Origin of the sequence: Allobacillus halotolerans (assembly GCF_018967645.1) — a bacterium.
Classification (GTDB): domain Bacteria; phylum Bacillota; class Bacilli; order Bacillales; family Alkalibacillaceae; genus Allobacillus; species Allobacillus halotolerans.
Genome location: NZ_JAHLZF010000004.1, coordinates 1 through 115,343, shown reverse-complemented (window position 1 = coordinate 115,343; position 115,343 = coordinate 1). Strand labels below are relative to the sequence as shown.

Sequence of the window (115,343 nt, the reverse complement as noted above, 5' to 3'; positions counted from 1 at the left end):
AATGTCGGTATACCATTTTATAGGGATTAAAGGTACAGGTATGAGTGCCCTCGCACAAATCCTCCATGACTCGGGTAAACAAGTGCAAGGTTCAGATATTGATCAAGAAATTTTTACACAAAAAGCTTTGGAAAAAAGGGACATTACGATCCTTCCTTTTTCAGAAGATAATATTGAAAAAAATCAAATCATTATTGCAGGTAATGCATTTGGCGATGATCATGAAGAAATTGCGAAAGCAAAAGAGTTAAAGTTGCCGTTCTATCGTTACCATGATTTTTTAGGAGAATGGCTTACAAACTATACAAGTATCGGTGTCACAGGTGTTCATGGCAAAACGTCGACAACCGGTTTACTTGCGCATACACTTGGCAAAAATATTCCTACATCCTATTTGATCGGTGATGGAACGGGATATGGTGATGAAGACAGTCAATATTTTGTTTTTGAAGCATGTGAATACCGGCGCCATTTCTTGGCATATGAGCCGGATTATTTAATTATGACCAATATTGATTTTGACCATCCAGATTATTTTAAAGATATTGAAGATGTTTTCGATGCTTTTCAATCGATGGCGTTGAATGTGAAGCAAGGAATCATCGCCTGTGGTGATGACGATTATCTAAAACAAATTTACGCAAATGTGCCTGTCGTATATTACGGACTTTCAGAAGAAAACGACTTTCAAGCGAAGAATGTTCAAGAGACGGATGAAGGCACCTCGTTTGAAGTCTATGTAAGAAATACTTATTATGAAACCTTTATTGTGCCACAGTATGGTACACACGCTGTATTGAATGCACTCAGTGTCATTGCGCTTTGTCACTATGAGAATTTCAATGCTGAAGAAATTAAGAGCATGAAGGAATTTGGCGGTGTCAAAAGAAGATTTACAGAGACACAGTGGAATTTCAACCAAATTCTAATTGATGATTATGCACACCATCCGACAGAAATTAAAGCAACCATTGACTCGGCTCGAAAAAAATACCGGGATAAAGAGGTCGTCGCTGTATTTCAACCACACACATTCACGCGAACAAAGCAATTTTTAGAAGAGTTTGCAGAATCTTTATCACTGGCTGATCATGTCTATCTCTGTGATATTTTTGGTTCGGCACGTGAATCGGATGGAGCGCTTCGAATAGAAGATCTCCAAGAGCGGATTGAAAACTCGACAATTGTTTCAGAAGAAGACATTGAAAAATTGAAACAACATCCAAACAGTGTACTTCTGTTTATGGGTGCAGGTGATATTCAGAAATATGAAGAGAAGTATAAAAAACTAACTTAAAAAAAGCTGTTGTCCACTGACTGAGTCAGAAGGCAACAGCTTTTTTATCTATTCGGATGAATATGTTTATTTAAGGTTTTCTGGATTTAATACCTCTAACTCTGGAATGACAAAGCGACCATTTTTTCTGACGAGCTCACCGTCAAAATACATTTCTCCGCCACCATAGTCTTCACGCTGAATATTGACCATATCCCAGTGGATGGCTGAGTCGTTTCCGTTATATGCATCATCGTAAGCTTGTCCCGGGGTGAAGTGGAAACTTCCATCGATTTTTTCATCAAATAAAATATCTGCCATTGGATGTTGGATAAATGGATTGATCCCGATCGCAAATTCGCCGATATAACGGGCACCTTCATCGGTGTTAAAAATCTCATTAATTCGCTCGGAATCATTGGCAGTCGCTTCAATAATTTTCCCGTCTTTAAATGTCAAAGAAACATTTTGGAATGTAAATCCTTGATACGGTGAAGGTGTATTATAAGTCAATGTACCATTCACTGAATCTTTGATGGGTGCTGTGTATACTTCACCATCAGGAAGGTTCATCTCCCCGGCACATTTTATTTTAGGTATGTCTTTAATGGAAAACGTCAAGTCCGTTCCAGGTCCAGTGATGTGCACCTCGTCCGTGTTGTTCATTTTTTCAACTAACGCATCCATCGCTTTGCTCATCTTGCTATAATCAAGCGTGCAGACATTGAAATAGAAGTCTTCGAATGCTTCTGTGCTCATTTCGGCAAGTTGTGCCATCGATTCATTTGGATAGCGAAGGACACACCATTTTGTTTTTGGAACGCGAATGTTTCGGTGTACATTTCCGACCGTTTCACCGTATAATTTATTTTTTTCTGAGGGAACATCTGAGAGTTCATTAATATTATCTCCGGAACGGATGGCAATATAGGCGTCCATCTCTTCCATTACCGTCGACTCATATTTTTCCCATGCTTCAAGTTGTTCTTTCGTTGCACCGCGCAACAACGAGCGGTGTACTTTTGGGTCTTTTAAATTAACAAAGGGTTGTCCACCTGCTTTGTACGCCTCATCAACAATCGCCGAAACGAGTGCTTGTTGGATCCCGGTATTTTCGATTAATAATTTTTCACCTGGTTGAAGTTTGACTGAATAGTTGATGAGTAATTCTGCCATTTGTCTGATTCGTGGGTCTTTCATGTGTTTTCCTCCTAGTTATGTTTGAATATGAAATAGTTATAGTTTAGCATAATAAGTGAAAACTTTGTAAATCTTGCGTTTGATTCGCTATACTAATGGGTATAGTTAGTATAGAATAAAAATGGAAGGTGTGTTTGTAGTGAACTTACTACATATTGCAGCATTAATTGCAGCAGTAGCATTTTTAGTATTAGTCATTTTCTTAGCGAAAACACTCATGTCCGTATCGAAAACGCTGGACAATGTATCGACAACGCTTGAAGGTGTCGAGAAACAAATGCAAGGAATTAGTGAAGAGACAACATTGTTATTACAGAAAACGAATTATTTAGCAGATGATATTTCAGAAAAAACAGCGAAGACTACTGTTTTGTTCGATGGCATTAAAGGAATCGGACATACAGTGAATGAGTTCAATCATTCTTTGCAACAGCTATCTAAAGAAGTTCAACAACAAGCTGGTGAACAGGCACCTCAAGCTTCACAGGCAATGAAATGGGGAGAAGCTGCCATTCACCTTTGGAAAAGTTACAAAGGGAAAAAATAAGTAGAAAAAAACGAGGAGGAATTATTTATGTCAAACGAAAATCAAAACAACAACGGTGGAATGAACGGTAAAGATTTTGTTATTGGAACATTAATTGGAGGAATCATCGGTGCGTCCGTTGCCCTTCTATACGCTCCTAAAGCCGGTAAAGATTTAAGACAAGATATCAACACTGGAGCTGATCAAGTTCGTGAACGTGCTTCTGAATGGAAGAACACGGCTTATGATAAAGGGAATGAACTGTACGAGCGCGCTCAAGAATCCAGTAAAAACTTAGGTGAAAAAATTAAGCAGAAAAAAGATGATATTCAAGAACGCGTTGAATATTTACGTAGCGAAAACAAAGAGCAAGGCCAAGAAATTGCTGAGGATGTCGCTGAAGCGATCGAAGAAGCTGCAGATGAAATGGAACGCCAAGAAGCGGATATGAATTTCAAAAACTCACAAAACTAAATGGATGATCAACCACTCCTTTATTGGGGTGGTTTTTTAATCCCACCTTTTTAGTAGGTAGTGTTAAACACCAAGCATAAATGAAGAGTTCCGTTCTTCCGTTTGGTAAAATGAGTGAGTAGTATAGTTCATAAGGAGGAATACGAAAGATGTCTTACAAAGTTTTAACATCTGAAGCAGAATTAAATGAAGCATTGTCAAATGACTCATTTTTACTGTTTAAACACAGCTTGACATGCCCAATCAGTGCAGAAGCAAAAGAGGAATTCGAGAAATTTCTCGACGATAGTTCGCTTCCTGCATATATGATTCATATCCAGGACAACCGAGATTTATCCAATCAGGTTGCCGATCAATTTGAAATTAAACATGAGTCGCCACAGTTTTTCTATGTAAAAGACGGTGCAGTCAACTATCATAACTCTCATTGGCACATTAAATATGATACGTTGAAAGAGGTTGTAAAATAAATCAATCATAAAATAAACCTGCCTACCACATCCTATTGATCGAAGTAGAGCAGGTTTATTTTAATGTTTTTGATTTTTTTCTTTAATTTTCTTCAGATCATTTAACCGTTCAGGATCGGCTTTAAAATACTCGACTAAATCCCCAATCCGGACGATCGTATCCCATTTCAGGTGATGCTCAATTCCTTCAACTTCTTCATAAATGGAGTCTTCATCCGCGCCGATAATATGTAAAAAGTCTTCTAACAGTTTATGACGGTATAATAGTTTTTCACCAAACTCTCTTCCTTTTTCCGTCAGAATCAGGCCTCTATATTTTTCATAGACGACATAACTACTTTCATCCAGTTTTTTCACCATTTTGGTGACGGAAGAAGGGAGTACGTCTAAGTGTTCAGCGATATCTGAAACTCTGGCATAGCCTTTTTGTTCTTTCAGTAGATAAATTGTTTCGATATAATCTTCCATGCTAGGTGTCGCCATGAAACAACCTCCATAATCGTTCTTATACCTATTTTAGCAGATTTCGTAGCTTTTCAAAAGAAACTTGAGTTTTCGGATCAATATATGACTCTTCATGTCCGCATTGAGTATTTAAATTTCTGTTTCGAAAGACTTTGTTAAAGTCCGTTTCGGGTTTTAAAATAATGCCGATATCTAAAATGAATAATTTTACATTTAGTCGAATTTCTCCTGTGTTCTGTGCTGTAAGACTAGTCTATTGCACCAAATTTCGATATAATTGTATACTTAACTTAAATTAATGTGTCATAAAACGACTATACAATAAATAACATTTGGAGGCAGCTATCCATGCAGGAACCGAATTTGGAAGAATTAAGAGAACAACTCGATGAAGTGAATATAGAAGTTTTAAAATGGATCAACAAGCGTGGCGAGCTCGTCAAGAAAATTGGTGAAATCAAAAAAGCACAAGGAATTAAAGTATTTGATCCGGTACGTGAGAGGGAGATGCTCAATCATATCGTCGATCACCATGAAGGTCCATTTGAAAGTTCCACTATTGAGCATTTATTTAAAGAGATTTTTAAAGCCGCTAAGGAATTACAAGAAGATGATTACCGAAAAACACTTCTTGTTTCGAGAGAGCAAAAGCCTCAAGATACGATTGTCTCTGTTGAGGACGTAGAAATTGGAGGTGGAAATCTTCAATACATCATAGGTCCTTGTTCTGTTGAATCAGAAGAACAGGTCGATCAAGTCGCGCAAGCTTTAAAAGAAAGAGATATTCCCATTTTACGTGGTGGAGCCTTTAAACCACGCACCTCACCATATGATTTCCAAGGCCTCGGATTTGATGGATTAAAAATCTTGAAGAAAGTCGGCGATCGATATGGATTGAAGGTCGTCAGCGAAATTGTCAACCCAAATCATATCGAGGAAGCAGCCGACTATTTGGATGTCATTCAAATCGGTGCCCGTAATATGCAAAACTTCGAATTGTTGAAAGAAGCAGGACGGTCAGACAAGCCCATTTTTCTAAAAAGAGGGTTGGCTGCGACGATCAATGAATTTATGAACGCTGCAGAGTATATTATTTCTCAAGGAAATGACCAAATCGTTTTATGTGAACGAGGGATTCGAACATATGAAACAGCTACAAGGAACACATTAGATATTACAGCCGTACCTATCTTAAAGAAAGAGACGCATTTACCGGTTTTCGTTGATGTCACCCATTCGACAGGCAGAAGAGACTTATTATTGCCTGCCGCCAAAGCTGCTATTGCGATCGGGGCGGATGGCGTGATGGCTGAGGTCCATCCAGATCCAGCAACTGCTTTATCAGACGCACAGCAACAAATGGACTTAGATACTTTTCATCAATTCATGAATGAGTTACAGAAGTAAAATTTTGTTCGAATGTGTATATCTATGCAACATACATTTGATGAGAAACAGCCTGTAACCCTCAAGAAACTTTCACAAGTTATCTATTGAATCGATTGATGGAGTACAGTATTCTTACAGTAAAATGAAACGTTATGAAATGAGGTTTTTAAGATGAGCGTAACCATTTATGATGTAGCAAAAAAAGCAAACGTATCGATGGCGACCGTTTCGCGGGTCATCAATGGAAATACAAATGTAAAGCCAATTACACGGCAAAAAGTACTGCATGCTATAGAAGAGTTAGGGTTCCGCCCAAACGCAGTGGCACGTGGGTTGGCCAGCAGAAAAACAACTTCAGTCGGTGTCATCATTCCAGATGTGGCCAATCTCTTCATTGCTGACTTAGCACGTGGTATTGAGGATATCGCAACCATGTATAAGTACCATATTATCTTGAGTAGTTCTGATCAACAAAAAACGAAAGAGATCGATTTATTCTACAATATGTTGGAAAAACAAGTGGATGGCATTATTTTTATGGGGACAACCATAACCGATGAGCATATCGAAGCGTTCAAGAAGGCAAATATTCCAGTTATCTTGGCAGCTACGATCGCCGAATCTGAAGAGCTTGCATCTGTAAATATCGATTATTACCAGGCAATTCAGGATGCAGTTCAGTTCATCGAAGAAAAAGGGGAAGGCGATATTGGATTTGTTACAAGCCCATTAAATAATCGATCAAACGAAATTAGAAAACAATCCTTTGTCGATGCGATGAAAAATTCCGGTAAAAATGAAGCCGATTTAGAGAAACTTATTTTTAATAGTGATGATAGCTATGACTCAGGTATTGAAGCAAGCAATTATTTCCTCGGGTTGGAGAAGCGGCCAGAGACAATCCTTGTTTCTTCAGATGAGATGGCCCTTGGTGTCATTCATGGATTACAAGATAACGGATTGAAGGTTCCGGAAGATGTTGCTGTGGTAGGATTTGATAATACAAGGCTTGCTACGATGGTACGTCCGACATTAACGACCGTGATGCAACCGATGTATGATATCGGTGCTGTATCGATGCGTTTACTAACGAAGTTGCTTCAAGGCGAAAAAGTAGCCGAAAAGCAAGTCACTTTACCTCACCGAATCATCGAAAGAGACTCAACAAAATAAAATTGATGCCGATAATAGTAAATAGAGATAGATAAATCGGATGTAAGTAGGGTGAGAGTATGAAGCGAAAAGATTTACTGACACCAATAGGTATTGGTCTAGGTGCAACAATGATTTTATTAGGCATCTATTTTAACAGTGGATTTGGAGGCGTTTCTTCGTTTATTCAAGTTTCTTCCATCGTCGTTGTAATCGGCGGTTTGGTTGGTGCCCTATTAATTAACTTTTCTGTCGTAGAAATGAAGATGTTTGGAAAAGTAATGAAGGAAGCTTTCCATAGTCAAAATTATAATCTGCGAGAATTGATTCAATTATTTATTCAACTTTCAGAAAAGGCTAGAAGAGAAGGTTTGCTTGCCTTGGAAAGTGAGATGGATGATGTAGATGATCCGTTCATTAAAAAAGGGGTTTACTTGGCAATTGATGGAATTGAGCCGGAAGTCATTAATGAAATTATGAATGCAGAGATTGCGGCTATGGAAGAAAGACATCAAAAAGGACGGAATGTGGTAGAGAAGGCGGGAGAATACGCACCTGCCTGGGGCATGATCGGTACATTGATTGGGCTTGTGTTAATGCTCAATAACTTAGAAACCCCGGAGACAATTGGCCCGAGTATGGCGATTGCCCTTCTGACAACTTTTTACGGTATGGTATTGGCCAATCTTGTCTTTATCCCGATTGCTGGAAAGTTATATTCACGTACGGAACAAGAAGTATTTATGAAACAAATCATAGTAGAAGGTGTCATTGGCGTACAATCTGGTCAAAACCCAAAAATCTTGGAAGAGAAATTGAGTGCATTCCTCTCAACTGAAGAGCTTAAACTGAACGAAAAAGAAGAGGAAGAAGAGATGATCGGAGAGACGGTTAATGAATCGTAAACGAAAAAAGCCACCAAAACGCGAAGCGCCAATGTGGATGGTTACCTATTCAGACATGATCACATTAATTCTCGTTTTTTTCATCTTATTGTTTTCCATGTCACAAATCGATGCAGTGAAGTTCAAAGCCGTCGCTGAGTCATATCAAGAGCGAGTGATTTTCGACTTCATGCCGTCCGCAATTGAAATGGACCAACCGACAGAGAATCAAGAAAATCAATTGGATCCTGAAGAATCCGATTTTCAGGCGATGATCCCTGAAGAGAACGAGGAAGCAATGGAAAACGAAGAAAAAATGGATTCCACAGATGAAGAGTCTTTAAATGAATTACATGAAGAAGTGGAACAATTTTTGGATCAAGAAGAATTGAATGGTGTTATTTCGGCGAGCCGAACCGAACAGGGAGTTGTACTCGTTTTACAAGAGCGTGTGTTGTTTGAATCCGGTGAAGCGGAATTGATTGAAGAAGGATTTTCTTTTTTAGAAAAGGTAGGGGTCTTGTTATCGAACATCCCGAATAACGTAAAAATTGAAGGGCATACCGATAGTCGACCAATCAATACATATCGTTTCCCGTCCAACTGGGAATTGAGTGGAGCACGGGCGAGTAGTGTGGTTCGATTTTTTGTGGAAGACCAGGAGTTGAACCCAGCACGTTTCCAAGCTTCGGGATATGCCGATACCAAACCATACGTTGAAAATAATAATCCAGAAAATATGCGCTTAAATCGACGTGTGGAAATCACCATTTTGAGAGCAGAAAACCAGTGAATGGCGGAAAGCCACTCACTGGTTTTATTTTGATCGTAAGAAGTATAGGAAAAATCAAAAAATTTACGATAAAGGTAAGCCTATAAATATAGATTCTAGATCACACAAATCTACGTTGCTAGCTCATTTCACAAAATGTATTTTTGCTCGTTTCTAATGATTTCAAGTGATTTTCCTAATGTCAATTGATTTTTTTCCGTGATTTCTTTTTTACGAGGAATTTCTTTATACACACGTGAGAGATCCTGCCAATGTGTTGGTAATTTTACCGGACTTTTTGATTGCCATTTTTCAAGCCATTCTTCCGGTAATGGACCTTGCAATGTTTTGCCATCTAAATTCGCAACATTCCATAACTGTGCCCAGGCACGTGGAACGACTCTCCAAATATCATAGCCGCCACCACCCAAAGCAACCCATTTTCCATTACAAAACTTATGCGCTAAGCGATGAACAAGCTTAGGAATCTCTTCAAAGATCTTCATGGAACAACATAAATGGGTTAATGGATCGTATGCATGTGCATCGGCTCCATTTTGGCTAATGATAATGTCAGGACGGAAGTATTCCGTGACTTCTTCCAATGATTTTGAGTATACTTCCAAAAACGAGTCATCTTCGGTGAAAGCATCAATTGGTAAGTTAAAGGAATAACCAAACCCATCATTGTGGCCACGCTCGTTTACGTTCCCTGTACCTGGAAACAAGTATCTTCCCGTTTCATGGATTGAAAATGTGCAAACATTCGGGTCATCGTAAAACGCCCATTGTACGCCATCACCATGATGGGCATCCGTATCAACGTAGAGAACTTTTAAGTTATAATGTTCTCGTATATATTTGATGGCAATCGCCGCATCATTATATATACAAAAGCCAGATGCTTTCCCTTTAAACCCATGATGTAATCCGCCACCAATATTAACGGCATGGGTATAGTCGCCTTCCATAACAGCATCAACAGCCGTCAATGTTCCGCCGACTAATTGAGCCGATGCTTCATGCATATGCTCAAAAATAGGTGTGTCTTGCGTACCAATCCCATATTGCATACCTTGTTCCTCTGACAACATGCCGACACTTGCTTTTTGTACAGCCTCAATATAGCTAGACTTGTGAATCAGATTGATTTCTTCATCCGTCGCCATTCGAGGTGCTATTACTTGCTCATCATCCAATGCCCCACTCGCTTTTAGTAATTCACTCGTAAGAACGACACGTTTTTGATTAAACGGATGGTCATCTCTGAATTTATAACTTAAAAATGCTTCTGAGAAAACAAAAGCTGCTTTATGTTCGTTCATTCGCTCATCCCCGGTAGGTTCGGCCAAATGACATGATAGCCTTGTTTTCTCAATTCATCGATGATAGGCATTGGATTCATCGTTTGAACTCGTAAAACAATTATTCTTTCACTGCGATCTTCTTTGGATGGATAGAGGAAAACAGATGAAATATTTGTATTGCGTTCACTGATGATTTGAGCAATTTTTGGCAATGTCCCTATTTTGTTAGGAACTCGAATTTCAATTTGTGAACTTTGTTCGCGAATTCCAGTTACTTGAATTAGTGTGTAGAGAATATCTTTCTCCGTGACGACACCAATGAGTTTATTTGCATGCGTAACAGGCACACACGCAATTTCGTAATCATAGAATAGTGAAGCAATATCTTCAATGAAATCAAGAGGATGTGCGGTAATAACAGGACTCGACATAATGGATTGAATGGGACTCTCCAAAATATCCAAATTTTGTTCAGCGGCCAATATGGAAGGAGCTGCATCACGGATGTCACGATCGGAAACAATGCCGACGACTTGTTCTTCATCATTTGTTATTGGAATATGTCTGATTCGGTGCTCATTCAGTAATTTTAAAGCGCTTTCAATTTTGTCTTGAGGGGAGAGTGTAATCACATCCCTACTCATAACTTCTTCGACTATCATTCTCATTCACGCCCCTTTATTAAAAAAAGAAATCTTCACGACCCATAAAACGCATGGAGTCAAACAGCTTAATCGATTCAGCATCAACATTTTCACCAATCCGGACGAGCAGACAATTCGCAGGGTGAGAAACAATCTCTGGGTCGTCTGTGGACATCGGTTTTAACCCACCATGAGCCATCATTTTCTCCATCACGTTACGATATTGCCAAATACTTAATCCAGTTGTTTTCATGTCCCAATGCCAATGATACTCTGTCGTGATTGTTATATAATTTTCCATATAATCGTCTCTCATAGCGACTTCCAAAATGGTTGAACCAACCTTCATTCCACGGTATTCATGGGAAACTTCAATTGCTCCTAGTTCCAATAAATTATCCATCTTGTAAGTTGCCCAACGCTCCATTGGATCAGGGTGCAAAAAAGTCGCATAACCGATAATCTTATCTTCATCTCGAGCGATAATAATGCGACCTTCTTCAAAATCCGCAATCGAAAGAATTGCTTCATATTGCTTTTTGGGTGGCCTAAACGCTTTCAATCCATCATCGAAATAATAATTTTTAAGCTTTTCTGAATCGACAGGCCCCTCAATGATAATTTCTTTGTTGTTTTTACGAATAGTTTGACTGTAATAAGTTTTAGAGTGTTCCAAATCGACACCACCTAAAGAATTTAACGATTCCAATTTCATTATAACAGAAGATGTTTTGGAAAAATAGAATGTGATGATAAGGACAGAGAAAGTTGCTTATATAGCAAAAAAACGGCAAGCAGCGGATATCGCTGCTTGCCACTAAATTGATGGAATTCAGTGAAAAGTTGTTGTCTGAAAGGAAGAGTATTAATTGTCGTCGTCTTTTTTCTTATCCTTTTTATCCTTCTTATCGTTTCCACCGTCTCCGTTGTCTTCGTTTTTGTCGCCATTGGAGTCGCTATTATCGGAACCGTTAGAATCATTTGAATCTCCGCCGCTTGCTTCGTCATCTTTTTTATCTTCTTCTTTCTTTTGCTCTTCTTTCTTTTGCTCTTCCTCTTTTTTCTTTTCTTCTTTTTCCTTACGTTCTTCTTCTTTCTTCTTTTGTTCTTCTTTCTTTTTCTTCTCTTCTTCTTTTTTCTTCTTCTCTTCTTCTGAGGTTACGTTTCCGTATATGACCGAGCTGGACATACTTGATTCTTTACCAAAGAAGTTTACTGCCCGAACAGCATAAATTCTATTTTTAGCTGGCACACTTAGTGAAGTTTCTGTTGTTGACCCAATTTGTTTAAAGTCTCCACCTTTTTCATTAGCCATATAGACCCGGTAACCAATGGCGTTACTACTGTCATTCCAAGTCAATGTACTACCACTCATGGAAACACCGCTTGGCGTACCAGGGTTACTGTTTTTCGGTGAATCAGACTCAGGAACGACGAGATCATTCCAAGCCTCGTTATTCGGTAATAATTTACTGAGCTCATCAATCTGGAACCAAGCTGGTCCCATATCTTCAATGAAATCAGGTTTTATGAAATAGCCTTGCTCAGTAAATTCTTCTGGAGTCGAATCGGCAGCTTCATACGTGTTATCACCAATTTTCACATAGTTCCCTTTTACGACACTATCATCTTTTTCGGTCGGAACATGTTCGATATTAAACAGATCGGTTTGAACCAAGCCGAGCGCTTGACACGCATCACTTGGAAGCTTGCCGGAAATCAAGCAGTAGCTACGCTGCACGATTCCACCTGGGCTTTCATGTCGTTTGCTTGGCGTTACAAGTTCTGGATCGACTTCAGCTGCTGCATTGACCAATTCAGACCAGTAACCAGTATTACGACTGCTGTAACCAAGCGAACAACCACCAGGACAACTATTCAAACTCATAATATTACTTTCTCTACCCGTAACTTTTCCACTTGCATCTAAATCATATAATCCGTACCCGAACCATGTACCGATTGTGACATTTGGATTTGTACCGACAAACCAGGCGTCGGCAAAGTTTTGAGACGTACCCGTTTTTCCGGCCCAATCAACACTTGTGTTGTTCAAACGACTGTTCACATATGTTGCCGTACCGTTTGAAATAACATCACGCATGACATCCAGGGTTAGGTAGGCTGTCTGCGGTGAAAAGACTTCGGTTTCTTTAACCTCATGCTCAAAAACAGGGTTGCCATCTTGATCTATGATTTTTTCAATCATAAATGGCTCAGGTCGTTTTCCACCATTTGAAAAAGCAGTAAAACCACTCGTCACATCTGACACCGTTGTATAGAAAGAGCCGAGAACTGTTGGCATATGATTCTGACTTTGTTCTTCCGCTGGTTCAGTAATCCCAAGCTTCGTTAAATATCTTGCTGGATTATTGTCGACAGCCAACAAACCACGCATGACACGGGTAGCAGGCAAGTTATAGGATTTTGCCAATGCTTCTCTCGCTGTCACAATACCACGTTCTCTACCCGCATAGTTGGATGGTGACCAAGGATCACTGCCAGGAGGAGATATTGAAAATCCAATATCAGGAACTGGAGAACCTGGTTGGAAGACTCCAAGTTCAAACGCTGGTCCATATCCGAGCAATGGCTTCATCGTACTCCCGTTTGGTCGCGTATTATAAAAAGCATAGTTGATATTGTCATTTTCATACCCACGTCCACCAACAAACGAAATAATCCGTCCTGTGCTGTTCTCAATCATTGAAGCACCCGTTTCAATCGGAATCTCACGGGTTTCGACTTCGCCAGTTTGTGGATTAGTAACCTGGACCGTTTTCGTCGGATAGAAGTGCCCATAATTTTCGGTAGCATCTTGCCAAGCTTCATAGATATCTTTATTGATTGTTGTATGGATTCTATACCCTTTATGTTTCAAATCACGTTCCGCTTGTTCACGATATTCTGTTCGAGATTCTTTTTCCTCAGCTGAATAAAACTCTTCTTTTGAATACCCGTCGTTTTTGGCTAATTGCAATGCCAGTTTTTCAATGGCACGGCCTTCAATTTCAATTGTCAAATAAGGGTAATCTGAGAAAAGTGATTCTTTTTTGTCTGTCAAACTAGCAATGACATCAAAGTCTCTTGCTTCATTATATTGTTCTTCTGTTATTTTTCCCGCTTCTAGCATTCTGCTTAAAACAATATTTTTACGATCTAAACCGTCTTGTAATGCTTTTTCTGTTTTCTTTTCTCCGCCTTGGAGAAAGGGAGTATAAGCATACGGGTTTTGCGGCATACCTGCTATGTATGCTGCTTGAGCCAAGTTCAGTTCACTTGGTGCTACATCAAACAAACCATCAGCAGCAGCTTCGATTCCGGCAATGTTTCTACCAGAAGAGTCTCGTCCAAATGGCACGATATTCAAATAAGCTTCCAAGATCTGATCTTTCTCGATGAACTTTTCAATTCGAGAAGCAATCAAGATTTCTTTTGCTTTTCGGTCAAAGGAAACTTCACTGGAAAGAATTTGGTTCTTGACAATTTGCTGTGTTAGCGTACTACCACCAGATTGAGTATCTGCGTTTGTAAATTCTTGAAACATCGCGCGCATAATCGCTTTAGGCACGAATCCATTGTGCTCATAAAATAATTCGTCCTCTGTTGCGATCACTGCATCTTTTACATGTTGAGACACTTTATCTAACGTAGTTTCTTCTCTATGAATATCACTACGAAGCTTACCCATATACACATCATTCGCAAAGTACGTATGAGAAGTTTCCTCGTAGTCAAAAACGAGTTGTTTCATTTCTTCTTCATCTTCAACAGGCATATCATCGACCAACGAAGCGAAATAACCTAATCCGACGCCTCCGATCGCGAATCCGCCAACAAGTCCGATGACGATAAAGAATAATAAGATATTCCAACCGACATCCAAACCGATTCGAGTAAAACGAGGAAACTTTCCATCTTGGAAAAATTTTAGGAATTTATTTTTTGAATCATTAGAACCCATCGTCAAACCTCCTAAATAATCTAATTTATTATAGCATAGATTCATAGACTCTACATATTAGAGATTAACGCAGAAAATCAACTCTAAATGACTTTAAAATACAACGTTTTATACTTCCAGTTGAAAAACAAATGCAGATATGCTTAAATAAATGAAAGAAAAGCATATATACATGTATTGAAGAGTGAGAGTAGAGCATGTCTTAGGAGCAATAGAGAGCTGGTGGTCGGTGCAAACCAGTCCGATTCATGTTTCGAATTACGACTTGGAGCATTCTCTAATGAAAATTAGAGACGGTAAATCCGTTATCTGAAATGAGTGACAGCTACGGCTGTAACTAGGGTGGTACCGCGATTCCCTCGTCCCTATGATTGGACGTGGGATTTTTTTGTGGAAAAAATAAATTGCTTAGAAAGCTTAGGAGGATCCGTATGCATATTTTAGATGAGTTGAAACAACGAGGCTTAATCAATCAGGTCACTGATGAAGATGGCTTGAAAAAACACTTGGAAGAGAACCAGGTTTCTTTATATTGTGGATTCGATCCAACTGCAGATAGTCTGCATATCGGGCATTTACTACCGATTTTAATGCTAAAAAGATTCCAAATGGCAGGGCACCGTCCGATTGCACTGGTCGGTGGTGGTACTGGTATGATTGGGGATCCAAGTGGCCGAAACGAAGAACGACAATTAAACGATGCTTCAATCGTGCAACAATGGACAGAGGACATTAAAGGCCAATTATCAAAGTTAATCGATTTTGATGACGAGAAGAAAGGCGCAGTAGCCGTCAATAATTTCGATTGGTTATCAAAAATGTCTGTCATCGATTTACTTCGCGATTATGGTAAACATTTCAGTGTCAACTACATGCTTGCGAAAGAATCCGTTGAAGCTCGAATTAGACAAGGAATTTCTTATACGGAATTCACATACATGATTTTACAGTCATTGGATTTCCAACGTCTCTATCAATTGGAAAACTGCACGCTTCAAATTGGCGGTAGTGACCAATGGGGCAATATTACGGCTGGATTGGAATTAATTCGCCGCACAACTGAAGAAGGGGAAGAGGCGAAAGCTTTCGGCCTGACAGTACCATTGATTACAAAAGCTGATGGGACGAAATTTGGAAAAACTGCCGGTGGAGCCGTATGGTTGGATGCCGATAAAACATCACCATATGAATTTTACCAATTCTGGATTAATGCAGACGACCGAGATGTCGTGAAGTTTTTAAAATCCTTTACGTTCCTTTCACTTGAAGAGATTGCCGAATTGGAAAAAGAAGTGCAGGAGCGTCCTGAGCAACGGAAAGCGCAACAACGACTGGCAGAAGAGATGACAAAGCTCGTTCACAGCGAGGAAGCTTTACAGCAAGCGATTCGTATTTCTAAAGCGCTGTTCGAAGGCGATATTAAAGCTTTGAATGCTAAAGAAATTGAGCAAAGCTTTAAAGATGTTCCTTCCTATGAGCTAGATGAGAATTCAATTGGTCTTGTCGATTTACTTGTCGCCTCAAAAATTTCCTCTTCAAAACGCCAAGCGCGTGAGGATATTACCAATGGTGCTATTTATATCAATGGAGAACGTCAACAAGATACAGCTTATGAAGTAAATGACGAGGATAAATTGGATGGCATGTTTACCATCATTCGCCGCGGCAAGAAAAAGTATTTCTTGATCCGTCATCAGTAAATCCAATAAGGAAACTGGGACAAAAAGTTTATAAAAAAATTAAAACCCGAACAATTTACATATAAATAAATTGTTCGGGTTTTCCGTTTGGATGGCGCTCCATTTACTGGCGATAGGCTAATTCTTGTTTAGAAAACGTGACTTGAGCAGTCTTCGGCACGATTTCAGCAGTGAGCGGCTCATCTTCAGCAGTTAGCAGCACGACTTCAACAGTTAGCGGCCCATCTTCAGCAGTTAGCAGCACGACTTCAGCAGTGAGCGGCATATCTCCAGCAGTGAGTGGCATATCTTCAGCAGTCAGCGGCCCGATTTCAGTAGTTAGCGGCCTATCTTCAGCAGTGAGCGGCTCGTCTTCAGCAGTGAGCGGCCCGACTTCAACAGTTAGCGGCCCATCTTCAGCAGTGAGCGGTCCGACTTCAGCAGTTAGTGGCCCATCTTCAGCAGTGAGCGGCCCGACTTCAGCAGTTAGTGGCCCATCTTCAGCAGTTAGCAGCCAAACTTCAGCAGTGAGCAGCCAAACATCAACAGTTAACAGCCGTACCTATAATTTTTTTGCTTCAACATTCTTTTTCTATCTCAGTTCCTAATCCATGCTGGATAGATTGTTAATATTGTTATGCTACAATGCATGTCGAGAACGTATAGGTGTGATAAAATGGAATAGATCCAGAAGAAAAGAGAGGGAATACATAATGAATTGGACGACGAATGGTCCGAATGGGCCAAATAACAAATCGAAAACGGTTGTTTTTAATCAAAATAAAATGACCTCTACTCAAAAGAAGAAAATCTTTAAATGGGGAACGATCTTTTTCTTCATTTTTCTTCTACTGCTAATGATTCCATTCATTTTTAATTTCTTGACGAATTATATTTGGATGGAGTCATTAGGTTTTGAATCAGTTTATACGACGACATTGATTACGAAAATAAGTTTAGTCGTGGCTGGATTCTTGCTGTTTTTTATCTTCACCTATTTAACCCTTGCCGGGATGCAAAAAATTATTATCGATACGATTGGTAAGGCAAAGTTTATCCAACAAATTGGACCGAAAAAAATGGTTACATGGTCGAATATCATCATTTCCATTTTAATTGGCTTGCTTGGAAGTTTTATTGTCCAAAAGATAGGTTGGGAACCTGTATTAAAGGTGTTCAATCAGGTCAACTTCAACCAGGCAGACCCTCATTTTGGGCATGATCTTTCATTTTACTTTTTCACCTTGCCAGTGTTGAATTTCGTGTTGAATGTTTTGATGATCCTTTCTGTGATTTTAGCGGGTGTCGCAGCATTTAGTTATTTTATGTTTCAAGCGTTTCATCACCGCATTGCTAAAGTCCAGTTAGCTTTTTATATCACTATTTTTGGCTTGTCATTAGCGGCAACCCATTACCTTGGTATGTATGATGCGTTATTTACTAACAAAGTAAACGCGTTTCAGAAAAGTGCTGTTTATGGGGTGAGCTATACAGATGACGTCATTAATATCCCAAGTGCTTATGTATTGGCAGCAGTAACCGTGTTGGCGACTATTTGGGCCGTTGTGACGTTGTTCCGTAAGAATTATATGCGGTTGGTCATTCCATTTGGTCTTTATTTACTCGTATTGTTCGGGAGTCAAGCGGCATCCTTTGTCGTTCAGCAATTTGTCGTCTCACCTAATGAATTCCAACAAGAGACGCCATATCTAGAAGAAAACTTAGCCATGACTCGGCAAGCTTACGAGTTGGAAGATATGGAAGTGAAAGATCATCCAGGAAATGCTTCTTTAGACGAAGAGATGATCGAGCGCAATGAAATGACGATTAACAATATACGGATTAATGATTCACGCCCATTGAATGATGTTTATAATCAGATACAAACTTTCCGGACGTATTATGAATTTGAAGATATCGATATTGACCGATATATGATAGATGGTGAGTACGAACAAGTATTTATCGGTGCTCGTGAACTAAGTATGAAAGACTTACCTGAACAAGCTCAAACATGGGTGAACCAAAATTTACGCTACACACATGGTTACGGCGTTGCGATGAGTCACGTAAATGAAGTGACAGCACAGGGGCAACCGGAATATCTCGTGAAAAACTTACCGACCTCGGGTGAAATCGATGTGGAACGGCCACAAATTTATTTCGGGGAACAAAACTATCCAACGGTTATTGTGAATTCAGCAGTTGATGAGTTCGACTATCCGGATGGCGAGTCAAACGTATCCAATCGCTATGAAGCGGATACAGGGATCCCGTTCACTGGCCTTAATCGATTACTTTTTTCATTGAATGAGATGTCATTTCGAATGTTAGTATCTGATCAAGTGACAGATGAAAGTCAAATTCTTGTTACACGTAATATTAAAGATCGTGTAGAACGTATTGCACCGTTCTTTGAATATGAGAAAGATCCGTATATATATGTACGTGATGATGGAAGTCTCGCCTGGATTATCGATGCTTATTTAACAGATAGCCATTATCCGTATGCGGAGAAATATAATGATAAAAATAACTATATTAAAAACTCGGTAAAAATCGAAATTGATGCTTATACCGGTGAAGTGAATTTTTATATCGTAGATGAAGAAGACCCACTTGTTCAAACGTATGCGAATATGTTCCCGGATTTATTTACAGATGACATTCCAGAAAATCTACAAGACCATTTTCGTTATCCGGAGCGATTGTTCAGCATTCAGGCAGAAATGTATGGAACCTATCACATGGAGAACTTGGAAGTCTTTTATAACCGAGAGGATTTCTGGCAGTTCCCGACAGAGAAATATTACGACCAAGACATCGAAATGGATCCTTATTATGTCACAATGAAATTGCCGGAAGCAGAACAAGAGGAATTTGTATTGATGATGCCATACACACCACGACAGCGACAAAATATGATTGCATGGATTGGTGTTCGTAATGACGGCGAGCATTATGGTGAGAAAATTGTGTACCGCTTCCCGAAACAACGGAATGTCTATGGTCCACAGCAGATTGAAAACCGAATCAATCAGGATAGTACGATTTCTCAAGAATTGAACTTATGGTCTCAAGGTGGATCAAAAGTCATTCGCGGAAATTTATTGGCTATTCCAATTGAAGATACCATGATGTATGTCGAGCCAATTTATATTGAATCAAGTAATGAAACATCCTTGCCGGAAGTCAAGCAGGTTGTGATTGCTTATGAAGATTATATTGTTATGGAATCGACATTCGATAAAGCACTGAATCGAATTCTGACTTATATTGAATCCAATGCAGCACCTGATGAAATCGAAGAAGGTGAAGCAGGTGTTCCATTGGAAGAAGCAAATGAATTATTGAATGAAGTATCCGATTTATTTGAGCAGTATCAGAATGCGTTATCCAACGGAGATTGGCAGGAAGCTGCAGACGTCATGACCCAAATCGAAGAACAACTAGCTGAAATGGAATAAATAACAAAAACTCCTCATTCATCACGAATGAGGAGTTTTAATATCGTATTGAATTTACTAGGTCAATCTACAAAACGATTGACGAAAAATTAGTCGAGTGATTTTTTGGATAGATACCAATCAACCACTTCTAAGCTATCATCCTTTTTACGTTCTTCAAGTTCCTGTTGTGTGGAAGGTGGTGGAACGATGACTTTATCGCCAGGCTCCCAGTTTGCAGGAGTAGAAACTTTGTGTTCGTCAGTCGTTTGCAGCGCTTTAATCAAACGAACGATTTCGTCCATGTTTCTTCCCGTTTGTAATGGGTAATAGATAATTCCACGAACAATTCCTTTATCATCAATGACAAAAACAGCGCGATTTGTTTCTGTGGAATTATGTTCTGGTGTTAACATACCGTATTTAGATGCGACGTCTTTATTCAAGTCAGCAATAACAGGAAATTCTATTTTTATATTAAAATTTTCTTCGATATTGTTGACCCAAGCTAAGTGAGACTGATTACTGTCGATACTAAGACCTAACAGTTCTGTGTTCAATTCACGGAGCTGTGGATAGATCGCTTGGAAAGCAACAAATTCAGTTGTGCAAACAGGTGTGAAATCTGCTGGATGGGAGAACAATACTAAATACTTCCCTTGGTAGTCTTCCAACCTTTTCATTCCTTGAGTTGTTAATGCTTCAAAATGAGGTGCTTTTTCACCTACACGTGGTATGCGAATCTCAGGTTGCTGATTCATTGCTTCAGACATAGTGTAACCCTCCTATAATTTAATTCCTATATGTTTACTAGGATTTATATTCTATTATAATCCCTTGCAAACGATTTGTGAACTAATATACGATATAGATTGAAAATAAATGGAGGTATGATGAATGAATACAACGATTGAAACAATCCTAAATCACCGTTCCATTCGGAAATATACGAATGAACCCGTATCTGATGAACAAATCGAAACCATTATTCAAGCTGCACAAAGCGCTTCCACGAGTAGTTTTGTCCAAGCATATTCGATCATCGGTATTAAAGACGATGACGGAAAGAAAAAAATAGCTGAGCTTTCTAAAAACACACATGTGGAACATGCCAGCCGTGTTCTCATTTTTTGTGCTGACTTTTACCGCCATGAGTTAATGGCTGAAAATAAAGGAGAATCGATTGCCGACACGTTAGAAAGTACAGAAAAATTCATTGTTGGCATTACGGACACAACGCTTGCCGCACAAAATGCAGCTATTGCAGCTGAGTCTATGGGACTTGGAATCTGTTATTTAGGTGGTATCCGAAATAACATTGAATCGATCGCAGAATATTTGGAGTTGCCTTCACATGTCATCCCGTTATTCGGAATGACGATTGGTTATCCAGCAGACCAGTCGAATCCAAAACCGCGTTTACCTTTACACCATGTGTATCATGAAGGGAAATATAATCAAGACGTTGAAGTATATACGAATCAATTGAAAGAATATGACGAGACCGTCTCCAGTTACTACGATACGAGAACAAGTGGTCAGAGACAGGATCGTTGGTCCGATCAAATGACGAACATGCTGAGCAAGCAAGTTCGTATGAATATGAAAGACTTTGTTCAAGGAAAAGGATTCAACAAAGCATAGTTAATCTTTATCTAGAACTTTTTGAAAGATTGAACCTTGATTACAGTAACTGAATTCATTAACACCCCCAAGCGACGCACAGAGCGTTCCTATGGGGGTGTTTTTTGAATTGAGTATAATTAATTACTAAACAAACGATTGATAGACTTGCCTGTATTGATAATCACACAAATAAATTTCATTCTTTTTAATTAATCAATTTAAAATATTCTAAAATTTTGATATAATGATACAACATAATTAGAAAGGGAGTTGGAACTAGATGAATAAAACAGATTTAATTGCCCCTGCAACTTACAACATTGTAAACGAAATGGAAAAATATGCTGATGGTTCTGGCAAAAAAGCGATTGTTTGGTTGGATGAAGAAGGTAATCGAGAAGAATGTACGTATGATGATTTAATGAAAAACGTTAATAAAATTGGAAACGCTTTTATGAAAAATGGCCTTCGACGAGGAGACAAAGTCCTAGTTATGATTCCTCGCCTGATCAAAGCGTATGAAGTTTATCTTGCTGCCATGAAAACAGGAGTCATCGTCATCCCGAGCTCGGAAATGTTAAAAACAAAAGATTTACAATACCGTGTGAGTCATAGTGAAGCGAGAGGAGTCATTTCTTATTATCCTTTTGTTGACCAATATAATGGATTGGAAGAATACGATGAATTGGTGAAGTTCTCTGTCGGTCAAGCTGTTGAGGGTTGGGAGTTTCTAGATGAGTTAATGACTGAAGAGTCTGACGAACTGGAAATGGCAAATACGGAGAGAGATGATATTGCATTTTTACCTTATACATCCGGAACAACCGGTAATCCAAAAGGTGTCGTTCATACACATGGATGGGGATATGCCCATTTAAAAACGGCCGCTCCGAATTGGTTATCCATTAACGAAGGAGATAAAGTTTGGGCTACAGCAGGTCCAGGGTGGCAAAAATGGATTTGGAGTCCTTTTCTCTCTGTATTAGGTTCAGGTGCAACTGGTTTTGTCTATAATGGTAAATTTAAACCAAGCACTTACTTAACTCTTTTGCAGGATGAAAAAGTCAACGTGCTATGTTGTACACCGACAGAATATCGCTTGATGGCCAAAGAAGATAACTTGGACCAATATGACCTGTCTGCATTGCACAGCGCTGTGTCTGCTGGAGAGCCATTGAACGTTGAAGTCATCAACACCTTTAAAAAGTATTTTGATATTACCGTACGTGATGGATACGGCCAGACTGAAAATACACTACTGTTAGGATTCATGAAAGATATGGAAGTGAAGCCAGGTGCTATGGGTAAACCGACACCAGGAAATGATGTCGATATTATTGATGACCTTGGTCAACCGGTAAAAACAGGAGAGGTAGGGGATATCGCTGTCAAACTTGATACGCCAGCTCTTTTCCGTGAGTATTACAAAGACCCTGAACGCACAGCGGCGTCCAGACGTGGAAATTATTACGTGACAGGTGACCAAGCATCAAAAGACGAAGAAGGTTATTATTGGTTTGAAGGAAGAAGCGATGATATCATCATTAGTTCTGGTTATACCATTGGACCATTCGAAGTTGAAGATGCTCTTGTAAAGCACCCAGCTGTTCAAGAATGTGCAGTAGTCGCCAGCCCACATGAAGTTCGTGGGAATATTGTCAAAGCATTTATCGTATTGAAAGGTGACAATGTACCTTCAGATGAATTGATCAAAGAACTTCAAGATCATGTGAAGGATTTGACAGCACCATATAAGTATCCGCGAGAAATTGAATTTATCGATGACTTACCTAAAACGACTTCTGGAAAAATTAGACGAGTGGAATTACGGAAACAAGAAATGAATTAAAACGAAAGCTAAAATGACTCCTTACCAAGTTGTGGTGAGGAGTTTTAACTTGTATGATAATAAAAATATATTATTGAAATAGTCCATGCATTCTCTTGTCGAACAAAAATGCAGTCGATATACTAAACAATAGTCACTCTTTAAGAAATGTAGGTGTCGGAATGAAAATCTTAGTCATTGAAGATGATAAAAGCTTATTCCATGAAATAAAGGAACGGCTTATACAATGGTCTTATGAAGTATATGGTATTGAAGACTTTTCAAAAGTGATGGAAGAATATAGCGCAATCCAACCTGATTTAATTATCATCGACATCCAATTACCGAGGTTTGATGGATTTCATTGGTGCCGAATGATCCGGTCAACATCAAGTGTACCCATTATCTTTTTATCATCACGTGATCATCCGACCGATATGGTCATGTCCATGCAGCTTGGAGCGGATGATTATATTCAAAAACCATTTCACTTTGATGTATTGATTGCCAAAATTCAAGCCATTCTTAGAAGAGTTTACAATTATAATAATGATCAAGTTCAATTAAAAACGTGGGCAGGTGCAACCATCGATTTTGAGAAAAACTTGGTGTCCACAAATGAAACGTCCATTGAGTTAACAAAAAACGAAGCTTTCATATTAAAAGGACTGCTAGAAAAGAAAAATAATATCGTTACAAGAGAGGAATTGATTCATCGTTTGTGGAATGACGAACGATTTATAAGTGATAATACATTAACTGTTAATGTAAATCGCTTACGAAAAAAATTACATGAAATTGATCTTGGCGATTATATTGAAACGAAAGTCGGACAAGGATATATTGCTAAAGAAGGCAATACAGAATGATGTTGAACTACTTAAACGAACGGAAAAGTTGGATAAGTATATTTGTGCTTTTTGAATTACTCCTTCTGTTTATGGCTTACCTAGATGAAAATTGGTCACTCCATTCTGTCAGATACTTTGTATTTCTGACCTCAATCATCTTTGTCATCTTTCTCATTATTCGTTATCTACGTGAAACAAAATTTTACAAAGCATTGGACAATCAAACAGACCAATTTGATACCTCGGAAATACCAACACCTTTTAGACCATTTGAAAGAGTGGTCGCACATCGGGTTCATCAGCAATTTGACAAACTCAAATCGATGGAAACAGAAAATCGGATTCAATTGGAAGAAGAAAAAGACGAACTGCTTTCATGGATTCATGAAGTGAAAACACCGCTTAGTGCAATGAGTTTAATCATTGATCGTATTGAGAACCCTGCCTTAAAGTCGGACTTGGACTTCGAGTGGCTACGCATCCATATGTTGCTTGATCAGCAGCTCCATCGGAAGCGGATTGCTGTGATTGAAAGCGACTTGTATGTGGAAGAAGTCTTACTCGAACCGTTGATTCATGAAGAGATTCGTACGATGAAATCATGGTGTATGTATAAGAATATTGGTTTTGATATTGATTTACGAGAAGAGGTCGTTCTGACAGATACCAAATGGCTCTCCTTTATCGTCAGACAATTGCTATCTAATGCAGTGAAGTATAGTGAAAAATCTGATATATATATACAAAGCGAACAACAGAATGGCCAAGTTATTCTTTCAATACGAGATGAAGGCCAAGGGATTTTGTCAAAAGACATACCGAGAATATTTGAAAAAGGATTCACTTCGACGGTGCAGAAAGATCACGGGGCAACTGGTATGGGTCTGTATTTAGCGAAACAAGCCGCCGAATCTCTGCATATTCAAATTAAGGTTGAGTCACAACATACGGTCGGAACGTCGTTTATGTTAATCTTTCCGAAGAGAAATGAAATCGCCGAGTTATGGACATCTTACTAATGATAACGGTTCACGTGATCAACCTGAAAAGCATGTGACAAAAATGTCATATGCTTTTTCTATTTGTTCGTTAAAACAAAGGAGTCTATATGATTGTCACGATACAATAAAGACAGAAATAACGAGAGGGGAATCAGCCATGCATTTATTGAAGGCTCAAAAGATTTATAAAAGCTTTGGTAACAAGTTCAACCGTACGGAAGTGTTAAAAGGAATTGATTTTACCATCGATCAAGGAGAATTCGTGACGATTATGGGACCTTCGGGTTCAGGAAAAACGACGTTATTGAATGTGCTATCATCAATCGATCAAGTGAGTCACGGAACAATAACGATTGATGGACACATAATTACAAACATGAAATCCAAAAAGCTTGCTGAGTTTCGGAAGCATCATTTAGGTTTTATTTTTCAGGAATACAATTTACTTGATACGTTAACCGTCAAAGAAAATATATTGCTTCCTTTATCAATCCAAAAGGTTTCACGGCAGCAAGCAAACGAAAAATTCGACTTGGCTGCAAAGGAATTGGGGATTTATGAACAACGGAATAAGTATCCAAGTGAAATTTCAGGTGGTCAAAAACAGAGAACATCTGCAGCACGGGCATTTATTCATCAACCGAGTATCATTTTTGCAGATGAGCCGACGGGTGCACTTGATTCGAAAGCCGCTTCAAACTTATTGAACAAAATGGTTGAAATGAATGAGAAACACAAAGCAACCATCTTAATGGTTACGCATGATCCAGTGGCTGCCAGTTATAGTGATCGTGTCGTTTTGTTGAAAGATGGAGAGGTGTACTCACAATTAAATAAGGGCGATGAAGACCAACAATTATTCTTCAACGATATTGTGAAAACGCAAGGCGTGTTAGGCGGGGTGCAACATGAACGTTAATCAATTGATCTATCGAAACTTGAAGAATAATCTAAGAAATTATTATTTGTACGTATTTGCTTTAATTTTTAGTGTATCCATTTATTTTGCATTTGTAACGCTTCAATACGACGCTTCAATGGATCCAGCAACTGGAACGATCAAAGGGCAAGCAGCAGTCCGAGCAGGTACGATTGTTTTAATCTTAATTGTTGGTGTGTTTTTAGTTTACGCAAATAACCTATTTATTAAGCGACGCAGCAATGAAATTGCATTGTTTCAACTTATTGGGATGACGAAGGGTAAGGTTTTTCGACTGTTGACGATAGAAAACTTAATTCTTTATCTTGTGTCATTAGCAATTGGAATTGGTGTTGGATTTTCAATTTCTAAGTTAATGGTTATGATTGTGTATAAATTAACCGATGTAACCGATATTGCGACGATGCATTTCTCTACGGAAGCACTTAAACAGACACTGATCGTCTTTGGTATCATTTACTTACTCATTATGTTCGTCAATTATTTGTTTATTAAAAGAGAAAGTATACTATCCTTATTTACGATTCAGCAGTCAACGGAGATCAAGGTGAAGAGGCTATCGATTTTTCAAGTATTACTCGGTCTGTTAGGTATTGGTTTCATCATTTCTGGTTATGTTGTTTCCCAACAGCTATTTAGTGGAGACTTCAGTACAACCAATGAACTGTTCTATGCGATGGCATTTATTTTAGGAGCAGTTATAGTAGGGACATACCTATTTTATAAAGGTTCCGTCACTTTTGTTTTGCAATTGATTCGGAAAAGCCATAAAGGTTATTTATCAATTAATCAAGTCCTATCAACATCGTCGATTATGTTTCGAATGAAGTCAAATGCTTTATTGCTGACAATCATTACGACAGTGTCTGCCCTAGCAATCGGGTTACTAAGTTTAAGTTATATCTCTTACTATTCAGCTGAGAAGCAAGCAGAGAATTTTGTCATTAATGATTTCTCTTTAGTAAATGAGGAAAGTTATAAACAATTTACGTCAATATTAGAAGAGAACGGTATCGATTATCAGGTAAATCAAATCGAAGTATTCAATGTCGAGTTAGATGCAACAAATATTATGGATTTTAACTATGATGAGGACTCTTCAGTGACGATGAATCCAAGTGAACTACAATTACCGATTATCAGTGATGAATCGATCGAGGAAATTGATGTGGATGAAAATCACTTCTTTCTATCCGGTTATTCAGACTTTCTTCAACGATTCATGTCATTTAAAAAATCGGGAGAAGCAACAATTAAGACAGAGAGCGAACAATTCTCGATGAAATTTATAGGATTGAATCGTGAGTACTATGTCTCGAACTACTTTACAAATGGGGGCGGAATGCCGATCGGTATTGTCGATGAAGCGAAATACCAACAATTGAAAACGGATATGGACCCCGAATTACAACAACGATCACAAGATGGAGGTGCTATGACCTTCAGAGGCATCGATGTTAGCGAGCAAGATATTGAGAAAGCAAATGAGCTTTTTCTAACTGAAGAAATAGATCGATGGGCAGGAAATGATTCACAACAAAACATGGCTCGAAATCAAAGGATGAACATGGGCTTAATTATGTTTATCGTTGGATTTCTAGGTCTCACGTTTTTAGTGACATCAGGTTGTATATTGTATTTCAAGCAAATGGATGAAAGTGAAAATGAGAAACCGAGCTATACGATTCTGAGAAAGTTAGGGTTTACACAACAAGATTTAATAAAAGGTATTCAGCTCAAGCAATTTTTCAACTTTGGAATTCCTTTATTGGTCGGATTGCTTCATAGTTACTTTGCTGTTCAGTCTGGGTGGTTTTTCTTTGGAACAGAAGTATGGACTCCGATGTTAATTGTCATGATTGTATATGCAATTCTTTATTCACTGTTTGGTTTGTTATCCGTGTTGTATTATAGAAAAATCATTCAAGAAGCTTTATAAACTTTCTTTGAATACATCAAGTTCTCAATAGAGGGCAAGTTCAAAATAAGCTCCGTTATTTTACAAAAAAATGACGGAGCTTATTTCATTAGCGTTAAAAACTATCTTCACTGAAGCCTGAAGTGAAAATTAAGTATTCTTTGTTAAACACTTGGCCGTTTCTGCCGATATATAAACTGTAACGGAAAAATTTCATAGTAAAATGTAACAAATTTCGCTATACTAAACGTATACAATAGAATTTAATACATAAGGACGGAATTGTTCAGTGGCATACATAAACGAAATTTCTCCAATTAAAAAGCTTAATATATTTCATGTTTTTCAACCCATCATAAATTTGTCGAACGATGAAATCATTGGGTTTGAAGCGCTCATCCGTTCGGAAGAGATCCCGAATCCAGAGGTGCTTTTTCAGAAAGCCAAAAACGAGGGCTTGCTATATGAGTTGGATATGTTATCCATTCGTTTGGCGTGTGAAACGTTTAAAAAGGAATGTTTACAGGAAGAGCCCAGCGCATTTACTCTGTTTATTAACATTTTTCCTTCTACGCTTTGCCACCAACATTTTTACGAAGAGTTTATTAAAATCATTGAAGAAGTAGCATTGGACTTTCAGAACATTGTGATAGAAATCAACGAAAAAGAAAAAACGAATATTTACAGACTCCATAAAAATATTCAACAGCTAAAACAAGTCGGGTTTCGAATAGCCTTAGATGATCTGGGTAAAGGGAATAGTATTTTCAACAGTATCGAGATCGAAACACACATTGCAAAAATCGACCGTTTTTATGCGATGAATTTGAAAACGGATTCGAAAAAGAAGTTATTTATTCAGTCGATCATGGAATCTTTTTCTGCGAATATTTTTATCGTGTTGGAAGGAATAGAAACTGAGGAAGATTGTCATGTAGCCAAACAACTAGGAATTCATTATGGTCAAGGATACTATTTTGGCAGACCAGGCTCATTAAAGAATTTCATATAAATCAGATTAAATTTTTAGGTGAATAGGTTCTAAAGTTTATTTGTCTTTAAATGCCCTTCTTCTAATGAAACATTTGCTGCTGATTTTTTCTTTAAGATAGACACAAAATTGAGAAAACGATCACATCAATATACAGTTGTTTATGTTATCATAAAGGTAAGCAAAGGTAATTGAAGGAGGACAAATAATGTATTTTTACCTATTCCTCACGATGGTTGTATCTATCATTGCACTTATTATTACGATTATGATCGGTAACCAAGGAAAGAAAGATTATAATTCAAACAAAAGTTTCTCCAGTTTGTCTGTTATGTATGTCATTTTAATTCCTCTGATTATCGTTTTTGGATTTATTGGTTGGTATTTATTTTTATAAGATTTGGCATTACATATTACAATGGAAAAGTTACCCCTATGACGTTGATGGATTCAATATCATGGGGGTAACTTTTTGCAATTTATTAGAAGACAATGTGTGTGATTCTTAATAAAAAAACTCTCGGACTTTATTAAAAGTTCGAGAGTTTTTTAGTTCAACATTTTGAAAGCTAATTAACGAGAGTAGTACTCAACGATTAACGCTTCGTTGATTTCAGAAGGCATTTCTTCACGCTCTGGGAAGCGGTTGAAAGTAGCTTCTTTTTTGTCAGCATCGACAGTTAAATACTCTGGTACGTAGTTATTCACTTCGATTGCTTCAGCGATAATGTCAAGATTTTGGGATTTTTCTTTCAACCCAATAACTTGGCCAGGTCTTACGCGGTAGGAAGGAATGTCAAGACGACTTCCATCTACAGTGATGTGACCGTGGTTTACAAGCTGACGCGCTTGACGACGTGTACGTGCAAAACCAGCACGGTAAACGAGGTTATCCAAGCGAGATTCTAGCAAGATCAAGAAGTTCTCACCATGAACACCTTTCATGTTACCTGCAATAACGAACGTGTTGCGGAATTGACGTTCTGTAATTCCGAACATATAACGTAGTTTTTGCTTTTCTTGAAGCTGTAAACCATATTCGGAAAGCTTTTTACGCTGTGTTGGACCATGTTGGCCTGGTGCGTAAGGACGTCTTTCCAATTCCTTTCCAGTTCCGGTTAAAGAAATACCGTAACGTCTGGATTTTTTCCAGAGAGAGCCTGTGAATCGTGACACGAGCTTCTCCTCCTTTTATGTTATATTTGCATAAAATAGTAACAGTGTGTCCCTCAATCACCATGCGCATTTTGCTTTCATGCATCTTCGCTCCAGCAGCAGAGAGTTACGGGATACACCTCATCGTTGAGGTACAAAATACAACATAGCTGGTACACATAGGCTGCTCTTTATTTTACACAAAGACCATTATAAGTGTAATACTTACTACCGTCAAGGATATTCACTAGAAAGTTTAGTCTATGAAACGGATGAGTGTATCAACGAATTCTTCGAGATATTTTTGATCTGTCTTATCAAAACGATTTTTAATTGGGCTATCGATATCCAACACGCCGTAAACTTTGCCATCTATAATTATAGGAACGACGATTTCAGACTGGCTTTTGGCGTCACAAGCGATGTGACCTGGGAACTGATTCACATCAGCTACCAATTGCGTTTTTCTAGTCTGAGAGGCTGTTCCACAAACCCCTTTGCCATCTGCAATGCGAACACAGGCAGGAAGTCCTTGAAACGGTCCAAGAACTAGTTCACCATCTTTCATTAGATAGAATCCAACCCAGTTAACCTCATTTAAAAATTGATTCAGTAAGGCACTTGCATTGGACAAATTAGCGGTGACATCTTTTTCATCTTCCAATAAGCTTGCAAGTTGTTTAATCAATAATTGATAATTTTCTTCTTTTGTTCCATTATAGGAAATTGTTTCAAACATATGTAATTCTCCTTTTTGTCGTAATCTCCCGAAATGTATGGGAAGGTTTTTCAATCATTCTATCGAATGGTATACTAATATGAGGTGATTTCATGTCAGAAAAAAGTTCCAAAGATAAAATAATGGAATCTGCTGCAGAATTATTCTATTATAATGGCTTTAAAGGGACATCCATTCGGGCGATCACAGCGAAAGCGGACGTCAATGTTTCTTTAATCAGTTATTATTTTAAAAATAAACAAGGATTACTCGAAACGATGACTGTCGATTATTATGAACGGTACTTGGAATTAGTCGAAAATTTACTTGAAGATCGCCAAGATGACCAGCCAGCAGAACGTATATTGAATGTAATTGAAGAAATTATACAATACAAGTATGAGAACTTTCAATTCACATGTTTTATTCAACGTGAATTGTCATTAGATAATATTTTTATCAGGGAAATGTTTTCTACTTATGTGGCGAAAGAGCGATATTTAATGAATGAAATGGTGAATACGGTAGCAAATGTATTAGAATTGAAAGGGGCCTCAAAGGACGCCTTACATATTCAATTAAAAAGCTTATTAAATGCTCCGTTCATGTATGCCAATGATTGGCAAAAAGGCTATACGTGGGATCAGAGTGGTCAATCATTTATCCGAGCTTATATTGATACATTTAAGAAATGGTTGCCATTATCCGAGCATTCGTCACAAAACCCGATAAACGGATAGAATTTTATATAAAATGCTTAAATTTTTAGCCATTTAATGTCTAAACATGCTATTATATAGGAATAGAGATAGGATTCACGAGTCGTGAGGTTGGAGGGCTTCTGATGGAACTGATTTTAACAATTTTAATCATCATAGTTGCATTAATTTTGGTTGGTGTTTTTATGAGACGTAAAGTATACCAACGCGTAGATGCATTGGAAGAAAAGAAAGTCTATTTGATGAATCGTCGAGTAGCGGAAGAATTGGGTAAAATCAGGCATCTCAATCTATCTGGTGAAACAGAGGAGCTGTTTGAATCCTGGCGGGAAGAATGGGATGAAATCAATCATCAAACATTCGGATCGTTAGAAGACCAATTACTCGCATCAGAGGAAGCAGCTGAGAAGTATCGATTCCGAAAAGCTTTCCTCGTATTACAATCTGCTGAAGAAAAATTAAACCAAGTTGAACATACAATTGATGAAATTTTTGCAGAAGTGGAACGGTTGCTTCATTCAGAACAAAACAGTAGAGAAGAAGCGAAAAAAGTGAATCCACGAATCAAAGAAGTTCGAAAAAAAGTTTTAGAAAACGGCTATCAGCTCGGTAAAGCAGAGGTCGTTTTTGAAGTTGAATTAGATGAAATAGAAGCTGAATTGGCTCGATTTGAAGAATTGAGTGACGAAGGCAATTATACGGAAGCTCAATCGTTGATTCATGATTTACAAGCACGTTTAAATGAAATTGAACGGAAATCAAACGAATTCCCGGAATTGTACAGAGCGTGTAAGCAGTCCCTTCCTGAAGAATTGGACCATTTGCAAAATGGCTTACGTGAAATGAGAGATGAAGGCTTCCGAATCCAACATCTAGGTGTCGATAAAGAAGTCAATCTATTGCATGAAACGTTGTTGGCTTTGATTGAGCAATTAAACCAAGGCAATGACGATGGAGTTAGTGAGAAAATTACCGAAGTCGAATCCAGAATGAAAGAAATTTATGATGATTTAGAAAAAGAAGCCTTGGATAAGAAATATGTTGTGGAACATGTTCCAGAAATGGATGAAAAATTGCAGCAAGCCAAAGAGACTTTTGAGAAAACGAAAGAAAGTGTTGCGGCAGTGCAAGAAAATTATCATCTCAATAGTGAAAAGCAAGAAAAGCAAAAGGAACTTGGGCAATTAATTGATGAGTTAGATCGAGCAACCATTGAAATTAAACAGATGCTAGAAGATGACAACAAGCCATTTTCGACAATTCGCACGGCAATCGAACAATGGTTCAATCAGTATAAAGAATGGCAAGAACCGCAAGAAGCATTTGATCATTATCTGCATAACTTGAGGAAAGATGAACTTGAAGCAAGAGATCAAATTGCAGCATTGAAACACGAAATCCTTGTAGTTAAACAAAAGTTGCATAAACACAATTTGCCTGGTGTGCCAAATTACTTGGTCGAACTCGTTAATCAAGCGAGGGAGCTGATCGAGAAAGGGCATGCGAACATCGAAGAGCAACCACTTGATATGGACAAAGCTACTGAGTTGTTGAATGAAGCAGAAAAATGTGTCAAGAAAGCCGTCGAACAAACGGATTTACTCATTGAACAAGCAACACTTGCTGAACGTGTGATTCAATATGCGAACCGGTACCGTAGCCAATATCCGATTTTAGCTGCAAATATCGCAGAAGCTGAAGCGAACTTTCTCGATTTTGAATACGAGCGAGCATTAGAAAAAGCTGCGAACTCCTTGGAAGAGATTGAACCTGGTGCGTTAAAACGAATCGAAGAGTTTATTGGGTCAGAAGAGACTTCAGTTTCCTAAGTAGGAGCGAGTTTAATGGGAATGCGATATGTGATCATGAGCTTGGTTGCCTGTTTAATGACATGGACGGTTGTATTGTTCGTTTTCTTGAATACGGACGATGAAATTCTCCTCGGTTCATCCCATGATGAAATAGCTGAATCGAATATGGTGGGAAAAGAATATGTAGTCTTTATTGAGAGTGAGTCAGTTGTTACTGCTCCAGTTCAAGACCAATCAGCAAAGGAAAAAACAATTGATCGATACAGTAAAAAACAACGATTCAAAGATGGTATCCCGATTGATGAGTTGTTGAATTGGTTAGAGATTGAACAAGAAGCCGTTCCTTCTTCATAAGGAACGCTTCTTTTTTTGAGAATGACTTTCTAACATTGAATCGAATGCAAGGTCTGCATTCATTTTAGTGATTTCCTTCTACTCAGTCTTGTCAATCGACGAGTTTTTGATAATATACTAAGGTGGAAAGTACGCAGACATTTAAAGGAGTACTGAAGATGATCTATTTAGATAATAGTGCAACGACAAAACCGGACGAATCTGTCGTTCGATCCTATACAAAAGTGGCGACTGACTTTTTTGCTAATCCTTCTTCGATACACATCGCTGGTGGAGAAGTTGAAAAATTGGTAAGTGAATCACGAAAACAAATCGCTTCATTACTAGGGATTCATGAAAAAGAAGTCTTTTTTACATCTGGTGGTACGGAAAGTAATAATATGGCGATCCAAGGAATAGCTTATGCGCATCAAAAACGAGGGAACCATATCATTACGTCTGCCATCGAGCACCCATCCGTTTTGGGAACATGCCAGCAGTTAGAACGAGAAGGGTTCCAAGTCACCTATTTGCCAGTAAATGAGACGGGCAAGATCTCGATTGATGACCTAAAAAACGCAATGCGGGAAGAAACCATTTTAGTTACATTGATGCATGTTAATAATGAAATCGGCAGTATCCAGCCAATCGAACAAGTCGCAGACGTTCTAAAAGAATGGCCAGCCGCTCATTTTCATGTCGATCACGTACAAGGGTTCGGAAAGGTTTCGCTTCCATATTCGCATGAAGGCATTGATCTAATGACGATTTCTGGACATAAAATCCATGGATTAAAAGGGACTGGTCTTTTATTGAAACGGAGAGGTGTAACGGTAAAGCCACTATTTTATGGGGGTGGTCAGCAAGACACTCTTCGTCCAGGAACTGAAAATCCAGCAGGCGCTGTATCTTTGGCAAAAGCGATGCGCTTGGCGTTAGAGCAACAGAGGAATTATCCATCGGTGGGTTCATTGAACCGAACATTACGTGATCGGTTGAAAGAGATTCCAAACATTCAAATTAACTCACCTGACGATGCGATCGCCAATATCCTTAACTTTTCTGTATTAAAGTTCAAACCAGAGGTACTGATCCATGCGTTGGGTGAAGAAGGTATTATGGTTTCGACAAAGTCGGCCTGTTCTTCAAAACAAAACGAACCAAGCCATGTGTTGCTAGCCTGTGGTTTTGACACGAATGACACAGCCGCTGCTATTCGTGTCAGCATGCATATGAACCAGTCGAAAGAAGATATTGATACGTTTCTAACTGTTTTATATGAAAAAATAAAAAATATCGAAGAATTAATGGGGTAATTTTATGGAATATAATCATTTATTAATACGGTATGGAGAATTAGCGCTAAAAGGAAAAAACAAAAGGCACTTTATACAACTATTGGAAAATAATATGCGTAAAGCTTTAGTTGACTTTCCGAAAACGAAAATACAGGCCAAAAGAGATCATATGTACATTTTATTGAACGGTGAGTCTGCTGAAGGTGTCAGCGAAGTATGTAAGCAAGTTTTCGGGATTCACTCTTTCAGTTTAGCTTTAAAAGTCGAAAATGAAAAAGAAGCAATTAAAGAAGGAGCCTTGGCTGCGCTTGAAAAAGAGACGGGTCAAACATTTAAAGTGGCAACAAAGCGCCCAAATAAAAGCTTTCCAATCTCATCGCAAGAGATGAATCAAATTCTTGGCGGTCATCTTCTTAGTAATACAGACAAGTGGATGGTCAATGTCCATCATCCAGATGTTGAAATACGTGTTGAAATTAGAAAAGAAGCAACGTATATTACATCGTCAAAAACATTTGGTAAAGGCGGAATGCCCGTCGGTTCAGCCGGTAAGAGCTTATTGTTAATGTCAGGTGGAATCGATAGTCCTGTTGCTGGTTATCTAGCTATGAAACGTGGTGTCGAGCTAGAAGCCATTCATTTTCATTCGCCGCCTTTCACAAGTGACCGTGCGCGTCAAAAGGTTGAAGATTTAGCTGAAAAGTTAACGCGTTTTGGCGGGAAAATTACGCTTCACGTCATTCCTTTTACAGAAGTTCAGCAAAAAATTCATAAAGAAATGCCCGAAAATTATGGGATGACGATCATGCGACGGATGATGCTCCGAATCAGTGAAATGGTCGCGGAAAAACGAGAGATTTTATCGATGATCACCGGTGAAAGCCTCGGCCAAGTTGCCAGTCAGACGATGGAGAGCATGCATACCATTAATGAAGTAACGAATTATCCTGTTTTGAGACCGCTGATCTCTATGGATAAATTAGATATCATCGATATTTCTAAAGAAATCGATACGTATGAGATTTCGATCCGTCCGTATGAAGACTGCTGTACGATTTTTGTGCCGAAACAACCAAAAACGAAACCAAGACGTGATAAAGTAAATGCATTTGAATCAAAAGTCGACTTTACTGAAGAATTACAACGAGCTGTCGATGGCATGGAAACAGTAGTGTTTGAAGGCTCTCGCTCTTCTAAAGAAGATGTTTATAATGACTTGTTTTAAGCACGGTAATCAACGATAACTAATCTGTACCTTAGTTTCCATGATTTACACAGTATTGATTTCCTCCTATGAACCACAATAGGTAACGAGGAGGTGATAGGAATGGCAAACCAAAACTCAAACAATTTAGTTGTACCTGGAGTTGAAGCAGCTCTAGACCAAATGAAAGTTGAAATTGCACAAGAGTTTGGTGTTCAGCTAGGTCCAGATTCAACATCTCGTTCAAATGGTTCTGTTGGAGGCGAAATCACAAAACGTCTTGTACAACAAGCCCAACAACAAATGAAATAAAATAGAATAGTGGATTGAATAAAAGCTGTTCCCGGTTTCATTTTTTGAAGCTGTGGAACAGCTTTTTTATTGAATATCAAATGACCTAGGTCACTTTATATGTGAGTAAAAAAATCGATATTGCTCTAGTTGGCATAGTTTTCCTTGGAATGGATTAACCTAAGTATTTGAGGAGGCTTAAAACGATGGGTATATGGATTGGATTAGGGATTTTTACTTTAGTAATCTTGATCATCATCTTATGGTTATTACATAAACCGGTTGAAATTGCCTTGTTCCTTGTTTACTCAAAGAGTGAGAAAGTAGCTACCATACGCATCACGGGGTTGTTCACGAATTATGAAAAATCCCTTATTCTCCCTCAAGGCGAGCAGTTCCTGGACCAATTGACGGTGATGATGAACGAAAATCATAAACGAAAGAAACAGACTTTCTATCGGCAAACATACGAGCAATTGATGGATTTAGCCTCCTCTTTGAAAATGAAGGAATTTAAATGGAAAACGGTATTCGGTTTGAGTAAAGCGAATGAAACAGCTATTCTTTATGGCGTTGGTTATTCCATTAAGCACGCATGTTTTCATGGTATAAAAAAATATGTGAAATCGACGACGATACCTGAGATCGCGATTGAACCCAATTTTCATCAAACCGAATTTGAAACGAACTTCTCTTGCATATTCTTCGCTCCATTCGGTCACATTATAGGTAACTTGAGAAAATTGAAATCGATAGTTAATGAGGTGGACAATTATGAGTGAGGAACATCCGATTCAAGATTTGATGGCAACGGCACTAGATAGCATTAAAGATATGGTCGATGTGGATACCATTATTGGCGATCCGATTGAAACGCCAGACAAGACAGCGGTCATTTTGCCTGTTTCAAAAGTTGGATTTGGCTTTGCTTCTGGTGGAAGTGAATTTGCCGATTCATCGAGTTCAGGTGACTCTGAATCATCCTCTCAGTCGTTGCCGTTCGGCGGCGGAGCGGGTGGAGGTGTATCGATTACACCGATTGCATTTTTGATTGTTCGGCCAGATGATATTCAAATGGTTCATATGAACGACCAAACCCACTTGATGGAAAAACTTCTTGAATTAGCACCAAAGGCGGCCGATTACGTAAAAAGCCTAATCAATAATCAAGGTGGACAACAGCAGCACAATCATCAATCGAATTCGCAACAAGGACCTCCGCCTTCAGCTCCTGAACAATCTTAAAAACAGATAGTATTTATACAATACACGAGACTAGACCGACAATGAACTTTAATTGTTGTTGGCCTAGTCTCTTTTTTTGAAAAGAAGCCTGATAAATAGATGAAATATCTCCTGGATTGAAAACGATACTGCTTATGATTAGGAAAAGACCTTGTTTCTCTGCTAAAATAAACAGAGATTGTTTGAAGCGGAGGAATGAACATGGCGGAGCAAATGGAGAAAATGGAACGTCTATTCGATTGGATTGATCAAACGACAAAAATTATTGAGAGTGAAGAGTCTGTCCCGTATTTAGAAGCGTTGATTGCTTCCAGTGGGCTTTTATTTGACCCTGAATTACCTGAAAACATGAAGTCTACATACGAAAAAAGTTTAGTAAATCAATTGGAAAGTATCGACTTACATGATTTTTCCATGGAAGAAAGACGTAAAGCAATGCAAATCGCGATCTTGAAAGGGATGAAAGGTGCGACGCAACAACATCACTATGTAACACCGGACACCATCGGAATATTGATCGGTTATTTGATCGAAAAATTTATGGAAGGGAAATCAAACTTCCGAATGTTTGACCCGGCAGTTGGAACGGCTAACTTTCTTTTAGCTGTATTAAATCAACTGACGAATAAGCAAGTAGAAGCTTTTGGCAGTGAAGTTGATCCAACGTTGATGCGATTAGCATATAACCATACGAACTTACAGGAAAGAGAGATTGAATATTTTCACCAAGACAGCTTGAAGCCAATTCTTTTGGAGCCAGTCGATGTTGTCTTGTCCGATTTGCCGGTTGGTTATTACCCAGATGACGACAATGCGCAAGGATTCCAACTGAAAGCTGAAGAAGGCCATTCTTTCGCGCATCACTTATTTATTGAACAAAGTTTAACCTATACGAAACCTGGCGGCTATTTATTCTTCTTAGTTCCAAACTTCTTGTTTGAAATGGATAAAGATAAGAAGTTAAATCAATTTCTCGCCGAAGAAGCTTATATCAATGGCGTATTGGAATTGCCGACTTCTTTATTCAAAGAAGAAAAGCAAGGAAAGAGTATCTTGATCTTGCAAAAGAAAGGGAATGAAGCGAAGAAACCGAGAAAAGTCATGCTAGCACAGCTTCCGTCTTTTAAAGATGCACAAGGTATGAACCGAACGATTGATCAAATTAATGAATGGTTTGCAAATGATCGGTAGTATGAATTAAGTTCAAAATCGGGAGTGATTCAATGGGAGAAGAACGAGTTTTACGTGAAATTGAGCGGTGGGAAAATGAAATGTCCAACTACGAACTCAATGATTTTGAGAAATTGTATGATGAATGGATGATGCAATATTTTTCAAAGCTTCCAGGTCCACTAAAGAAAAACTTCTTCGAATCCATTGATCAATGGTTTTTATACACGTATACTTTTCTGCAAAATACGAACAGCCAGACGGAAGCGACACAGCGAATTTTGCAGATCGCACGCACTTATGATGAAAATATCGAGCGAATTGAAGATTTACAAGAGTTATCGATTGAAAAGCTGACGTATTTAGCTGATCAACAAGTTGCGAAAAATCGGGTATACAGTTTTGCGCAGGGTGGAATTACTGGTGCGGGTGGTTTTCTATTATTGGCTGCCGATTTGCCGTTAATTGTCGCGCTTAATTTGCGAAGTATCCAACTCATTGGTTCGTCATTTGGCTATAACTTGAACAATCCGATTGAAATGTTAATCGCATTGAAAGTCTTTCATGCTGGATCCTTACCAAAGCGTTTGCAAGGTGCTGCATGGGAAGATTTAAAGGAGCAAGTGAAAGAATTGGAGTCCGTGATGAAAAACAAAGAGTTATTGACGGATGAAAGTTGGCTGAACCAACCGATTCGCCAACTGTTTAAAACATTGTTCATTGTTGGTTTCCGAAAAAAGTTATTTCAAGGTATCCCGCTTGTCAGTGTAGGAATAGGGGCAGCTTACAATTATAAGCTGGCTAAACAATTGACGGATTTTGCAAAACGTTTTTATCAATATCGTTTGATACAAGATTATAAAGAGTAGTTCTTTTTACTAAAAATGGCCTCATTGAGAAGTTAATCTCAAATGAGGCCATTTTCTTTACTCTTCGTTTTCCACAGAGGAGCGAACCACAAGAACATCCGTTGTTGCGAAGCGTGTAATATGCTCAGACACGCTGCCAATGAAGAAGCGCTCTACAGTGTTTAACCCTGTCGCCCCGCAAATAATCAAATCAACATCATTCTTAGGTGCAATCTCTTTTGGTATTTTAACTTTTGGTGAGCCGGTTTCAAGAATGGTTATGACATCTTGACAATCTGCTTTCTCGGCTCGTTCTTTATAGTTATTGACTAACTGTAATCCATCATTCTCAATTCGTTGCGAAATCCCTTGATCATAAGCCTCAATAGAAGAATAAGCGCGCGTATCAATCACGTGTGTAATAAGTAACTTGGCATCATTCCTTTTAGCAATCTCAACTGCTTTTTTGAAAGCTAATTCAGATGTTTTGGATCCGTCGACAGCTACTAGGATTTTATGATATTTCATTGCCATATGAACACCTCCAACGAATTTTCAACTCTATATTCATTATATCATTAGTTGAATCAAATGAAACGCAATGCGCATAGGACGATTATTGCCTTTACATGTATTCTTCGTGTTAAAATGAAAGATATGTAAATGTAGCAATATGAGGTGAAAAAAGTGCGACATGTATTAATTACAGCAGGTTCAAAAGGTCTAGGCAAAATGATGACCGATTATTTTTTAAAGAAAGGATGTAGTGTGACAGCAACTTACCGCTCAGACAAGTCGCGGGCAGATCAATTAGTCGAAATGTACAAAGACAAACAAGACCGACTCCAAGTGCTGCAACTGGATGTTACGGATCAAGAACAAATCGATAAAGTTGTAGAGCAAGCAGTAAGCCGCTTCGGCCGAATTGATTGCTTTGTCAGCAATGCAGGACCATATATTTTTGAACGAAAAAAATTGGTTGATTATGAAGAAGACGAATGGAATCAAATGGTCAATGGCAACTTGAATGTTTCGTTTCATTTTCTGAAAAAAATTATACCATTAATGCGTAAACAGCAATTTGGCCGTGTTATATTTTTAGGTTTTCAAGGTGTGAATAATGCGCCAGGATGGATTTACCGGTCAGCATTCGCTGCCGCAAAGGTCGGAACCGCTTCGTTGATGAAAACCATTGCCTTGGAGGAAGCGGAATATGGGATCACAGCGAATATGGTTGCTCCAGGCAATATTACGGGTGAGATGAAAGAAAGTCCTATCCAAGAGAGCCGCCAAGTTTCTGAGACTGAAACACCGATTGGCCGACCTGGAACAGGAGAAGATATTGCACGGACGGTTGGTTTTTTGTGTGAGGATGATTCTGATATGATTACAGGTTCTGTTATTGAAGTTACTGGAGGTTTGGATGTCATTCATCGTCATTTAACAAAATAGTTTCACATTTTAGAAATCTAATGATATATTTGAATATGTTACATATCTTTTCGTTAGGAGGGGTGGGGTATGAGAATTGGTGTACCCAAAGAGATTAAGAATAACGAGAACCGCGTCGCTTTGACACCAGCTGGCGTTGTCTCCTTTGTGGAACAAGGTCATGAGGTTTATGTAGAAACGAATGCAGGTGAGGGTTCTAATTTTACTGATGATCAATATGCCGAAGCAGGAGCTACGATTGTTTCAACTGCAAGAGAAGCTTGGGAACAAGAGATGATCATGAAAGTAAAAGAGCCTTTGGAAGAAGAATTTGATTATTTTTATGAAGGTCAGATTCTTTTGACTTTCCTTCACTTGGCAAATGAGCCGGAAGTAACGAAGGCATTGATTGATCATAAAGTGGTAGGAATCGCTTATGAGACGGTTCAGTTACCGAATGGATCCTTGCCTCTATTGACACCAATGAGTGAGGTTGCTGGACGAATGGCCTCACAGATCGGTGCGCAGTTTTTGGAAAAAACAAAAGGTGGTAAAGGTGTTCTCTTAAGCGGAATTCCAGGGGTTGCTCCTGGAAATGTCACTGTCATCGGTGGGGGTGGTGTCGGAACGGGTGCCGCGAAGATTGCAGTCGGTTTAGGTGCAAACGTTACCATGATGGATGTGAATGCTTCAAGACTTCGTGAGCTGGATGACTTGTTTGGTAATCAAGTGAACACGGTCATGTCCAACCCGTTAAACATTGAGCAGGCTGTAGCTAATTCAGATTTAGTCATCGGAGCCGTTTTGATTCCGGGTGCTAAAGCGCCAACCTTAGTAACAGAAGAGATGGTGAAGAAAATGTCACCAGGCTCGGTGATTGTCGATGTCGCCGTTGACCAAGGTGGAATTTTTGAGACAATCGATCGGGTGACCACACACGACGATCCAACGTTTGAAAAACATGGCGTAGTTCATTATGCTGTGGCTAATATGCCTGGAGCTGTTCCACGTACGTCAACAATCGGACTGACAAACGTCACAGTACCATACGCTTTACAAATTGCCAATAAAGGGTATAAAAAAGCGTGTGAAGAAAATGAAAGCTTACGAAAAGGAATTAACACATTGGATGGCTATTGCACATTTGAAGCAGTAGCAGAAGCACATCAATTGGATTTTAAAGATATCAGTGAGTTGTTAGCCTCTAAATAAAGTGACAAAAAGCTGCCCACCGTCGATTCGTGACGATGGGCAGCTTTCCATTAAGGGTTTTGTCTACAATCCTATTCGTTACAGTTGTATGAGTTCTTTTGTGAATGTTGTCAAAGGCTCTCCACCTCGATCGGTAACAAAAACATCATCTTCAATCCGAACTCCGCCGACACCTGGTAAATAGATACCTGGCTCAATTGTATAACACATTCCTTTTTGAAGCAGTGATTCAATATTCGAAGCGAGTGATGGAAATTCATGGACTTCAATACCTAAACCGTGTCCGATCCGGTGCATAAAATAGTCCCCATAACCGGCGGCTTCGATCACTTCTCGTGCTGTGCGGTCGATTTTACCTAAAGGAACTCCAATCTGGCTGGCTTCAAGCGCTTTCTCTTCCGCTTTCAAAACGGTTTGATAAATTTCTTTTTGTTGATTGGATATTTCGCCAATCGCAACAGTCCGAGTAATATCAGAACAATAACCTTGATGAACAACACCTAAATCCATTAACACAAAGTCCCCCGACGCCATTGCAGTTAAGTCTGGGTTACCATGTGGTGCCGCCGACTTTTCTCCCGTCAAAACGGTCGTACCAAAGGACATTTCCCGAATGCCTTCTTTTTTGAGCGCATACTCGATTTCTGCAATTAGTGAGAGTTCGGTTTGTCCGGGTGCAATATGCTTCAAAGCTGTTTCGATCGCAAAGTCAGCGTATTCGGCTGCTTCTTTTAAATAACGATATTCTTGGTCGTCTTTAATTAAACGGATATTATTTAAGAGCGTTTGCCCATCCACTAATTCAGCAGTATGGAAAACATTTTTCAGCTGCTCGAATCGATTGACATTCAATACTTCCTTTTCAATCGCAAGACGATTAATTCCGTCTATTCCAGTTAGCTTCTGTTTCAATTTCTCCCAAGGATTTTCGTGATCTCCATAATAGATGACGTCCTCTGTAAAGCCAGCATTTTTCACATCTTCTTTTTCAAGTGAAGGACAAATCAATAAGATATTTCCGTGAACATCTACATACAAAGCAAGTAAACGTTCATGGGCTTCTGCGTAAATATTGGTGTAGTAATACAAATTTGCCTTCGAAGTCAGGAAGACAGCGTCCATTTGTTCTTTTTTTAATTCTTTTGTCAATTGTTGAATCCGTTCCATTTCATCACCTCTGAATTTTTATTCTTATGTGTTATCCTATCGTAAGAAGGGAAAATAAGAAATAGTATAGAACCCTTGATGTATGGAATTATTTAAAGGAGGTCTTTTCATGAAAGTATCTTATCATGCACATTCCGTTGTAAAAGTTGAAGCAAATGGGAAAACAATTTTAATTGATCCTTTCATCACAGGGAATGAAAATTGCGATCTCAAATTGGAAAGTGTGAAAGCAGATGTTATTTTGCTGACACATGGACATAATGATCATGTTGGGGATACAGAAGAAATCGCCAAAAATAATGACTCCCTCGTCGTAGCACCATTTGAATTGGCCAATTATCTAGGTGATAAAGGGTTAAACACTCATCCAATGCATATTGGTGGCTCACATGAATTTGACTTTGGAACGGTTAAATTCACACAAGCGTTCCATGGGTCAAGCTATACAGAAGAAGACGGCACGATTGTTTATACAGGCATGCCAGCTGGGATTATGCTGACGATTGATGGAAAAACCATTTATCATCTAGGTGACACGGCATTGTTTACAGATTTGAAAATGTACGGTGAAATGCATGACATCGATTTAGCCTTCGTTCCGATCGGGGATAATTTCACGATGGGGCCAGATGATGCGAAGCTGGCTTCGGAATGGATTCAAGCAAAACAAGTCGTTCCGATTCACTATGATACGTTCCCTGTTATTGAACAAGACCCGAATGCCTTCGTAGAAAAGTTAGGCAAAGGAGTAGGGAAAGTGATGAAGGCTGGGGACATGGTTGAATTATAAATTTTGACGAGACAGATGCCACGAGGTTTGCCTCGTGGCATTTCCATTATCGCGTTCCCTCGGTCGAATAGGGAGGGGCACTCTATACCCCCGAAAGGCGTTCAAATATTTTTCTTCGGTCGAATAGAAGCATTCTATACGCCCGAATGGCACTCAAATATTTTTCTTCGGTCGAATAGAAGCACTCTATACCCCCGAAAGGCGCTCAAATATTTTTCTTCGGTCGAATAGAAGCACTCTATACCCCCGAAAGGCGCTCAAATATTTTTCTTCGGTCGAATAGGAGCATTCTATACGCCCGAATGGTGCTCAAATATTTTTCTTCGGTCGAATAGGAGCACTCTATACGTCCGAAAGGCGTTCGAATGTTTTTCTTCGGTCGAATAGAAGCACTCTAAACACCCGGATGAACGAAATTAAAAGTCCTTCGGTGGAATATAGAAGTTTTTTTGAAAAAAGGCATAAGTTAAAACGTAGCGAAGATCTTTACAAGTTCCTAGAGCCAACTTCGAAAACAATCATCCATCAAACGCTAAAAAATTTCTTTTAATAGGAAAAATTGAACCACATGACCTATTAGGGGTATAATAAGAACAAGAATTTATCTTGAGAATCGGGTGAAATATATGCTGACAAAGCATGAACAAATTTTAAAATATATTGAAGAGCTTCCGGTTGGCACGAAAATTTCTGTTCGATTGATTGCTAAAGAGCTACATGTGAGTGAAGGAACAGCTTATCGAGCAATCAAAGAAGCGGAAAACACAGGGTATGTGAGTACCATTGAACGAGTTGGAACCATCCGAATTGAAAGGAAGAAAAAAGAAAACTTCGAAAAGCTGACGTTTGCTGAAATCGTCAATATTGTGGATGGCCATGTACTGGGTGGAAGAGCGGGCTTACATAAAACATTAAGTAAGTTTGTGATCGGCGCGATGCAATTAGAAGCGATGATGCGCTATACCGAAAAGGGATCATTGCTCATTGTCGGAAACCGTGTTAAAGCTCAGGAAAAAGCACTCAGTGAAGGAGCCGCCATTTTAATTACAGGTGGGTTTGACACAAGTGATTATGTGAAAGCATTAGCCGATGAATATGAGCTGCCGGTGATTTCTTGTACATATGATACATTTACTGTGGCCACAATGATTAACCGGGCCATCTATGACCAATTGATCAAAAAAGAGGTTACACTAGTCGATGATCTGTATACTCCTATCGACCACTCAGTGAACATAAGGAGCGGTGACTTGGTCAAGAAATGGCATGAGCTGAATGAAGAAAGTAAACATAGTCGTTATCCAGTTTTGGATAGTAATAATCGGGTAATTGGTATTTTAACTTCAAAAGATGTTATCGGCAAAAATGAGGATATGAAGGTTGACAAAGTAATGACGAAAAACCCGATTACCGTTAAAGCAATGACTTCTTTAGCTAATGCTGCCCATACGATGGTATGGGAAGGAATCGAATTATTGCCGGTGGTAGATGAGAGTGATGTCTTTTTAGGGGTAATTACCCGCCAGGATGTCATTAAAGGGTTGCAGAATTTCCAACGTCAACCACAGATCGGTGAAACAATCGATGACATTGTCCAAAAAGAATTGATTTACGATGAAGAGAAGAAACTGTTTGAGGCAGAAGTCACACCGCAACTAACGAATAATCTTGGTACGTTATCACATGGGGTATTCGCTTCATTTGTCTCTGAAGCTTGTAATCAAGTGTTAAAAAGAAACAAAACAGGCGACATGGTGATCGAAAATTTATCGATCTATTACATGAAGCCTGCTCAGTTAGGGAATCGTTTAATTATAACGACAGAAATACTTGAATCCGGCCGGAAATTTGCCAAGGTGGATGTTCAAATATCCTCCGATTTAGGCCTTGCCGGAAAAGCAATGGTGATGGTTCAATTTATTGACCGCTAACATTCAGTCACTCAGACGAATGATTTCACCACGGTAATGTTTATATAATCGATATCCATAAACGATTTGGATAATGCCTAGGATCACAAACAACAAGCAAACAAAGAGAGCCAATTGGGTTTGATAGTAAACATATTGGTTCGCTCCGAATGTAGAAATGAAGATACCTAGAGCGATTCGTGCTTTCGCGTTGGTAAATCGCATGGTAAGTGGATCTTTTTGACTGATGATTCGGACTTTAAAATAAATATATAGAATAAATGAAACAACAATCAATGTAATAAATATTGGCATGAAAATTCCTCCTAGAAAGATAACTTCTTTTATTGTACAGATTGTCTTGTAAAAATTCTAGCCACCGAGACGATAAAGGTATGGCGAAAAATTGAATGAACGCAATTGTTTTAGAGAAAGGGTGCTTTATGTGACGGAACAAATCATTGAACTCATCGAAAAATACAACAAAATTATCATTCATCGACACGAACGACCAGATCCGGATGCTTATGGATCACAAGCAGGTCTAGGTGAAATCATCCGCCAATCGTTCCCGGATAAAAAGGTGTTGCTTGCTGGGGAAGAAGAAATGTCTTTGAACTATCTCGCACGCCTAGATGATTTTGCAGATAAAGAGTACGATGGAGCATTGGTAATTGTTTGTGATACGGCGAATGAGGAGCGAATCAGCGATCAGCGTTATTCACTTGGAGAAGTCGTCGTTAAGATTGATCACCATCCAAATCGAGAGCCGTATGGCAATTATATGTGGGTAGACCCATCAGCTTCTTCGACGAGTGAAATGATTTATGAGCTATATGTAGCTGGAAAAGAACGAGGATTCCAGTTGAATCGAGAAGCGGCAAGACTATTGTACGCTGGAATTGTCGGCGATACAGGTCGCTTTTTATTCCCGAGTTCAACAAATCGTACATTTGAAGCGGCAAGAGAATTAGTTCAATATGATTTCGATCGTGACTCATTGTATGACAGCATGTACCAAGTGCCACTTAAAATTGCCCGCTTGAAGGGACATTTACTCCAACAAATGACACCTCGAAAAAGTGGAGCGGCTGTGTTTCGGTTATCGAAAGCATTATTAGCTGATTACGGGGTCACAAGCGAAGAAACACATTCATTTGTCGGTATCGCCGGAGATATTCAAGAAGTCATTGCATGGGTATTTTTTATCGAAGAAGATGATGTGATTCGTGTGAGATTACGTTCGAAAGGCCCTGTGATCAATGAATTAGCTTCGCGGTACAATGGTGGTGGACATCCGATGGCTTCCGGTGCCAAGGTGTATACGTGGAATGAGGCAGATTTATTAGTCAAGGACTTAGATCGAATTTGCGATGATTATTTAGCGGATCATGATTTAAAAACATAAACAAAAAACTGGTCGTTTCATTCGACCAGTTACCCATTTATTTATAGGGAATTCATCTGTTTAAGTAAGAATTACACATATCTTTGTCTCTGGAATAATAGCCAGATTGGACTACTGGGCTTTGTTCACTTGTTCCGGGATAAACCAGCAACCTACGTTGGTCCGTTCTACGATAATGTTCAAATTATTACGATGAATTCTTCGATTTACGAGTCGGATGACTTCTTCAGTTTCAGCAAATGCCGAATAACCATTCATGAGTAAGGCAACTTTGTCGTTGGCGATTCGTTGTGTGTGAATTACTTTCATCATTACCACTCCTTCTTAAGAGAATTCGATTCTCTTACAATTATATTTTATCCCATCCAATTGGTTCCTAATTATTGATATGAAAATTTTCTAAAAATGGACACATTTTTATGGCTATTTTGTGAACAAATTAAAGCGTTGCCCCGCCAGTTTCTACCTGAACTTCGACAGTAATCACTAAGATCGGAGCGACAGTCAAATGAGAGATGGTAACCGAGTAATCGATGTCTCTGACATGATAGGTTTGATTCTCAATTGTCCGAATGAGCAAATCTCGTTGATCCGAAACAGAAGCGATGTTTCTTCCAATCACAGGGTTGAGTTCGTCCTCGATCCGTTCAGTCAATTCATATTCTGTAAACCGATCAAGTTCAAGTTCTTCAGCGTTATCTAAATTGATTTCAAATGATTGGATCGTTAGTTTCTCTTCATGTTCTTCATTTAAATTTTCTTTATCCTGTTTCAAGAGGTCGTTTTCCTGTTTCACTTGCTTTAACTCTGTCCGAATTTCCATGTTTTCTTCAATCCAGCGTTCGGTATGTTTTCCGTAAACAAATAAAAAAAAGATATAACCGACAATGACACCAGCCAAAACACCAAGGAAGAAACTTTGCCATGTTCTTTTTTTGTAGTAAGGAGGAATGTGCATATGCTTTCGTCCAATCATCAAATAAGGTCATTAAAATTCACTTTGGGTAATCCATGAAATAAGCATGAGAGAGGATTTAACGCCTCCCATGGCTGTAATAATCAATAATATTTGTTTGATTAAGTCAATGGTCGATGCTTCAAATATCCCTTTCTCAAATGTCGATATGGTATCGAAAGTCCCGCCGATTGCAGCGACGATTGCCCAAATGCGTAACCGTTTGGCGGCAAGAATCAATTCAGAAATAGGTGGTTCGCCTGTTAAATAAGCACTGAGACTGCCAAAAAGTGCACCACCAGTCACTACGCCAAATGAGATAAAAAAAACTTTGATCATCGCAAATATAACTCGTTCTTCCATTCGTTGACTTCCTCTCAATTCACGACATGTCCTAGTTCCATTCTATGAATTGAATGAAATTGATATGTTGAGATTTCAAGAAGTTCATTGCTCAGCTATAATAGATAGTAATGATTAATTTTTGTACGTAGATAAACAGAAGATAATGAAAGAATGGAAAAGACATAGAAGGTGTGGTTCCGATGGAGTTTGTCCACTTACAAATACATAGTAGTTTTTCGCTAATGGAAAGTACAATTGAGCTCGAATCGTTAGTAAGTGAAGCAAAGCAAAGCGGCATGCACTCATTGGCGTTGACTGATCATGAGGTGTTATTTGGTGCATACCGGTTTTATGAGTTGTGTTCTCAATATGATGTGAAACCGATTATCGGTATGACAGCCGATGTTTACATGGAGTCAGAATATCGACCACTTCGGTTTATTTTATTGGCAAAGAATATACGCGGGTATGAAGAGCTCGTTCAATTATCCAACCGAAAGATGGCGAAGAAAGAACCGATTCGATTGGACGATCTATCGGAATGTACCAACATTTTTTGTGTATTATCCGTTTACAATACCTTTATCGAGGACTTGGTATATCTGGAAGATGATCAAACGATCCAAAATATCTTCCAATCGCTTGATGCGAAGTTGAAAGATTGGTATATAGCCGTGCAACCTTATATTGAAAATGAGCGATTGAATCAATGGGTGGAGCAAATCACTCAGCATTACGCTGATCGAATGATTGCTACGGTGGATGTTAGGTATTTAAAAGAGCGTGACAAAATTGGTTATGAGTCACTGTTAGCAATGAAGAAACAATCCTCTCTGTCTTCCATTCGCCAAAAGAATACAGGTGCTCATCATTTTGTAACTGGCGAACAATTACCGACTGAATTTGTGAATAACTATCCAGAAGCCATTGAACGTACAATGAAAATTGCAAATGAGTGCCAAGTTGAGTTTCCTGATCAATGGTTTGAATTGCCTCATTTTTCAATGGGTGAAGGTCAAAAATCCATCGACTTTCTGCGCGAACTTTGTGAAAAGCAACTGCCAGTTAAATGTGCTGAATCTCAAATGGAACGTGCAAAAAATAGATTGGACGAAGAATTGTCGATTATCGGAAAAATGGATTTTGCTGATTATTTCCTAATCGTTTGGGACTTTATGCGGCATGCGCATAAAGAAAACATTTTGACTGGTCCAGGAAGAGGTTCTGCGGCAGGGTCTCTTGTTGCTTTTTTGCTTGGAATTACGAAGGTAAATCCTTTGACGTATGATTTGTTGTTTGAACGTTTTTTAAATCCTGAACGTAAATCGATGCCAGATATCGATATTGATTTTTCGGATTATCGAAGAGAAGAGATGATTCACTATGTCAAAAATAAATATGGGCAGCATCGTGTTGCCCAAATTATTACTTTTGGTACATTTCAATCTCGTTCAATTATTCGGGAACTCGCAAAGGTTTTCCATATAACCGATGAGCAAATGAATTGGTTGCTGAAGCATTTACCGAAGCAGTCAACGTCCCTTCGAAAGCTTATTCAAGAAAATGAAACGTATCGGAATTACATCCAGGAATCCCAACAACTGATTCACATGTTTCAAGCTGCGCTCGTCATCGAAGGGTTGCCACGTCATCATTCAACGCATGCGGCTGGTGTCGTGATCAGTGATCGGTATCTCACAAATACTGTTCCGGTTATAGAGGGACAGGATGGTGTCTATTTAACCCAATTTCCGATGCAAGACCTAGAAGCCATCGGATTGCTGAAAATTGATTTTCTTGGTTTGAGGAATTTATCATTGCTTGAACGGATGATCCGTCAAATAAGAGAAAAAGAAGGAAAAACAATTTTGTTGGAAAAACTACCGATGAATGATGCGAAAACGTTCCAATTACTGAGATCGGGTCATACGACGGGCGTGTTTCAGCTTGAGTCCAGTGGGATGAAATCAGCCCTTCGACAAATTCAACCGAATCGTTTGGAAGATATCGTAGCGGTTAATGCGTTGTTTCGTCCAGGTCCGATGCAATTCATTGAAACGTATGCCAAGCGTAAAAATGGTCAGGAAGCGGTTTCTTATATACATGATGATTTAAAACAGATTTTACAGGAAACGAACGGTGTACTGATTTATCAAGAGCAAATTATGCAGGTCGTTAGTCTGATTGCGGGCTTTTCTTATGGGCAAGCAGATATTTTACGGCGTGCGATCAGCAAAAAGGATCCAGACGCTATTGCGAAAATGAAGGATCTATTTATGCAAGGAGCTGAAGCGAACGGGTACGAACCAACCATAGCTAAAGAAATTTTTTCATGGATTGAGCGATTTGCTGACTATGGGTTTAATAAAAGTCACGCTGTTGCATATTCGATGATTTCCTATCAAACAGCTTACTTTAAAGCGAATTATCCGGCGTATTTTTACGCGGAATTATTAAGCTCTGTCATCCATGATTCAACAAAGCTCGAAAAATATATTAAAGAAGCCAAACAAGTCGGGTTGAATGTGTTGCCGCCTTCGATTAATAAAAGTTTTGGTAAATTCACCGTTGAAGAAGCGAATACAGTTCGTTTCGGTTTGCTGGGGATTAAGGGATTTGGTCGACAAGCATTGATGGAAGTGTTAGATGCACGTAAACAACAACCGTTCAAGGACTTATTTGATTTTACAAGAAGAGTACACTTGAATGTGATCACTCAGACGGCAATTGAATCACTCATTATCGTCGGCGCATTTGATTATTCCAATCGAAATCGTGCTCAACTATTAGCTTCAACCGTTCAGGCAATCGAGCAAGGAGAACTTTTTTCACATTTCAATGAACAAATGAACTGGAATGAAGATTTGTTTCATATGGATATCGAATATACACCAGCAGAACCATTCTCAACGCTTAAGGAAATTAGTATGGAGAAAGAAGTGCTTGGATTCACGTTAAGCGACCATCCTTTGAAAAGTGTCCGAAGAAGTTTATTGAAACGAGGGCAGGCTACCATCCAACAAGTTCGGAAGCTACCAGTAAAAAAACAAACCAGAACAGTCGCCTCAATTGATGAGATTAAGCAGATCCGCACGAAGCGTGGCGAGCAGATGGCTTTCATTCGAATGCAGGATGAAACAGAAGCCCTCGATGGCGTTATTTTTCCGCAAGTCTATCGAGATGTAGGAAGAAAAATTACGGAAGGTATGATTGTTGAGATTGAGGGACGAACGGATGAACGAAATAATGAAAAGCAACTTATTATTCAAAATGTAACCGAATTGGACATTCAGCAATTACCTAAAGATAGTTCACAGCTCGTTTTCATTCGTATTTACGACAAGGAAAAGGAATATTTACAAATGATTAAACAAATCAGCAAAATGTATCCTGGAACGGCTCCCATTGTCCTTTATCTGGCGAATGAGAAAAAGTCGTACCAGCTATCTGTACAGTACGATCTGAAGTTAAGCGAAGAATCGATTCATTATCTTGGTGAGGTGTTCGGAAACGATAATGTTGTCATACAAAAGCGAAAGCGTTGAATAATATTGAAATAGCAACAATCTTTGTCACAACCAGGTTTATTCGCCAAGTGAACGGGAATACTCCCGTATGTCGTATAAATCTGGTTTCTTTTTTTAATCATTTTTGTGTCTGGATTCATAATGGATCAGCGCGGATAAGATGTACATATAACGACCGAATTGCCAAGTGATTACTTCCACGTATTAAAATTCAACTCTCATTCGATTCATTTCATTTTCGCATGTACGGTTCAGCTGAATTTCTTTACATGTGTTCATGGTTTGTTATAATTAATTAGGTTAATGGTCAGACCAATTTAGTTGTTTCTACGATTTTTATGAAGGAGTGGTATATGTGGCAGATTTACGTGAGGAAGCACTTCACATTCATAAAGTGAACCAAGGAAAACTAACGACAAATTCAAAAATTCCGATCCGTAATGCAAGAGATCTTAGTCTTGCTTACTCACCAGGAGTCGCTGAGCCTTGTAAAGCAATTTATGATAATAAAGAAACTGTCTATGATTATACAATGAAAGGGAATATGGTAGCTGTCGTGACGGATGGCTCTGCCGTTTTAGGTCTCGGTAATATCGGCCCTGAAGCTGCCTTGCCTGTAATGGAAGGAAAGTCAACACTATTTAAAAGCTTTGCTGGTGTCGATTCATTCCCTATTTCGTTAAATACAAATGATGTTGATGAAATCGTGAATACCGTAAAATTAATGGAGCCGACATTTGGTGGCGTAAACCTCGAAGATATCGCTGCGCCAAATTGCTTTGTCATTGAAAATCGACTGAAAAAAGAAACGAGTATACCTATATTTCATGATGACCAGCACGGAACAGCGATCGTTACCGTTGCCGGAATGATCAATTCTTTGAAAATATCAGGTAAAACATTCTCAAACTCTAAAGTTGTGATTAATGGAGCAGGAGCAGCAGGAATTGCCATTATAAAATTATTATTTAGCGTTGGCGTTCGCGATATTATTATGTGTGATTCAAGAGGGGCTATTTATGAAGGTCGCCCATATGGAATGAATGAAGTAAAAGATGAAGTTGCTAAAATGACGAACAAAGATAATATTGAAGGAACTTTGGAAGAAGTCATTCAAGATTCAGATGTGTTTATCGGTGTTTCCGTTGGTGGTGCATTGACAAAAGAAATGGTAGAGAGCATGAACGACGACCCAACGATTTTCGCCATGGCTAATCCTGATCCGGAAATTATGCCTGACGATGCGAAAGAAGCGGGTGCAAAAGTGATTGGTACCGGACGTTCAGATTTCCCTAACCAAGTCAATAACGTACTGGCTTTTCCGGGAATTTTTCGCGGAGCATTGGATGTACGGGCTACTCGGATCAATGAACGGATGAAAATTGCCGCTGCTGAAGCAATCGCAGAATTGGTTGCAGAAGACAAGGTTTCACCGGATTACGTCATTCCTGATCCATTTGATAAGCGTGTAGCGCCTGCTGTTGCAGCTGCCGTAGCAAAAGCCGCAATGGAATCAGGAGTTGCACGAATTGATGTTGATCCAGAAGAAGTACGTAAACGTACAGAAGAGCTTACAATAATCCATGAAAAATAATCGGGCAGATGATTGAGGTGCCTTTTATGACAAAAGACACGAAATCGAAAGTTTATCAAGAAGTATTGGAAGAAATACGCAATTATATTGTCGATCATCAATTGCAAGATGGTGATCGACTCCCTTCTGAAAGGGAGTTGGCTGAACAGTTAAATGCTGGGCGTTCTTCTGTCCGTGAAGCTTTACGAGCGATTGAGCTCTTAGGTTTAATTGAAACAAGACATGGCGAAGGAACGTTCCTTCGATCTTATCAGCCCTATTATTCGGTTGAGATTTTATCGACATTTATTCTGCAAGAAACGAGATCTCAACAAGAGGTACTTCAATTGAAATTATTACTTGAATCTCAAGTGCTATCTAATCTCAGTGGCCAAATTTCAACGGATCTTTACGAAAAATTATTATCCGTAATCGTTGAATTGCCAAAAGAACAGCTACATACTTTTCTTTTTACAGAGTTGTTCAATGCAGCAGGCAATCGGTTACTCTCGAAGATTTGGCATTTATTGGAGGGGTTCAGTAACCCAATTCCTTTTGAAGAACAAAATCATTCATTTTATGAGCAAATATTGCTTTGGGTTAAAGAAAATAAAACCGAATCAGCAAAAGAAGCACTTAAAAAGGTATATATCCTCGAATAATGAAGTTTGCTCAGTGATGTTTTTTGACAATTTTCAAAGTAGACTTCCTGTATCTTTAAGGTGTGTCCACACAAAGGAGGAATCCCGTTGTTACGAGATATTTTTAATAAAAAAAGGAAATATGCCACAATATCTAAGCAAGCAGAACGAGAAGATGTCCCACAAGGGTTAATGGTTAAATGCCCTTCGTGCCGAAAAATACATTATCGGAAAGAACTCGAGAAAAACAATCTGATTTGTTTACATTGTGATTATCATCATCCGATGTCAGCGAAAGAGCGGATTGATGCATTGATGGATGCCAACACCTTTGAAGAATGGGATGTCCAACTGACTTCTGCGAATCCACTTGAATTTCCAGATTACATAGAAAAAGTGGAAAAGGATCAGAAAAAGACCGGTATGAATGAAGCAGTCATGACAGGTAAAGGAAAAATAAATGGTTATGAATCAGCAATTGCTGTGATGGACTCACGCTTTCGAATGGGTAGTATGGGATCTGTTGTCGGAGAAAAAATCTCGCGAGCGATTGAAAAAGCGAGAGAAGAAAGACTACCAATTATTATTTTCACTGCATCAGGCGGAGCGCGAATGCAAGAAGGCGTACTTAGTTTAATGCAGATGTCAAAAACGTCCGTCGCTTTAGAACGTTTTAGCCGTTCAGGCGGGTTGTTCATTTCTTATATGACCCATCCAACAACGGGTGGTGTTTCAGCGAGCTTTGCTTCTTTAGGTGATTATAATTTTGCTGAACCGAAGGCGTTGATCGGCTTTGCGGGCCGAAGAATTATCGAGCAAACCATTCGGGAAAAACTGCCAGATGATTTCCAAACGGCTGAATTCTTGTTTAAGCATGGTCAGTTAGATCGTGTGGTTCATCGTTCAGAAATGAAAAAAATAGTAACGACGATTCTTGATATTCACCAAGATGGAGGTGATCAGTGATGAAAAAGAATGTCCTCCCATTTGAGAAGCCCGTGGTCGAGCTTAGAGAGAAGATTGCTGAGTTGAAAAAGATATCTGGTGATAGTGAAGTCGATTTATCGGCAGAAATCGATCGATTGGAAGAACGATTGGAACATCTGGAACGTGAAGTATATGAAAATATGGCTCCATGGGATCGCGTTCAAATGGCTAGACATGCCGAGCGACCGACCACCTTGGATTATATCGAACAACTTTTTACTGATTTTCTTGAAATGCATGGTGATCGCTATCATAGCGACGATGAAGCAATTGTCGGAGGGATTGCCAAGTTTAATGGTCAACCAGTAACGGTAGTCGGCCATCAGCGCGGCAAAGATACGAAAGAAAATATTCGTCGCAATTTTGGTATGCCTCATCCCGAAGGTTATCGGAAGGCTTTGCGATTGATGTACCAAGCGGAGAAATTTAATCGTCCGATTATTACCTTCATCGATACAAAAGGTGCTTATCCAGGAAAGGCTGCCGAAGAGCGAGGGCAAAGTGAAGCCATTGCGAAAAACCTTCGTGAAATGGCGGGGTTGACTGTCCCGATCATTTGTATTGTAATCGGCGAAGGTGGTAGTGGGGGCGCTTTAGGTATAAGTGTTGGGGATAAGTTATTCATGTTGGAGAACTCAACTTACTCTGTCATCTCCCCAGAAGGCGCAGCGGCTTTATTATGGAAAGATTCCAATTTAGCTAAAAAAGCAGCTGAATCGATGAAAATAACATCCTATGACCTGAAGGAACTTGGAGTGATTGATGGGGTCATTGAGGAAGTACAGGGTGGCGCACATCGTGATATTGATAGCCAGGCAAGCAAGATTAAAGAAATCATCGAATCTTCTTTGCATGAGTTAAATCAATTGAATGAACAAGAATTATTGGATCAACGTTGGCGGAAGTATGAAAAAATCGGTTCGACAACCTCGGTTTTGGAACGTACGGAAACTCCGGTAAATGAGTAATACCAAGAACTGCCCTACTTGTTATTGGTACAAATAAACAAGGGGGGCAGCTTTTTATTTAAGGGGGAACCTCATAGTAGAACGAAAAGACATCCATTTTTATCAATAGACGTCATGTTTTACAGAGCTTTTTATGGAACAAATGAAATTTATTCAAACTTTACCCCGTATGACATGATTTTTACCTAGCAGTTGATTTAGAATATAGATAGATGATTCAATGATATGAATGACTGATTGCCTATAGAGAGTGAGATGAGGTGAAGTTATGAAACGAATTGGTATTTTAACGAGTGGCGGTGATGCGCCAGGCATGAATGCTGCGATTCGTGCAGTGGTCAGAAGTTGTATTTATCACGATATAGAGGTATATGGGATTTATTACGGTTATCAAGGATTAATCGATGGTGAAATTAAGCAACTGGATATCGGTTCGGTTGGTGATATTATTCAAAAAGGTGGTACAATGTTGTTTTCTTCCCGTTCTGAAGATTTCAAGACGGAAGAAGGTCAACAGAAAGCCATTGAACAATTGAATCACTACGGGATTGAAGGATTGGTCATCATTGGTGGCGACGGCTCCTTTAAAGGGGCAAAAAAACTGACGGAAAAAGGATATCCATGTATCGGAATTCCAGGTACGATTGATAATGATATTGCTGGAACTGATTATACCATCGGATTTGATACCGCGTTGAATACAGTCATTGATGCGGTTGATAAAATTCGAGATACGGCTACATCTCATGAACGTATTTATGTCATTGAAGCAATGGGGCGAGATGCCGGTGATTTAGCATTGTGGGCTGGACTTGCCGGTGGTGCGGAAAGTATTTTAATTCCAGAAATCAAAACGAGTTATGATGAAGTCATTCAAAAAATCAAACGAGGACATGAGCGTGGAAAAAGGCATAGCATTATCATGTTGGCCGAAGGTGCGGGCAATGCTTACGATATTGCCGACCGAATCAAAGACCAGCTGAATTTCTCAACTCGTGTAACCATATTGGGCCATACACAAAGAGGTGGCTCACCAAGCGCGTATGACCGAGTGATTGCAAGTCGTTTTGGCGCTTTTGCCATTGAATTATTGCTAAATGGAAAACAAGGCCGTATGGTCGGATTGGAAAATAATCAGTTTGTCGATCATGATCTCACAGGTAATTTCGACAAAAACAATCAAGAGATAGAAGAACTATATAATTTATCTAGCCAACTATCCATATAACTTTAGGAGGTAGTGACCTTATGATTAAAAACAAGACAAAAATTGTATGTACAATCGGACCAGCATCAGAGTCCGTGGAAACATTAAAGCAATTAATCGAATCAGGAATGAATGTTGCGAGGTTAAACTTTTCTCATGGAGATCATGAAGAACACCGTAATCGTATCCGGAATATCCGCCAGGCTGCTGAAGAGACAGGTCGTTCAGTCGCGATCATGTTGGATACAAAAGGACCGGAAATACGTACAGGCCAGTTCAAAGGTGGCCAAGCATATTTAGAAGAAGGATCGACTGTTTATTTGACGATGGAAGATGTAGAAGGAACTGCGGAACGTTTCTCACTTACGTATAGTGGATTGATTCATGATGTCCACCCTGGCTCAAAAATTTTGCTTGATGATGGGTTGATCGGTCTTGAAGTAAAAGCAATCCATGAGGATAAAAAAGAGATTGAAACCGTCGTACAAAACTCAGGTGAAATCAAAAATAAAAAAGGTGTCAACGTTCCGAATGTCAGCGTAAACCTACCAGGGATTACGGACAAAGATGCAGAAGATATCTTGTTTGGTATCGAAGAAGGTATTGACTTTATTGCGGCATCCTTTGTTCGCCGAGCTTCAGATGTGTTGGATATTCGGGAGCTATTGGAGAAAAACAACGGAGAGTTTATCCAAATTGTACCGAAAATCGAAAACCGAGAAGGCGTCAATAACATTGCTCAAATCCTTCAAGTCAGTAACGGAATCATGGTAGCGCGTGGTGACTTAGGCGTTGAAATTCCAGCAGAAGAAGTGCCGTTCGTCCAGAAAAAGCTAATTCATGAATGTAATGTAGCTGCTAAACCAGTCATTACCGCGACACAGATGCTCGATTCCATGCAACGAAACCCAAGACCAACACGTGCAGAGGCAAGCGACGTAGCGAATGCGATTTACGATGGTACAGATGCAATTATGTTGTCTGGTGAAACAGCTGCAGGTGATTATCCTGTTGAATCCGTTGAAACGATGTATAACATTGCTGTTTATACGGAAAACAAAATTTCACAACTTGATTCATCTAGTAACCGATTTAAAAACGAAGATAAAAACATGACAGATGCAATTAGTCACTCGGTTGCCAATTTAACAGAAGAACTTGAATTGAACGCTATCGTCACACCGACGGAAAGCGGGAATACTGCACGGATGATCTCAAAATATCGTCCGAACGCACCGATTATAGCCATCACTTTCAGGGAGAGTGTCAATCGTCAATTAAACCTTGTGTGGGGAGTGCATCCAATCAACGGTGAACGCGTGAATTCAACCGATGAAATGCTCGGTTTGGCCGTAAGTCGAAGTCTTGATTCGGGATACATTCAGCGCGGAGATCGAATCGTAATCACAGCGGGTGTTCCTGTCGGTCAAAGTGGCTCTACTAACTTGGTCAAAGTTCACGTAGTCGGTGATATCGTTCAAAAAGGTCAAGGAATTGGAGACAAAGGCACTTCAGGAAAAGTCATTATTGCAGAAAATGCTAAGCAATTAGAGGAAAATTTCGAAGACGGTGATATTATAGTCGCCACAGGAACAGAAAAAGAAATGATGCCATGGATCAAAAGAGCGGCTGGAATCATCACAGAAGAAGGTGGATTGACAAGCCACGCAGCAATCGTTGGCTTAAACTTAGAGCTGCCAACCATTGTCGGCGCGAAAGAAGTCACAAGCTTATTGACGAATGGAGATGAGATTACGCTCGATTCGGAAACGGGTAATATTTATCTAGGAAGAACTTCGATCATATAGAAGGTGAATACATGTTTCGATTATTATTTTTATTAATTGTTGTTTTCTCAGTCATCGAAATTGCGATCTTTGTTTGGCTAGGCAACGTGACAAGTATTTGGTTTGTTTTAATAGGCATTATTTTGACTGGCGTCATCGGTGCTTTTCTCGCCAAGTGGCAAGGAATCAGCACACTGAACCGAGCCCGTCAAGAAATGGCGCAACGCCGTATGCCAAAGGATGAAATTTTCGATGGAATTGCTATTTTAATCGGGGCTGTATTATTGTTTACTCCTGGATTTCTTACTGACTTACTGGGTTTTCTTTTATTGATTCCAGTAACAAGAAAACCATTTAAGGTTTGGGCGCAAGCACAACTGCTATCCATGATTAAAAAAGGCTCAGTCAAAAGATTTCATATTTACCGGAGATAAAAAACCTGAACGACACATTCGTTATGTGATCGTTCAGGTTTTTTGGTTTGGTAAGTAATCGATGACTAAAATCTGGCATCGGCATAACAAATGGTCGTCGAGAAGGAGAGCATTTATCGAGCACGGAAGAATATCAATTTCTCGCTGTTCCGTCGTTGAGAGCGCCTTTCGGACACGGAAGGCACCGGAATTTTCGCTGTTCCGGCGTTGACAGCGTCTCTCGAGCACGGAAGGCACCCGATTTTTGGCTCTTCCGTCGTTGAGAGCGCCTCTCGGACACGGAAGGCACCGAATTTTTCGCTGTTCCGTCGTTGAGAGCGCCTCTCGAGCACGGAAGGCATCGGAATTTTCGCTGTTCCGTCGTTGACAGCGTCTCTCGAGCCCGGAAGACAACCCATTACTCGCACTTCCCAATTACGTCACCTAACCATCCAATCTACTTCGTTAAATACGCTTGAATATCCCGAAGAATCCCCGTTTGCTTAATCGTAATCAATAAAATCAAACATAAAGGGGTTAAAAGCACACCCATTAATCCGAACCATTGAAAAAATAAAAACAATAGTATGATCATGACAAAAGGATGAATCCCAAGGGATGTACCTAAAAGTTTTGGTTCAATGATATTACGAAATATAATCAAGACGAGCAATAGAACACTTAATCCAATCGTCATAAAAAATTGCTGTGTCAAAAAACTATATAAAATCCAAGGGATGAATACGACGCTAACCCCAATCAAAGGGATGAAATCCAAAAGCATGCTAAAAAAAGTGATCGCAAGTGCATGCTTCACATTTAGTAATGTTAAGCCAATCCAGATAATCAAACCTGAGCTTAAAATGATCAAAAGCTGTGCGAAAATATATTTCTTAACCACTTGGAAGCTTTGCATTCTAAGGTCATAAATAAAGTCTTTAACAGGAGCGGGAACCTTTGATAATAAAGACGCTGCCCATCTTGGGCCGTCTTTAGCTAAAAAATAGGTGCTTAATAAAATCAGTATAAAAATATAACTTGACTGTAGCGTGCTTGTAAATATTAAGATGAGTGATTGAACAAGGTCCAATAGGAAGTTTTGACTGTAATCTCGAAACGAATTCGCAAAGTCCATCAAAAGCTGTGTGAAGTAATCTTGTGAAAAATCAGGAGATCTGCTTAGTAAATTAGATAATGTTCCAATCATTTTTTCTGTCCAAGGAAAGATGGTTTCATAAAAATGTTGTAATGTTGTATCGAATATGACAGGTAAGAAATGAGAGAATTGTTGAAGAAAATGAATCAATTCAATCATACTTAAAGAAATGACTGTAACTGAAACGACTAATAACATAAAAATCATCGTAAATATAGCTAGTCCCCGAGGAAAATATAATTTTCTTTCCAATAATTTAGCGAGAGGAAGTATGATGATTGCCAGGATGATACTTATGTAAAACGGATATAAAATGGGTAAGCTAACGTAAAATAACGTGGACAACACGATGAAAGTGACAGTCAGTTGTATAGCTTTTAGCCAATCAATATTCATTCTTGTAATCCTTTCTGCTACAATGAGATAAGGTCTCTAATCAGTACTATCGCTCTTCTGATGAAGAAAGTTCGTTTTCACGTGGGTTCGTGAAGGTTCAATAAAGAGGTGATCATGATGTTCTCATCTTCTACAATATTCTTACTTATTTTATTAGCACTCGGTTTTATTGCAAAAAACCAAGCGATTTTAATTGCTGTATATATTTTATTAGGCATTAAATTGTTCAAGCTGGAAGATCGGGTCTTTCCCTTTCTTGAAGCGAAAGGTATGTTTATCGGTGTTGTCATCATTACGGTGGCCGTACTTGTACCGATTGCAGCAGGTGAAATTGGGTTTACAGATCTAGCGAAAAGCTTTAAATCGTATTATGCTTGGATTGCTGTTCTTGCTGGAATTTTTGTGGCCTATGTCGCAAAAGATGGATTGACTTTGTTGGCCAATGAACCTCATTTGACGACAGCGTTGATTCTTGGAACAATCCTTGCTGTTGTTTTCTTCCAAGGGATTGCTGTTGGACCGTTGATTGGTGCGGGTATTGCTTATCTCGCTATGCGCGTTGTCGATTCTATGGTTGGTTTGTTTAGTTGAAGCTTATGTATGAACTATTTGAAGAAAGAATGATGACGTATTATCCAATTGTATGAACAAATTGTCCAAGCTATGAAGCTTTATACTTCTAATATTTTAAAAAATTTCACATTCGGTAGGAATTTGTTTATAATGAGTGTGGAAGATATACTAGCATTCCGATAGAATTAAATGTGTTCATACACATTTTTGACAAAAAGAAAAAAAGGAGAGAGATACGATGTCAAACACAAAGGGACTTGAAGGAATTGTAGCAACAGAATCGTCTATTAGCTCGATCATTGATGATAAGCTCACCTATGTGGGTTACGATATTGATGATCTTGCAGAAAATTCAAGTTTCGAGGAAGTTGTTTACCTTCTTTGGAATCAAAAATTACCGACAAAAGACGAATTAGACAAATTTAAAAACGATTTAGCAGAGAATATGGACATCCCTTCTGAAATCGTTGATCACTTGAAATCGTATGATTTGAAAACGGTTCATCCAATGGCAGCTTTGCGCACAGCCGTTTCTATGCTTGGTCTGTATGATGACGAAGCAGATACAATGGATGAAGAAGCGAATCGCCGTAAAGCTGTTCGTTTACAGGCAAAAATCTCAACGATCGTTACTGCTTTTGCACGTATTCGTAATGGAAAAGACCCAGTTTCTCCAAAGAAAGAGAATAGCTATGCTGAAAACTTCTTATATATGTTGAATGGAAAAGATCCAGAAGACATTGAAGTAAAAGCTTTCAATAAAGCGCTAGTGCTACATGCTGACCATGAGTTAAACGCATCCACATTCACAGCACGTGTTTGTGTAGCAACACTTTCAGATGTATATTCTGGTGTTACTGCAGCAATTGGGGCACTTAAAGGACCACTTCACGGTGGTGCGAATGAGCGTGTCATGGCGATGCTTTCTGAAATTGGTGAAGTCGACAATGCTATTCCACATATCGAGAAAAAACTAGAGAACAAAGAAAAAATTATGGGCATGGGTCACAGAGTATATAAAAATGGCGATCCACGTGCCAAGCACTTGAAAGAAATGTCCAAGCAATTGACAGAGATTGCAGGCGAAAGTAAATGGTATGAAATGTCAGTTAAGATTGAGGACTATATTAAAGAAAACAAAGGATTACCTGCAAACGTTGATTTCTATTCTGCGTCTGTATATCATAGTTTAGGGATCGACCACGATCTCTTTACACCAATCTTCGCAGTAAGCCGTGTATCAGGTTGGTTAGCACACATCCTTGAACAGTATGCTGATAACCGCTTGATTCGCCCAAGAGCTGAGTGGGTAGGCCCAAGCAAACAGAAGTATGTACCACTTAATGAACGCTAAGTAGCGTGTGAGTTAAGGTACGATAAATTATTCAAAAGCCGGGATTTCCGGCTTTTGTGATGTTGTCTGGATCTTTTAACAATTTTCAGACAACAAATAAATGGATGTAAAAAATGAGGAGGTATTTCAATGACACAAGGTGAAAAAATTACAGTAGAAAATGGAAAAATGAACGTTCCAAATCATGCAATCATTCCATATATCGAAGGAGATGGAACAGGTCCGGACATCTGGGCTGCCGCTTCACGCGTACTCGAACAAGCTGTTGAAAAAGCTTACAACGGCGAAAAGAAAATTGTATGGAAAGAAGTTCTTGCTGGTCAAAAAGCATATGACAAAACAGGTGAATGGCTACCAAGCGAAACATTAGAAACAATTCGTGATTACAAAATTGCGATTAAAGGTCCATTGACTACACCAATTGGTGGAGGAATTCGTTCTCTAAACGTTGCATTACGTCAAGAGCTTGACCTATTTACGTGCCTACGTCCTGTTCGCTATTTCGAAGGGGTACCTTCTCCGGTTAAACACCCTGAAGATGTAGACATGCAAATTTTCCGTGAAAATACAGAAGATATTTATGCGGGTATTGAGTGGCAAGAAGGAACTGATGAAGTGAAGAAAGTCATTGACTTCATCCAAAATGAAATGGGTGTAGATAAAATCCGCTTCCCAGAAACTTCTGGTATCGGAATTAAGCCAGTTTCCAAAGAAGGTACTGAGCGCTTGGTTCGTGCAGCGATTGAGTATGCACTAAACGAAGGTAAAAAGTCTGTTACACTCGTTCACAAAGGAAACATCATGAAATTTACAGAAGGTGCTTTCAAGAGCTGGGGCTATGAATTAGCTGAACGTGAATACGGCGACAAAGTATTTACGTGGAATGAATACGATGCAATTGCTGATGAAAAAGGTCGCGAAGAAGCTGATAAAGCACAAAAAGAAGCGGAAGATGCTGGTAAAATCATCGTTAAAGATGCGATTGCAGATATCTTCTTGCAACAGATCCTCACACGTCCTAAAGAGTTTGAAGTTGTTGCGACAATGAACTTAAACGGTGACTATATCTCCGACGCTCTAGCAGCACAAGTTGGTGGAATCGGAATTGCTCCGGGAGCGAACATTAACAATGATACTGGACATGCGATCTTTGAAGCGACTCACGGTACAGCTCCAAAATATGCGGGCATGGATAAAGTGAACCCATCTTCAGTAATCTTGTCAGGTACATTGATGCTTGACCACTTAGGCTGGAGAGAAGCAAGTGAATTAATCGCAAAAGCTATGGATAAAACAATTGCAAGCAAAGTCGTTACTTATGACTTCGCTCGTTTGATGGATAATGCAACAGAAGTTAAGACTTCTGAATTTGCTGATGAACTTATCAAAAACATGGGTTAATACTTCTTTATTTGTGGAAAGCTAAAATCAATTGGTTGAAATCGAATTGAGGGAGGCTTTGGATGACAATCAAGCGTAGGAAAGTCTCAGTCATCGGTGCCGGATTCACCGGTGCCACGGCCGCTTTGATGATTGCTCAGAAAGAACTGGCTGACGTCGTATTAGTCGATATTCCAGATATGGAAGACCCGACAAAAGGCAAGGCCCTTGATATGTTGGAAGCAAGTCCAGTACAACGATTTGATGCAAATATTGTTGGAACATCGGATTATGCTGATACAAAAGATTCCGACGTTGTCATCATTACTGCAGGAATTGCCAGAAAACCGGGAATGAGTCGAGACGATCTTGTAGCGACGAATTCTAAGATTATGAAATCTGTAACGCAAGAAATTATGCAGCACTCCAAGGAGCCGATCATCCTTGTGCTAACAAATCCAGTTGATGCGATGACCTACACGGTATATCAAACAGCTGGTCTACCGAAAAAACGGGTCATTGGTCAGTCTGGTGTATTGGATACAGCACGTTTTCGTGCATTTGTCGCTGAGGAACTGGATGTCTCCGTAAAGGATGTTTCCGGCTTCGTCCTTGGTGGACATGGTGATGACATGGTACCAATGCTGCGTTATTCGCATGCAGGAGGTATTCCATTAGAGAAACTGATTTCTAAAAACCGTCTTGAAGAAATTGTGGAACGCACACGGAAAGGCGGCGGTGAAATCGTCGGGTTACTCGGAAGTGGTTCAGCATACTATGCCCCTGCTGCTGCATTAACAGAGATGACAGAAGCAATCTTGAAAGACCAGCGACGAATTTTACCTGCGATCGCTTATCTTGAAGGTGAATATGGCTATCATGATATGTATTTAGGAGTGCCGACAGTTCTCGGTGGTAACGGACTCGAGAAGATCATCGAGCTTGATTTAACAGATGAAGAAAAAACTCAATTAGATCAATCAGCACAATCCGTTCAACAAGTAATGGACGTATTAAACAAAAATAAATAAACGTAAACTGATCCACCTTGGAACATTCATTCCAAGGTGGATTTTTATGTTTTTCAAGATGTGATTCGGGTATCGACTAATGCAACATGAATTTTCAACCAAACAAAGGAGGCTACACACATGTCTGAAAAAGAACGCAAAGAGTTTTTTAAAGAAAGAGCAGGAACGGATGATGCTCGGTATCATGTTGTTCCTTTTGATGAAGAATGGGCAGTGAAGGAAGAAGGAAAAGACGAACCAGAATATACAACAGATTCAAAGGACGAGGCAATCGAAAAAGCAATCGAACTTGCTGAAGAAAATGACACAATTGCTTATGTTCACAGTTCTTCAGGGGAAATTGAAGAGCAATATGATTATGAAACAAAGTAAAAAGCAGTAAAGGATTGGAATCAAAACTAAAATATAAATCGATATTTCTCGGGAAATATATTACTGTTTCTTCTTAGAGATCATTTGTTATTTCTTAAGTAGAGGATCTCTTCGAGTGTCGTTTCACTTCTGCAAAACAAGGCATATTTTCCTGTTTACGAAGGTATATGCCTTGATCCGTCCATACCAAAAGTTTCATAAAATCCAGTATGTTTCCATCTCAATCGGCCAATACTATGACCATCATAAACTCTATTGTAAAGGTGGATTCATATGATTGAATTGGATACAACGATTGAAGGTAAGCGAACCTTTTATGGAAACATGCTCTCAGAAGCTAAAAGACTAAAATTTACACTTGGTGGTTGCTGGGACTACGATCGTGGTTGCATCGATTCGATTTTATGGCGAGAAGCAGGTGAAACCATTTACTTGCGCTTACCCTTTCAAGTAATCGAAGGTGAACTCGATCGCCCCAATGCGTTAATTGAATTTGAAAAACCGTATGTCATTAAACATGTTGTCAATATTGGTTTAGAGAAAGATGCAAATGCTTTAGCAACCATTTCAGGTCTGGGACAATTTCAAAAGCCGCTGGATACGGACGGAAAGATTCATGATAAGAATGAGTGGGAAGAAAATGGCGAGGAAGCTGTTGAAAAAATTGTTTCCCATGTGAACTTTTTAGAAGAAGTTTAAAAAAGTATAGCATGTACTGTTGAATAAGGCGTTCACCATCTTAACTGGCGGGTGAATGCCTGTTTTCTATTTTTGACGTTTATACTTTGTTTGGTCATACTTATAACAGGATAAGATAATAGGATATGAGGGAAACGACTCGTTAAAATCAATTATTGGAGTGACCGCATATGGGAAAACCCAATCACCTAATCGATGAAAAATCACCGTATCTACTACAACATGCATACAACCCAGTCGAATGGTATCCATGGGGTGAAGAAGCATTCGAGAAGGCGAAAACAGAAGACAAGCCGATCTTTCTATCCATTGGGTACTCAACCTGTCATTGGTGCCATGTCATGGCTGATGAAAGTTTCGAAGATGAAGAAACGGCTAAACTGCTAAATGAACGTTTTGTCTCCGTTAAGGTCGACCGGGAAGAACGGCCGGATGTCGACTCGATCTACATGAAAATCTGTCAACAGATGACAGGGCATGGCGGATGGCCTTTATCCGTCTTCATGACACCGGAACATGTACCATTTTATGCAGGAACCTATTTTCCACCGAAGGGACGCTATGGGTTACCGAGCTTCACAGAAGTTGTCACACAGTTATATAAGACGTATAAGAATGACAAAGAGCAAATCAAGGATGTGACGGCCAGTGTTGAGCAGGCGATTAAGCGATCTCAATTGAAGGCGGGTGAGCAGCGCTTGGATCAAACGGCTGTACACAGAGGATATGAGTTGTTTACTCGATTATACGATGAAACAGATGGTGGTTTCGGTGGAGCGCCTAAGTTCCCATCACCACAAAATATCCTTTTTTTACTCCGTTATTATGATCAAACGAATAATGAACAGGCATTGCAAATGGCTGAACACACACTCCAAGCAATGGCTAATGGTGGTTTGTGGGATCATGTCGGATTTGGTTTTACACGTTATGCCACAGATGAAAAGTGGCTAGTACCCCATTTCGAGAAAATGCTGTATGATCAAGCCTTTTTGTTGATGGCTTATACGGAGGCTTATCAAGTTACACGTAAGCCTTTTTACCAACAAATCAGTGAGCAAATCATCCAATTTATACAGAGGGAAATGACGAGTGAAGAAGGCGTCTTCTACTCGGGCATTGATGCCGATTCGGAAGGGCAAGAAGGAAAGTATTATGTTTGGTCTTTTGAAGAGGTCTATCAAATCTTGGGCGAGCAGTTGGGTGATTTATATACAGATGCTTACCAAATAACAAAACAGGGTAATTTTGAAGGAAAGAATATTCCTCATTTAATTGACGTAGATTTAAAACAAGTCGCTGAGCGAAATACGTTGTCGGTTCATGAGCTAAATGAACAGTTGGAAGAAGCGAGAAAACTACTTTTAATTGAAAGGGAAAAACGAGTTTATCCGCATGTGGATGATAAAATCCTAACTTCCTGGAATGCGATGATGATTACCGCGTTGCTAAAAGCAGCCAAGGCATATCAGCAACCTGCCTATGCTGATATGGCGTCACAAGCACTTACATTTATCGAGGAAAATTTGTTTCAAAATAGACGTTTAATGGCCAGATACAGAGAGAATGACGTAAAATATAAAGCTTACTTGGATGATTACGGCTATTTAATATGGGCCTATCTAGAATTTTATGAAATTGATTTTGACTTGAATTACTTACAAAAAGCCAAGCAATTGATGGATGAACTATTCACATTATTTTGGGACGATGATGAAGGTGGATTCTTCTTTAATGGTGAAGATGGTGAAACATTGATCGATCGTGAAAAGGAGATTCAAGAAGGAGCTATCCCATCAGGAAACAGTGTAGCGGGAGTACTATTAGCCCGGTTGGGGGCATTGACTGGTGAAACTGTTTATATTGAAAAACTTGAAGAAATGTATCACTTATTCTATTCCATTGTTCAGAAACATCCATACGTCACGAGCTTTTTCTTGCAAAGTTTGTTAATGACCGAATTCCCATCCAAAGAAGTCGTCTTGTTAGGTAATAAAAAAGAAGATGGCTTTAGAGAATTCGTTCATCATTATCAACAAAGTTACAGTCCACAAATCTCATTAATTGCAGGTGAGGCAAACGAATTAGTGAAAGTGGCCCCGTTCACGAAAGATTATCAACAAATAAATGATCAAACGACATTATTTGTTTGTGAAAACTTCTCCTGTCAAGCACCGACGACGAATTACCAAAACGTCATTGGTGATTTATTTGGAAAGTAGGTCTACCATTTAATGAACTAAATAAAAAATGGAGCATCGCGCAAATGGATGTTCCATTTTCGTTTCTTTTGTTAAGAGTGTTCATGCCTCTTATTACTTTTCAAACTAGTTAATTATCGATATGATAAATACAACAGAATAGTAGGGGATGACATGATGGACCGACGTATTTTAATTGTAGATGATGAGGATTCGATCACCACATTGATTGAATATAATCTAGAACAGGAAGGTTATGAAACGGTCGTATATCAAGATGGTAAGCAAGCATATGAAGCAGCGAAGAATGATCATTTCGATCTTATCGTGTTGGATTTGATGCTTCCGTCGATGAACGGCATGGAAATCTGTCAAAAATTGAGACAAGATGATATTCACACACCAATCATTATGTTAACAGCCAAGCGCCAGGAGCAAGATATGATCACTGGACTTGAATATGGTGCAGATGATTATATGACAAAGCCTTTCAGCCCGAAAGAATTGGTGACTCGTGTGAAGGTCGTACTGAGACGAATGCAGCCGGCGAAAAAGTTAGACAAACAGATTCGACTGGCTCATATCCGTATTGACCCAGAAACGTATGAAGTATTTAAAGAAGATGAGCCGGTTGAGTTTACAAAAAGAGAATTTGATTTGCTCGTCTATTTGGTGAATCGAAAAAACAAACCGGTTCCACGTGCCAAATTACTAAAGGATGTTTGGGATTTTGACTTCGTTGGAGACACAAGAATCGTTGATGTACATATTAGCCATCTACGTGAAAAACTAGAGCTCGATCCCAAAAAACCAACATTGATTAAAACGGTAAGAGGAATTGGCTATAAAATTGAGGGATAAAAAATGACGAAAAGCCGGAAAACTGGAAACCGAAATACATTATATATTTATATTCTATTGATCATTGCTTTTTTCACTGTGCTTGGTTATATATTCTCTCAAATCGCACAGCACTATATCGTTCAGTCGGCTGAACAACAACTAGATAATGATGCGAACTTTATCGGTGAGCAACTTGAGGATGAAGCGGAACAGCGTGGATTGGACAATGCGGACCTTGCTTATTATGCTGAATATTTTCAAGTAGACTTATATTTTCAAGATGACCAACAAGAATTGTCTACGTTTGTTCCTGATAACGATGACTTTTTGGAGGTTTTACGCGGTCAAGCGTCTGAAACCGGGTATTTATTGGAAAATGATCGATTAATTTATACGTATTCTGTTTCTGCTGGTACGACATTGGTTGTCGTAAGCGAAGAACTACCGATACGTGAATTGCAATGGACAGTTTGGCTACTTGTCAGCATTATAGCTGTTTTAATCATCGCTTTTCTATGGAGTTTTGGAAATCGTTTGTATGATAGCTATGTGATGCCGATTCGAAAGGCAGCCGATACAGCGGAGCGGCTAGTGGAAGGTGATTATCAAGTAAGGATCCATGATGCCCCCTATGGGATTGCGTCTGAACTGAGTCATTCAATCAACCGCCTGGCTCGTAATTTGGATTATATTACAGGCAAGTATGAGAATCAAAATGACCGGCTGAAGACTGTTGTCAATAATATGGTGAGCGGTGTTTTGTTGGTCAATGATAAAGGCATTACTCGACTGATCAATGATGCATTTGTTGAATATTTTTCTGTTGACGAGAAAAATATCATTGGTGAAGTTTACTACGAAGTCATTGATCATGAGCATTTAAATGAATTAATTCAAGAGGCTATTTTTACAGAAGAAAAAAAGCATGCACTGATTGAAACGCTAGGCCATTATTTTGATGTACATGTTGCGCCGATTAAAAATGCAGACGACACGTGGAAAGGCATTGTCGTGGTATGTCATGACATAACGGAGATAAAGCAAGTTGAAAATGTAAGGAAAGACTTTGTTGCCAATGTTTCGCATGAATTAAGAACACCACTTACTTCCATGCAAGGTTTTGCTGAAACACTTTTGGAACAAAAAGTCGATGAACAGAAAGAGAAAGAGTTCTTGAAAATCATTGAAAAAGAGAGTAAACGATTGAATAATCTTGTAGAAGATTTATTGGATTTAGCTTTACTCGAGAAAGATTCTTTTCAACTGGATAAAACTGAATTTCGCTTGAAGATGCTGATGGATGAAGTTTACCAAGTAGTTGAAAAGACAATCGAAGCAAAGAATATTCAAACGGATGTTATCGTTCCAACTGATTTAACCGTCTACGCGGATTATCACCGCTGGTATCAATTAGTATTGAATTTATATGTGAACGCTGTTCAATATACGGATGAAGGCGGCCATATTGAATGGCTGGTGGAACAAACGGATGAAGAAATCATCTTACAAATTAAGGATAGTGGTATTGGTATCCCACAAGAACAGCTTCACCGGATTTTTGAACGTTTTTACCGGGTCGATCAGGCGAGAAGCCGGCAATCCGGTGGGACTGGTTTAGGACTATCGATAGTGAAGCATATCGTTGAGGTTCATGAGGGTGAGATCGACATTGATAGTACCCTCGGTGAAGGAACTGAAATTACGGTTCGTTTACCTAGAAACTAACCGAAGCAAGAATTGAGAAATAGAAAATGGGGTGCTTGAATGGCTGATGAAGTAATATTAATTGATGGGAATAGTGTATTATATCGAGCGTTTTTCGCTTTACCACTATTGAGTAATGATCAAGGGGTTCATACAAATGCCGTTTACGGATTCACAACGATGTTGTTGAAGATTTTGGAGGAAAAAAATCCAGAAAATATTCTGGTTGCCTTTGATGCGGGCAAAACGACATTCCGTCATGAGACTTATAAAGAATATAAAGGTGGTCGACAAAAAACACCACCTGAACTTTCTGAACAATTCTTGATTGTACGCCAGTTGTTAGATGCATTTGGTATTAAGCATTATGAGTTGGATCAGTATGAAGCAGATGATATTATCGGAACCATTTCGAAGCAGGCATCTGAGCAGAAAAAGCATACGAACATCATTACAGGTGATAAAGACTTACTGCAGCTGGCTGATGATTATACAACCGTATCGATTTCCAAGAAAGGTACCTCTGATTTGGAAGAATACACACCAGCTACAATTCCTGAGAAAATGGGTGTTTCCCGAGATCAACTGATCGATTTCAAAGCATTGATGGGTGACCCTTCAGATAATATTCCGGGCGTAGCAGGTGTTGGTCAGAAAACAGCAGCAAAACTGTTGAAACAGTTTGATACACTCGAAAATATCTATGAAAACTTGGAAGAAGTAAGTGGCAAAAAGTTAAAAGAGAATTTAACGAACCACAAAGAAGATGCATTCATGAGTAAAGAATTAGTGACGATCAACCGGAATTCACCGATTGAGATCAGTGTCGAGGACATTGTTTATCCAGGATATGAAACGCAAAAAGTCGTCGAGATTTTTAAAGCTTATGGATTTAACTCGTTAATGGACCGAATCGATGGGGAAGCAAGCGAAGAACCGGTTGAACGCGCTGAAGTAAACTTTCAAAAAATCACTGAATTGAATGATGACATTCTTGGTCCGAATGAAAATATTTTCATTATGGAGCTATGGGAAGAAAATTATCACTCATCCGATGTAGTCGGTTTTTCATTATCCAATGAAACCGGACATTATTTCATTCCAACGGAGGTCGCGTTTGAATCAACAAAATTCGTCGACTGGCTCAAAAATCCAGAGAAGAAAAAAATCGTCAGCGATTCAAAAGCGATGAAAGTAGCTCTTGCTTGGAAAGGAATTGAAGTAGAAGGCATCACATTCGATTTATTGCTGGCTTCCTATATCGTCAATCCGCAAAACTCGGCACATGATTTGCCGGGTGTCGCAACATTTTATGGTATCCATGACACGTCATTTGACGAAGAGGTCTATGGAAAAGGGGCCAAACGAAAGCTACCAGAAGAGGATGTCTATGCGGAACATATTGTTCGAAAAGCATTCGTCGGGCATCAGCTTCATGATATTTTACAAAAGGAATTACAAGAAAATGAACAAGAAAACCTTTTTCATCAATTGGAAATGCCGCTAGCCATTATTTTAGGGGACATGGAACATATCGGTGTCCGAGCAGATGTCGAACGGTTGAAAGAAATGAAGGATGATTTAGATCTGCGTTTACAAGAGATTGAAAAACGTATTCATGAGCTGGCTGGACGAGCGTTCAACATCGATTCACCAAAGCAGCTTGGCGTTGTTCTGTTTGAAGATTTAGGGCTTCCAGTCATTAAAAAAACGAAGACAGGCTACTCTACAGCTGCCGATGTTCTAGAGAAGTTGCAGCATGAACATGAAATTGTCGATCAGATTCTTCTTTATCGACAGCTTCGCAAATTACAATCAACTTATTTAGAGGGCTTATTAAAAGTCGTACACAAAGACACGAATAAAATTCATACGCGTTTTAATCAAGTGTTGACACAAACTGGCCGATTGAGCTCTGTTGATCCGAACTTGCAAAACATTCCAATCCGTCTGGAAGAGGGAAGAAAAATACGCCAAGCATTCATTCCGTCTAAGGATGATTGGATCATGCTCGCAGCCGATTATTCTCAAATCGAACTTCGAGTATTAGCCCACATCTCCCAAGATGAAAAATTGATTGAAGCATTCAGACAAGGAAAAGATATCCATACGCAAACCGCAAGCGAAGTTTTTAACGTCAAAGAAGATGAAGTAACGTCCCTCATGAGGCGTCATGCAAAAGCCGTGAACTTCGGGATTGTTTATGGAATTAGTGATTATGGTTTAAGTCAAAGTTTGGGCATTTCCAGAAAAGAAGCTGGCGTGTTCATAAACACGTATTTGAATAGCTATCCAGGTGTTAAGAAATATATGGAGGAAATCGTCAATCAAGCGAAGCGGGACGGGTACGTCGAAACGATAATGAATCGACGACGCTACTTGCCTGAGATTAACGCACGGAACTTCAACCGTCGAAGCTTTGCCGAACGGACAGCGATGAACTCACCAATTCAAGGAAGTGCGGCAGATGTCATTAAGCAAGCGATGATCGATGTCAAACAAGCATTGGAAAACTCCGAAATTAACGCAAATATGCTTCTGCAGGTTCACGATGAATTGATTTTTGAAGTGGCAAAAGAAGATGTCGATGCGCTGAAGAACCTTGTAACAGAAGCAATGGAAAATACAGTAACATTGGATGTACCATTAAGTGTCGATGCGTCCTTCGGTGACACATGGTATGATGCGAAATAATCGAAGTACTAGAGATAAAAAGAGATTCAGTAGATGAAATCATGGAAGAGAGGAAGTACAGCAATTGCCTGAACTACCAGAGGTTGAAACCGTTCGTCGTACGCTAGAGCCATTGATAAGTGGAACGACGATCAAAGACGTCGACATTCGTTATGCTGGAATTGTCAAAGAACCTGAAGATACAGAAGCATTCAGGCATTTACTCATTGGACAAGCCTTTCAGCAAATCGATCGACTAGGGAAGTTTTTATTGTTTCGATTAGATGGTTACACACTTGTCTCCCATTTAAGAATGGAAGGAAAGTATGGCATTCACGAAGCAAATGAACCGAAAGATGCCCACACACATATTGTTTTTTCATTATCAAATGGAAAGGAACTCCGTTACCGCGATGTGCGTAAATTCGGAACGATGCATTTAAAGCCGAATGGAACGGAGTTAACGACTGCACCATTAAACAAACTCGGGTTCGAACCATTTGAAGAGGGTTTTTCACCTGAATATTTATATGGTAAATTACAAAAAACAACACGGAAAATAAAGCCAGTCTTACTTGATCAAACGATCGTAACGGGATTAGGGAATATTTATGTAGATGAAGCATTATTCTGGAGTAATATTCATCCTGAACGAATTGCCAATACGTTGACCTTCCAAGAGTGCGAGCGATTACATGAAATGATTATAAAAGTATTGGATGATGCCATCAAAGTTGGTGGCTCATCCATTCGCTCTTATTTAAATTCACTTGGTGAGATAGGTATGTTTCAACTTCAAATTGCCGTTTATGGAAAAGAAGGGGAAGCTTGTAAAGTATGTGGCACTGAAATTGAGAAAATAAAAGTAGGTGGACGTGGGACACATTTTTGCCCGGTTTGCCAACCACCTTCAAAGTAAAAAACAAAAATTGGGACAATGAACGCCCCGGTTAACAAGTACAGCACATGGTTAGAGCTCTTTTCATAAGATAGGTAGACCGCTTATGGAAGGAGCTACTTTTACATGAGCCCTTATTTCATCATGGTATTACTTAGTTTTGCTGTTAGTTTTGATAGTTTTTTCTTCGGCTTCACCTTTCAGTTACGCTCCATTCAGCTAAGTCTTCGATTTGTTTGGCTGATTGGTTTAGTTACTGGTAGCTGTTTTATCATCGGAAGTTGGATTGGAAAGTACTTTTTATATATGCTTCCATTTTCATCTGAATACATTGGTGGGATGATCTTTATCTCCATTGGTCTTTGGGTACTATTCCAATGGGCAACAGAGCAAAAAGAAAAACTAAAATCCATTGAGCCACCATGGACAATTGTAGATATATGGCGAGTGTTAAAAGAACCGCAAGAAGCGGATCTCGATCGTTCTGGTTCCATTCGAGGAGTCGAGGTTTTCGTTGTTGCCATCGCATTATCACTTGATTCCTTAGCGACAGGAATTGGAACCACATTTACAGAGTTACCCATTTATGTACTTGGCCTTATGGTTGGGATTTTTTCAAGTCTATTTTTACATCTCGGTGCATGGACGGGTAAATGGTTACGTCAATTTCACTTCACACATCTCTTTGCATGGATTCCAGGGATCATTTTAATCGGAATTGGTATTTCATATTTTATAGGGTAGGGATTATGATGACATTAGTAGTAGGACTTACAGGAAGCATTGCAACAGGCAAATCAACGATATCCAATATGTTCAAAGATGCGGGATTTCCAGTGATCGATGCCGATGCGATTGCACGAGAAGTTGTTAAGCCAGGAGAGACAGCGTTTGAGAAGATTAAGGCACATTTCGGAGATGAAGTGATTGCTGGTGATGGTACACTTGATCGGAAACGTTTAGGAAATATTGTGTTCAATGATGACCAAAAACGTACAGAATTAAACCAAATCATCCATCCAGAGATCCGAAAAAAAATGCTTACACAACGCGACGACTTGATTAATAAGAATGTTCCATTAGTTGTCATGGATATACCTTTACTATTTGAAAGTCGTCTTTTTGATTATGTCGACCGCATTCTCGTTGTCTATATACCAGAAAAGCTACAATTGGAGCGTCTGATGGCAAGAGATGGCAGCACGAAAGAAGAGGCACAATCACGTGTAGACGCCCAAATATCCGTTGAAAAAAAGAGAGAGAAAGCCGATGCAATTATTAATAACAGTGGCACAATTGAACAAAGTAAACAGCAATTAAGTGATATTTTATCGAGGTGGAACGTGCCACATTCACTTGAATAGTAACGTTTGTCAAAAACAATTCAAAATCCATCTTCCTTTTCGACATGAATGTGTTATACTATTTGTGAGATTTTTAAATTATGTATAACGTTTATGCCTTAGGAGGATGTAATATGACAACAACACGTATAGCAATCAACGGTTTTGGAAGAATCGGCCGCATGGTATTTCGCCGTGCTATGAAAGAAGATCAACTGGATGTTGTAGCAATTAATGCAAGCTATCCTGTTGAGACACTAGCTCATTTAATTAAGTATGATTCAAACCATGGAAAATATGACGGTGAAGTAAAAGTAGAAAATGACAAATTAATGATAGATGGACAATTGATTGAAACAGTTTCCAACCGTAACCCTGCAGAGCTGCCATGGAAAGATTTAAATATTGATGTAGTCATTGAAGCGACTGGAAAATTTAATTCCAAAGAAAAAGCGCAGCCGCACATCGATGCAGGCGCTAAAAAAGTGGTTTTGACCGCACCAGGTAAAGGTGGCGTTGACCGAACAATCGTAATGGGGGTTAACGAGGGCGACTATCAACCTGAAACGGATGAAGTTATTTCAAATGCGTCTTGTACGACGAATTGCTTGGCACCTGTAGCTAAAGTGTTGGAAGATCAATTTGGTATTGAAAACGGGTTGATGACAACTGTTCATGCATTCACCAATGATCAGAAAAACTTGGATAACCCACATAAAGATCTACGTCGTGCCCGTGGTGCAACTCAGTCAATTATCCCTACTTCAACTGGTGCAGCCAAAGCACTTGGAGAAGTAATGCCGACACTTCAAGGGAAATTGCATGGAATGGCACTTCGCGTCCCAACACCAAACGTTTCACTTGTAGACTTAGTTGTAGACGTCAAACAAGATGTGACCGTTGAAGAAGTTAATCAAGCATTCTATGATGCAATGAATGGTTCCATGAAAGGGATTCTATCAATCAATAAAGAACCACTTGTTTCAATGGATTACATGACGGATGCTCATTCTTCGATTGTTGATGGACTTTCGACGATTGTGATGGGAGACCGAAAAGTTAAAGTGCTTGCTTGGTATGATAATGAATGGGGTTACTCCTGTCGTGTAGTAGACCTTGTTAAATATATTGCTGATTCAATGCCGATGAATAACTCAGTCGATACTAGAGCAAAAGAAAATGTTGATATTTAATTAGTAAGTAGATTAGCAAGATAGGAAACCTGAACGATTTAACCATAAATCGTTCAGGTTTTTTTATAGACCCTCTAATCGATGATAGAGCAGATTCTTTGTTCGCTACCCCCGATTAGAGTGCTTCTAATCGACGATAGAGCATAATTTTTGTCCGCTACCCCTGATTAGAGCGCTTCTAATCGAATGTAGAGCATAATTTTTGTCCGCTACCCCTGATTAGAGCGCTTCTAATCGAATGTAGAACATAATTTTTGCCGGCTACCCCTGATTAGAGCGCTTCTAATCAAATGTAGAGCAGATTTTTTTCCCGCTACCCCCGATTAGAGCGTTTCATAACTGAAGCCACTACCAAATACCACGTGAATTCGCTACATCCGATTTAAAAAGAAAAGGTCACTTGCATCTAAGGGAGAAAAATCGAAAATCTTCCTAATTTTATTCGGTTTGTTTTATATATATCATTTATTCATTTAACGACAGAACGATAAGTAACTTTTCCTTATTTGACACGGTGTCATTCCTATGGGATAAGTAGTAGAAAGAAAGGGTCGACAGATTTATTGCTTGTTGGCGTTTGTAAGTTCGTCAAGTGTTAAAAAACAACACTAAACTTTAGCAATGCGATTTGTTATAATTAGGAGAATAATAGTAGAAGAAAAAATCGGGGTGGCTATGAATGAAATGCCCAAATTGTGATTATAAAAGTACACGTGTATTGGACTCCCGACCGATTGATGAAGGCAAAACAATTCGTCGGAGAAGAGAATGTGATGAATGTAATTATCGGTTCACCACATTTGAACGCGTTGAAGAAATTCCATTGATCGTTGTAAAAAAAGAAGGTATGCGAGAAGAATTTTCTCGAGAAAAGCTTAAAAGAGGTTTGTTGAAAGCGTGCGAGAAAAGACCGGTATCCGTCGAACAAGTCGAAAAAATTGCTTTCGATGTGGAGCGAGAATTACGCAATCAAGGAAATTCTGAAGTGATGAGCAATGATATCGGCGAAATGATCATGGAACGATTGGCGGATGTCGATGAAGTTGCTTATGTGCGTTTCGCATCGGTTTATCGTCAATTTAAAGATATTAATGTTTTTATGAATGAACTGAACGAAATGATACATCGAACAAAGAAAGAGTAGGTATGGAGGTTATATGAAATGACGATGGAACGGATGAAGCATTTATTACCTAATGACCGTATGAAAGTCATGCAGCAAGATGTTTTTTTCACGGATGCTGATTCCGTTTTGACATTATTGTATCAACCTTTAATCGGTAGGGAAGCTGTAGCATTGTTTCAATTTTTGAAGGAAGAAGCGGCGAAACAAGTAGCTGACGCTTCAGTCTCTCACCATTATGTAATGACGATGTTGAATATGGATTTGGATGAATTCTTTGAAGCGAGAAAGAGACTGGAAGCAATTGGACTATTAAAAACGTTTAAAGAGTCATTGAGTTATACGACGTTTTATTATTTATTGCAGCGGCCATTTTCAGCTAAAGGGTTTTTCGCTGATTCTATGTATTCAGTGTTATTGGAACATCAAGTGGGACAAGATGTAGCCAATCAATTGAAGAAAAAATTAATTCAACCGAGAAAATTACCGGATTCCGTACAGCAGCTGACCACATCATTCGATGATGTGTTTACGACTGTTGCGCCAAAAGAAGAAGCGGAAAATCCTCCGATCAAACAAGACAAGCAAGTCGAGGAATCGAGCTTACCGGTGGATTGGTTGAAAAAAATGCTTTCTCAACAGCAGTTACAACCCCAATCGATCTTAACCCAATCGAATTTGATTTTCATGGAGAAAATGATCAAGATCTATGATGTGAATTTCCTAGAGCTTGAAAAAGCGGTTATGTGGGCAGTGACTGAAGCATCAACACTCGATCGGAAAGAGTTTCATGCGATGTGTAAAGATATTTATTACAAAAAACATGGAACCGTCCCGCCAAGATTATATCGACACAACGCTCAGTCCGAAGAAAATCCATTATCCAATCAGCCTAAAAGCACGAATGCTTCCACACCGAATGGAAACATTTCAAAGAAGGAGAAGTTGATTCATCACTTTGAAAACATTACACATCGTCAGCTATTGGAGGATCATTCAAGTTCGGGAGTAGCTTCCATGAAAGAAATCGACATGATTACGGAAATGATGGAGACACACGGACTTTCCCAGCCTGTCATGAACGTCTTAGTTGACTATGTGTTAAAAAGAAATCAAAATAAATTATCGAAAAACTATCTAGAGACGATTGCAGCCCATTGGAGTCGTGTAAAAATTACGACGGCTGAGCAAGCGATGGATATAGCCAAAAGAGAACATCATATGTATCAACAATGGCAACAGAAAAAACAAAAACAGACGAAAAAATCAAACGAAGTTTTACCAAAGTGGTTTAAGGAACAGAAGGAATCGAATAAGAAGCAGCCAGCAAAACAAGAAAAGTCAGCGGATGAAATAGAAAAAGACCGCCAAGAGCTAGAACAATTCATAAAAAGTTTTCAAAAATAGCTGAATGAATAATGTCAGATAATAAGGGTGAAAACGGATGGAACCAATCCAAACGGCTTTAAGCCAGTGGTTAAAAGGCAAAGAGAATTATCAAGCATCGATGAGAGAAATGAAATCTAAGATTCTATCATCTCCAGAGATTCAAAACTTCCTTGCTCAACATCCACAAATCACAAATCAACAGATAGAGAAGCAATTGATCAAATTATATGAGTACGATTATCAATCGAAGGCCTGTGAGAATTGTCCTTCACTTGATGGTTGTGTGAATGTTGTACAAGGATATGCGCCAGAGATCTTGGTTGAAAATGAAAAGATCAAACTAATTTATCACGAGTGCCCACGAAAAGAAAAAGCCATTCAACAACAAAAACAGCGCTCGATGGTCAAGAGTCTTCATATGCCAAGAGAAATACATGAAGCATCGTTTGATCAAGTCCACCTACAAGATGACGGTCGGGTGGAAGCATTTAAGAAAGTACAGAAATTTTATCATGAAAGTAAATCATCTTTACCTTCCCGTGGCCTTTATCTATATGGGCAATTTGGGGTCGGTAAGACATATATGTTAGCGGCACTTGCAAATCACTTGGCTGAACAGAAAATCGATACGTATTTCATTTATATGCCTGAATTAGTCCGTGAAATGAAATCTTCCATATCCGATTCAACGATTAATGAAAAAATCGACCGATTTAAAAATGCGACTGTTTTGATTTTAGATGATATTGGAGCTGAATTTTTATCTTCATGGTTCAGAGATGAAATCTTAGGTGCAATCTTGCAATATCGGATGATGGAACGATTACCAGTATTCTTTACGTCGAATTATACACCAGAAGAGCTTGAAACAATGCTATCCCAATCGGGTAGAGGAAAAATGGAACAACTGAAAAGCGCACGGATTATGGAGCGTATTCGTCAAGTGAGTGAACCCGTTGAAATAAACGGAAAAAATTATCGAGATTTTCAAAATTAATGTCCTTTCACATTTTTTTAATCCCTATTTCATACAATGTATTACCTGAGACAATGCGCAAAGACAAGCAAGACAGGAATACAGTCCGACAACCTTAGGCTTTTGTTTGTTCGCACTACGTTTCAAGCATAAGCCTTAGTTTTTCAATGAAAGAGGGATCTATGTGAAAGAGACATCTTTTTTATTTCGTGAATTGAAAGAAGCCAAGCAGTTTTACTTTTTCTTACTCGGTAGACTTCAAACAGACCAACTGACAATGTCTAATCAAACCATCACAATCCGAACCGACTCCCCCGACTCACCAATCGAACTAGTGGAACTCATTTATCCATTTATCTTAGAGCATTACGGAACAAAAATTTCACACTTCATTTTGGAAAAACATTTTTACTTTGAAAAAGAAGAACGTGATCAAATCATTCCTTACATTGTTACACTCAGTGCGACGCCAAAGTTCGTACATAGCCAATTTCAATACTCTTTATACGAACGGTTGGTTCAATTTTTGTACGAAGAATCTGATGAATTGATCTCAGTCGATAAGATGTATCAGCAATTATTCATCCAAGATCATAATTGGGTTGAGCTCGTTGGTTTCGGCATAGAGGAGTGGAAACAAGAATTAATTTATCAAGAAAAGATGTATGAGTTGAGGAGTCAGTTGGATATTTACGCAAGCGTTTATGACAAAGTAATTGTTTTGTTGGACCATCAACAAGAACCGGTCGTGATGGATAAACAAGCAAGGGTAATTGGCGACAATTCTTTGCTGGACGGTAAGTATCGATTTACACAAGAGACGGAAGACATGTTGAAGCATGCCGAGGTATTGCGGAAGTTATTGCTCATTAATCCTGAGAAAATCATTGTATATACAACGAAAAATCAAACTCATAACTTATATGCAATTATGAATGTTTTTCAGGAAAAGGTAGAAATTCGTTCGCTGGAAAATTTCCCGTTTTTACATGTGAAATAGTTCTATCTAAAGGCTATCAACAGGTTTAACTGTTGATAGCTTTTTGATTGGAATTTTGCTAGCGAGTAACAAGTACAGGACAGTAAAAATCCTTCATGCGAAACTCCATCAATTTTGTAAAACCAATTTAGATGACATACCAGTTATAATTTTTAAATACATTCTTTCTTGCTTTTCGTCAATCTTACCGATATAATACAAACATAAATAATGATCGAACTGCTTTGAGAAGGACATGGATTCATTTGACACAGCTCAAACAGAGAGGAAAGCCTTGGCTGTAAGCTTTCCGGGTATGCCAATGAATCTACCACCTTTGAGCATTCAATGTGAAAACCAATTCGGTGATTAATATTGAACGTTGCATCAGCGTTAACGATGTCTCTTGAGTGCTGTCACGTATGACAGAATCAGGGTGGAACCACGGGTTAAAACGCTCGTCCCTTTTATGTATAGGGATGGGTGTTTTTTTAATGGGAAGCATTCGATCGTTCGTTCGTAATTTCAATAAAGGAGATGATTTCATGGCAGAAATGATTCAAATTACTTTTCCAGATGGCAATCAAAAAGAATTTGAGAAAGGATCCACAACTGAAGATATAGCTTCATCCATCAGCTCAGGATTGAAAAAGCAAGCACTTGCCGGAAAGTTCAATGGACAGATGGTTGATCTTCGTCAGCCGCTTGAAGATAACGGTGAGATTCAAATCATTACGTATAAAGATCCTGAAGGGCTTGAGGTGTTGCGCCATTCAACAGCACACTTAATGGCTCAGGCTATTCGTCGTCTCTACGGTCAAGACGTGAAGTTTGGCGTCGGTCCGGTCATTGAAGATGGTTTCTATTATGACATGGATATGGAAGAATCCATTACACCGGAAGATCTTCCTAAAATTGAAAAAGAAATGAAGAAAATTACGGATGAAGCGCTCGAAGTTCACCGGATTGAAGTGTCTCGAGAAGAAGCAAAAGAGCGTTTCAAGAATGATGAATTGAAACAAGAATTAATTGATGCCATTCCTGAAGGAGAGTCCGTAACGATTTATGAGCAAGGGGAGTTTGCTGACCTTTGTCGTGGCGTTCACGTCCCTCATACAGGGAAGATCAAAGTATTCAAATTGCTTTCGATCTCAGGAGCTTATTGGCGCGGGGACAGCAATAATCAAATGCTCCAGCGTGTATATGGAACGGCGTTTGAAAAGAAAAGCCAATTGGACGAATACTTAAAACAGCGCGAAGAAGCAAAAGAGCGGGATCACCGTAAGTTAGGTAAAGAGCTGGATATTTTTACGGTTTCTCAAAAAGTTGGCCAAGGTCTTCCGTTATGGTTGCCAAATGGTGCGACGATTCGCCGGATCATTGAGCGGTACATTGTCGACTTGGAAGAACGTTTAGGCTATAACCATGTTTATACGCCAGTACTAGGTAGTGTCGAGCTGTATAAAACGAGTGGTCACTGGGATCATTACCAGGAAGATATGTTCCCTGCAATGGAAATGGATAATGAAGATTTAGTGCTTCGTCCGATGAACTGTCCTCACCATATGATGGTTTATAAAAATAACTTGCACAGCTACCGTGACTTACCTGTACGGATTGCAGAACTCGGTACGATGCACCGTCACGAGATGTCCGGTGCACTTGCTGGATTACAGCGGGTTCGAGGAATGACATTGAATGATGCCCATATTTTTGCCCGTCCAGATCAATTGAAAGATGAATTTATGCGGGTCGTTCGTTTGGTGCAAAATGTTTATAAAGACTTCGGTATTGAAGATTATTATTTCCGTCTTTCGTATCGTGATCCTGAAGATAAAGAGAAGTACGTTGATAATGATGAAATGTGGAACAGAGCAGAAGCGTTATTAAAAGAAACATTGGAAGAAATGGATCTTGAATACGTTGAAGCGACAGGCGAAGCGGCATTTTACGGTCCGAAATTAGATGTTCAAGTGAAGACTGCGCTCGGAAAAGATGAAACGCTATCCACTGTCCAGCTCGACTTTCACTTACCGGAACGTTTCGATTTAACATATATCGGTAAAGACGGTAAAGAGCACCGTCCTGTCGTCATTCACCGTGGTGTTGTTTCAACAATGGAACGCTTTGTAGCTTTCTTGATTGAAGAGTACAAAGGAGCCTTCCCGGTTTGGTTAGCGCCAGAGCAAGTGAGAATCATTCCTGTTTCATTAGAAGCACATATGGATTACGCCAAGAAAGTTGAGGAGCAGCTGCAAGAGCAGGGAGTTCGGGTTCAACTGGATGTACGCGATGAAAAACTCGGGTACAAAATTCGAGAAGCACAGACGAAAAAAGTCCCTTATGCATTAGTATTAGGTGACGCGGAAATGTCTGAAGATGCAGTGAATGTGCGTAAATATGGTGAAAAAGATACCGAAACAATTGGGCTGAGTGATTTTATCGATCAAATTAAGAACCAAATCAGTCAAAAGAGTTGAGACTAAATCTACGACTTGACAATTATAGTGATTATGCATATACTAGGTAAGGTGAATTGAATAAGGTCATGAACTGACAAGTAGAAGCACCCGCTTCTCACCTGCTTGACGCTCGCAATGGGTAGTTAACAGGTCCGAACAGAACCAAAACCGTTGAAGAAGACTTGTTTTAAGTCTTCCGTAGAACGAACTGTTAAAATGTGGGTGCCAAGGTGCCCACATTTTTATTTTTATTGAGAGTGGTTGAACTACTTTCAAAGCAAATCACTTGTCGGATAATGCCTTGATTTAAAAAATTATGGAGGTGGCTAACGATTAGCAAAGATATTGTGAATGAATCCATTCGAGCAAAGGAAGTCCGTTTGATTGATGTCAATGGTGAGCAATTAGGAGTAAAGTCAAGAAACGAAGCCTTGGAGATCGCTGAAAAAGCGAACTTAGACCTCGTGTTGGTTGCTCCACAAGCAAAACCACCAGTTGCTCGTATTATGGATTACGGAAAATACCGCTTTGAACAACAAAAGAAAGAAAAAGAGCAACGTAAAAACCAAAAGGTTATTAATGTAAAAGAGATTCGTTTGACTCCAGTGATTGAGGAGCACGATTTCAATACGAAATTACGTAATGCTCGTAAGTTCCTTGGAAAAGGCGACAAAGTCAAAGTCAGCGTACGTTTCCGTGGGCGTGCGATTACCCACAAAGAATTAGGTCGTGAAGTTCTCGACCGATTCGCTGAACAAACCAATGATATCAGCAATGCGGAATCAAAGCCTAAAATGGAAGGACGCAGCATGTTCATGATGCTTGCTCCTAAAGCAGAGAAATAAATTCGTTCGTTAATTTAAGGAGGATATAGTCATGCCAAAAATGAAAACTCATAAAGGTGCTCAAAAACGTTTTAGAAGAACAGGTACTGGTAAATTTAAACGTGCTCATGCGTTTACAAGCCACATGTTCGGAAATAAAACACAGAAACAAAAACGTAAACTACGTAAAAGCGCAATCGTTGCTAAAGGCGACGAAGGCCGTTTAGAAAAAATGCTACCGAATAAATAAAAACAATAAGATTCGACATAAATAGGAGGGAATTACCATGGCACGTGTTAAAGGTGGAACAGTTACACGCCAACGACGCAAACGCGTTTTGAAACTAGCAAAAGGATATTACGGTTCGAAAAGAACGTTATTTAAAACAGCAAAACAACAAGTAATGAAATCAGGTCAGTATGCATATCGTGACCGTCGTCAGAAAAAACGTGAATTCCGTAAGCTTTGGATCGCACGTATTAACGCGGCAGCTCGTATGAATGACATTTCATACAGCCGTTTAATGCACGGTTTGAAACTTGCAGGAATCGAAGTTAACCGTAAAATGTTAGCAGATCTAGCTGTAAGTGACGAACAAGGGTTTACAAACCTTGTTAGCCAAGCAAAAGACGCGCTTAAATAATAGACTGATTGAAACCTTGATTGGTGAGTGTGAACACTCATTGATCAAGGTTTTTTGTGTATTGGGATCTTTTTTCAACGTTAATTCTTAAAGCTTCAGTGTTAAATTGCGGTGCTTCAGTGTTAATCTTCGAGGCTTCAGCGTTAATTTGTGAATCTTCAGGGTTAAATCGAAATCCTTCAGTGTTAAATTGTAAATCTTCAGTGTTAACCCGCGAACCTTCAGTGTTAATCCGCAAACCTTCAATGTGAATAGCAAATTCTTTCAACTTTCTTCCGTTAACGTACTTTTGAAATCTAATGAACACATACAATCATGTGCTTAAACTGAGACTTGGCTAGTAATTGACAAAATTATCATAATAATTTAAATTTAAAGATATACTATCAAGAGTTATACATAATTTAAAAAAGGAGGAGTAGCTATGAATAATTTTCAGTTGACGACTACGCAAATGTTAGAAAGAGCTGAGAAGTATTTTTCGCAAAAAGAGGTTGTGTCTAGGACAGACCTAAAAGTTCATCGGTTAAATTATAAAGAAGTTGGACAACGTTGCCGGTCATTATCAGATTCATTAGAGGCACTTGGCATAAAAAAAGGTGATCGAATAGGAACGCTAGGTTGGAATCATCATCGACATTTGGAAGCTTATTTTGCCGTTCCCAATATGAATGCGGTTTTACACACGATTAATTTCCGATTGCCACAAGAACACTTAATTTACGTCATCAATGATGCGGAAGATAAAGTATTGCTTGTTGATGCACAGTTTATTGGCTTAATTGAAGCGATTAAAGATGAAATCCCTTCTGTTCAACACGTCATCTTAATGACGGACGAAGAAAACATCCCAGAAACATCCCTTCCTTCAGTCTATCTCTATGAATCACTCATTGAACAAGGTGATCCCACTTATCAATATCCAGAAAACATCCAAGAAAATGATCCAGCAGGTATGTGTTACACATCTGCGACAACAGGCAAACCCAAAGGTGTCGTCTATACACATCGAAGCACTTTTTTACATTCCATGACATTAGGCTTAGCTGAAACAACAGGTGTACAAGAAGAAGATGTATCATTACCACTTGTACCGATGTTCCACGTAAATGCTTGGGGATTCCCGTATGCAGCTACATGGTTCGGTACAAAACAGGTATTACCTGGACCGAATGTTACCCCACAACTGATTCTTGAATTGATCGAGCAAGAAAAAGTGACAATGTCAGCTGGAGTGCCAACAATTTGGTTAGGTGTCGCTCAAGCATTGGAGCAAGGAAATTATGATACATCGAGTTTAAAAGCTGTTATATGTGGAGGTTCCGCTGCACCGAAAAGCTTGATCGCTCTGTATGAAGATCGTTTTAATATTCCATTTATCCATGCATATGGAATGACGGAAACAAGCCCTGTCGCAACACTTTCCCGACCACTCAGTAAACATAAGGAATTAAGCCGCGAAGAGCAGTTGAATATAAAAGCAACACAAGGACGTGTTGTACCCGGCCTCGAAGTGAAAGTCATCAACGAAGACGGCGAAGTACCTGCGGATGGTGAAACAATGGGTGAATTGACCATTCGTGGACCATGGATTACAGATCAATATTATAATGCACCGGATAAAACAGCTGAATCTGTTAAAGATGGCTGGCTATATACAGGTGACATTGCCACAATCGATGAAGATGGCTTTATTCAAGTTGTGGACCGGACGAAAGACTTGGTTAAAAGCGGCGGAGAATGGATTTCAACCGTTGCACTTGAAAATGGCTTGATGGCTCACGAGGCCGTTGCTGAAGCGAGTGTAATCGGTATCCCGCATGAAAAATGGCAAGAAAGACCGCTTGGCGTTGTTGTTTTAAAAGAAGGAGCGGATGTGACGAAAGAAGAGTTATTCGAGTACATCAAACCAATGTTTGTAAAATGGTGGCTTCCGGATGACATTGTTTTTGTCGATGAAATCCCTAAAACTTCTGTCGGTAAATTCTTGAAACGAGCATTACGAGATCAGCTTTCTGATTATTATTTGCAGGAACAATAGGAATGTTTGTCCCCAGCGGAAAATCTCGCTGGGGATTCAGTTTTTTAGGGTATGTGAAATCCGTGCATTGTTGAATGATACATATACAAAATGGTAAAATCACTGTTTATCTAGTTAACTTATATAATAATATTTGAAGGTCGGCTTTTATATTTGGGAGGTTAGATTAATTGGAAAAGCTAATTTTATTTTTAGTTATATTTTTATTTATGTTAGCTGGCAACTTAATAGGTTATAAAATGCTACCAAGTAAAACTGTAATAAAATCACCTATGATATTTTTAGTTTTGGTAATACAATTAAGTATTATCTCAGGAATTTATATTATTATATAAAAATTAAGGGTACTTTTCGTGAACAAAAGGGGTTACATGAAGTTAGAACGGCTACCTATATGTTTCTATAATAATATAATTAAGTAACATATTCATTAAAGAAAGAGGAATCACATGTATCTATTAGCTGGCTGGTTAGTCATCATTAATTTTATTGGATTCATCGTCATGGGAATCGACAAACGAAAAGCACGCCTCCGACATTACCGCATTCCAGAATCACGGATTTGGACGATCGCCCTCATTGGAGGGGCGCTCGGTGCTTGGGCTGGCATGAATGTTTTCCGCCATAAAACAAAACATATCCAATTTGCTTTCGGGCTACCATTGATTACATTGGTATGGGCTGCAGTCTTTTTATGGGGCTAAGCTTTTCGTCAACTTGTCATAAAGGCTCGTCTATTGTCATATCCTTTAGTAAGCCTATTTGAAAGGAGGCTGCCATGGAGGGTGTTATCGGTTGGATCCAACAGTCGATTGACTCTAATCAGATGATTGCACCGGTGTTGTTTATTGCATTTCATATTATCCGTCCTTTTTTATTTATTCCGGTTGCATTCATATGCATAACGGGTGGTTTGTTGTTTGGGATGACATATGGGGTTGTCTATTCATTGATTGGTGTCACACTTTCTAGTCTTCTTTTCTATTTGGTTGTTCAACAAACACCGAGCCTGTTTAAACGATTTGAACGGCTCAGGGAAAAAATGTTTGGAAGACATAGCCAATTAAACATGCCACAAGTCGTTTTGTTACGCATTACGCCATTTATCCATTTCCACTTAATTTCCTTAATACTGATTGAGATGACACGTAATTTCAAAGAGTATGCAAGAATGTCCATCATCTCCAATCTACCTTTAGCTTTTGTTTACACGACATTTGGTCAATGGTTTCAGTCATTGGGAATCGTACATCTGATCTTGTTTTTATCATTGATCTTGATTTTGATGTATTTGATTCGAAGAAAAGAAATCATTTTGAAATGGGAAGATTTCTTTACGGTTGAGCGAACAGAAAATTGATTTTCTCATGTGGAGGATAAACCTTCTTTGTTATACTGAATAACAGAGGAGGTTTTTTGATGGACTGGAATATGATTATGGAGATGCAAAAAGTGTTAGATGACCGAATCATGGATAAGATTGGTCGAACTCGCGCTGAGGTAAGCGACGAAAAACTACTCGCCTTGTTGGTTGAAGTGGGCGAATTAGCAAATGAAACAAGATGCTTTAAGTATTGGAGCGAGAAAGGGCCAAATGACCGGCAAGATATTTTAGAAGAGTATGTAGATGGAATTCATTTTCTCATTTCTATTGGATTAGATCGTACATATACAATCCAGCCAACGATCAGACCATCTGCGAAATCATTAACGGAGCAATTTCATGGCATTTATGATGGAATTGTTCAGTACAAATCCAACCCGACCGAAAAACGTTATCATCAATTGCTGTCCGATTATTTAAGCCTAGGCGATACATTAGGTTTTAATGAAATAGATATTTTTCAAGCTTACCAGGATAAAAATGAAGTGAATCATGATAGGCAAAAATCAGGGTACTAACTTTTGTCCTCGAAAACGATTAGCGTTATAATGAAAAATGGTTAGTCAGAAAATAAGGAGGATTCAAAAATGACACAAAAAGACAATATGCAGATGTTAAAAGATTTAACAGATGCAAAAGGGATTCCCGGAAACGAGAAAGAACCACGTGAAGTCATGGAGAAGTACATAGCTCCATATGCGGACGAAGTGACAACGGATCATTTAGGAAGTTTGATCGCCAAGAAAACAGGCGATGAGAACGGGCCGAAAATCATGGTTGCTGGTCATTTAGATGAAATCGGCTTTATGATAACACGAATCGACGATAATGGTTTCCTTTATTTCCAAACTGTCGGTGGCTGGTGGAGCCAAGTCATGCTCGCACAGCGTGTAACGATCATGACGAAAAAAGGTGACGTAACAGGAGTCGTTGGCTCTCAACCACCTCATATCCTGTCTGCTGAGCAACGGAAAAAGCCAGTCGATATAAAAGATATGTTTATCGATATCGGTGCTGCAAGTAAAGAAGAAGCAGAGGAATTCGGTGTTCGTCCAGGAGATTCTGTTGTTCCATATTTTGAATTTACACAAATGAACAATGAAAAACTATTGCTTGCAAAAGCTTGGGACAACCGTATTGGCTGTGCCATTGCGATTGAAGTTTTGAAACGTTTGAAAGATGAACAGCATCCAAACGTCGTCTATGGTGTTGGAACGGTTCAAGAAGAAATCGGTCTACGCGGTGCGAAAACAAGTGCACATGCGATCAAGCCGGACATCGGTTTTGGTGTGGACGTCGGTATCGCTGGAGACATGCCAGGAGTTTCTGATAAAGATGCGGCTGCGAAAATGGGTGAAGGCCCACAAATTATTTTATATGATGCATCCATGGTTTCTCATAAAGGCGTGCGTGACTTCGTTGTTGAAACAGCAGAAGAAAACGACATTCCATTCCAATATGATTCCATGGCAGGTGGCGGTACGGACTCAGGTTCAATCCATTTGACTGCGAATGGTGTTCCTTCGTTGTCCATTACTGTACCAACGCGCTATATCCATTCCCATGCAGCAATGCTTCATTACGATGATTTTGATAACCTTGTGAAGCTACTCGTTGCGGTTATCAAGAAAATGGATCATGAAACGGTTGAAAAATTGACATTTAATTAAATTAAAACAGAGCGATCCTTAAGTGAGGATTGCTCTGTTATTTTTACTTGAAGCAAGGGTGTGAGTGTTTAGCTGTTCGCTTCAAGCGTCATTTGCCAAATAACACTGAAGCTTCACGGAAAAACACTGAAGTTCCGTGAATTGACCCTGAAGCTTCGTGAATTAACCCTGAAGGTTCGCAAATTAACACTGAAGCCGATCGAATTAACCCTGAAGAATTGCAATTTAACCCTGAAGCTTCGTGAATTAGCACTGAAGGATTGCACATTAACACTGAAGCCCCACTTCGATCACTCTCTTTAAAGCTGATTCGTTTCTTGTTCTAAAATATCCAATACATACTTTTTGTCCTTTTCGTTGGCGCCCTGCCAGAGCATTTCAAAAAGTACGCCAAGACCTGGAAGCATCTTTTCTTCTCCACTTTCGACAGCGTCAACAATGGTCGCTTGTAATTGTTCCTCATTATTTCCTGCGATATTGTTTTTGATTGCTTTACGTAAATTTAAATCCATAAGCTCACCTCATAATTGAATTTTGTTGTAGTTTGGTCAAAAGACTTTTAAACTATGTATAGGAAATGTGTGAGGTGTATAAAACATGATTGAATCGAAACAAAATCAACGTGTCAAAGCATGGAAAAAATTAAGCCAGAAAAAACATCGTGATCGTGAAGGACTTTTTTTAGTGGAAGGCTGGCACTTAGTCGAAGAAGCGGTAAAAAGTGATTGGACGATCGATACATTAATTGTGGAAGATGGAGTGGAAGTTACTGATGAATGGAGTACATTACCTCTTGAGTTTGTAAGCTCTCCGGTGATGAAGGAAATATCCCAAACAGAAACACCACAAGGTATTGCTGCAGTCGTTCGTCAAAAAGAGTGGGAGCTTAATCAACCTAAACGTATGTTAATGCTCGATCAAATACAAGATCCGGGCAATGTAGGTACAATCATTCGAAGTGGTTTAGCTTTCGGAGTGGAAGCGATTATTTTAGGCAAGGGTACAGTTGACTTATATAATGAAAAAGTCGTTCGTGCGACACAAGGTGCGCTGTTTCATTTTCCTGTCATTCAATCCGATTTATTTGAGTGGCTAAACAAGCGAGACATCGTCGTTTATGGAACAGCTTTGGATGAACAAGCGAAAGCATTACCTGAAATCGAACCACCTGAAGCGTTTGCAATTATTTTGGGAAACGAAGGTATGGGCGTGCAACCTTCATTGCTGGAACGATGTAATGAGACCATTTATATACCACAAGAAACAAAGGCCGAGTCGCTAAATGTCGGCATCGCTGCTAGTGTAATTTTATATCATTTTCGATATGTCACTTGATATAATTAGGAAAATTATCTATAATAATTGGAGATTTAATCGTTATAAAAGCGTCGAAAGAGCTAAGTAGGCAATACCCGATAATCGATTAAAAGGGATGGAGTATCCTGGACTGAAAATACTCCAATCGATGGGATTGTACGAATTTCACTCTGGAGCTGACACTACAGGTGTCCGGGTCCTTGATCCGTTATTCAATGAAGTGGGTTTGCGTTAAGATAAAGCAAATCAACGAGGGTGGTAACACGGAAATCAACTCGTCCCTTATTTACAGGGAGGAGTTTTTTTATTTTGCTTAAAGAAAGCGGTTGTTGACCAAAAGGAGGATATTTATGAAAGAGCGGCTACAGAGCATTAAACAAGAAGCCATAACTGAAATTGAAGCGGCCGATACGCAAAAATCTTTGCAAGACGTGCGTGTTCAGTTTTTAGGGAAAAAAGGGAAAATCACGGAAGTTCTTAAAGGGATGGGGAAATTATCGAAAGAAGAACGTCCTGTCATTGGTCAGCTCGCCAATGAAGTGCGTGATGAGATTACTGCATCCATCGAAGAAAAAGCGGATTTACTGGAAAAACAAGCGATTGAAGAACAATTGAAAGAAGAGACGATTGATGTCACACTTCCAGGTCGGCCGACGCATACGGGTGGTCCTCATATTCTCATGAAGACCATTCGAGACATTGAAGATTTATTTATCGGCATGGGATATGAAGTGGCAGAAGGACCGGAAGTTGAAACAGACTACTATAACTTTGAAGCGTTAAACTTACCAAAAGGTCATCCAGCTCGTGATATGCAGGATTCGTTTTATATTACAGAAGAGTTGTTGATGCGTACACATACTTCACCGGTTCAAGCGCGGACGTTGAATGCACATGAAGGAAGAGGACCCGTTAAAATTATTTGTCCTGGAAAAGTGTATCGCCGTGATACAGATGACGCGACACACTCCCACCAGTTCACGCAAATCGAGGGACTTTATGTGGATGAACATATTACGATGAGTGATTTAAAAGGAACATTGAATGTTCTTGCAAAACATCTATTTGGTGAAGATCGTGAAATTCGCCTGCGCCCGAGCTTCTTTCCATTCACTGAGCCATCCGTTGAAATGGACATCTCTTGTAAAGTTTGTAACGGAGACGGCTGTTCCGTTTGTAAACATACCGGTTGGATTGAAATTTTAGGTGCAGGACTCGTCCATCCAAATGTTTTGGAAATGGCTGGTTTTGACTCCAAAAAGTATACAGGATTCGCATTCGGAATGGGGCCAGAACGAATCGCGATGTTAAAGTACGGCATTGAAGACATTCGTCATTTCTATACGAACGACGTCAGATTCTTGAAGCAATTTCACCAGGTATAAGGGGGTATGAACGATGTTAGTTTCAATTAATTGGTTAAAAGAATATGTTGATATCGAAGGCATTTCTACAGGAGAGTTAGCTGAAGCCATTACAAAAACAGGTGTCGAAGTAGACGGCATTCACGGTCCGATATTGAACGATGAAAAAATTGTTGTCGGATATGTTGAAGCGTGTGAACAACACCCAAACGCCGACAAGTTGAACCTGTGTCAGGTGAACGTTGGTGAAGAAGAACTCGCGCAAATTGTCTGCGGTGCACCGAATGTTGCGCAAGGACAGTATGTTGTTGTCGCTCGACCTGGCGCAAGACTCCCAGGCGGGTTGAAAATTAAAAAAGCGAAACTGCGCGGTGAAGCATCAGAAGGAATGATTTGCTCATTGCAAGAATTAGGTGTCGATGAAAAAGATGAAAAATTCGTTCCCGATCATCAAAAAGACGGCATATTCGTTTTTGATGAAGAGGTACAAATCGGTGAACCGGCTTGTCCGTTACTCAATTTAGACGACCAAGTGCTGGAGCTAGATCTAACACCGAACCGAGCAGACTGCCTAAACATGATCGGGATGGCTTATGAGGTTGCTGCTATTTATAATAAAGAACTTCAATTACCGTCACCGACTGTTACGAAAGCTGATGAGTCGTCCAATGATTACATCGCTGTTCGTATAGAGAACAAAGAAATGAATCCGTATTACGGTGCGTGGATTATCAAGGATTTAGAAGTGAAGCCATCTCCATTATGGTTGCGTAATCGCTTGATCAGTGCAGGCATTCGCCCGATCAATAATTTGGTTGATATCACGAACTATGTTTTGTTGGAATACGGTCAGCCGCTTCACGCTTTCGATTATGACCGTTTTGGCAGTAAAGAAGTCGTCACTCGTCCAGCTCATGAAGGTGAAACGATGACGACACTTGATGGAAAAGAGCGGACACTTCAGCCAGAACACCTACTCATTACGAACGGTGAGAAGCCTCATGCATTAGCTGGTGTAATGGGCGGTCAAGATTCCGAAGTTCAAGATGATACAACGACGATTCTTCTCGAAGCTGCTTATTTCGATCCGAAAACCGTTCGCAAAGCATCGAGTCAACACAATTTACGAAGTGAAGCGAGCGCACGGTTTGAAAAAGGTGTCGACCTTGCACGTGTGAAAGAAGCAGCAATACGTGCAGCTGAGTTATACGAAGAGTTAGCAGGCGGAACAATTTTAGGGGAAATGGTGGAAGCGGGTTCAACTGAACGTGAACCGGTTCAGATAACATTTGAACGCCATGAAATTAATGAACGCATAGGGACCGAGTTATCCATTGATCAAATGAATGATATTCTAGAACGTTTACGATTGCCATATGAACAACAAGGGGAGCAATATACAGTGACGCCACCGTCACGTAGAAATGACCTTCGTATTCTCGAAGATATGGTGGAAGAGTTTGCTCGTTTATATGGTTACGACCATATCCCTTATACATTGCCGACAGGTCAATCAAATAAGGGCGGCCTAACGAAACGTCAACGATTAACTCGTGAAGTACATGCCTATTTACAAAAAACAGGATTAAATGAGGCGTTGACGTATTCACTGACGACAGAAGAAAAATCGAAACATTTCGTTAGCCCGGAAATTCAAACCGATCAAGAGGCAGTAAAATTATTAATGCCAATGACCGATTTGCACAGTCATTTGCGATTAAGTGCCATTCCGGAATTGTTGTCAAGTCTGCAGTATAATGTGGCGAGAAATCAATACAATCTCGGGTTTTATGAACTCGGCCCTGTTTATTTACCGAATGAAGGTGAGGACGTACTGCCAAAAGAAGAGCTCCGTGTCGCAGCAGCAATTACGGGCATTTGGGAGAATCACCCGTGGCAAGGAGAAAAGAAACCAGTTGATTTCTTCGTGCTTAAGGGTATTCTAGAAGGCTTATTTGAAAACTTCCTTAAAGACGACGTTGTTTTTGAAAAAGCCAGTCTAGATGGATTGCATCCAGGACGGACAGCAATTCTTAAATTGAACGGAGAAACGATTGGTTATATCGGACAACTTCACCCATCTATTCAAAAAGACCATGATTTGGATGAAACTTATATTTTCGATTTAAATCTCGAAATGGTCTTTGCGCACGTTGATGAAACGCCGGATTATGAACCAATTACCAAGTATCCAGCTGTGTCTCAAGACTTAGCTTTCGTAGTTGATTCTGATGTACAGGCGAAAGAACTCGAGCAAACCATTTATCAGTCAGGACAACCGTATTTGAAAACAATCCGTGTCTTTGATGTGTACCAAGGTGAGCATATGGAAGAGGGTAAAAAATCCATTGCCTTTAACCTTACGTTCCAAAACAATGAACGGACACTCAAAGACGATGAAGTAGAGGAACTGAGAGAACGTATTATTCAAGAAGTAAAAGCAACATACAAAGCGGAATTACGTGGATAAAAAATGCCCTTCAGACACTAGCTGTCTGAAGGGTATTTTTAGTTTGAGTATTCACTTATGAACGTAGCCGCTCGACAAACAGTTCCAACCGCTCGACAAACGGCTCCAGCCGCTCAACAAACAGTTCCAACCGCTCAACAAACGATTCCAACCGCTCGACAAACGGCTCCAGCCGCTCGACAAACAGCTCCAACCGCTCGACAAACGATTCCAACCGCTCGATAAACGTTTCTAGCCGCTCAACAATCGAATCCAAACCATCCTACAATAGTTTCTTCGCTTTCTGTGTATTGGCAAAGTGCGTTTTTGCGATTTCATTTAAAGAACTCTCACCTTTTTGCTTAATCAATCGGGCAATTTGCCGATCGACAATGTTGGAAGCTCCTTTTTGAATCGAAAATCCAACGTTTTCAGATATACGATCGATTTCTTGTAAAAAGCGATAGCGAGCAAGCATGGAAGCGGCTGCTACTGGTGTCGAATAACTTTCCGCTTTTGTCATAAACGTTAAATCATCAAAAGATTGTTCACCTGTTTCTCGAACTGCTTTATGGAAGGTAGCTGGTTCACAGAACTGATCGACAACGGTTCCTTCGAAAGATTGCTCACCTAGTTTATTACGGACATTCTTAATCGCATGGTGATGCATCCATGCCTTCATTTTTACTTGAGACCAACCTTTTGCTTTCAGTTGATTATATCTCGGATTATCAAGAACAACGGAACTGTATGTAATGTCAGTTAACAAGACATCTTTCATAACAGAGCGGATTGCATCATCGGTCAACGTTTTCGAATCACGTACACCTAATTCTCTTAGAAGCTCCTGCTGTTCTGAAGTAGCAAAAACACAAGCGACTGTGATCGGACCGAAATAATCTCCCGTTCCTGCTTCATCTGAGCCCATATGTGAATCTTTTAAAAAGGTCGGCAAGCTTCTATTGGTTTTTGTTTTTTTCTTTTTATCGTTAGATCCTGGATTTCCCCATCGACTCGCTTCTTTTTCAGCTTCATTCCCTTGAAACACGACCTTGCCGGATTGATAAGCGGTAATCGTGCATCCGCTAATCTTCGCTGCGAAGTGAGCGTGAGGTGGTGTAGAAGGGAGGATTGCAGATTGATATGTATTCTTCATCTGTTGAATGGTCGATTGGTTTACTTTTAATACAGCGTGTGCCATGAAAATAGAACTCCTTTATGGATTCGGTTATTTTCTCCTAGTATATCACGCCATACGAACGTTCGCAGGAAGTAAATGTACTTTCCAAGCGATATGCAAACGTGTTACTATATGGAGTAGAATAACGCGGGAGGAGGCTACTGAATGGATGGTTCTAATCAGACGAAATTAACAGTGGAAATTCACAAGAAAAAATATACCATTGTTGGCCAAGAATCCTCAGAACATATCAAGATGGTAGCAAGCTTGGTCGATCAAAAAATGGATGAAATTCAATACGCAAAGCCTTCGTTGGATACATCCCAATTAGCTGTATTAACAGCCTTGAATACGATGAATGATTACTTGAAACTCAAGCAAGAACATAACGAACTATTGAACCGAGTGAATCGTGGAAATAGACGGAAAGAGGATCGAAGGTAACATGCTGGATATTTTATTATTAATCTTATTGATTTTTGGTTTTTTAATCGGTTTAAAACGCGGGCTTGTCATGCAAGTCCTTCACATTGTCGGTTTTATCGTTGCATTTATCGTTTCTGTTTTATACTACAAACAATTAGCTGGCAAATTGGAATTATGGATTCCGTATCCGGATTTTTCAACAGACCAGTTTTGGGGTACGTTACTAAACTCTACAATACTGGAAAACTCATTCTATAATGCGATCGCTTTCTTCGCAATATTTGTCCTTGTGAAGATTATCATGCAAATTATCGCAAACTTACTGGATTTTGTAGCAAACCTACCGATCTTACATAGTGTGAATAATCTATTGGGTGCCATTCTTGGATTTATTGAGATGTATTTAATTTTATTCGTCATCTTATTCATTTTGTCGCTCGTATCGGTAGAAATGATTCAAAATCTCATACAAAGTTCCGCAATTGCGGGATTCATGATTGAACATACACCTGTTTTGACTGAGCAATTGAAAGAACGAATATTTCCTGAATGAACGAATGGATAAAAGAGGTACACTCAATGCGAGTTGGCCTCTTTTCTTTTCAGTCAATGAATGAATAATTGCTGAGTAGGAGTGCTTATATGGATAAAAAGAAAGTAATCAAACATTTAGAAACGATTGCTATTTATTTGGAATTAAAAGGTGAAAATCCTTTTAAAATATCTGCATATCGGAAGGCTGCACAAGCATTGGAACGAAATGATCAGTCATTGGATGAGATTGACGATTTTTCAAAACTGGATGGAATTGGTAAAGGTACCAATGCGGTTATCGTAGAGTTCATTGAAGCTGGAGAAACGGAAACGCTGAACGACTTAAAAGAGGAAGTGCCTGAGGGATTAATTCCACTACTAGACTTACAAGGATTAGGTGGTAAAAAGCTAGCGAAGCTTTACAAAGAACTCGGTGTAATTGATCAGGTGACATTGCGTAAAGCGTGTGAAAATGGTGACGTCGAGAAATTGAGTGGGTTCGGGAAGAAATCCGTTGAGAAAATTTTACAAGCATTAGACGAGATCGGTAAACGTCCAGAGCGCTTACCTCTTTCTGATGTCTTGGTGTTACCGCAGCTAATCGAAGAAGAACTGGAAAAAATAGATGACATTAATCGATACTCAATAGCAGGCAGTATGAGACGTCTCCGTGAAACAATCAAAGATTTGGACTATATTATCGCAACGACGAATCCAAAGCAAGTAGCTGACAGTTTGGTTCATTTATCAGCGGTGAAAGAAGTAGTTGCCCACGGAGAAACGAAAGTAACCGTTATTGTAGAGTCGAAGTGGGATGTCTCGGTTGATTTTCGTCTCGTTGCTCCAGATGAATTTTATACAACACTTCATCATTTCACAGGATCCAAAGATCATAATGTAGAAATGAGAAGATTGGCAAAGCAAAAAGGCTTGAAGATCAGTGAATATGGAGTCGAAGAAGAAGAGACGGGTAAAATTCACACCTTTGATTCCGAGCAAGCATTTTTTGAATTTTTGGAGGTCCCTTATTTACCACCTGAAGTGCGTGAAACAGGGGAAGAAGTTTCTGTTAACCATTCGCCTAATTTGATTGAATTGGCTGATATAAAAGGCGATTTGCACATGCACACGACATGGAGTGATGGTGCACAATCCATCGAGGAAATGGTTAAGAAAAATATAGAAAAAGGCTATCAATTTATAGCGATTACGGACCATTCGAAGTTTCTGCGTGTTGCGGATGGCTTGGATGAAGTGCGACTTCGTCAACAACGTGAAAAAATTAAAGAAGTCCAAGCGAAATATCCAGAAATCACAATCTTTTGTGGCGTTGAGATGGATATTTTGCCGGATGGAACGTTAGATTTTTCGGATGAATTTTTAAAAGAGATGGACTTTGTCATTGCATCTATTCATTCAAGTTTTAGCCAATCAGAAGAAAAAATCATGGCTCGTATGCGAACAGCAATGGAAAGCCCTTACGTTGATATGATTGCTCACCCGACCGGACGATTGATTGGACGACGTGAAGGCTATGCATTAGATATAGACACATTCATTGACTGGGCCGTCGAAACAAACACGATTATTGAACTGAATGCGAATCCGAACCGATTGGATTTACATTGGACAGAACTACGAAAAGCACAAGAAAAAGGAGCGCGAATAGCCATTAACACGGATGCGCATAGCTACCAAATGCTTGATGATATGGCGATTGGTGTGAAAGCCGCTCGAAAAGGGTGGATTGAGAGAGATACAGTCATCAACTCATGGACACCAGAGCAGTTACAATCATTTTTGAAGACGAAAAAAGGTGAAGCATAATGGATCAAAAAATATTGAAACAACTGGAATTTCCGAAATTGATCAAACAAATCGTAGATCATGCGGAAACGACACGCGGAAAAGAAGCGGCTGCAAAATTAATGCCTTCAGCTGATTTTGAAGAAGTCATTCGATGGCAAAATGAAACAGATGAAGCTGTGCAAGTTTTACGAACGCAAGGACATATGCCGCTCGGTGGTATTCATGACCTTCGAGGAAGTACAAAGCGTGCAAAAATCGGTGGAATGTTAAGCGCAACAGAGCTGCTCGAGATTTCGGATACATTACGCGGGAGTAAGCGCGTGAAAAACTTTGTTCAAGATATAGATGAAGTGGATACCCCGATTTTAGTGGAGTTAGTTGAACAGATTGAACCGCTCAGCAACCTTGAAAAAGAGATTCATATGTGTATCGACCAGGATGGAAAAGTGATCGATAGTGCTTCGCAAGGATTGAGAAGGATTCGGAGTCAAATTCGTTCGTTAGAAAGCAGTATTCGCGACCGGTTAGAAGGATATACCCGAACTTCAAGCAGTAAGTTATCGGATGCCATCGTTACCATTAGAAACGAACGCTATGTTCTTCCGGTTAAATCAGAACATCGAGGAAGCTTCGGTGGAATCGTTCATGATTCATCCTCATCCGGCCAAACACTATTTATCGAACCACAAGCGGTCGTCGAGTTAAATAATAAGTTACAAGCTTCAAAGGTCGAAGAACAACAAGAGATTGAACGTATTTTGACGCGGCTAACGGAACTGGTTCAGCAAGAAGCGGAACTGTTAGAGCATAATGGTGATATTCTACAAAAGATTGATTTTTTATTTGCGAAAGGAAAATATGGGCAGCAACTACGTGCAGCCAAACCTGAAATGAACCATGATGGTTACATTAAAATGATTCAGGCTCGCCATCCACTCATTCCAGAAAGTGAAGTGGTCAGTAATGATATCGAAATTGGAAAAGATTATCGCGCAATATTAATCACTGGTCCAAATACGGGTGGTAAAACAGTTACCTTAAAGCTAGTAGGATTATGTACATTAATGGCACAATCTGGTTTGCAAGTCCCCGCTCTTGATGGGTGCCAGCTTGCTGTATTTGATCATGTATTTGCAGATATAGGTGACGAGCAATCAATCGAACAGAATTTAAGTACCTTTTCCAGTCACATGACGAATATCGCATCCATTATTGAACGATTCAATTCCAACTCGTTGGTCCTGTTTGATGAACTTGGTGCAGGTACAGACCCACAAGAAGGAGCAGGCCTTGCGATGTCCATTTTGGACTATGTCGTGAATCGAAACGCCAGAGTCATTGCGACAACGCATTATCCTGAACTAAAAGCATATGGGTACAATCGGGAGCAAGTCATCAATGCTTCCGTTGAATTTGATGTGGAGACCCTACAACCAACCTATCGACTACTGATCGGTGTACCGGGTCGAAGTAATGCTTTTGAGATTTCTGGAAGAATCGGTTTGAAGTCAGAAATTATCGATCAAGCGAAAACGATGATTCATGAAGATAGTCGTTCTGTAGAAAATATGATCGCCTCGTTAGAGACGTCCAGAAAACAAGCAGAGAAAGACTTTGAAGAAGCGGAAGAAATTTTACAAGAATCCGAGGGAATACGTGAAGAGTTGAAACGAGAATATGACCGTTACTTAGCAAAGAAAGAAGATTACCAGGAAGCGGCTAAGAAAAAAGCTCAGAAGATCGTTGATCAGGCAGAGCAGGAAGCAGAGACTATTTTACAAGAGCTTCGTCAAATGAAGAGTTCAGCAGAGATCAAAGAACACCAATTAATTGATGCCAGGAAGAAGATTTCTGATCAAAAAGAAGCTTTGCAAGATACCAATCAAAAACAACAGATTGAGACAACAAATCAACCAGATGAGTTTGAACCAGGTGATGAAGTGCACGTCGCTTCATTCAATCAAAAAGGTCAAATTGTTTCTCAATTGAATGACAATGAGTATGAAGTTCAGCTTGGGATCATGAAAATGAAAGTACCAAAAAAACAATTACAGCTGATCAAACGAAAAGAAAAAGAGAAAAAGACGACGCCGATGGCAACTGTTCGCGGTAGACAGAGTCACGTGAAGACAGAGTTGGATTTAAGAGGTGAAAGATACGAGGATGCCCTACATCGGCTGGAAAAATACCTTGACGATGCCCTGCTGGCCGGATATCATCAAGTATCAATCATTCATGGAAAAGGAACCGGTGCGTTAATGAAGGGTGTCCATGCATTTGCCCGAAAACATCGGTCAATCAACAGTTATCATTTAGGTCATCCAAATGAAGGTGGAAGTGGTGTGACAATCCTTTCGCTTAAATAGATCAACAAGGAGTTTAGACATGGAAACATTAGCAAAAGTGTTAGTAGTCGTAGCGGTTTTGTTTATGATTGTTGGAGTTGTATTTATGGTGATGAATTAACCAATCAATGACGTCCAGGTAATGGGCGTCATTTTTTAAAATGTTCCTGAAGTATAGGTATAATATTGAGAAAGATTGAAGCAATGGTCAAAAACCATAATGCTTTTTCCATACCTGGTACGACATCTGATAAAGCGGCCCAATCTTCCGCCTTTACCCATCGAGATACAAGACGATATTCTGCACATAGAGTTAATGCTGTAAATGATAGTCCGATCGCCATAGCAAGCTTATAATCCTTTCATACTTTATACATATAAAGGTTTATAAACATAGCAACGATCGCAATAGCTCCCAATATTACCCACATAACGATCCCTCCATTTACATGAAAATATCTATTTCCAGAGTTTTCTTATTCTTACATTACCATAAAATTCAGTGTGAGGAATTAATTTTTAAGAATTTATTTTCAATTGACAGGAGACTCCTTCCTCAAAAATAGCACGTTAGGTGGGGGTTATTTAATTTCAGATAATTTACAATTCTATTTTAATTTTTCCGAAATAATGTATATAATAAAGGTAAGTTGAAAAGAAGGAGGAATTATTAATGGGGGTTGACGTAGTGAAACCATGGTTTAAGCATTACCCGGAAGAAGTTTCACAAACGATGGAATATGACAAAAGACCGCTTCATGAGTTTCTTGAAGAATCAGCAAGTCGTTTTCCGGATAAAGAAGCAGTCCATTTTATGGGGACTGAATTAACGTTTCAACAAATCTCTGATTCAGCAAAAAAATTCGCGTCGTACTTACAATCATTGGGTTTGGAGAAAGGTGATCGAGTAGCTATCATGCTGCCCAATACACCACAATCAGTTATTGCTTATTATGGGGCGATGCTCGGTGGAGGAATTGTCGTGCAAACGAATCCTTTATACACGGAGCGCGAGTTGGAATACCAAATGAAGGATTCCGGTGCGAAATTTATCGTTTGCTTAGATATCTTGTTACCAAGAGCGTCGACTGTGAAACCGGAAACGGATCTCGAGCATATTATTGTAACCGGTATCAAGGATTATTTACCATTTCCGAAAAACTTAATTTATCCGTTCATTCAAAAACGTGAATACAATATGGTGGTTAAACCTGAGCATTCTGGCGATACACATGTATGGACGAAGGTAATGGAAGAGGCATCAACGGATTATACACCGGTAGAAGTCGATCCAGAAGAAGATGTGGCTTTACTGCAATATACTGGTGGAACGACAGGCTATCCTAAAGGCGTTATGCTGACGCATTATAATTTAGTTTCCAATACACAAATGTGTTCAAACTGGTTATACAAAACAGAGTATGCAAAAGAAGTTATACTCGGTATTTTGCCGTTCTTCCATGTGTATGGGATGACAACGGTGATGAACTTGACAATTATGCAGGCGCAAAAAATGATTCTTATTCCGAAGTTTGATGTCGATACCGTTTTGAAAGCTATTCATAAACAGCGACCAACAATGTTTCCAGGCGCACCGACGATTTATATTGGCTTGCTGAATCATCCGAAGCTCACCAAATATGACCTATCTTCTGTTGAAGCATGTATCAGTGGTTCTGCACCACTGCCAAGTGAAGTTCAGCAACGATTCGAAGAGGTTACTGGTGGTAGGTTAGTTGAAGGGTATGGTTTAACAGAAACGTCGCCTGTCACACATGCAAATTTAGTTTGGGAGGAAAGACGCTCCGGCACAATTGGATTACCATGGCCTGATACAGATGCCAAAATTGTGGACGCAGAATCGATGGAAGAAATGCCAGTGGGAGAAGTAGGTGAAATTGCCGTAAAAGGACCACAAGTCATGAAGGGATATTGGAACAGGGAAGAGGATACAGCCAAGACATTAAAAGATGGGTGGCTCCTTACCGGTGATATGGGTAAAATGGATGAAGACGGTTATTTCTATGTCGTTGACCGGAAAAAAGATATGATTATTGCCGGTGGATTCAATATATATCCAAGAGAAGTGGAAGAAGTCCTTTATGAGCATGAGGCCATTCAAGAGGCAGTGGTTGCAGGAGTACCAGATCCTTACCGTGGCGAAACCGTCAAAGCTTATATTGTGTTGAAAGATGGTTATGATGTAACAGAGAAGGAATTGAACACCTACTGTCGAGAAAACCTTGCAGCTTTTAAAGTCCCGAGGTTATACGAATTCCGGACAGAACTACCTAAGACAGCTGTTGGAAAGATTTTGCGCCGTAAGCTGGTCGATGAGGAGAAAGAAAAATCGAATTAATTTATTTTAAATCTATGCTTGCTTGTAGTTGACAGCCATGCAATTTATTTATATGATAAAAGGTGAATGACCATTCATTCATTTTTAGGGAGTCAAAACTATGAAGAAAGAAAAACCAAAATACAATCAAATACTAGATGCTGCGGTGGAAGTCATTGCAGAAAATGGCTTCCACCGCTCCCAAGTATCAAAAATCGCCAAAAAAGCTGGCGTAGCCGATGGGACGATCTATCTTTATTTTAAGAACAAAGAAGATCTTCTTGTTTCATTGTTTCAGAATAAAATGGGTAACTTTATCGAGCGAATCCGGAAGGCAACTGAAAATGTTGATAAGGCAGATGAAAAACTTTTTGCGTTAATCGATACTCATTTTCGCCAGCTTTCGGAAGATCCTCACCTGGCTGTCGTTACACAATTAGAATTGAGACAGTCCGATAAACGACTGCGTGCACAAATCAATGATGTGCTAAAAGGTTATTTGCACATTATTGATTCAATCATCCAAAGTGGGATGGAAGAAAAAACCTTCCACAATCATCTGAATATTAAGTTGGTTCGTCAGATGATTTTTGGTATGCTTGATGAGGTAGTGACCAACTGGGTGATGCAGGATCAACGCTACGATTTAAATCAACAGGCAAAGGATGTACATTTTCTAATTTCCAACGGCTTAAAAAAACATACGTAAAGGGGTTGAGTAAATGGATGCACTCTCTTTAACGAAAAAAGAAAACATTGCAACCGTTACCATTCAAAGTCCACCAGCAAATGCATTATCGTCACAGATTTTAAAAGATTTAGCAACTGCGCTGGATGACGTCGAAAATGACTCCACCATCAAAGCGGTGGTGATTCAAGGAGAAGGAAAGTTTTTCTCAGCCGGAGCAGATATTAAAGAATTCACATCCTTACAAAGTGCCGACGATTACGAAGATCTTGCCAGTCAAGGACAAAACTTATTCCGGAGAATTGAAAAATTTAAAGTTCCGGTCATTGCATCCATTCATGGTGCTGCCTTAGGTGGCGGGCTCGAACTGGCGATGTCTTGTCATGTTCGAATTGTTACCAAAAGTGCCAAACTCGGTTTGCCAGAACTGACACTAGGCATTATCCCAGGCTTTGCAGGGACACAACGTTTGCCACAGCATGTGGGGATGGCAAAAGCTTATGAAATGATTTTGACTGGAGAACCAATCTCTGGTGAGGAAGCTGCAGCATTAGGTCTTGCAAATCATGCAGTGGATGAAGATTCATTAGAAGAGTTTTCTATGAATCTAGCGAAAAAATTCGCAGCAAAAAGCGGGCCTTCAATCAATGCGGTTATGAAGTTAATCCCATTCAGTCAAACCTCTCAGTTTAAAGAAGGCGTCAAACGAGAAGCAGAGGAGTTTGGCAAGGTGTTTGGTAATGAGGATGCAAAGGAAGGCATTCAAGCATTCATCGAAAAAAGAAAACCGAATTTTAAAGACCAGTAGAATGAAGGAGGTAATCCAATGAACATTTATGTTCTGATGAAAAAAACATTTGACACAGAAGAGAAGATTCAAATCAGTGATGGAAAAATCGAAACAGATGGTGCTGAGTTCATCATTAACCCATATGATGAATATGCCATTGAAGAAGCGATTAAAGTCCGTGATGAGCACGGTGGTGAAGTGACCGTCGTAACGATCGGTGACGAAGAGTCGGAGTCACAATTACGTACGGCGCTAGCCATGGGAGCAGACAAAGCTGTTCTTATTAATACAGAAGATGATGTTGAAGAGGGCGACCAAGTTACAACTACAAAAATTCTGGAAGCTTACTTCGAAGACAAAGAAGTTGATCTGATTTTAGCTGGTAACGTTGCAATTGATGAAGCCAGTGGCCAAGTAGGTCCACGATTGGCTGCTAAGTTGGATATTCCGTATGTCACAACCATTACATCTCTTGAAATCGATGGAGATACTGTAAAAATTGATAAGGACGTAGAAGGTGACGTTGAAAAAGTAGAAACTTCTCTACCTTTACTAGTTACTTGCCAACAAGGGTTGAACGAACCACGTTACCCATCCTTACCGGGAATTATGAAAGCGAAGAAAAAACCATTAGAAGAACTTGAAATCGATGACCTTGACTTAGATGAAGATGATGTTGAGGCGTCAACTGAAACGGTCGAAGTTTTCCTTCCACCTGAAAAAGAAGCAGGAAAAGTGTTAGAAGGAGAAACAGACGAACAAGTGAAAGAACTTGTATCTCTATTAAAAACGGAAGCAAAAGTACTTTAATCAACAGGTGCAGAAAGGAGAATAGCAATGGGGAAATTTTTAGTAATTAGTGAAGTGCGAGATGGAGAGTTGCGTAACGTATCGTTTGAAAATATTGCGGCAGCCCGCCAAATTGATGAAAATGGTGAAGTTGTAGCAGCTGTTTTAGGCGATGGAGATCTTGAATCTCTTGGACAAGAATTAATTCAATACGGTGCGGACCGAGCGGTTGTCGTCCAGCATGAAAACTTGAAAAATTATACTTCTGATGGATATGTCCAAGCTGCAATGGCTGTCATTGAGCAAGAAGATCCAGACGGCATTGTTATGGGACACACATCTGAAGGGAAAGACTTGTCACCAAGAATCGCAAGTAAATTGGACAGTGGATTAATTTCTGACGTCACGCAAATCGAAGGAAGTGGCGATGATGTAAAATTCATTCGACCAATTTATTCAGGTAAAGCGTTCGAAAAGAAAGTCATTACAAATGGTAAGACATTCATTACCATTCGTCCAAATAACATTGCACCACCCGAAAAAGATGAATCACGCTCAGGAGATGTTCAAAAAGTCGAAGTTGATGTTCAAAACCTTCGCACAGTCATTCAAGAAGTCATCCGTAAAGCTTCTGAAGGTGTTGACTTGTCAGAAGCGAATATTATCGTTGCAGGTGGACGTGGAGTGAAAAGCGCAGAAGGATTCGATCCATTATATGAACTAGCAGATGCGCTAGGCGGAGCAGTAGGTGCTTCCCGCGGAGCTGCAGACGCTGGCTACTGTGACTATTCATTGCAAATCGGACAAACTGGTAAGGTCGTAACACCTGATTTATATATTGCAGTCGGTATCTCAGGTGCAATCCAACACTTAGCAGGTATGTCTAACTCAAAAGTCATTGTTGCAATCAACAAAGACCCTGAAGCAAATATCTTTAACGTAGCTGATTATGGTATTGTCGGAGATTTATTCGAAGTTGTACCAGCATTGACAGAAGAGATCAAAGCGTTAAAAGGTTAATATCAAATAAAGTCAAAACCGGCTATTTCCTATTGGGAATATAGTCGGTTTTTTGATGGATAAAACGATTCTTTGTCGCAACGTACACTCCAGCCGTCCGACAAAGAGTTCCAACCACCCGACAAAGTGTTCGAGCCGCTCGACAAAAGGGTCCAACCGCCCGACAAAGAGTTCCAGCCACCCGACAAAAGGGTCCAACCGCCCGACAAAGTGTTCCAACCGCTCGATTGCTCAGGCTACTCTAATAACTTGATTTCATTTACTCATTCTCAATATTAACAATCACATGAACCGTGTATCCATGCGCATTGACGACTTATAAACAAAGTATTGGAAGTAATGAATAACACCATGATATACTTAGTTTGAATTTGAAATGTGAGGAGGAATAGAAAATGGCTATCGTAAATGCAACTGATCAAACATTTAACGAAGAAGTATCTGAAGGTACTGTGCTTGTTGACTTTTGGGCTACTTGGTGTGGTCCATGTAAAATGATCGCTCCTGTATTGGAAGAATTGGATTCTGAAATGGGAGACGACGTCAAAATCGTCAAACTTGATGTGGATGAAAACCAAGAAACAGCTCAAAAATTTGGAGTCATGAGTATTCCAACATTGATCCTATTTAAAAATGGTGAGCAAGTAGACCAAGCACATGGTTACCAACCAAAAGATGCTTTAAAAGAATTCGTTACAAAAAATGCATAAATCATAGGGTAAGGGCTGACTCATTGAGTTAGCTCTTGCCTTTTTTAACATGCTTCCTCTAGGAACAAAGAAACTGATCGAGGTGTACATATATGCATAAAAATATTCAAGAAAAGTTAGCCGTCCTTCCAGATAAGCCGGGCTGCTACTTAATGAAAAACAATAAAGATGAAGTCATTTACGTAGGGAAATCCAAACTACTTAAAAATCGTGTGCGCTCGTATTTTACCGGAGCACATGATTTGAAGACCCAGCGGCTTGTAAATGAAATCGTCGACTTTGAATATATCGTTACATCTTCTGAAATGGAAGCTTTGATTCTAGAGATGAACTTAGTAAAAAAGTATGACCCGAAGTATAACGTCATGCTAAAAGATGATAAGTCGTATCCATTTTTAAAAATTACAAATGAACAACACCCTCGATTAATCGTTACGAGAAAAGTGAAGAAGGATAAAGGTAAGTATTTTGGTCCCTACACGAACGTTTATGCAGCAAGAGAGACCAAAAAACTTCTAGATCGGCTTTATCCACTCCGTAAGTGTAATGTAATGCCGAAGAAGGTTTGCTTGTATTATCACATCAACCAATGTTTAGGACCTTGTGAATTTCCGGTCAGCCAGGAAACAAACCAAGAAATTGTACAAAAAATAACGACCTTCTTAAATGGTGGCCATAAAGAAATTAAGCAAGAACTGAAAGATAAAATGCATACCTTTTCCGAAAACCTAGATTTTGAAAAAGCGAAAGAATATCGTGATTTAATTGACCATATTGAATCTGTCATGGAAAAACAGACGATGCAATTGGGGGATTTAACGGAAAGAGATGTTTTTGGTTATGCATATGATAAAGGTTGGATGTGCATTCAAGTATTCTTCATTCGTCAAGGAAAGTTAATCGAACGTGATGTTTCATTGTTTCCGTTTTATACGGATCCAGATGAAGCATTTACAAGCTATATCGCACGTTTTTACTCACATTCAAATCATATTAAACCGAAAGAAATTTATCTTCCAATCGGTACAGATGCCGACTTGATTGGTGAATATTTAGATGTTCGAGCAAAGACGCCATTTAGAGGGCAAAAGAAAAAGCTAGCTGACTTGGCGATGGAAAACGCACAAATTGCATTACAAGAGAAATTTTCTTTAATCGAACAAGATGAAAACCGAACGATTAAAGCTGTCGAAGAACTAGGTGAATACTTGAATATTGAAACTCCTCATAGGATTGAGGCATTCGACAACTCCAATATTCAAGGGACAGACCCTGTATCTGCGATGGTTACGTTCATAGATGGACGACCGAAAAAAAGTGATTATCGTAAATACAAAGTGAAAACGGTCGAAAAACCAGACGACTATGAGACAATGCGTGAAGTCATTCGGAGAAGGTATACACGAGTACTTAAAGATAAATTGCCGCTTCCGGATCTAATTTTAGTGGACGGCGGTAAAGGTCAGATGTCAGCAGCATTAGACGTCCTCGAAGATGAGTTGGGCTTGAGCATTCCTTTATGTGGGATCGCTAAAAATGAGAAACATAAAACGAGTGAATTGCTTTATGGCAATCCGCCTGAACCGGTACCCCTCAAACGAAATGAGCAACCGTTTTATTTGATTCAACGGATTCAAGATGAAGTTCACCGTTTTGCGATTACGTTTCACCGTAATTTGCGAGGAAAATCAGCGACTCAGTCTAGCTTAGACGAAATTGAAGGAGTTGGACCAAAAAGAAAACGGATGTTGTTACAACACTTTGGTTCCATTGAAAAAATTAAACAAGCTGAAAAAGAAGCATTCACAAAACTTGGAATCCCCGACCATATTGCTGAAAATATCCGTCATTATTATATTCAGCAAGAGAATATGGAATTGGAATTGGAAGAAGAGAACAATTAACTTGTCGGAGCATGTCAAAATTATGACAAGTTTTCTTGACGCTTTTTCATCCTAGAAGTACAATTGAACTTGTCATGTAACTTTAATAGGGAGTCGTATGAAAACTCTTTCAAAACAATTTTTCATCAGATGAGGGGGGTAACACATGGCGGATCAGGAAAAACGCGAATATAATTTGCGTAGATTGCATTCATTGCTAGGTGTCATTCCAATTGGCTTATTTTTGATGCAGCACTTGGTAGTCAACCACTTTTCCACGTATAGTGAAGAAGCCTTTAATACAGCTGCTGGTTTTATGGAAAATTTGCCACTTCGGATCGTCTTGGAATTTGGGTTGATTTATATCCCGATTCTTTTCCACGGAATTTATGGGGTGTATATCGCTTTGGTATCTGAGATGAATCTAGGAAGGTATGGATGGTTCCGAAATTGGATGTTCATGCTACAACGTCTTACAGGAATCATTACACTTATTTTTATCGGATGGCACGTTTGGGAAACACGTTTGGCAAACGCAATTTATGGAACAGAAGTGAACTTTGATATGATGGCAAGCATTCTTTCATCACCGTTCATGTTCTGGTTCTATGTGATTGGTGTTCTTTCCGCAGTATTCCACTTTGCGAATGGACTATGGTCTTTCTTCGTTACTTGGGGACTGATCATTACACCAAGATCCCAAAAGATTATGACATACGTCGTTCTTGTCGTATTTGTCGTTTTTGGTTATATGGGAATTGCGTCATTAATCGCATTTGCTTCATAACACGTGAAACTGTTCAATAATAAGGGAGTGAAACAAATACAATGAGTAATAAAAATATCGTTATTGTTGGCGGTGGTTTAGCTGGCTTGATGGCTACAATTAAAGCTGCTGAAGCAGGCGTTCATGTCGATTTGATCTCGCTTGTTCCAGTAAAACGCTCCCACTCTGTTTGTGCGCAAGGCGGTATCAACGGTGCAGTAGATACGAAAGGTGAAGGGGATTCTCCTGCTATTCACTTTGATGATACAGTTTATGGTGGGGACTTCTTGGCAAACCAAAAACCGGTTAAAGATATGTGTGACGCAGCACCAAGCATCATACATATGATGGACCGCATGGGTGTTATGTTTAACCGTACGCCAGAAGGTTTGTTGGATTTCCGTCGTTTCGGAGGAACACAACACCACCGTACAGCTTATGCCGGAGCAACGACAGGTCAACAATTAATGTACGCATTAGACGAACAAGTTCGTCGTCACGAAGTCAACGGACTCGTGACAAAATATGAAGGATGGGACTTCTTATCACCTGTTATTGATGAGAATGGTGTTTCAAGAGGAATTGTCGCTCAAAATATACAGTCCCACGAAATAAAAGTTTTCAAAGCGGATGCAACCATTATGGCAACAGGTGGACCTGGAATTATCTTTGGTAAATCCACAAACTCTGTCATTAACACAGGTTCAGCCGCAACTAGCTTATACTTACATGGTGCACACTATGCGAACGGTGAGTTTATCCAAATTCACCCTACAGCTATTCCAGGAGATGACAAGCTTCGCTTAATGAGTGAATCAGCTCGTGGTGAAGGTGGTCGTGTATGGACATATAAAGACGGAAAACCATGGTATTTCCTAGAAGAGAAATACCCAGCCTATGGTAACTTGGTTCCACGTGATATTGCGACACGTGAAATTTTTGACGTGTGCGTGAACCAAAAGCTTGGTATCAATGGCGAAAACATGGTTTACCTTGATTTATCACATAAAGATCCGAAAGAGCTAGATGTTAAATTAGGTGGAATCATTGAAATTTATGAAAAATTCGTTGGTGAAGATCCTCGTAAGGTACCAATGAAAATTTTCCCTGCTGTTCACTATTCAATGGGCGGACTATGGGTCAACGATGATCAAATGACGAATATCCCTGGTGTTTTTGCAGCTGGTGAATGTGACTTTACAATTCACGGTGCAAACCGTCTAGGTGCAAACTCCTTACTTTCTTGTATCTATGGAGGTATGGTTGCTGGACCAAATGCTGTTGATTACATCAATGGTTTGGATTCCTTGGCAGCAGAGCAGAGCACTCAGTTGTTTGATGAGAAGTTGAAAGAAGAGCAAGATTACTTTGAAGAGATCATGAATATGACAACGGGTACAGAAAATGCGTATGATATTCACCGTGAACTTGGTGAGTGGATGACGGCAAATGTTACCGTTGTTCGTGAGAATGACAAACTACTTAAAACGGATGAGAAGATTCAAGAGTTGATGGAGCGTGCCAAAAACATTAACATTAATGATACGAGCCGTTGGAGCAACCAAACAGCAATGTTTATTCGTCAGTTGGATCATATGTTACAATTAGCACGTGTAATCACTATTGGAGCGTATAACCGTAACGAAAGTCGTGGAGCTCATTATAAACCAGAATTCCCTGATCGTAATGACGAAGAATGGTTGAAAACGACTAAAGCTACTTATAATCCAGAAACAAATGCCCCAGAATTTTCTTATGAAGAAGTAGATGTTTCATATATTAAGCCACGTAAGCGTGACTACTCTGCAACGTAAGGTTGAACGGACTACAAAATGGAAGAGGGGGTAATTCAAAATGGCGGAAGATAACAAAATGATAAAATTTATCATTACACGTCAAGATGATCCAGATGGTAAGCCGTATGATGAGGAATTCGAAATTCCATATCGTGAAAATATGAACGTGATTTCTGCATTAATGGAAATCAGAAGAAACCCTGTGAACGCAAAAGGTGAAAAAACAACACCTGTATTTTGGGAAATGGGTTGTTTAGAAGAGGTTTGTGGTGCTTGTTCAATGGTCATTAACGGAACACCGCAGCAATCTTGTACAGCTCTTGTCGATCAATTGGAGCAACCGATCAAATTGGAACCGATGACGACATTCCCTGTTGTTCGTGACTTAGCAGTCGACCGTAGCCGTATGTTTGACTCTTTGAAAAAGGTGAAAGCATGGGTACCGATCGATGGCACATATGATTTAGGACCTGGGCCACGAATGGCTGAAAGTAAGCGTCAGTGGGCATATGAATTATCAAAATGTATGACTTGTGGTGTTTGCTTAGAGGCTTGTCCAAATGTGAATGATCGCAATGATTTCATTGGACCTGCTCCATTGTCCCAAGTTCGTTTATTCAACGCTCATCCAACAGGCGAAATGCATAAAGCAGAGCGTATGGATGCGTTGTTAACAGAAGGTGGACTTCAAGATTGTGGAAACTCACAAAACTGCGTAAAAGTTTGTCCAAAAGGAATTCCTTTGACAACTTCAATTGCAGCTGTAAACCGTGAAGCTACGATTCATTCTTTCAAGAGCTTCTTCGGAAGTGACTACCACAACTAATGGTGAATGAAGGGCTGACAATATAATTGTTGGCCCTTTTTCAACCATTATATTTTTTTAATAAAACTGAATGAGTATTCATTTTAGGTAAATCTTAAAAAGAGGTGCAATAAAAATGAAACAAATTTCCTATATTCCAAACTTTGAAGAATGGAAGAAAGAGTTTTCTTATTATATTCCTATTAAAGTTCGTTTTTCTGAAACGGATATGTTTGGACACGTTAACAATGTATCGACGTTTATTTATTTTGAAGAAGCAAGAACCTCTTTCATCGAAGAAAATAAGATATTTGGTGAATTAACTGGTCCTATAGAAAATGTTCCAGTGGTCAGTGATTTGCAATGTGATTATTTAAAGCAAATGTACTTCGGTCAGACGATTAAGTTATATTGCAAGGTTCATCAACTAGGCCGAAGCTCCATGGATATCCATTATATGGCTACCGACGAAAATGGTGATGTTTGTCTGACTGGAAGAGGACGAGTCGTTCAAATAAATGCAAAAACCGGTAAGTCAACACCGTTTTCTGAAGAGCAATTAAAGGTTATTGAAGAAACGAAAATTAATTAGGTGTACAAAAGCATAGATTAGAAGAATTACGAACAGAAACTCAACCTTTTTCATAAAGTATGGTGACTAGTTAATTTCCTCAGATGAAGAAGTAGCTCACTTCTTGCACAGAGGAGGGGTTGCCGCTTGAATAATGACAAATATCGAGCCAGTAATATATTAACCAAAAGAGAAAGAGAAGTTTTTGAGCTTTTGGTCCAAGATCGAACAACAAAAGAGATAGCAGAACAGCTTTTTATTTCTGAAAAAACAGTCAGAAATCATATTTCGAATACGATTCAAAAACTTCAAGTTAAGGGGCGATCTCAAGCCGTTGTCGAATTAATTCGCATCGGAGAGATCAAATTATAAACCGGCAGATTGCCGGTTTATTGTTTTTTCTTTTCTTAAGTTCGCTCACGTAATGCAATTCATCGAAATGAAACCTCAAATCGACTGAAGCGCAGGCACGTTCTGTTATTCGGTCGAATAGGAGGTCTCTAATCGCCCGAAGCAGGCACGCGTTCGATTATTCGGTC

Annotated in this window: 111 protein-coding genes and 2 other annotated features; of the genes, 88 read left to right on the top strand and 23 right to left on the bottom strand. The window is 39.4% G+C overall.

Annotated features, from left to right (window positions below):
- Position 1 precedes the first annotated feature (1 nt).
- Positions 2-1,297 (top strand): UDP-N-acetylmuramate--L-alanine ligase, encoded by a 1,296-nt coding sequence (murC, locus tag KQ486_RS04480; protein ID WP_144160955.1) that lies wholly within the window; start codon positions 2-4, stop codon positions 1,295-1,297.
- A 66-nt stretch (positions 1,298-1,363) separates the two neighbouring features.
- Here murC and KQ486_RS04475 read toward each other — a convergent pair whose 3' ends face one another.
- Positions 1,364-2,476, bottom strand: coding sequence for an aminopeptidase (locus tag KQ486_RS04475; protein WP_144160952.1), 1,113 nt, complete (start codon positions 2,474-2,476; stop codon positions 1,364-1,366).
- Between the two features lie 139 nt (positions 2,477-2,615).
- Here KQ486_RS04475 and KQ486_RS04470 point away from each other — a divergent pair, with 139 nt between their 5' ends.
- The 3 genes from KQ486_RS04470 to ytxJ all read left to right on the top strand — a co-directional run bounded on the left by KQ486_RS04470 (position 2,616) and on the right by ytxJ (position 3,946).
- A complete protein-coding gene (locus KQ486_RS04470; RefSeq protein WP_255439694.1) occupies positions 2,616-3,023 on the top strand; it encodes a DUF948 domain-containing protein in 408 nt (135 codons plus the stop codon).
- Between the two features lie 27 nt (positions 3,024-3,050).
- Positions 3,051-3,476 (top strand): YtxH domain-containing protein, encoded by a 426-nt coding sequence (locus KQ486_RS04465; protein ID WP_144160946.1) that lies wholly within the window; start codon positions 3,051-3,053, stop codon positions 3,474-3,476.
- 149 nt (positions 3,477-3,625) lie between these two features.
- The gene (gene ytxJ / locus KQ486_RS04460; RefSeq protein ID WP_144160943.1) at positions 3,626-3,946 is read left to right on the top strand and encodes a bacillithiol system redox-active protein YtxJ; all 321 of its coding nucleotides are present in this window, start codon (positions 3,626-3,628) and stop codon (positions 3,944-3,946) included.
- Positions 3,947-4,006: 60 nt separating this feature from the next.
- Here the strand turns inward: ytxJ and mntR are convergent, their stop codons facing one another.
- Positions 4,007-4,429, bottom strand: a complete 423-nt coding sequence (gene mntR / locus KQ486_RS04455) for a transcriptional regulator MntR (RefSeq protein WP_144160940.1) — start codon at positions 4,427-4,429, stop codon at positions 4,007-4,009.
- A 330-nt stretch (positions 4,430-4,759) separates the two neighbouring features.
- Here mntR and KQ486_RS04450 point away from each other — a divergent pair, with 330 nt between their 5' ends.
- The 4 genes from KQ486_RS04450 to motS all read left to right on the top strand — a co-directional run bounded on the left by KQ486_RS04450 (position 4,760) and on the right by motS (position 8,629).
- Positions 4,760-5,818 (top strand): bifunctional 3-deoxy-7-phosphoheptulonate synthase/chorismate mutase, encoded by a 1,059-nt coding sequence (locus KQ486_RS04450; RefSeq protein ID WP_144160938.1) that lies wholly within the window; start codon positions 4,760-4,762, stop codon positions 5,816-5,818.
- Positions 5,819-5,971: 153 nt separating this feature from the next.
- Positions 5,972-6,973: a catabolite control protein A gene (ccpA, locus tag KQ486_RS04445; protein ID WP_216686893.1), complete on the top strand. Its 1,002-nt coding sequence runs from the start codon at positions 5,972-5,974 to the stop codon at positions 6,971-6,973.
- Between the two features lie 59 nt (positions 6,974-7,032).
- Entirely contained in the window at positions 7,033-7,857 is an 825-nt protein-coding gene (motP, locus tag KQ486_RS04440) for a flagellar motor protein MotP (RefSeq protein WP_216686892.1), read from the top strand.
- Positions 7,847-8,629, top strand: a complete 783-nt coding sequence (motS, locus tag KQ486_RS04435) for a flagellar motor protein MotS (RefSeq protein WP_216686891.1) — start codon at positions 7,847-7,849, stop codon at positions 8,627-8,629. Before motP ends, motS begins: the two co-directional genes overlap by 11 nt.
- Before the next feature lie 128 nt (positions 8,630-8,757).
- On the opposite strand, the gene KQ486_RS04430 is transcribed toward motS, so the two are convergent.
- The 4 genes from KQ486_RS04430 to KQ486_RS04415 form a co-directional block, all read right to left on the bottom strand.
- Positions 8,758-9,933, bottom strand: a complete 1,176-nt coding sequence (locus tag KQ486_RS04430) for an acetoin utilization protein AcuC (RefSeq protein ID WP_216686890.1) — start codon at positions 9,931-9,933, stop codon at positions 8,758-8,760.
- Positions 9,930-10,577 (bottom strand): acetoin utilization AcuB family protein, encoded by a 648-nt coding sequence (locus tag KQ486_RS04425; RefSeq protein WP_144161070.1) that lies wholly within the window; start codon positions 10,575-10,577, stop codon positions 9,930-9,932. Before KQ486_RS04425 ends, KQ486_RS04430 begins: the two co-directional genes overlap by 4 nt.
- Before the next feature lie 19 nt (positions 10,578-10,596).
- On the bottom strand, positions 10,597-11,235 hold the full coding sequence (locus tag KQ486_RS04420; protein ID WP_246569190.1) for a GNAT family N-acetyltransferase: 639 nt from the start codon (positions 11,233-11,235) through the stop codon (positions 10,597-10,599).
- A gap of 189 nt (positions 11,236-11,424) precedes the next feature.
- On the bottom strand, positions 11,425-14,523 hold the full coding sequence (locus KQ486_RS04415; RefSeq protein WP_216686888.1) for a transglycosylase domain-containing protein: 3,099 nt from the start codon (positions 14,521-14,523) through the stop codon (positions 11,425-11,427).
- A 168-nt stretch (positions 14,524-14,691) separates the two neighbouring features.
- Positions 14,692-14,893, top strand: a binding site (T-box leader).
- Between the two features lie 61 nt (positions 14,894-14,954).
- Between KQ486_RS04415 and tyrS the strand changes: the two genes are divergently transcribed.
- Positions 14,955-16,223 carry a tyrosine--tRNA ligase gene (tyrS, locus tag KQ486_RS04410; RefSeq protein ID WP_144160917.1) on the top strand — a complete coding sequence of 423 codons (1,269 nt, stop codon included), beginning with the start codon at positions 14,955-14,957 and terminating at the stop codon, positions 16,221-16,223.
- A gap of 103 nt (positions 16,224-16,326) precedes the next feature.
- Here the strand turns inward: tyrS and KQ486_RS04405 are convergent, their stop codons facing one another.
- The gene (locus tag KQ486_RS04405; protein WP_216686887.1) at positions 16,327-16,488 is read right to left on the bottom strand and encodes a hypothetical protein; all 162 of its coding nucleotides are present in this window, start codon (positions 16,486-16,488) and stop codon (positions 16,327-16,329) included.
- Between KQ486_RS04405 and KQ486_RS04400 the strand changes: the two genes are divergently transcribed.
- Positions 16,478-16,810, top strand: coding sequence for a hypothetical protein (locus tag KQ486_RS04400; RefSeq protein ID WP_216686886.1), 333 nt, complete (start codon positions 16,478-16,480; stop codon positions 16,808-16,810). The genes KQ486_RS04405 and KQ486_RS04400 overlap by 11 nt on opposite strands.
- Positions 16,811-16,915: 105 nt before the next feature.
- Entirely contained in the window at positions 16,916-19,669 is a 2,754-nt protein-coding gene (locus tag KQ486_RS04395) for a UPF0182 family membrane protein (protein ID WP_246569189.1), read from the top strand.
- An 89-nt stretch (positions 19,670-19,758) separates the two neighbouring features.
- Here KQ486_RS04395 and KQ486_RS04390 read toward each other — a convergent pair whose 3' ends face one another.
- Positions 19,759-20,421, bottom strand: coding sequence for a peroxiredoxin (locus tag KQ486_RS04390; protein WP_216686885.1), 663 nt, complete (start codon positions 20,419-20,421; stop codon positions 19,759-19,761).
- 124 nt (positions 20,422-20,545) lie between these two features.
- On the opposite strand from KQ486_RS04390, the gene nfsA reads away from it, so the two are divergent.
- From nfsA to KQ486_RS04350, 8 genes are all read left to right on the top strand, one after another.
- Entirely contained in the window at positions 20,546-21,292 is a 747-nt protein-coding gene (gene nfsA / locus KQ486_RS04385; RefSeq protein WP_216686884.1) for an oxygen-insensitive NADPH nitroreductase, read from the top strand.
- 262 nt (positions 21,293-21,554) lie between these two features.
- On the top strand, positions 21,555-23,123 hold the full coding sequence (mbcS, locus tag KQ486_RS04380) for an acyl-CoA synthetase MbcS (RefSeq protein WP_216686883.1): 1,569 nt from the start codon (positions 21,555-21,557) through the stop codon (positions 23,121-23,123).
- Positions 23,124-23,284: 161 nt separating this feature from the next.
- Positions 23,285-23,971 (top strand): response regulator transcription factor, encoded by a 687-nt coding sequence (locus tag KQ486_RS04375; RefSeq protein WP_216686882.1) that lies wholly within the window; start codon positions 23,285-23,287, stop codon positions 23,969-23,971.
- Positions 23,968-24,972: a sensor histidine kinase gene (locus tag KQ486_RS04370; RefSeq protein ID WP_216686881.1), complete on the top strand. Its 1,005-nt coding sequence runs from the start codon at positions 23,968-23,970 to the stop codon at positions 24,970-24,972. Before KQ486_RS04375 ends, KQ486_RS04370 begins: the two co-directional genes overlap by 4 nt.
- A gap of 139 nt (positions 24,973-25,111) precedes the next feature.
- Complete coding sequence (locus KQ486_RS04365; RefSeq protein WP_216686880.1) at positions 25,112-25,873, top strand: ABC transporter ATP-binding protein; 762 nt, start codon at positions 25,112-25,114, stop codon at positions 25,871-25,873.
- Complete coding sequence (locus KQ486_RS04360) at positions 25,863-27,833, top strand: ABC transporter permease (protein ID WP_216686879.1); 1,971 nt, start codon at positions 25,863-25,865, stop codon at positions 27,831-27,833. Before KQ486_RS04365 ends, KQ486_RS04360 begins: the two co-directional genes overlap by 11 nt.
- Positions 27,834-28,101: 268 nt before the next feature.
- Positions 28,102-28,824: an EAL domain-containing protein gene (locus KQ486_RS04355; RefSeq protein WP_144160893.1), complete on the top strand. Its 723-nt coding sequence runs from the start codon at positions 28,102-28,104 to the stop codon at positions 28,822-28,824.
- Between the two features lie 187 nt (positions 28,825-29,011).
- Positions 29,012-29,200 (top strand): hypothetical protein, encoded by a 189-nt coding sequence (locus KQ486_RS04350; protein ID WP_144160890.1) that lies wholly within the window; start codon positions 29,012-29,014, stop codon positions 29,198-29,200.
- Positions 29,201-29,376: 176 nt separating this feature from the next.
- Here KQ486_RS04350 and rpsD read toward each other — a convergent pair whose 3' ends face one another.
- A complete protein-coding gene (gene rpsD / locus KQ486_RS04345) occupies positions 29,377-29,979 on the bottom strand; it encodes a 30S ribosomal protein S4 (RefSeq protein WP_216686878.1) in 603 nt (200 codons plus the stop codon).
- A 235-nt stretch (positions 29,980-30,214) separates the two neighbouring features.
- Positions 30,215-30,697: a free L-methionine (R)-S-oxide reductase MsrC gene (locus KQ486_RS04340; RefSeq protein WP_144160884.1), complete on the bottom strand. Its 483-nt coding sequence runs from the start codon at positions 30,695-30,697 to the stop codon at positions 30,215-30,217.
- Positions 30,698-30,789: 92 nt separating this feature from the next.
- On the opposite strand from KQ486_RS04340, the gene refZ reads away from it, so the two are divergent.
- The 10 genes from refZ to KQ486_RS04290 all read left to right on the top strand — a co-directional run bounded on the left by refZ (position 30,790) and on the right by KQ486_RS04290 (position 39,616).
- Complete coding sequence (gene refZ, locus KQ486_RS04335) at positions 30,790-31,416, top strand: forespore capture DNA-binding protein RefZ (RefSeq protein ID WP_216686877.1); 627 nt, start codon at positions 30,790-30,792, stop codon at positions 31,414-31,416.
- 104 nt (positions 31,417-31,520) lie between these two features.
- A complete protein-coding gene (locus KQ486_RS04330) occupies positions 31,521-33,224 on the top strand; it encodes a septation ring formation regulator EzrA (RefSeq protein WP_144160881.1) in 1,704 nt (567 codons plus the stop codon).
- A gap of 15 nt (positions 33,225-33,239) precedes the next feature.
- Positions 33,240-33,560 (top strand): hypothetical protein, encoded by a 321-nt coding sequence (locus KQ486_RS04325; protein ID WP_144160878.1) that lies wholly within the window; start codon positions 33,240-33,242, stop codon positions 33,558-33,560.
- 158 nt (positions 33,561-33,718) lie between these two features.
- Positions 33,719-34,855 carry a cysteine desulfurase family protein gene (locus tag KQ486_RS04320; RefSeq protein WP_216686876.1) on the top strand — a complete coding sequence of 379 codons (1,137 nt, stop codon included), beginning with the start codon at positions 33,719-33,721 and terminating at the stop codon, positions 34,853-34,855.
- 4 nt (positions 34,856-34,859) lie between these two features.
- The gene (thiI, locus tag KQ486_RS04315; RefSeq protein ID WP_144160872.1) at positions 34,860-36,062 is read left to right on the top strand and encodes a tRNA uracil 4-sulfurtransferase ThiI; all 1,203 of its coding nucleotides are present in this window, start codon (positions 34,860-34,862) and stop codon (positions 36,060-36,062) included.
- 102 nt (positions 36,063-36,164) lie between these two features.
- Positions 36,165-36,353, top strand: a complete 189-nt coding sequence (locus KQ486_RS04310) for an alpha/beta-type small acid-soluble spore protein (RefSeq protein WP_144160869.1) — start codon at positions 36,165-36,167, stop codon at positions 36,351-36,353.
- A gap of 185 nt (positions 36,354-36,538) precedes the next feature.
- A complete protein-coding gene (locus tag KQ486_RS04305; protein WP_144160866.1) occupies positions 36,539-37,114 on the top strand; it encodes a DUF2953 domain-containing protein in 576 nt (191 codons plus the stop codon).
- Positions 37,107-37,577: a GerW family sporulation protein gene (ytfJ, locus tag KQ486_RS04300; RefSeq protein ID WP_144160863.1), complete on the top strand. Its 471-nt coding sequence runs from the start codon at positions 37,107-37,109 to the stop codon at positions 37,575-37,577. Before KQ486_RS04305 ends, ytfJ begins: the two co-directional genes overlap by 8 nt.
- A 201-nt stretch (positions 37,578-37,778) precedes the next feature.
- Positions 37,779-38,768, top strand: coding sequence for a class I SAM-dependent methyltransferase (locus KQ486_RS04295; protein ID WP_246569188.1), 990 nt, complete (start codon positions 37,779-37,781; stop codon positions 38,766-38,768).
- Positions 38,769-38,800: 32 nt separating this feature from the next.
- Positions 38,801-39,616 carry an EcsC family protein gene (locus KQ486_RS04290; RefSeq protein ID WP_144160859.1) on the top strand — a complete coding sequence of 272 codons (816 nt, stop codon included), beginning with the start codon at positions 38,801-38,803 and terminating at the stop codon, positions 39,614-39,616.
- Between the two features lie 57 nt (positions 39,617-39,673).
- Here the strand turns inward: KQ486_RS04290 and KQ486_RS04285 are convergent, their stop codons facing one another.
- Positions 39,674-40,129, bottom strand: coding sequence for a universal stress protein (locus tag KQ486_RS04285; RefSeq protein ID WP_144160856.1), 456 nt, complete (start codon positions 40,127-40,129; stop codon positions 39,674-39,676).
- Positions 40,130-40,282: 153 nt separating this feature from the next.
- Here KQ486_RS04285 and KQ486_RS04280 point away from each other — a divergent pair, with 153 nt between their 5' ends.
- Positions 40,283-41,047: an SDR family oxidoreductase gene (locus tag KQ486_RS04280; RefSeq protein WP_144160854.1), complete on the top strand. Its 765-nt coding sequence runs from the start codon at positions 40,283-40,285 to the stop codon at positions 41,045-41,047.
- Between the two features lie 69 nt (positions 41,048-41,116).
- Positions 41,117-42,238 carry an alanine dehydrogenase gene (gene ald / locus KQ486_RS04275; RefSeq protein ID WP_144160851.1) on the top strand — a complete coding sequence of 374 codons (1,122 nt, stop codon included), beginning with the start codon at positions 41,117-41,119 and terminating at the stop codon, positions 42,236-42,238.
- 78 nt (positions 42,239-42,316) lie between these two features.
- Here the strand turns inward: ald and KQ486_RS04270 are convergent, their stop codons facing one another.
- Positions 42,317-43,405 carry a M24 family metallopeptidase gene (locus KQ486_RS04270; RefSeq protein WP_216686875.1) on the bottom strand — a complete coding sequence of 363 codons (1,089 nt, stop codon included), beginning with the start codon at positions 43,403-43,405 and terminating at the stop codon, positions 42,317-42,319.
- A gap of 109 nt (positions 43,406-43,514) precedes the next feature.
- Here KQ486_RS04270 and KQ486_RS04265 point away from each other — a divergent pair, with 109 nt between their 5' ends.
- Positions 43,515-44,195: a metal-dependent hydrolase gene (locus tag KQ486_RS04265; protein WP_144160845.1), complete on the top strand. Its 681-nt coding sequence runs from the start codon at positions 43,515-43,517 to the stop codon at positions 44,193-44,195.
- A gap of 626 nt (positions 44,196-44,821) precedes the next feature.
- Positions 44,822-46,126 carry a DRTGG domain-containing protein gene (locus KQ486_RS04260; RefSeq protein WP_216686874.1) on the top strand — a complete coding sequence of 435 codons (1,305 nt, stop codon included), beginning with the start codon at positions 44,822-44,824 and terminating at the stop codon, positions 46,124-46,126.
- Positions 46,127-46,129: 3 nt separating this feature from the next.
- Here the strand turns inward: KQ486_RS04260 and KQ486_RS04255 are convergent, their stop codons facing one another.
- Positions 46,130-46,420, bottom strand: a complete 291-nt coding sequence (locus KQ486_RS04255) for a YtpI family protein (RefSeq protein ID WP_144160839.1) — start codon at positions 46,418-46,420, stop codon at positions 46,130-46,132.
- Between the two features lie 130 nt (positions 46,421-46,550).
- On the opposite strand from KQ486_RS04255, the gene KQ486_RS04250 reads away from it, so the two are divergent.
- Positions 46,551-47,513 carry a DHH family phosphoesterase gene (locus KQ486_RS04250; RefSeq protein WP_216686873.1) on the top strand — a complete coding sequence of 321 codons (963 nt, stop codon included), beginning with the start codon at positions 46,551-46,553 and terminating at the stop codon, positions 47,511-47,513.
- Positions 47,514-47,624: 111 nt separating this feature from the next.
- On the opposite strand, the gene KQ486_RS04245 is transcribed toward KQ486_RS04250, so the two are convergent.
- The 3 genes from KQ486_RS04245 to KQ486_RS04235 form a co-directional block, all read right to left on the bottom strand.
- Positions 47,625-47,822, bottom strand: a complete 198-nt coding sequence (locus KQ486_RS04245) for a YtzJ family protein (RefSeq protein ID WP_144160833.1) — start codon at positions 47,820-47,822, stop codon at positions 47,625-47,627.
- Between the two features lie 130 nt (positions 47,823-47,952).
- Complete coding sequence (gene ytrI / locus KQ486_RS04240; RefSeq protein ID WP_144160830.1) at positions 47,953-48,471, bottom strand: sporulation membrane protein YtrI; 519 nt, start codon at positions 48,469-48,471, stop codon at positions 47,953-47,955.
- Positions 48,472-48,501: 30 nt separating this feature from the next.
- Positions 48,502-48,831 carry a YtrH family sporulation protein gene (locus KQ486_RS04235; protein WP_216686872.1) on the bottom strand — a complete coding sequence of 110 codons (330 nt, stop codon included), beginning with the start codon at positions 48,829-48,831 and terminating at the stop codon, positions 48,502-48,504.
- Between the two features lie 182 nt (positions 48,832-49,013).
- Here KQ486_RS04235 and dnaE point away from each other — a divergent pair, with 182 nt between their 5' ends.
- The 8 genes from dnaE to KQ486_RS04195 all read left to right on the top strand — a co-directional run bounded on the left by dnaE (position 49,014) and on the right by KQ486_RS04195 (position 59,937).
- Positions 49,014-52,358, top strand: coding sequence for a DNA polymerase III subunit alpha (gene dnaE / locus KQ486_RS04230; RefSeq protein WP_144160824.1), 3,345 nt, complete (start codon positions 49,014-49,016; stop codon positions 52,356-52,358).
- Between the two features lie 337 nt (positions 52,359-52,695).
- Complete coding sequence (gene ystJ / locus KQ486_RS04225; RefSeq protein ID WP_144160821.1) at positions 52,696-53,934, top strand: NADP-dependent malic enzyme; 1,239 nt, start codon at positions 52,696-52,698, stop codon at positions 53,932-53,934.
- 26 nt (positions 53,935-53,960) lie between these two features.
- Positions 53,961-54,575, top strand: a complete 615-nt coding sequence (locus KQ486_RS04220; protein ID WP_216686871.1) for a FadR/GntR family transcriptional regulator — start codon at positions 53,961-53,963, stop codon at positions 54,573-54,575.
- A gap of 87 nt (positions 54,576-54,662) precedes the next feature.
- Positions 54,663-55,520 (top strand): acetyl-CoA carboxylase, carboxyltransferase subunit beta, encoded by an 858-nt coding sequence (accD, locus tag KQ486_RS04215; protein ID WP_144160815.1) that lies wholly within the window; start codon positions 54,663-54,665, stop codon positions 55,518-55,520.
- Complete coding sequence (gene accA / locus KQ486_RS04210) at positions 55,520-56,509, top strand: acetyl-CoA carboxylase carboxyl transferase subunit alpha (RefSeq protein ID WP_144160812.1); 990 nt, start codon at positions 55,520-55,522, stop codon at positions 56,507-56,509. The genes accD and accA overlap by 1 nt, the downstream gene beginning before the upstream one ends.
- A 268-nt stretch (positions 56,510-56,777) precedes the next feature.
- The gene (pfkA, locus tag KQ486_RS04205) at positions 56,778-57,737 is read left to right on the top strand and encodes a 6-phosphofructokinase (RefSeq protein ID WP_144160810.1); all 960 of its coding nucleotides are present in this window, start codon (positions 56,778-56,780) and stop codon (positions 57,735-57,737) included.
- Positions 57,738-57,757: 20 nt separating this feature from the next.
- On the top strand, positions 57,758-59,524 hold the full coding sequence (gene pyk / locus KQ486_RS04200) for a pyruvate kinase (protein ID WP_144160808.1): 1,767 nt from the start codon (positions 57,758-57,760) through the stop codon (positions 59,522-59,524).
- Between the two features lie 11 nt (positions 59,525-59,535).
- The gene (locus KQ486_RS04195; protein ID WP_144160806.1) at positions 59,536-59,937 is read left to right on the top strand and encodes an FxsA family protein; all 402 of its coding nucleotides are present in this window, start codon (positions 59,536-59,538) and stop codon (positions 59,935-59,937) included.
- 436 nt (positions 59,938-60,373) lie between these two features.
- Here KQ486_RS04195 and ytvI read toward each other — a convergent pair whose 3' ends face one another.
- The gene (gene ytvI, locus KQ486_RS04190; protein ID WP_216686870.1) at positions 60,374-61,468 is read right to left on the bottom strand and encodes a sporulation integral membrane protein YtvI; all 1,095 of its coding nucleotides are present in this window, start codon (positions 61,466-61,468) and stop codon (positions 60,374-60,376) included.
- A gap of 117 nt (positions 61,469-61,585) precedes the next feature.
- On the opposite strand from ytvI, the gene KQ486_RS04185 reads away from it, so the two are divergent.
- The 22 genes from KQ486_RS04185 (at position 61,586) to rplT (ending at position 86,129) form a co-directional block, all read left to right on the top strand.
- A complete protein-coding gene (locus KQ486_RS04185; RefSeq protein ID WP_144160802.1) occupies positions 61,586-62,059 on the top strand; it encodes a DUF441 domain-containing protein in 474 nt (157 codons plus the stop codon).
- A 220-nt stretch (positions 62,060-62,279) separates the two neighbouring features.
- Positions 62,280-63,395, top strand: a complete 1,116-nt coding sequence (gene citZ, locus KQ486_RS04180; protein ID WP_144160800.1) for a citrate synthase — start codon at positions 62,280-62,282, stop codon at positions 63,393-63,395.
- Positions 63,396-63,524: 129 nt separating this feature from the next.
- A complete protein-coding gene (icd, locus tag KQ486_RS04175) occupies positions 63,525-64,796 on the top strand; it encodes an NADP-dependent isocitrate dehydrogenase (RefSeq protein WP_144160798.1) in 1,272 nt (423 codons plus the stop codon).
- A gap of 62 nt (positions 64,797-64,858) precedes the next feature.
- Positions 64,859-65,806: a malate dehydrogenase gene (mdh, locus tag KQ486_RS04170; RefSeq protein ID WP_216686869.1), complete on the top strand. Its 948-nt coding sequence runs from the start codon at positions 64,859-64,861 to the stop codon at positions 65,804-65,806.
- Between the two features lie 120 nt (positions 65,807-65,926).
- Positions 65,927-66,178 carry a DUF2188 domain-containing protein gene (locus tag KQ486_RS04165; RefSeq protein WP_144160794.1) on the top strand — a complete coding sequence of 84 codons (252 nt, stop codon included), beginning with the start codon at positions 65,927-65,929 and terminating at the stop codon, positions 66,176-66,178.
- 273 nt (positions 66,179-66,451) lie between these two features.
- Positions 66,452-66,877 carry a YugN family protein gene (locus tag KQ486_RS04160; RefSeq protein WP_144160792.1) on the top strand — a complete coding sequence of 142 codons (426 nt, stop codon included), beginning with the start codon at positions 66,452-66,454 and terminating at the stop codon, positions 66,875-66,877.
- Positions 66,878-67,047: 170 nt separating this feature from the next.
- On the top strand, positions 67,048-69,099 hold the full coding sequence (locus KQ486_RS04155) for a thioredoxin domain-containing protein (RefSeq protein ID WP_216686868.1): 2,052 nt from the start codon (positions 67,048-67,050) through the stop codon (positions 69,097-69,099).
- A 156-nt stretch (positions 69,100-69,255) separates the two neighbouring features.
- On the top strand, positions 69,256-69,939 hold the full coding sequence (locus KQ486_RS04150; protein ID WP_216686867.1) for a response regulator transcription factor: 684 nt from the start codon (positions 69,256-69,258) through the stop codon (positions 69,937-69,939).
- A 3-nt stretch (positions 69,940-69,942) separates the two neighbouring features.
- Positions 69,943-71,646: a two-component system histidine kinase PnpS gene (gene pnpS, locus KQ486_RS04145; protein WP_216686866.1), complete on the top strand. Its 1,704-nt coding sequence runs from the start codon at positions 69,943-69,945 to the stop codon at positions 71,644-71,646.
- A gap of 39 nt (positions 71,647-71,685) precedes the next feature.
- Complete coding sequence (gene polA / locus KQ486_RS04140) at positions 71,686-74,319, top strand: DNA polymerase I (RefSeq protein ID WP_216686865.1); 2,634 nt, start codon at positions 71,686-71,688, stop codon at positions 74,317-74,319.
- A gap of 64 nt (positions 74,320-74,383) precedes the next feature.
- Positions 74,384-75,217 carry a DNA-formamidopyrimidine glycosylase gene (mutM, locus tag KQ486_RS04135; RefSeq protein ID WP_216686864.1) on the top strand — a complete coding sequence of 278 codons (834 nt, stop codon included), beginning with the start codon at positions 74,384-74,386 and terminating at the stop codon, positions 75,215-75,217.
- A gap of 105 nt (positions 75,218-75,322) precedes the next feature.
- Complete coding sequence (locus KQ486_RS04130; RefSeq protein WP_216686863.1) at positions 75,323-75,940, top strand: manganese efflux pump; 618 nt, start codon at positions 75,323-75,325, stop codon at positions 75,938-75,940.
- Positions 75,941-75,948: 8 nt separating this feature from the next.
- The gene (gene coaE, locus KQ486_RS04125) at positions 75,949-76,560 is read left to right on the top strand and encodes a dephospho-CoA kinase (protein ID WP_216686862.1); all 612 of its coding nucleotides are present in this window, start codon (positions 75,949-75,951) and stop codon (positions 76,558-76,560) included.
- Positions 76,561-76,673: 113 nt separating this feature from the next.
- Complete coding sequence (locus tag KQ486_RS04120) at positions 76,674-77,732, top strand: glyceraldehyde-3-phosphate dehydrogenase (RefSeq protein ID WP_216686861.1); 1,059 nt, start codon at positions 76,674-76,676, stop codon at positions 77,730-77,732.
- Positions 77,733-78,411: 679 nt separating this feature from the next.
- The gene (gene nrdR, locus KQ486_RS04115) at positions 78,412-78,876 is read left to right on the top strand and encodes a transcriptional regulator NrdR (protein ID WP_144160776.1); all 465 of its coding nucleotides are present in this window, start codon (positions 78,412-78,414) and stop codon (positions 78,874-78,876) included.
- 18 nt (positions 78,877-78,894) lie between these two features.
- Positions 78,895-80,262, top strand: a complete 1,368-nt coding sequence (locus KQ486_RS04110) for a replication initiation and membrane attachment family protein (protein ID WP_216686860.1) — start codon at positions 78,895-78,897, stop codon at positions 80,260-80,262.
- 37 nt (positions 80,263-80,299) lie between these two features.
- On the top strand, positions 80,300-81,241 hold the full coding sequence (gene dnaI, locus KQ486_RS04105) for a primosomal protein DnaI (RefSeq protein ID WP_216686859.1): 942 nt from the start codon (positions 80,300-80,302) through the stop codon (positions 81,239-81,241).
- A 163-nt stretch (positions 81,242-81,404) separates the two neighbouring features.
- Positions 81,405-82,220 (top strand): sporulation protein YtxC, encoded by an 816-nt coding sequence (gene ytxC, locus KQ486_RS04100; protein WP_144160767.1) that lies wholly within the window; start codon positions 81,405-81,407, stop codon positions 82,218-82,220.
- A gap of 215 nt (positions 82,221-82,435) precedes the next feature.
- Positions 82,436-82,668: a binding site (T-box leader), on the top strand.
- Positions 82,669-82,744: 76 nt separating this feature from the next.
- A complete protein-coding gene (gene thrS / locus KQ486_RS04095) occupies positions 82,745-84,679 on the top strand; it encodes a threonine--tRNA ligase (RefSeq protein WP_216686858.1) in 1,935 nt (644 codons plus the stop codon).
- Between the two features lie 326 nt (positions 84,680-85,005).
- The gene (infC, locus tag KQ486_RS04090) at positions 85,006-85,506 is read left to right on the top strand and encodes a translation initiation factor IF-3 (RefSeq protein ID WP_255439702.1); all 501 of its coding nucleotides are present in this window, start codon (positions 85,006-85,008) and stop codon (positions 85,504-85,506) included.
- A 31-nt stretch (positions 85,507-85,537) separates the two neighbouring features.
- Positions 85,538-85,735 (top strand): 50S ribosomal protein L35, encoded by a 198-nt coding sequence (rpmI, locus tag KQ486_RS04085; protein WP_144160758.1) that lies wholly within the window; start codon positions 85,538-85,540, stop codon positions 85,733-85,735.
- A 37-nt stretch (positions 85,736-85,772) separates the two neighbouring features.
- Positions 85,773-86,129, top strand: coding sequence for a 50S ribosomal protein L20 (gene rplT, locus KQ486_RS04080; RefSeq protein ID WP_216686857.1), 357 nt, complete (start codon positions 85,773-85,775; stop codon positions 86,127-86,129).
- Between the two features lie 37 nt (positions 86,130-86,166).
- On the opposite strand, the gene KQ486_RS04075 is transcribed toward rplT, so the two are convergent.
- Positions 86,167-86,397, bottom strand: a complete 231-nt coding sequence (locus tag KQ486_RS04075) for a hypothetical protein (RefSeq protein WP_144160755.1) — start codon at positions 86,395-86,397, stop codon at positions 86,167-86,169.
- Between the two features lie 156 nt (positions 86,398-86,553).
- Between KQ486_RS04075 and KQ486_RS04070 the strand changes: the two genes are divergently transcribed.
- The 5 genes from KQ486_RS04070 to KQ486_RS04050 all read left to right on the top strand — a co-directional run bounded on the left by KQ486_RS04070 (position 86,554) and on the right by KQ486_RS04050 (position 91,224).
- On the top strand, positions 86,554-88,170 hold the full coding sequence (locus KQ486_RS04070) for a long-chain fatty acid--CoA ligase (protein ID WP_216686856.1): 1,617 nt from the start codon (positions 86,554-86,556) through the stop codon (positions 88,168-88,170).
- Between the two features lie 449 nt (positions 88,171-88,619).
- The gene (locus tag KQ486_RS04065; protein WP_216686855.1) at positions 88,620-88,874 is read left to right on the top strand and encodes a DUF1294 domain-containing protein; all 255 of its coding nucleotides are present in this window, start codon (positions 88,620-88,622) and stop codon (positions 88,872-88,874) included.
- Between the two features lie 74 nt (positions 88,875-88,948).
- Entirely contained in the window at positions 88,949-89,530 is a 582-nt protein-coding gene (locus KQ486_RS04060) for a TVP38/TMEM64 family protein (protein WP_144160746.1), read from the top strand.
- Between the two features lie 59 nt (positions 89,531-89,589).
- A complete protein-coding gene (locus KQ486_RS04055) occupies positions 89,590-90,072 on the top strand; it encodes a dUTP diphosphatase (RefSeq protein WP_144160743.1) in 483 nt (160 codons plus the stop codon).
- A gap of 69 nt (positions 90,073-90,141) precedes the next feature.
- Positions 90,142-91,224, top strand: a complete 1,083-nt coding sequence (locus KQ486_RS04050) for a M42 family metallopeptidase (protein ID WP_216686854.1) — start codon at positions 90,142-90,144, stop codon at positions 91,222-91,224.
- A 299-nt stretch (positions 91,225-91,523) separates the two neighbouring features.
- Here the strand turns inward: KQ486_RS04050 and sspI are convergent, their stop codons facing one another.
- A complete protein-coding gene (gene sspI, locus KQ486_RS04045; protein WP_144160738.1) occupies positions 91,524-91,736 on the bottom strand; it encodes a small acid-soluble spore protein SspI in 213 nt (70 codons plus the stop codon).
- A gap of 85 nt (positions 91,737-91,821) precedes the next feature.
- Between sspI and KQ486_RS04040 the strand changes: the two genes are divergently transcribed.
- The 3 genes from KQ486_RS04040 to pheT all read left to right on the top strand — a co-directional run bounded on the left by KQ486_RS04040 (position 91,822) and on the right by pheT (position 96,375).
- Positions 91,822-92,559 (top strand): TrmH family RNA methyltransferase, encoded by a 738-nt coding sequence (locus KQ486_RS04040; RefSeq protein WP_144160735.1) that lies wholly within the window; start codon positions 91,822-91,824, stop codon positions 92,557-92,559.
- Between the two features lie 332 nt (positions 92,560-92,891).
- The gene (gene pheS / locus KQ486_RS04035) at positions 92,892-93,926 is read left to right on the top strand and encodes a phenylalanine--tRNA ligase subunit alpha (protein WP_144160732.1); all 1,035 of its coding nucleotides are present in this window, start codon (positions 92,892-92,894) and stop codon (positions 93,924-93,926) included.
- Positions 93,927-93,939: 13 nt separating this feature from the next.
- Positions 93,940-96,375, top strand: coding sequence for a phenylalanine--tRNA ligase subunit beta (gene pheT, locus KQ486_RS04030; RefSeq protein WP_216686853.1), 2,436 nt, complete (start codon positions 93,940-93,942; stop codon positions 96,373-96,375).
- 55 nt (positions 96,376-96,430) lie between these two features.
- On the opposite strand, the gene KQ486_RS04025 is transcribed toward pheT, so the two are convergent.
- Both KQ486_RS04025 and rnhC read right to left on the bottom strand, forming a co-directional pair.
- Positions 96,431-96,631, bottom strand: coding sequence for a hypothetical protein (locus KQ486_RS04025; protein WP_216686852.1), 201 nt, complete (start codon positions 96,629-96,631; stop codon positions 96,431-96,433).
- Between the two features lie 6 nt (positions 96,632-96,637).
- On the bottom strand, positions 96,638-97,555 hold the full coding sequence (gene rnhC / locus KQ486_RS04020) for a ribonuclease HIII (protein ID WP_144160717.1): 918 nt from the start codon (positions 97,553-97,555) through the stop codon (positions 96,638-96,640).
- A gap of 144 nt (positions 97,556-97,699) precedes the next feature.
- Between rnhC and zapA the strand changes: the two genes are divergently transcribed.
- The 4 genes from zapA (at position 97,700) to KQ486_RS04000 (ending at position 102,669) form a co-directional block, all read left to right on the top strand.
- Positions 97,700-97,978 (top strand): cell division protein ZapA, encoded by a 279-nt coding sequence (gene zapA, locus KQ486_RS04015; protein ID WP_144160714.1) that lies wholly within the window; start codon positions 97,700-97,702, stop codon positions 97,976-97,978.
- A gap of 1 nt (position 97,979) precedes the next feature.
- Positions 97,980-98,513: a CvpA family protein gene (locus KQ486_RS04010; RefSeq protein ID WP_144160711.1), complete on the top strand. Its 534-nt coding sequence runs from the start codon at positions 97,980-97,982 to the stop codon at positions 98,511-98,513.
- 89 nt (positions 98,514-98,602) lie between these two features.
- Positions 98,603-100,321 (top strand): DNA polymerase/3'-5' exonuclease PolX, encoded by a 1,719-nt coding sequence (gene polX / locus KQ486_RS04005; RefSeq protein ID WP_216686851.1) that lies wholly within the window; start codon positions 98,603-98,605, stop codon positions 100,319-100,321.
- On the top strand, positions 100,321-102,669 hold the full coding sequence (locus KQ486_RS04000) for an endonuclease MutS2 (RefSeq protein WP_216686850.1): 2,349 nt from the start codon (positions 100,321-100,323) through the stop codon (positions 102,667-102,669). The genes polX and KQ486_RS04000 overlap by 1 nt, the downstream gene beginning before the upstream one ends.
- Before the next feature lie 128 nt (positions 102,670-102,797).
- Here KQ486_RS04000 and KQ486_RS03995 read toward each other — a convergent pair whose 3' ends face one another.
- Complete coding sequence (locus KQ486_RS03995) at positions 102,798-102,992, bottom strand: hypothetical protein (RefSeq protein ID WP_246569187.1); 195 nt, start codon at positions 102,990-102,992, stop codon at positions 102,798-102,800.
- 329 nt (positions 102,993-103,321) lie between these two features.
- Here KQ486_RS03995 and KQ486_RS03990 point away from each other — a divergent pair, with 329 nt between their 5' ends.
- The 5 genes from KQ486_RS03990 to KQ486_RS03970 all read left to right on the top strand — a co-directional run bounded on the left by KQ486_RS03990 (position 103,322) and on the right by KQ486_RS03970 (position 108,273).
- Complete coding sequence (locus KQ486_RS03990; protein WP_144160702.1) at positions 103,322-105,007, top strand: long-chain-fatty-acid--CoA ligase; 1,686 nt, start codon at positions 103,322-103,324, stop codon at positions 105,005-105,007.
- Positions 105,008-105,107: 100 nt separating this feature from the next.
- Positions 105,108-105,695 (top strand): fatty acid metabolism transcriptional regulator FadR, encoded by a 588-nt coding sequence (gene fadR, locus KQ486_RS03985; RefSeq protein ID WP_144160699.1) that lies wholly within the window; start codon positions 105,108-105,110, stop codon positions 105,693-105,695.
- 13 nt (positions 105,696-105,708) lie between these two features.
- Positions 105,709-106,482 (top strand): enoyl-CoA hydratase, encoded by a 774-nt coding sequence (locus KQ486_RS03980; RefSeq protein WP_144160696.1) that lies wholly within the window; start codon positions 105,709-105,711, stop codon positions 106,480-106,482.
- 18 nt (positions 106,483-106,500) lie between these two features.
- On the top strand, positions 106,501-107,274 hold the full coding sequence (locus KQ486_RS03975; protein ID WP_144160693.1) for an electron transfer flavoprotein subunit beta/FixA family protein: 774 nt from the start codon (positions 106,501-106,503) through the stop codon (positions 107,272-107,274).
- 27 nt (positions 107,275-107,301) lie between these two features.
- Positions 107,302-108,273: an electron transfer flavoprotein subunit alpha/FixB family protein gene (locus KQ486_RS03970; protein WP_144160690.1), complete on the top strand. Its 972-nt coding sequence runs from the start codon at positions 107,302-107,304 to the stop codon at positions 108,271-108,273.
- 12 nt (positions 108,274-108,285) lie between these two features.
- Here the strand turns inward: KQ486_RS03970 and KQ486_RS03965 are convergent, their stop codons facing one another.
- A complete protein-coding gene (locus KQ486_RS03965; RefSeq protein WP_144160687.1) occupies positions 108,286-108,492 on the bottom strand; it encodes a hypothetical protein in 207 nt (68 codons plus the stop codon).
- A 176-nt stretch (positions 108,493-108,668) separates the two neighbouring features.
- Between KQ486_RS03965 and trxA the strand changes: the two genes are divergently transcribed.
- The 7 genes from trxA (at position 108,669) to KQ486_RS03930 (ending at position 115,176) form a co-directional block, all read left to right on the top strand.
- On the top strand, positions 108,669-108,983 hold the full coding sequence (trxA, locus tag KQ486_RS03960; RefSeq protein WP_144160684.1) for a thioredoxin: 315 nt from the start codon (positions 108,669-108,671) through the stop codon (positions 108,981-108,983).
- A gap of 92 nt (positions 108,984-109,075) precedes the next feature.
- Positions 109,076-110,887, top strand: coding sequence for an excinuclease ABC subunit UvrC (gene uvrC / locus KQ486_RS03955; RefSeq protein WP_216686849.1), 1,812 nt, complete (start codon positions 109,076-109,078; stop codon positions 110,885-110,887).
- Positions 110,888-111,032: 145 nt separating this feature from the next.
- A complete protein-coding gene (locus KQ486_RS03950) occupies positions 111,033-111,653 on the top strand; it encodes a succinate dehydrogenase cytochrome b558 subunit (RefSeq protein ID WP_144160677.1) in 621 nt (206 codons plus the stop codon).
- Positions 111,654-111,694: 41 nt separating this feature from the next.
- A complete protein-coding gene (gene sdhA / locus KQ486_RS03945; RefSeq protein WP_144160674.1) occupies positions 111,695-113,446 on the top strand; it encodes a succinate dehydrogenase flavoprotein subunit in 1,752 nt (583 codons plus the stop codon).
- Positions 113,447-113,486: 40 nt separating this feature from the next.
- Positions 113,487-114,254, top strand: a complete 768-nt coding sequence (gene sdhB, locus KQ486_RS03940) for a succinate dehydrogenase iron-sulfur subunit (protein ID WP_144160671.1) — start codon at positions 113,487-113,489, stop codon at positions 114,252-114,254.
- A gap of 115 nt (positions 114,255-114,369) precedes the next feature.
- A complete protein-coding gene (locus KQ486_RS03935) occupies positions 114,370-114,825 on the top strand; it encodes an acyl-CoA thioesterase (RefSeq protein WP_144160668.1) in 456 nt (151 codons plus the stop codon).
- Positions 114,826-114,951: 126 nt separating this feature from the next.
- Positions 114,952-115,176, top strand: a complete 225-nt coding sequence (locus tag KQ486_RS03930) for a helix-turn-helix domain-containing protein (protein WP_144088024.1) — start codon at positions 114,952-114,954, stop codon at positions 115,174-115,176.
- Positions 115,177-115,343: the final 167 nt, after the last annotated feature.

Excerpts from the sequence above, each read along its gene's own strand:
- murC (WP_144160955.1), top strand. The coding sequence starts at position 2 with ATGTCGGTATACCATTTTATAGGGATTAAAGGTACAGGTATGAGTGCC.
- KQ486_RS04475 (WP_144160952.1), bottom strand. The coding sequence starts at position 2,476 with ATGAAAGACCCACGAATCAGACAAATGGCAGAATTACTCATCAACTAT.
- KQ486_RS04465 (WP_144160946.1), top strand. The coding sequence starts at position 3,051 with ATGTCAAACGAAAATCAAAACAACAACGGTGGAATGAACGGTAAAGAT.
- ytxJ (WP_144160943.1), top strand. The coding sequence starts at position 3,626 with ATGTCTTACAAAGTTTTAACATCTGAAGCAGAATTAAATGAAGCATTG.
- mntR (WP_144160940.1), bottom strand. The coding sequence starts at position 4,429 with ATGGCGACACCTAGCATGGAAGATTATATCGAAACAATTTATCTACTG.
- KQ486_RS04450 (WP_144160938.1), top strand. The coding sequence starts at position 4,760 with ATGCAGGAACCGAATTTGGAAGAATTAAGAGAACAACTCGATGAAGTG.
- ccpA (WP_216686893.1), top strand. The coding sequence starts at position 5,972 with ATGAGCGTAACCATTTATGATGTAGCAAAAAAAGCAAACGTATCGATG.
- motP (WP_216686892.1), top strand. The coding sequence starts at position 7,033 with ATGAAGCGAAAAGATTTACTGACACCAATAGGTATTGGTCTAGGTGCA.
- motS (WP_216686891.1), top strand. The coding sequence starts at position 7,847 with ATGAATCGTAAACGAAAAAAGCCACCAAAACGCGAAGCGCCAATGTGG.
- KQ486_RS04430 (WP_216686890.1), bottom strand. The coding sequence starts at position 9,933 with ATGAACGAACATAAAGCAGCTTTTGTTTTCTCAGAAGCATTTTTAAGT.
- KQ486_RS04425 (WP_144161070.1), bottom strand. The coding sequence starts at position 10,577 with ATGATAGTCGAAGAAGTTATGAGTAGGGATGTGATTACACTCTCCCCT.
- KQ486_RS04415 (WP_216686888.1), bottom strand. The coding sequence starts at position 14,523 with ATGGGTTCTAATGATTCAAAAAATAAATTCCTAAAATTTTTCCAAGAT.
- tyrS (WP_144160917.1), top strand. The coding sequence starts at position 14,955 with ATGCATATTTTAGATGAGTTGAAACAACGAGGCTTAATCAATCAGGTC.
- KQ486_RS04405 (WP_216686887.1), bottom strand. The coding sequence starts at position 16,488 with ATGCCGCTCACTGCTGAAGTCGTGCTGCTAACTGCTGAAGATGGGCCG.
- KQ486_RS04395 (WP_246569189.1), top strand. The coding sequence starts at position 16,916 with ATGAATTGGACGACGAATGGTCCGAATGGGCCAAATAACAAATCGAAA.
- KQ486_RS04390 (WP_216686885.1), bottom strand. The coding sequence starts at position 20,421 with ATGTCTGAAGCAATGAATCAGCAACCTGAGATTCGCATACCACGTGTA.
- nfsA (WP_216686884.1), top strand. The coding sequence starts at position 20,546 with ATGAATACAACGATTGAAACAATCCTAAATCACCGTTCCATTCGGAAA.
- mbcS (WP_216686883.1), top strand. The coding sequence starts at position 21,555 with ATGAATAAAACAGATTTAATTGCCCCTGCAACTTACAACATTGTAAAC.
- KQ486_RS04375 (WP_216686882.1), top strand. The coding sequence starts at position 23,285 with ATGAAAATCTTAGTCATTGAAGATGATAAAAGCTTATTCCATGAAATA.
- KQ486_RS04370 (WP_216686881.1), top strand. The coding sequence starts at position 23,968 with ATGATGTTGAACTACTTAAACGAACGGAAAAGTTGGATAAGTATATTT.
- KQ486_RS04365 (WP_216686880.1), top strand. The coding sequence starts at position 25,112 with ATGCATTTATTGAAGGCTCAAAAGATTTATAAAAGCTTTGGTAACAAG.
- KQ486_RS04360 (WP_216686879.1), top strand. The coding sequence starts at position 25,863 with ATGAACGTTAATCAATTGATCTATCGAAACTTGAAGAATAATCTAAGA.
- KQ486_RS04350 (WP_144160890.1), top strand. The coding sequence starts at position 29,012 with ATGTATTTTTACCTATTCCTCACGATGGTTGTATCTATCATTGCACTT.
- KQ486_RS04340 (WP_144160884.1), bottom strand. The coding sequence starts at position 30,697 with ATGTTTGAAACAATTTCCTATAATGGAACAAAAGAAGAAAATTATCAA.
- refZ (WP_216686877.1), top strand. The coding sequence starts at position 30,790 with ATGTCAGAAAAAAGTTCCAAAGATAAAATAATGGAATCTGCTGCAGAA.
- KQ486_RS04330 (WP_144160881.1), top strand. The coding sequence starts at position 31,521 with ATGGAACTGATTTTAACAATTTTAATCATCATAGTTGCATTAATTTTG.
- KQ486_RS04325 (WP_144160878.1), top strand. The coding sequence starts at position 33,240 with ATGGGAATGCGATATGTGATCATGAGCTTGGTTGCCTGTTTAATGACA.
- KQ486_RS04320 (WP_216686876.1), top strand. The coding sequence starts at position 33,719 with ATGATCTATTTAGATAATAGTGCAACGACAAAACCGGACGAATCTGTC.
- thiI (WP_144160872.1), top strand. The coding sequence starts at position 34,860 with ATGGAATATAATCATTTATTAATACGGTATGGAGAATTAGCGCTAAAA.
- KQ486_RS04310 (WP_144160869.1), top strand. The coding sequence starts at position 36,165 with ATGGCAAACCAAAACTCAAACAATTTAGTTGTACCTGGAGTTGAAGCA.
- KQ486_RS04305 (WP_144160866.1), top strand. The coding sequence starts at position 36,539 with ATGGGTATATGGATTGGATTAGGGATTTTTACTTTAGTAATCTTGATC.
- ytfJ (WP_144160863.1), top strand. The coding sequence starts at position 37,107 with ATGAGTGAGGAACATCCGATTCAAGATTTGATGGCAACGGCACTAGAT.
- KQ486_RS04295 (WP_246569188.1), top strand. The coding sequence starts at position 37,779 with ATGGCGGAGCAAATGGAGAAAATGGAACGTCTATTCGATTGGATTGAT.
- KQ486_RS04290 (WP_144160859.1), top strand. The coding sequence starts at position 38,801 with ATGGGAGAAGAACGAGTTTTACGTGAAATTGAGCGGTGGGAAAATGAA.
- KQ486_RS04285 (WP_144160856.1), bottom strand. The coding sequence starts at position 40,129 with ATGGCAATGAAATATCATAAAATCCTAGTAGCTGTCGACGGATCCAAA.
- ald (WP_144160851.1), top strand. The coding sequence starts at position 41,117 with ATGAGAATTGGTGTACCCAAAGAGATTAAGAATAACGAGAACCGCGTC.
- KQ486_RS04270 (WP_216686875.1), bottom strand. The coding sequence starts at position 43,405 with ATGGAACGGATTCAACAATTGACAAAAGAATTAAAAAAAGAACAAATG.
- KQ486_RS04265 (WP_144160845.1), top strand. The coding sequence starts at position 43,515 with ATGAAAGTATCTTATCATGCACATTCCGTTGTAAAAGTTGAAGCAAAT.
- KQ486_RS04260 (WP_216686874.1), top strand. The coding sequence starts at position 44,822 with ATGCTGACAAAGCATGAACAAATTTTAAAATATATTGAAGAGCTTCCG.
- KQ486_RS04255 (WP_144160839.1), bottom strand. The coding sequence starts at position 46,420 with ATGCCAATATTTATTACATTGATTGTTGTTTCATTTATTCTATATATT.
- KQ486_RS04245 (WP_144160833.1), bottom strand. The coding sequence starts at position 47,822 with ATGAAAGTAATTCACACACAACGAATCGCCAACGACAAAGTTGCCTTA.
- ytrI (WP_144160830.1), bottom strand. The coding sequence starts at position 48,471 with ATGCACATTCCTCCTTACTACAAAAAAAGAACATGGCAAAGTTTCTTC.
- KQ486_RS04235 (WP_216686872.1), bottom strand. The coding sequence starts at position 48,831 with ATGGAAGAACGAGTTATATTTGCGATGATCAAAGTTTTTTTTATCTCA.
- dnaE (WP_144160824.1), top strand. The coding sequence starts at position 49,014 with ATGGAGTTTGTCCACTTACAAATACATAGTAGTTTTTCGCTAATGGAA.
- KQ486_RS04220 (WP_216686871.1), top strand. The coding sequence starts at position 53,961 with ATGACAAAAGACACGAAATCGAAAGTTTATCAAGAAGTATTGGAAGAA.
- accA (WP_144160812.1), top strand. The coding sequence starts at position 55,520 with ATGAAAAAGAATGTCCTCCCATTTGAGAAGCCCGTGGTCGAGCTTAGA.
- pfkA (WP_144160810.1), top strand. The coding sequence starts at position 56,778 with ATGAAACGAATTGGTATTTTAACGAGTGGCGGTGATGCGCCAGGCATG.
- pyk (WP_144160808.1), top strand. The coding sequence starts at position 57,758 with ATGATTAAAAACAAGACAAAAATTGTATGTACAATCGGACCAGCATCA.
- KQ486_RS04195 (WP_144160806.1), top strand. The coding sequence starts at position 59,536 with ATGTTTCGATTATTATTTTTATTAATTGTTGTTTTCTCAGTCATCGAA.
- ytvI (WP_216686870.1), bottom strand. The coding sequence starts at position 61,468 with ATGAATATTGATTGGCTAAAAGCTATACAACTGACTGTCACTTTCATC.
- KQ486_RS04185 (WP_144160802.1), top strand. The coding sequence starts at position 61,586 with ATGTTCTCATCTTCTACAATATTCTTACTTATTTTATTAGCACTCGGT.
- citZ (WP_144160800.1), top strand. The coding sequence starts at position 62,280 with ATGTCAAACACAAAGGGACTTGAAGGAATTGTAGCAACAGAATCGTCT.
- icd (WP_144160798.1), top strand. The coding sequence starts at position 63,525 with ATGACACAAGGTGAAAAAATTACAGTAGAAAATGGAAAAATGAACGTT.
- mdh (WP_216686869.1), top strand. The coding sequence starts at position 64,859 with ATGACAATCAAGCGTAGGAAAGTCTCAGTCATCGGTGCCGGATTCACC.
- KQ486_RS04165 (WP_144160794.1), top strand. The coding sequence starts at position 65,927 with ATGTCTGAAAAAGAACGCAAAGAGTTTTTTAAAGAAAGAGCAGGAACG.
- KQ486_RS04160 (WP_144160792.1), top strand. The coding sequence starts at position 66,452 with ATGATTGAATTGGATACAACGATTGAAGGTAAGCGAACCTTTTATGGA.
- KQ486_RS04155 (WP_216686868.1), top strand. The coding sequence starts at position 67,048 with ATGGGAAAACCCAATCACCTAATCGATGAAAAATCACCGTATCTACTA.
- KQ486_RS04150 (WP_216686867.1), top strand. The coding sequence starts at position 69,256 with ATGGACCGACGTATTTTAATTGTAGATGATGAGGATTCGATCACCACA.
- pnpS (WP_216686866.1), top strand. The coding sequence starts at position 69,943 with ATGACGAAAAGCCGGAAAACTGGAAACCGAAATACATTATATATTTAT.
- polA (WP_216686865.1), top strand. The coding sequence starts at position 71,686 with ATGGCTGATGAAGTAATATTAATTGATGGGAATAGTGTATTATATCGA.
- KQ486_RS04130 (WP_216686863.1), top strand. The coding sequence starts at position 75,323 with ATGAGCCCTTATTTCATCATGGTATTACTTAGTTTTGCTGTTAGTTTT.
- coaE (WP_216686862.1), top strand. The coding sequence starts at position 75,949 with ATGACATTAGTAGTAGGACTTACAGGAAGCATTGCAACAGGCAAATCA.
- KQ486_RS04120 (WP_216686861.1), top strand. The coding sequence starts at position 76,674 with ATGACAACAACACGTATAGCAATCAACGGTTTTGGAAGAATCGGCCGC.
- nrdR (WP_144160776.1), top strand. The coding sequence starts at position 78,412 with ATGAAATGCCCAAATTGTGATTATAAAAGTACACGTGTATTGGACTCC.
- KQ486_RS04110 (WP_216686860.1), top strand. The coding sequence starts at position 78,895 with ATGACGATGGAACGGATGAAGCATTTATTACCTAATGACCGTATGAAA.
- dnaI (WP_216686859.1), top strand. The coding sequence starts at position 80,300 with ATGGAACCAATCCAAACGGCTTTAAGCCAGTGGTTAAAAGGCAAAGAG.
- thrS (WP_216686858.1), top strand. The coding sequence starts at position 82,745 with ATGGCAGAAATGATTCAAATTACTTTTCCAGATGGCAATCAAAAAGAA.
- rpmI (WP_144160758.1), top strand. The coding sequence starts at position 85,538 with ATGCCAAAAATGAAAACTCATAAAGGTGCTCAAAAACGTTTTAGAAGA.
- rplT (WP_216686857.1), top strand. The coding sequence starts at position 85,773 with ATGGCACGTGTTAAAGGTGGAACAGTTACACGCCAACGACGCAAACGC.
- KQ486_RS04070 (WP_216686856.1), top strand. The coding sequence starts at position 86,554 with ATGAATAATTTTCAGTTGACGACTACGCAAATGTTAGAAAGAGCTGAG.
- KQ486_RS04065 (WP_216686855.1), top strand. The coding sequence starts at position 88,620 with ATGTATCTATTAGCTGGCTGGTTAGTCATCATTAATTTTATTGGATTC.
- KQ486_RS04060 (WP_144160746.1), top strand. The coding sequence starts at position 88,949 with ATGGAGGGTGTTATCGGTTGGATCCAACAGTCGATTGACTCTAATCAG.
- KQ486_RS04055 (WP_144160743.1), top strand. The coding sequence starts at position 89,590 with ATGGACTGGAATATGATTATGGAGATGCAAAAAGTGTTAGATGACCGA.
- KQ486_RS04050 (WP_216686854.1), top strand. The coding sequence starts at position 90,142 with ATGACACAAAAAGACAATATGCAGATGTTAAAAGATTTAACAGATGCA.
- sspI (WP_144160738.1), bottom strand. The coding sequence starts at position 91,736 with ATGGATTTAAATTTACGTAAAGCAATCAAAAACAATATCGCAGGAAAT.
- KQ486_RS04040 (WP_144160735.1), top strand. The coding sequence starts at position 91,822 with ATGATTGAATCGAAACAAAATCAACGTGTCAAAGCATGGAAAAAATTA.
- pheS (WP_144160732.1), top strand. The coding sequence starts at position 92,892 with ATGAAAGAGCGGCTACAGAGCATTAAACAAGAAGCCATAACTGAAATT.
- pheT (WP_216686853.1), top strand. The coding sequence starts at position 93,940 with ATGTTAGTTTCAATTAATTGGTTAAAAGAATATGTTGATATCGAAGGC.
- rnhC (WP_144160717.1), bottom strand. The coding sequence starts at position 97,555 with ATGGCACACGCTGTATTAAAAGTAAACCAATCGACCATTCAACAGATG.
- zapA (WP_144160714.1), top strand. The coding sequence starts at position 97,700 with ATGGATGGTTCTAATCAGACGAAATTAACAGTGGAAATTCACAAGAAA.
- KQ486_RS04010 (WP_144160711.1), top strand. The coding sequence starts at position 97,980 with ATGCTGGATATTTTATTATTAATCTTATTGATTTTTGGTTTTTTAATC.
- polX (WP_216686851.1), top strand. The coding sequence starts at position 98,603 with ATGGATAAAAAGAAAGTAATCAAACATTTAGAAACGATTGCTATTTAT.
- KQ486_RS04000 (WP_216686850.1), top strand. The coding sequence starts at position 100,321 with ATGGATCAAAAAATATTGAAACAACTGGAATTTCCGAAATTGATCAAA.
- KQ486_RS03995 (WP_246569187.1), bottom strand. The coding sequence starts at position 102,992 with ATGGCGATCGGACTATCATTTACAGCATTAACTCTATGTGCAGAATAT.
- KQ486_RS03990 (WP_144160702.1), top strand. The coding sequence starts at position 103,322 with ATGGGGGTTGACGTAGTGAAACCATGGTTTAAGCATTACCCGGAAGAA.
- fadR (WP_144160699.1), top strand. The coding sequence starts at position 105,108 with ATGAAGAAAGAAAAACCAAAATACAATCAAATACTAGATGCTGCGGTG.
- KQ486_RS03980 (WP_144160696.1), top strand. The coding sequence starts at position 105,709 with ATGGATGCACTCTCTTTAACGAAAAAAGAAAACATTGCAACCGTTACC.
- KQ486_RS03975 (WP_144160693.1), top strand. The coding sequence starts at position 106,501 with ATGAACATTTATGTTCTGATGAAAAAAACATTTGACACAGAAGAGAAG.
- KQ486_RS03970 (WP_144160690.1), top strand. The coding sequence starts at position 107,302 with ATGGGGAAATTTTTAGTAATTAGTGAAGTGCGAGATGGAGAGTTGCGT.
- trxA (WP_144160684.1), top strand. The coding sequence starts at position 108,669 with ATGGCTATCGTAAATGCAACTGATCAAACATTTAACGAAGAAGTATCT.
- uvrC (WP_216686849.1), top strand. The coding sequence starts at position 109,076 with ATGCATAAAAATATTCAAGAAAAGTTAGCCGTCCTTCCAGATAAGCCG.
- KQ486_RS03950 (WP_144160677.1), top strand. The coding sequence starts at position 111,033 with ATGGCGGATCAGGAAAAACGCGAATATAATTTGCGTAGATTGCATTCA.
- sdhA (WP_144160674.1), top strand. The coding sequence starts at position 111,695 with ATGAGTAATAAAAATATCGTTATTGTTGGCGGTGGTTTAGCTGGCTTG.
- sdhB (WP_144160671.1), top strand. The coding sequence starts at position 113,487 with ATGGCGGAAGATAACAAAATGATAAAATTTATCATTACACGTCAAGAT.
- KQ486_RS03935 (WP_144160668.1), top strand. The coding sequence starts at position 114,370 with ATGAAACAAATTTCCTATATTCCAAACTTTGAAGAATGGAAGAAAGAG.